The sequence below is a fragment of the Rhizobium aethiopicum genome, from assembly GCF_900094625.1.
GTDB classification, from domain to species: Bacteria; Pseudomonadota; Alphaproteobacteria; order Rhizobiales; family Rhizobiaceae; genus Rhizobium; species Rhizobium aethiopicum.
Window position 1 is genome coordinate 1 of the sequence record NZ_FMAJ01000009.1, and the last position, 114737, is coordinate 114737.

Below are 114737 nucleotides of genomic sequence, written 5' to 3' on the forward strand. Positions count from 1 at the left end.
ACCAGGATCGCGCCGTCCATCTGGGCAGCACCGGTGATCATGTTCTTGACGTAGTCGGCATGGCCGGGGCAGTCGACGTGCGCGTAGTGGCGGTTCGGCGTCTCATACTCAACGTGCGCCGTCGAGATCGTGATGCCGCGCGCCTTCTCTTCCGGAGCCGCGTCGATCTGATCGTACGCCTTGAACTCACCGAAGTACTTCGTGATCGCTGCCGTCAGAGACGTCTTGCCGTGGTCAACGTGGCCGATCGTGCCAATGTTGACGTGCGGCTTGTTGCGCTCAAACTTACTCTTTGCCATTTGAATGCTTCCTGTGAACGAAATGGTGGCCCCGGCGAACCGGTTTAGTGCCGCCGTTTAAGGCTTTCGGCGAAATTGCGCAAGACTTAATTGCAGACGCCGATCTTGGCGTGACAGCGCATATGGGAGACAATTCGCCGCCTGCAAGGCGATTCGCCGCAGCCCCTCTAAAAATCCCTGAAATCTTAGAGAAAAATCGAATGTATCGGCAAGGATGACCCGCTGCCGACGGTTATTGACACCCTCGCCCGGCGGACAGCAACAGCCGCCGGTCCGCCTGGTCTGGAAACACGCTCACGGCGCTCGCGGCTGCGATCTCGTATCGATTGGCTTTAAGAGAGACTGGAGCGGGTAGCGGGAATCGAACCCGCGTATTCAGCTTGGAAGGCTGCTGCTCTACCATTGAGCTATACCCGCGGGATGGTCCGATCCGATGACGAATGGTGGAGAGAGTTGGATTTGAACCAACGTAGGCTGAGCCAACGGATTTACAGTCCGTCCCCTTTAACCACTCGGGCATCTCTCCAGTTTTCGTCCGGATCGTTAGACCAAGTTCGTCAGACTTCGAAGCGTTGCCGCCCGTCGTCTGCGCCGCGTATATGACCGGAGCATTTCCGTCTGTCAACATGATGACAACGGAAAAAACACGAAAAATTTCATTCGCAGCCGAAAGCCGGCACATGAAAGAAAGCCTATGCGGCAGCGAACGCCATGGCTATAAAGCCGCATGAGCAAAGACAAGAAATCGGGCGGCAAGGCCGCGACGGACCCATCCGCCAAGGATACGCACTACGCCAATCTGAGGCGCGCCCACCGCGACGCCAAGCGCGAACGCGGCGAGATCCCGACACCTCAGCCACAGAAGCGCAAGCGCGGGGCTGAGGACTGGAAGCCGCCGGCGCTCGCGCCCGAGCAGGTCTATCTCTACGGCCTGCATACGGTGCGCGCCGCGCTCGACAATCCGGAGCGCAAGAAGATCAAGCTGTCCGCAACCCAGAATGCGCTCACGCGTCTGGAAATCGACGTCGAGACGCTCGGTATTGCCTTAGAAATCGTCTCGCCGCACGAGATAGACAAGGTGCTCGGTCCAGACGCGATCCATCAGGGCGTCATGCTGGAAACACGGCCGCTGCCGGTGCGCCGGCTCGAAGCGCTGAAGGACAGCCCTCTCCTGCTGGTGCTCGACCAGGTCACCGATCCGCACAATGTCGGCGCGATCATGCGTTCGGCCGTCGCCTTCGATGCCGGGGCCGTTATCACCACACAGAGACATAGCCCAACCGAGTCGGGCGTGCTTGCCAAGTCCGCCTCCGGCGCGCTGGAACTGATACCTTATATACAGATCACCAACCTCGCCGATGCGCTCGGCGAGTTGCATAAGCTCGGCTTCTCCACCATCGGCCTCGATTCGGAAGGGCCAGCGCCGCTCGAAGGCACCTTCTCGGGCGACAAGCTAGCACTGGTGCTCGGCTCGGAGGGCAAGGGGCTCAGGCAGAAGACGCGCGAAACCGTCAACGCGCTTGCCCGCCTCGACATGCCCGGCGCGATCAAATCGCTGAACGTGTCGAATGCAGCGGCGATCGCGCTTTATGCGGCGCGGCTGTATCTGAAGCCATAGGCCGCTGAACAGACGGCTCGCTGACCGCGACGCAAGGTTAGCAGAAATGAAATCCAGTTTTGCCTTGGAATGACCTTCTGGAGCACTATGATTGGGCGGCGATCGATCGTAGCGACCGGTCACAAGCAAGAAGGAGCGATTCCCTTATGGCCATTCGACCGCTGATTTTCGGCATCCTCTTCATCGCGGCCTTTGTGGGAATCATCCTCAGCATCATCTGGGTGGACACGTCGCATCCCGTCCACCAGCCCGATCCTCTGTCGCCGACGGCGCCCGGCCCTGCAACGCCGGGACCGGTGCAATAGGCCAAGAGGAACGGCGACGGCAATTGCGCGTTAATCCCAACCGAACGAGGATTGGGCTTATGCGCATTATGATCGCCGTCATTGCCTTAATGGTCGCTTCCGTGCTCAGCATCGCAATGATGTCACCTTCCGGTGCCGGACAGACCGGCAAGGGCGACAGGATCGAGGCGACGGTCGACGACCCCGTCACGCATTAAGCCGAAGACCGACAGGCCTTCAGTGCGGCCTTATGCTCAGCTGCGGTATAGCCGCAGCATGTCGCGGTCGTGACGGCGCCACTCACGGCGCTCTTCCCAACGCTCGGCACGCCATGGCCGCCAATGGCGGCGTTCATAGCGCCATTCGGACCGGCGCCAATCGCGGCCATCGCGCCAGTCACGATCATCGCGCCAGTCGCGGTCGTCACGCAAGCGGTCGTGTCGCCAGCTGTCATGAACCTGGACGATGCCATTTTGCGCGGATACCGCGGGCCGGTCGAAGGGCATAGCGGCGGTGGGCTGAGCGGCAGCAAAGGCCGCGCCGAGGGAAATGGCTGCTGTCAGAAAAATATGCGCGAACTTCATGGCTGTTTCCTCATTGGCGATGAGGAAGACAGTGCGTCGGCACGGCTGAATTGCTGCTGAAGCAGGCCTTCAGCCAGGGTTCATCAAGAAACGCGCCGCTCGCGCAAAGAGGGATGGTGCCCCCGGCAGGGTTCGAACCCGCGACCCCCTGATTACAAATCAGGTGCTCTACCAACTGAGCTACAAGGGCAATAGCTGCCCAACTAACAGATTCTGCGGTCCTGTAAAGGAAAATCCGTGCCCTTGCCGACAAGACGACCTCCCTCCAAAACAGTTAGCCATGCAAATCGCCCTTGTCGCAGCGGCCATTTATCCTTTAGCTAGAGCAGCTTCACAAAGGGCATTGCATGGGCCGTTCATTCCAGACGCTTTCCTTTATCGCCTCACCGACGATGGAGGCGCTCGCAGCGCGCGAAGAGCTGATTCGCATCTATGGCGACGTACCGCAGGACAAAGCCGACGTCATCGTCGCGCTTGGCGGCGACGGCTTCATGCTGCAGACGCTGCATAGCACTATGAACACAGGCAAGCTGGTCTACGGCATGAATCGCGGTTCGGTCGGTTTCCTGATGAATGACTACAGCACCGAGCGGCTTCAGGAGCGCATCTGCGTCGCCGTCGAAAACGCCTTCCGTCCATTGAAGATGACGACCGCCAACGCCGACGGTACCAATTCGACGGCGCTCGCCATCAACGAGGTCTATCTTTTCCGCCAGTCCTACCAAGCCGCCAATCTGAGGGTCGTGGTGGACGGGCACGTCCGTCTGGAGGAACTTATCTGCGACGGCTTGATGGTGGCCACCCCCGCCGGATCGACCGCCTATAATCTCTCCGCCCATGGTCCTATTCTGCCGCTCGAGGCACCGCTGCTCGCCATGACGCCGGTCAGCGCTTTCAGGCCGCGACGCTGGAGGGGCGCCCTGCTTCCGAACAAAGTGACTGTCGATATCGACGTGCTCGAGCCGGAGAAGCGGCCGGTGAATGCGGTGGCAGACAATACCGAAGTCAAATCGGTGCTGCATGTCCGCATCGCCCAGTCCGAGCATATGACGGCGCGTATCCTCTCCGATCCCGACCGCTCCTGGTCCGACCGAATTCTCGCCGAGCAGTTCAAGGATTGAGATGATGGCAACGCGATTGACATTGATGACCACGATTTTCCTCGTCGGCTACTCGGCTGCGATCGCCGAACCTGCACAGGACGCCATCCTGCCGGCTTCTGTGATTTTCGCGACCAGCACCGGCTACTGGGAGGACGACGGGAACGCACCGCCTGTCGAGCGGGCGCCCGCCGCTGCCGAGAGCGTTTCCGATTCCCAGGGAAAGCGCCACGGCTACTATAAGCTCTTCGCGGTGCGCCAGCCGGACAGGACCTCGAAAGTCTATCTTCAGCAGATCGCCCAGACGGAGACAGGTCCGGCGGTTGCCTCGACCATCGAACTGCAGGAGATCAGCGACCTGAAGCCTTATGTGACCGATATCCGCCCGGAGAATTCGAGCGGCATCGTCAAGCAACCCGGCCTCTTCGCCACCGTCTATTTGAAGACTGATCCTGCGGCCGAGCCGAATGGCTGGACCGTGCTGATCGACGAACTCGGTGACATCACCATCGAGAAAGCGACCAATTGAACAGCGAGACGCTGTTCGCACGGGCGGCGATGATGAAACTCGGCTTTCGCGAGGGCGTCCTCTACGACGAGCAACGACCGGACTGGGACGCGGCCGGCCCAAGGCCCGTCCGCTGGTCACTATGGTATCCGGCTGCCGATCACGTGCAGGAACGCCATATTCAGGAAAGAAGCTGGTTTCGGAAGGCGGCGGTCGCTCGCGACGCACCGATTCGGACCTCAAACAGACCTTATCCGCTTGTCCTGCTGTCACACGGCACAGGCGGATCTGCGGCCGGACTGGAATGGCTGGCGCGACGCCTGGTCGATCACGGATTTGCAGCGCTCGGCGTCGACCACCACGGCAATACCGGCAGCGAGCCCTATCGCGCCGAAGGTTTTGCCTGTCTTTGGGAACGGGCACCGGATCTGAGCCTGATGCTCGACCGCTGCCGCGACTGGCTTGGCGATCTCACGGGGCGGATCGATACAGACCGCGTATTCGCCGCCGGATTTTCGGCCGGAGCGTATAGCGTGATGCTGCTTCTCGGCGCTGTCGCCCAGTTCTCGCAGTTCGAACCGTCAAGGCTGAAGCCGGGTGGTCCGCGCGGTCCAAGGGAATTTCCGGAGCTTGCCGATCATATCCCCTCATTGCTTCGCAGCAGCGATGTGTTTCGCGAGTCATGGTCCCGCATGTCGCGATCCTATCGTGACGACAGGATCAAGTCGGCGCTCCTCTGCGCGCCGGGCCGCTCCGTTTTCTGTTTCAGCGAGGAAAGCCTGAAAACTGTCGAGGCACCCGCTCTTATCCTTGTCGGCGATGCCGACAAGGCGGCACCGGCCGAAGAGTGTTCTTCATGGCTGCATGAGCGGCTTACTCGCAGCGCGCTGAACATCTTCGGCGGGGGCCTCGGGCATTATGTCTTTGTGCCAGAGGGCACGGAGCTTGGCTTTGCATTTGCGGCCGAGCTCTTCACCGATCCGCCGGGCATCGAGCGCAGGGCCGTTCATGACGAGATTGCCGATCTATCGGCAGCGCTGTTTCAGGCTGGCGACGTCCGCCCATAGCCTGAACAGGAGAAAGCCCCATTTCCAGGGCTTTCCGATTTCCATAATGCTGCCGGTCAGTCGACATCCTCGACGACCGCGTCGGCGGCGCCGCTGATGCGGTGGGCAAGGGCCGCTTCCATGAACTCGTTCAGATCGCCATCGAGAACGTCGTCCGGCGCGGTGCTGGCGACCCCGGTGCGCAGGTCCTTGACCAGCTGGTAGGGTTGCAGCACGTAGGAGCGGATCTGGTGACCCCAGCCGATATCCGTTTTGGAAGCGGCTTCGGCGTTCGCGGCCTCTTCGCGCTTCTTCAACTCTGCTTCGTACATCCTGGCACGCAGCATTTCCCAGGCCTTGGCGCGGTTCTTGTGCTGTGAACGTTCCTGCTGGCAGGCAACCACGATCCCGGTCGGGATATGGGTGATGCGCACGGCCGAGTCGGTCGTGTTGACGTGCTGGCCGCCGGCGCCGGACGAACGATAGGTGTCGATGCGGCAATCGCTCTCGTTGATCTCGATATTGATCGAGTCGTCGACGACCGGATAGACCCAGATCGACGAGAAGGACGTGTGGCGACGCGCATTGCTGTCGTAGGGCGAAATGCGCACCAGACGATGCACGCCCGATTCCGTCTTCAGCCAGCCATAGGCATTGTGGCCCTTGACGAGCAGGGTCGCAGACTTGATGCCAGCCTCTTCGCCGTCGTGGACTTCGAGCAGCTCGACCTTGAAGCGCTGACGTTCGGCCCAGCGGGTGTACATGCGCAGAAGCATGTTCGCCCAGTCCTGGCTTTCGGTACCTCCGGCGCCGGAATGGACTTCGAGATAGGTATCGTTGCCGTCGGCCTCGCCGGAGAGCATCGCCTCCACCTGGCGGCGCGCGGCCTCGGTCTTCAAGGCCTTCAAGGCATCCTCGGCCTCTTTGACGATGCCGTCGTCGCCTTCTTCCTCGCCGAGTTCGACCAGCTCGACATTGTCTTTCAGCTGCTGTTCGAGCTGCCGGACGCCGTTGACGCCGTCATCGAGCTGCTGGCGCTCGCGCATCAGTTTCTGCGCTTCGGCAGCGTCATTCCAGAGGTTCGGATCCTCTGCCTTGTTGTTCAACCAGTCCAGTCGCCTTATCGCCTGATCCCAGTCAAAGATGCCTCCTCAGCAGGGTGATAGCCTGCTTGGTTTCATCGACCACGTTTTCGATTTCCGCTCGCATTTTCCGCTTCTCTGTCTCGGTCTTCTCAAGTGCTGGTGAGATAGAGCATTTCCGTCTTTCTCCGAGCCACGGAGATGCTCTATCTTTTTTGGTTTAACGCAATTCCGGGCGCAAAACCGCGACGCACTTTTGCTGGAATTGCTCTAGAGACGCCCGCCGCGGATGTAAAGGGCCGCGGCTGGTGTTCAAAAATTCAGCTCTCGGTCAGAACAGACCGGGCGTGCCGGTCTGGACGGCCTGGTTGGCCTGCGGCGAGGTCTTCAGGATCTCCTCCGGCGCCATGGTGCTGTCCATGCCGATGACGGAGAAACTGTCGGCCGGGCCGGTGCCGGGTTTGAAGGCCTCGACGATCGTGTTCGGATCGCCGTCGGCGGCGGCCATGCCGGTCTTGCGGTCGATCGGGATCAGGTTCATGCCTGATGGAATGACGAACTTCGATTCCGGCATGTCCTTGACGGCGGTCTGCATGAATTCGTTGAAAATCGGGGCGGAGAGACCGCCGCCCGTACCGCCGCGGCCGAGGGGCGCCGGCGTATCGAAGCCCATATAGAGGCCGGCGACCAGATCCGGCGTGAAACCGACGAACCAGGCATCTTTCTCGTCATTGGTGGTGCCGGTCTTGCCGGCGACGTCGCGGCCGCCGAGATCAATTTTGCCGGCGGCGGTACCGCGCTGGATGACGCCCTGCATCATCGAGGTGATCTGGTAGGCGGTCATCGGGTCGAGAACGGTTTCGCGGTTATCGACGACATTAGGCTCTTCCTGGTTCTGCCAGTCGCCGGCATTGCAGCCCTCGCACAGGCGCTCCTCATGCTTGAAGATCGTCTTGCCGTAGCGGTCCTGGATGCGGTCGATCAGGGTCGGCTTGATCTGCTTGCCGCCATTGGCGATGACCGAATAGGCCGAGACCATGCGCAGCACTGTCGTATCGCCGGCGCCGAGCGACATGGAAAGAACCGGCAGCATGTGATCGTAGATACCGAAACGTTCGGCATATTCGGCAACGATGTTCATGCCGAGATCGTTGGCGAGGCGCACCGTCATCAAATTGCGCGAGTGCTCGATGCCCGAGCGCAGCGTCGACGGGCCGCCGACATCGCCGCCGTAGTTTTCCGGCCTCCAGACCTGGCCACCCGAAACGATCTCGATCGGCGCATCCATAATGACGGAGGCCGGCGTATAGCCATTGTCCATCGCCGCTGCGTAGACGAAGGGCTTGAAGGACGAGCCCGGCTGGCGCATCGCCTGGGTGGCGCGATTGAATTCGGACTGGGCATAGGAGAAGCCGCCGACCATGGCGAGCACGCGGCCGGTCTTCGGATCCATGGCGACAAGGCCACCCTGCACCTTCGGCGGCTGGCGCAGACGATAGGAGGTCGATGCGTTGTCGCCGAGCTTCTCGACATAGACGACGTCGCCCGCACTCAGGACTCCGGCCGGAGATTTCGCCGTCTTGCGGGAGCCGTCCGCAGAACGGAAAGCCCATTGCATGTTCTTGGCGTCGATCGTGCCACGCTGACGGTCTGCGGCTACCTTGCCGCTGCCGTCCTTGGCCGGCTGCAGGCCAATGTCGACGTTATCGTCGGACGCGGCGAGCACGACGGCGAGCCGCCATTCCGGAACGTCGGACAGCGCCGGAATATCGGCAAGCGCCTTGCCCCAGTCACCGCTTGCATCAATCTGCTTGATAGGCCCATGGAAGCCGCGCCGCTCGTCATAGGTTACGAGGCCATCCTGCAGCGCCTTGCGGGCGGCGATCTGCATTTGCGGATCAAGCGAAGTGCGCACGGAAAGGCCGCCCTCGTAGAGAACTTTTTCGCCATATTGATCGATCAGCTGGCGGCGCACGGCTTCGGCGAAAAAATCAGACGCGAAGAGCGAGGGACCGGTGCTGCGGGCGGTGACGCCGAGCGGCTGCTTCTTGGCTTCCGCGCCATCACTCTGGCTGACGTAGCCGTTCTCGACCATGCGGTCGATCACCCAATTGCGGCGCTCCAGCGCTGCCTCGGGATGGCGGAAAGGATGATAATTGGCCGGGCCTTTAGGCAACGATGCCAGATATGCGGCCTCGGCGACTGTCAGCTCGGTGACGGACTTGTTGAAATAGGTCAGCGCCGCGCCGGCAATGCCATAGGAATTCATCCCGAAAAAAATCTCGTTCAGGTAGAGTTCGAGAATCTTGTCCTTGCTGTAGGCCTGCTCGATGCGGAAGGAGAGGATCGCTTCCTTGATCTTGCGGTCGATCGTCTGGTCCGAGCTCAAAAGGAAGTTCTTAGCCACCTGCTGGGTGATCGTGGAAGCCCCGACCGGGCGGCGGCCGGAACCGAAATTCTGCAGGTTGACGAGGATTGCGCGGCCGAGACCGGTGAGGTCGACGCCCGGATGGTTGTAGAAATTCTTGTCCTCGGCCGAGAGGAAAGCGGCCTTGACGCGGTCTGGAACGGCCTGGATCGGCAGGAAGAGACGCTTTTCCTTGGCATATTCGGCCATGAGAGCGCCGTTGCCCGCATGGACGCGGGTCGTCACCGGCGGCGCGTAGCTGTTCAGAACGGCATAGTCCGGGAGATCCTTGGCGACATTGGCGAGATAGATGGCAATACCCGCCGCCGCGACCAGAAACAGGACGCAGGCCATTCCGAAGAAATATCCAAGAAGTCTAACCATATTTTCAGCTACCGGTCTCTTCGATCTTCAATCGGCGCAGCCGCAACGATTGCACAGATCAAGGCAATTTGCACGTTCCGCGCGGCTTACTCCATGAGCGCTACCGCCACAAGCCGATTCCGCTCTTCAGGCTGCGAAACATAAGCCGGAGTAACGGCGCGAATGTGAGCAAAATAGGGCTCTGCCCGCCGCATTCACCGCTGCGGCAGCGTTTCATCGGGACTGTCACATCCAAGCAACGCCCGATCTGTCCCTCATTGAAACATCTTGCTCAAAATTTGAATCAGGGGACGCAGGTTAAGTCTTTGTTTTTCAGGCTGCCGTCGTTCCGGCATTCGCTAGGGATTTCTTTGGAACGGCATTCATCAGCCGCCATTTGCCACGACGCCAGTGCGGTATCGCTTCACCGCCTCGGTCAGCAGATCGGCGATCCTGCCGCGCCAGGTCTCGTCGAGCAGCAGTTTCTCGTCGTCGGCATTCGACAGGAACCCGAGCTCGAGCAGGATCGACGGCACGTCGGGCGCCTGCAGCACGCGGAAGCCGGCGTGGCGGTGCGGATTGTTGATAGTGCCGACCTGATCCTTGAAGGAGTTCAGCACGCTCTCGGCCAGCGAGATCGAGAAGGCCTGAGTCTCGCGCCGCGTCAGATCAAGCAGGATGTCGGCGACCTCGGGCGGCTCGGCAACCGTCTCCTTGCCGGCGATCTGGTCGGAAAGGTTTTCGCGTTCGGCAAGGTCGGCGGCGAGCTTGTCGGAGGCCTTGTCCGAGATCGTATAGACGGTCGCGCCGCGGATCTCCTTCTGCTTCAGCGCGTCGGCATGCAGCGAAATGAACAGGCCGGCATGGTTCTGGCGGGCGATCAGCACGCGCTGGGAAAGCGACAGGAATTCGTCGTCGCTGCGCGTCAGGATCGCCTTGATGCCCGGCTCCTTGTTCAGCCGGTCGGCAAGAGCCTTGGCGAAAGCAAGCGTCACTTGCTTTTCCTCGGTCTTGGTATCGACGCCGATCGCGCCCGTATCGATGCCGCCATGGCCGGCGTCGACGGCAATGACGAAATCGCCCGGGGCGGCTTTCTCAGGCGTCGGGATGGCGCTCGTCGTCTGGGCTGCCTCGGCCCGATCGTCCCAGGATTGAGTCTTGACCAGTTCGGCGAAGGCCTGTTTGTCGATCATCTCGGCGTCGAGCACCAGGCGATGCCCCCTGCCCGCCTCGTCGGCCTGAACCTTGGCGAGCGAGAGCTTCACCGGCCTTGCTGTCGTCAGCACGATGCGGGCACTCTCCTCGTCCATCTTGCCGTAGCGGATATCTCTGAAGAGGCCGCGAGCGGCGAGATCCTTTGCGGGAAAGCCGAAGGCGGTGGCCGGCAGATCGACGACGATACGCTCCGGATTGGCGATATAATGGACGGAGAAACGCGGTTCTCGGTCGAAATCGATGACGATGCGCGTTCTGGCATCATCGCCGATGATGCGCGCCCCGTAAGCGAGCAGCGGATCCTTGCTCTCGGCCGAACCCGCGAGACCAGGCAGGAGGCAACCGGCGACCAGCGCCGCCATCAGAATCCGCACGAATGTCGATCGCCGCGTTGCGGACTGCGCCGCGATCCAAGCCCTCTTAAACAATAAACCGCCACATCCTATTTATGCCGCGATGGACCTGATATGGCCGGAGCGGACGCCCGAGAGCGAAACCCCTTGCCGCCTGTCGAATCCAATCGCTTGTCCCCAGCTTCTATGCGATTCGAAATCCATCAATATTATGGCACATTTGGCTTTTCCCTTGCTATTGTGACAGAGAAAACATACAACGCATTTTAGGGTAGAAGTGTTGACGGGATAGAGTCGCCGCAGGGCTGCCAGCCAGATCTGGACCTGGCGCCACATCGGTCATCGTCCGCCGTCTCATGCGCTTCAACCCGAGAACTGGATCCTGATTTTCCGGCTTCTTGTCGGAACTTCATTGGTGGATCAGCCACCACGCTCTCAGGGAGCAAATTCATCGGACCCCGAACCGGGTCTTCGTATTGTCGATCACGCTTGGTTGTTGATGGTTTTGCAGCAGGTTTTATCTGAAGTTTACAGGCCCCGGACCGATATGGTTCCGGTTGCGGTCTGGCTGCTGCTCTCCTCTTCGCGCCATGCGCGACTTTCATTATCCGGCGCGGCCACGGTGGACCGCATTCTTTCTGTTTCAACAGCAGTCGGGAATGCGCTCTCGCGGCCACGCCGAGGAGCACAGCTTACATGGCAGACAAAATGCTTATCGATGCGTCTCACGAGGAAGAGACGCGCGTCGTTGTCGTTCGCGGGAACCGCATAGAAGAATTTGACTTCGAGTCACAGCACAAGAAGCAGATCCGCGGCAACATCTACCTTGCAAAGGTAACGAGGGTCGAGCCCTCGCTGCAGGCCGCCTTCGTCGATTACGGCGGCAACCGGCATGGCTTCCTGGCCTTTGCCGAAATTCACCCCGATTATTACCAAATACCGCTCGCCGATCGTCAGGCGCTGCTTCGGGCCGAGGCCGAGGAGCATCGCCGCGACGAAGACGTCGAACACGTCGAAACCGCGCCAATCGTCGATCTTTCGACCCAGGACCAGCCGGATGTCGGGATCGTGCCTGCCGAGGCACCGGTTGCCGTAACGGAAGATGCCGCGTCGGAAGAGGTTGCCGTAACGGCAGAGGTGGCGGCATCGCCTGAAGCCGTCGAGGAAGCACCCGCCAAGAAGGCAAGGCCGCGCCGGAGTCGCAAGAAGGCTGCCGAAACGACCGCGACCGAGGATGCCGTTCCCACCGATGTCGAAGCCGAAGGCGCTTCGACCGTCGACAACGAGGATGACGGCTCGACCGGCGGAGCGATGGCCGCAATGGTGGAAACCGACTCGATCTCCGAAGACGTCGACACCAGCAAGCGTCGCCACGATGATGATGACGACGACGACGATCACGGTGAAGAGGAAGTTATCGAATCCGTCGGCGCCGAAGACGCGATGGAAGAAGTGCCGGATCGCGTACAGCGCAAGCCGCGCAAGCAATACCGCATCCAAGAAGTCATCAAGCGTCGCCAGATCCTGCTGGTGCAGGTCGCCAAGGAAGAGCGTGGCAACAAGGGCGCGGCACTGACCACCTATCTCTCGCTCGCCGGCCGCTATTCCGTGCTGATGCCGAACACGGCACGCGGCGGCGGCATTTCCCGCAAGATCACCAACCCTGCCGATCGTAAGCGCCTGAAGGAAATCGCGCGCATGCTCGAAGTGCCGCAGGGCATGGGCGTCATCCTGCGCACCGCCGGTGCCAACCGCACCAAGGTCGAGGTCAAGCGCGACTTCGAATATCTGATGCGCCTGTGGGAAAACGTCCGCACGCTGACGCTGGCATCGACCGCTCCCTGCCTCGTCTATGAGGAAGGCTCGCTGATCAAGCGCTCAATCCGCGACCTCTACAACAAGGATATCGGCGAGATCATCGTGGCCGGCGAAGAAGGCTATCGTGAAGCCAAAGACTTCATGAAGATGCTGATGCCGAGCCACGCCAAGGTGGTCCAGCCTTATCGCGACATCCACCCGATCTTCTCGCGCTCCGGCATTGAAGCCCAGCTTGACCGCATGCTGCAGCCGCAGGTGACGCTGCGTTCCGGCGGCTACCTGATCATGAACCAGACGGAAGCGCTGGTCTCGATCGACGTCAACTCCGGCCGCTCGACGCGTGAACACTCGATCGAGGACACTGCGCTGCAGACGAACCTCGAAGCCGCGGAAGAAATCGCCCGCCAGCTTCGCCTGCGCGACCTCGCCGGCCTGATCGTCATCGACTTCATCGACATGGAAGAGAAGCGCAACAACCGCGCCGTCGAGAAGAAGCTGAAGGAATGCCTGAAGAACGACCGCGCCCGCATTCAGGTCGGTCGCATCTCGCATTTCGGCCTGCTCGAAATGTCGCGCCAGCGCATCCGAGCCTCCGTTCTCGAATCGACCACCCAGGTCTGCTCGCATTGCGGCGGCACCGGCCACGTCCGTTCGCAGTCCTCCGTCGCCCTGCATGTGCTGCGCGGCATCGAGGAGTATCTGCTCAAGAATACGACGCACAACATCACCGTGCGGACGACGCCCGACATCGCGCTCTATCTTCTCAACCACAAGCGCCAGACGATCGTCGATTACGAAGCCCGCTTCGGCGTTGCGATCATCATAGACGCTGACGGTTCGGTCGGTGCGCAGCACTTCGCGATCGACCGCGGCGAAGCCGTGGAAAACCCGGTCAAGATCGAAAGCCTCTTCAACTTCGCGGCCATTCCCGAGGATGACGACGACGATATCGTCATAGAGGCGGATGAGGACGAAGACGAAGAACTCGAGGAAAAGCCGGCCGCTGCCGAGCGCGCCGCCACGGCACGCTCGGAAGGCGAAGCTGACGGCAGCCGCAAGCGCAAGCGCCGCAGGCGGCGTCGCGGACGCAACGGCAATGCCGAGCAGCCGGCATCGGCTGCAGGCGAAGCCGGCGACGAAGAGGAGGACGGCGACGACGAGGGCGCGGAGGGCGACGAAACCGCCGCCGCTGCACCCGAGAGCCGCGCCGAAAGCGAGGAATCGCAGCGCCGCAAGCGCCGTCGCCGCGGCAAGCGCGGCGGTCGCCGCAACCGCGAGGACGGCTCCGAACTGACGGCAAATGAAGCCGGCGAAGGCAGCGGCAACGAGGACGAAGACGACGGCACTTCGGATGACGTCGGCTCCGGTGAGGCCGCAATTGTCGAGACAGTTGCCGAACAGGCCAGCGACAGCCAAGCTGTAACGGCGGCCGTCGAGGACGTGGCCGTGGTCGCCGAAGAGGTAAAGCCTGCCCGTGGCCGCGGCCGCCGCAAGCCAGCCGCAGCGCCGGTCGAAGAACCGGTAGCGGAAGCGGCACCCGCCCTAGAAGCAGAGCCGGAGGTGGTCGAAGCCTCCGCTGATCTCGAAACGCCTGTTCAGGAAGAGGCGAAACCGGTTCGCGCCAACCGCGAATCCAACATCTCCTCCTCCGAGCCGACGGTGAAATCGACCCGCAGCGAAACCGCCGAAAGCGATGACGGCAAGCCGAAGAAAGCCGGCTGGTGGCAGCGCCGTGGCTTCTTCTGAACCCTGATTTTCGGACGCAAATGATAATCCGGCCGTGGCGACGCGGCCGGATTTTTGTTTATGGCGATGCTTCTTTAGCAAAGTTGAACCCTGAGGGCGGGGCGTGTACCTTCACGATATTGGTACACTCGAGGTGGTTATGCGGACGACGATCGATATCGATGATGGCTTGCTCGACGCAGCAATGATCGTCACGGGATTGGCGACAAAAGAGGCCCCCGCCGAACAGGCTTTACGGATATTCATTGAGAGGCACCGCCGGAAAAATGCGATTGCAGATCTCGCAGGGATAGACTGGGGAAGGCAACCTCGAGGAAATGCGTTGCGACCAGGCGGACGACAGACGGTGATAGTCGTCCACTGCCGGTCTTAACTCGGCATCTGCGCGGGATAAGTCCGGCCAACCAGGTCCGGGAGATCGCCGAAGCCAGCCCCTCATCCGCCTGCCGGCACCTTCTCCCCGTAAAACGGGGCGAAGGGACCATGACGCATCCTCTCCGTTCCCCGCCAAGCTCTCGCGGGGCACGTCCCCTCGCCCCGTTTACGGGGAGAGGGTTAGGGTGAGGGGCAGCTTATAGTGCGAAGCGCTTCGATATCGCTCGGCTCGATGCCGGTGAAAAGCGATCATTCTCCGCCTAAGGTCAGGCCGCCGGCGGGTAGAGCAGATCGACGATGTAGCTGGCGTCGAAACGGGAATCGAGCATGCCGTAAGTGGAGCGCCAGCCACCGGCAAGGCGTGTCTCGATGAAGGCATCGGCGATGCGCCCTGCCCCGAGCCGATAGAGTTCCGCAGCGCCGGCGGCAAGTGCCAGTTGCTCGACGAGCAGGCGCGCCGCGCCCTCGTCCTGTTCGCAGAGCGCGATTGCGGCGCGCAGCACGTCGATCGTCTTTTTCCCGGCCGGCCCGAGATCGCGGGCGAGGCCGGCAAAAACCGTCTCGAACAGATCCTTGCCACGGTTGAGCACGCGCAGCACATCAAGCGCCATCACGTTGCCGGAGCCTTCCCAGATGGCGTTGACCGGAGCCTCGCGGTAATGGCGGGCGATCGGGCGCTCCTCGATGTAACCGTTGCCGCCGATGCATTCCATCGCCTCGTAGATCAGCGCGGGCGCGATCTTGCAGCACCAGTATTTGGCGACCGGTGTCATGACGCGGGCATAGGCCGCTTCCTCGGCGTTGCCGCGCGCCTTGTCGAAAGCATCGGCTAGACGGAAGGACAGCGCGGTGGCGGCGGCGACATCAAGCGCCATGTCGGCCAGCACGCGCGTCATGATCGGCTGGTTGACGAGCATCTTGCCGAAGACGTTGCGGCCCCGGGTGTGGTGCACGGCCTCGGCCAGCGAGGCTCGCATCATGCCTGAGGAGGCCAATGCGCAGTCGAGCCGCGTCAGCGTCACCATGTCGAGAATGGTGCGGATGCCGGCGTCCGGGCCGCCGAGCAGGAAGCCGAACGTGTCTGAGAATTCGACCTCAGACGAGGCGTTGGAGCGGTTGCCGACCTTGTCCTTCAGCCGCTGGAACTGCAGGCCGTTGGCAGACCCGTCCTCCAGAAGGCGCGGCACGAGGAAGCAGCCCATGCCCTCCTTCGTCTGCGCGAGCATGATGAAGGCATCGCTCATCGGCGCAGACATGAACCATTTGTGGCCGGAGAGCCGGTAAATGCCTTCACTGACCTTTTCGGCGGCACTGCGGTTGGCCCTGACATCCGTGCCGCCCTGCTTTTCCGTCATGCCCATGCCGATGGTCACGGCGGATTTCTGCATGGCAGGCCGGTTGGACGAATCATATTTGCGCGACAGGATCTTCGGCGCCCAGTCCTTCTGCACCGCGGGCGAAGCCGAGAGCGCGGCCACCGAAGCACTCGTCATCGTTAGCGGGCAGAGATGGCCGCATTCCAGCTGTGCCGTCAGATAGAAGCGCGCGGCGCGAACCTTGTGGGCCTCATCCTTGGCTTCGGTATCGGCCTGCGGATCCCAGACCGAGGAATGCAGGCCGACCGACATGGAGCGGCGCATCAGCGCATGCCAGGCCGGATGGAATTCGACGACATCGAGGCGCTCACCACGCGGGCCGTGGGTGCGCAGCTGCGGCGCACCCTGGTTTGCCATCCGCGCCAGTTCCTGCGCCTCCGGCGAGGTGACGTAGCGGCCCATGTTTTCCAGGTCCTCGCGGATGCCGCGCGGCAGGGCCGCCGTCAGATCGACGATCAGCGGATCGGATCGATAGGCATTGATGCCGGACCACAGGCTCGGCTGGTTGAGTTCTGCGAGTTTGTCGTCAGTCCGGTTGGCGGAGGTCATTATTCGCTTCTAGTGCAAGAGCCCGGCAAAAGGAAACCGGAAGTTATGATTCGCTGACTCTGCTCTATCGGAATTCTGGCGAAAATGCATGGGGACATAAGCCTTTGCCCACAGCGCATGCTTGCCCCGGCGGGCCGCACTCTTTATAGACCCGCAAGAGACAGCAAGAGGCAGGGTCATGGTATTTTTCCCCCACCGCCACCTCATCGGCATCAAGGGCCTCACCGAGCAGGATATCACCTATCTTCTCGACAAGGCGGATGAGGCCGTCAAGATCAGCCGCCAGAGAGAAAAAAAGACGTCGACCCTGCGCGGGCTGACGCAGATCAACCTCTTCTTCGAGGCATCGACCCGCACGCAGGCCTCCTTCGAGCTAGCCGGCAAGCGGCTCGGCGCCGACGTCATGAACATGTCGGTCGGCAATTCATCGGTGAAGAAGGGTGAAACGCTGATCGATACGGCGATGACGCTGAATGCGATGCGCCCTGACGTGCTGGTGATCCGCCATTCAAGTGCCGGTGCGGCCGCGCTTCTCGCCCAGAAAGTCTCCTGCTCGGTCGTAAATGCGGGCGACGGCCAGCATGAACACCCGACCCAGGCGCTGCTCGACGCGCTGACGATCCGCCGTGCGAAAGGCAAGCTGTCGCGTATCATCGTCGCGATCTGCGGCGACGTGCTGCATTCGCGCGTGGCGCGCTCCAATATCCTGCTGCTTAATGCGATGGGCGCGCGCGTCCGCGTCGTAGCGCCCGCCACCCTCCTGCCCGCCGGCATCGCCGAGATGGGGGTCGAGGTCTTCCACTCTATGAAAGAAGGGTTGAAGGACGCCGATGTGGTGATGATGCTGCGGCTGCAGCGCGAGCGCATGTCCGGTGCCTTTGTGCCGTCGGTGCGCGAATATTATCACTTCTACGGACTCGACGCCGAAACGCTGAAAGCGGCGAAGGAGGATGCGCTGGTCATGCATCCCGGCCCGATGAATCGCGGCGTCGAGATCGCCTCCGAGGTCGCCGACGGTCCGCAGAGCGTGATCGCCGAACAGGTGGAAATGGGGGTCGCAGTGCGCATGGCCGTCATGGAGACGCTGCTCGTCTCGCAGAACCAAGGTCCCCGAACCGACGGAATGATGGCATGAGCAACCCGATCGTCCTCAAGAACGTCCGCATCGTCGATCCCTCGCGCAATCTCGACGAGGTCGGAACGATCATCGCCAAGAATGGCGTGATCCTTGCCGCCGGCAGCGCGGCGCAGAACCAGGGCGCGCCGGAAGGCGCCGTCGTGCGTGACTGCACCGGTCTTGTGGCAACGCCCGGCCTCGTCGATGCGCGTGTTCATGTCGGCGAACCCGGCGGCGAGCACCGCGAGACGATCGCCTCGGCGAGCCGGGCGGCGGCGGCCGGCGGCGTCACCTCGATCATCATGATGCCGGACACCGATCCCGTCATCGACGACATCGCGCTCGTCGAATTCGTCAAGAAGACGGCGCGCGATACGGCCACCGTCAATGTCTATCCCGCAGCCGCCCTCACCAAGGGTCTTGCCGGCGAGGAGATGACGGAAATCGGCCTACTGATGCAGGCGGGTGCCGTCGCCTTCACCGATGCCCACTCCAGCGTCCACAACACGCAGGTGCTGCGCCGGATCATGACCTATGCGCGCGAATTCGGCGCCGTCATCTCCTGCGAGACACGCGACAAATATCTTGGCGCCAACGGCGTCATGCATGAGGGGCTTTTCGCCAGCTGGCTCGGGCTCTCCGGCATTCCAAGGGAAGCCGAACTCGTTCCGCTCGAACGCGATCTCAGGATCGCCGAGCTGACGCGCGGCCGCTATCACGCCGCGATGATCTCGGTGCCGGCATCGGTCGAGGCAATCGAACGCGCCCGCAGCCGCGGCGCCAGGGTAACCTCGGGCATCTCGATCAACAATCTGGCGCTTAACGAGAACGACATCGGCGAATACCGAACCTTCTTCAAGCTCTATCCGCCGCTCCGTCCGGAAGACGACCGGGTAGCGATGGTCGAGGCGCTGGCGAGCGGCGCGATTGATATCATCGTCTCCTCGCATGATCCGCAGGACGTCGACACCAAGCGGCTGCCGTTCGGCGAGGCGGCCGACGGCGCGGTCGGCCTGGAAACGATGCTGGCGGCGGCCCTCAGGCTTCACCATGGCGGCCAGGTCAGCCTGATGCGCCTGATCGACGCCATGTCCACTCGCCCGGCTGAAATTTTCGGGCTGAATGCCGGCACGCTGAAGACGGGTGCTGCGGCCGATATCACGCTGATCGATCTCGATGAGCCTTGGCTTGTCGCCAAAGACATGCTTCTCTCCCGATCGAAGAACACGCCGTTCGAGGATGCGCGCTTCAGCGGGCGGGCAGTCGCGACATACGTCTCGGGAAAGCTTGTCCACGCACTTTAAGGGACGGCTGGACCGAGAAGCCAGGGAGGGCTGAGGGGACATATGCTATCCAATCTCATGTCATGGCAGATCACATTGCCGATTGCGCTTGCCGCCGCCGTTATCGGCTATCTCTTCGGCTCCATTCCTTTCGGCCTGATCCTCACGCGCGCCGCCGGCCTCGGCGATGTGCGCAGCATCGGTTCCGGCAATATCGGCGCGACCAACGTGCTCAGAACCGGAAACCGTAAGCTGGCCGCCGCGACGCTGCTGCTCGATGCGCTCAAAGCGTCGGCCGCGGCCTGGATCGTCGGTTATTTCTTCGGCGAGGAGGCTGCGATCATCGCCGGTTTCTTCGCCTTCATCGGCCATCTCTTGCCGGTCTGGATCGGCTTCAAGGGCGGCAAGGGTGTGGCCACCTATATCGGCACCCTGCTCGGCATCGCGCCGATCATGGTCGTGCTCTTCGCCGTCATATGGCTGGCGATCGCCTTCACCACACGCTACTCCTCTCTGTCGGCGCTGGTCGCCATGCTCGTCATCCCGATCGCATTGTGGATCCTCGGCAACGAAAAGGTTGCGGCTGTCATGGCGGTCATGACGCTGATCTCCTATTGGAAGCACAAAACGAATATCTCGCGCCTGATGAGTGGAACGGAAAGCAAGATAGGGGCGAAGGGATAATGGATGCGCTGAGCGCGGCGCCAAAGGGCGTTGTACTGACCGAGCGGCAGAGAATTGCCTGGCTGCGCCTCATCCGTTCCGACAATATCGGCCCTGCGACCTTTCGCGACCTCATCAATCACTTCGGGTCGGCCGAGACAGCGCTCGCGGCGCTGCCGGAGCTTTCGGCGCGAGGCGGCGCCACGCGCGCGGTCCGCATTGCCAGCGAGGCCGAGGCGCATCGCGAACTCGAAGTCGCGCATCGCTTCGGCGCCCGCTTCGTCGGAATCGGCGAACCTGATTACCCCGAGGCCTTGAAGCAGATCGACGGCGCACCGCCGCTTCTTGCCGTCAAGGGCGCGCTTACCGCCGCCAAACGGCCGGCCGTCGGCATCGTCGGCTCCCGAAACGCCTCAATCGCCGGCGCCAAATTCGCAGCGATGGTGGCGCGCGACTGCGGCCGGGCCGGTTACACCGTCGTCTCCGGGCTTGCGCGCGGCATCGATACGGCGGCGCATCGGGCCAGTCTCGGGACAGGCACGATCGCAGCGCTCGCCGGCGGTCTCGATCAGCCCTACCCGCCAGAAAATATCGGTCTGCTCGATGAGATAACGGGCGGCAACGGCCTCGCGGTGAGCGAGATGCCATTCGGCTGGGAGCCGCGCGCCCGCGACTTCCCGCGCCGCAACCGGCTGATCGCCGGCATCGCGCTCGGCCTCGTGGTCGTCGAAGCGGCAGAGCGTTCGGGATCGCTGATCACCGCGCGGCTTGCCGGCGAATTTGGCCGGCTGGTGTTTGCCGTGCCGGGCTCACCGCTCGATCCGCGCTGCCATGGCACCAACGGGCTGCTGAAAGACGGCGCTTCAATCGTTACCGCACCCGCCGATGTCATCGAGGCCCTGGCGCCGGTTGCGCAATTCGATCTCTTCCCGTCCTCGCTGGCGGAAGAACCGACGCGTGACCACAAGACCATGATCGTACCGCCGGGCGATTCCGAGCGGGCGCGGATCATCGATGCGCTCGGACCGACACCGGTCGAGATTGACGATGTCATCCGCCACACCGGCCTTTCCGCATCCGCCGTCTATCTCATCCTTCTGGAACTCGACATAACGGGCAGGCTGCACCGGCATCAGGGTGGGCTCGTCTCGCTCTCCAACTGAGCCTTGCGCGTTTTGGAAGAGCGGGTTTGAGAACTGCAGGAACTGCGTGTTGAAAGCGACTTGAAAGCAATTACAAGATGCGTTTGACGTGCGATCCCTCTTCGATTGCACCGTACGCAAGAAGTAAAATTGTAGCAAACCCCTTGACCGCAACGATTTCCCTGTCCATGTCGGAGAGCCGGTATCCAGGTTACGCTGCATGTTGCGCTGGCTCCTGCGCCGGCGTGGCTGTTTTTTTAGAGAATCATGATGAATGTTGTAGTGGTGGAATCGCCTGCCAAGGCCAAGACGATCAACAAGTATCTGGGTTCGGGATACAAAGTGCTCGCCTCTTTCGGCCATGTGCGCGATCTGCCTGCCAAGGATGGCTCAGTTCTTCCCGATCAGGATTTCGAAATGCTCTGGGAGGTCGATGGCGCCTCGGCCAAGCGGATGAAGGACATTGCTGACGCGGTGAAATCCTCAGACGGGCTTTTCCTCGCGACCGACCCGGATCGCGAAGGCGAAGCGATTTCCTGGCACGTCCTCGACATGCTCAACAAGAAGCGGGTGTTGAACGGCAAGTCCGTCAAGCGCGTCGTTTTCAACGCCATCACCAAGAAGGCCGTGCTCGACGCGATGGCCGATCCGCGCGATATCGACGTGCCGCTGGTCGACGCCTATCTCGCGCGCCGCGCACTCGATTATCTTGTCGGTTTCAATCTATCACCCGTGCTGTGGCGCAAGCTGCCCGGCGCGCGTTCGGCCGGCCGCGTCCAATCGGTGGCGCTTCGTCTGGTCTGCGATCGCGAATCCGAGATCGAGCGCTTCATTTCGGAAGAATACTGGAATCTCTCCGCGCTTCTGAAGACACCGCGCGGCGACGAGTTCGAGGCAAGACTGGTCTCGGCGCATGGCAAGCGGCTGCCGCCGCGCGCGATTGGCAACGGCGAGGACGCAGGCCGCCTGAAGGCATTGCTCGAAGGCGCGAGCTATATTGTCGACACGGTCGAGGCGAAGCCGGTCAAGCGCAACCCCGGCCCTCCGTTCACGACCTCGACCTTGCAGCAGGCCGCCTCTTCCAATCTCGGCTTCTCCGCTTCGCGCACGATGCAGATCGCCCAGAAGCTCTATGAAGGCGTTGATATCGGCGGCGAGACGGTCGGTCTCATCACCTATATGCGAACCGACGGCGTGCAGATGGCGCCCGAGGCGATCGACGCGGCGCGGCGCGCCATCCTAGACCAGTTCGGCGACCGCTACCTGCCGGAGAAGGCGCGCTTCTACTCCACCAAGGCGAAGAACGCCCAGGAGGCGCACGAGGCGATCCGTCCGACCGATTTCTACCGCTCTCCTGACCGCGTGCGCAAATTCCTCGATGCCGACCAGATCCGGCTCTACGACCTGATCTGGAAGCGCGGCATCGCCAGTCAGATGGCGTCGGCCGAGATCGAGCGCACGACGGCTGAGATCACGGCCGACAACAAGGGCGAGAAGGCAGGCCTGCGCGCCGTCGGTTCGGTCATCCGCTTCGACGGCTTCATCGCCGCCTATACCGACCAGAAGGAAGACGGCGAGCAGAGCGACGACGGCGACGAGGATGGCCGCCTGCCGGAGATCAATGCGCGCGAGACGCTCGCCAAGCAGAAGATCAATTCGACCCAGCATTTCACCGAGCCGCCGCCGCGCTATTCGGAAGCCTCGCTGATCAAGAAGATGGAAGAGCTCGGCATCGGCCGTCCTTCGACCTATGCGGCGACGCTGGCAACGCTGCGCGACCGCGACTACGTCACGATCGACAAGCGCAAGCTGATCCCGCAGGCCAAGGGCCGGCTGGTGACGGCCTTCCTCGAAAGCTTCTTCACCAAATATGTCGAATACGACTTCACCGCCGACCTCGAAGAAAAGCTAGACCGGATTTCGGCCGGCGAGTTGAACTGGAAGCAGGTGCTGCGCGATTTCTGGAAGGATTTCTTCGCGCAGATCGAGGACACCAAGGAACTGCGCGTCACCAACGTGCTCGATTCGCTGAACGAGGCTTTGGCGCCGCTGGTCTTCCCGAAACGCGAAGATGGCAGCGATCCCAGGATCTGCCAGGTCTGCGGCACCGGCAACCTGTCGCTGAAGCTCGGCAAATATGGTGCCTTCGTCGGCTGCTCGAACTATCCGGAATGCAACTACACCCGCCAGCTTTCCTCCGAAAACGGCGGGGAAGCGGAAGGGGTCGCCCTCAACGAACCGAAGAACCTCGGCACCGATCCGACCACTGGTGAGGAACTGACGCTGCGTTCCGGCCGCTTTGGTCCTTATATCCAGCGCGGGGACGGCAAGGAGGCCAAGCGCGCTTCGCTGCCGAAGGGCTGGAAGCCTGAAGACATCGACTACGAGAGGGCGATGGCTCTGATCTCGCTACCGCGCGACATCGGCAAACATCCCGAAACCGGCAAGATGATCTCGTCGGGCATCGGCCGCTACGGGCCCTTCCTCCTGCATGACGGTTCCTATGCCAATCTGGAGACCGTCGAGGACGTCTTCTCCGTCGGCCTCAACCGAGCCGTGACTGTCATCGCGGAAAAGGCAAACAAGGCGCCAGGCCGCGGGGCGCGCGGAACGCCGGCGGCGCTGAAGACCCTCGGCGATCATCCCGATGGCGGCGCCATCACCGTTCGCGACGGCAAATACGGCCCCTATGTCAACTGGGGCAAGGTCAACGCCACCTTGCCAAAGGGCAAGGATCCGCAGGCGATCACCGTCGAGGAGGCGCTCGCGCTGGTCACCGAAAAGGCCGGCAAGGTCCCCGCCGGAAAGACGGCCAAGGCGAAAGCCAAGCCGAAGGCTGCGGCTGCCGAGGCCAAGAGCACCAAGACGGCGGCCAAGCCGAAGGCAACGAAGGCGAAAGCGCCCGCAAAATCGAAAAAGAGCTGACGTGAACAGGATACCGCGCGACAGAACGAACCCTGCGGGCAAGCGCCCGGGCAAGATCGGCCGCGCCGGCAAGGATGCTCCGGCCGTCGAGCCGCTGAACATCGTCCACGGCGCGCTGCCCTCGCGCGAGGTGATTCTGCGCTTCATCGCCGATCATCCGCAGAAGGCCTCCAAGCGCGAGCTCGCCAAAGCTTTCGGGCTGAAAGGCGACAGCCGCGTCGAGCTCAAGCATATGCTGCAGGAGCTCGAACAGGAAGGCATGCTGCAGAAGAGCCGCAAGTCGCTCATTCGTCCCGGTGCCCTTCCGCCCGTCACCGTTCTCGATATTACGACGCGCGACAAGGATGGCGACCTGATCGGCCGGCCGGCGGAGTGGCCGGAGGACCAGGGTGCGGCGCCTGCCGTCGCCATCCGCCAGCAATCGCCCGCAGGCCGCCAGGGCAAGGGCAAGGCGCCCGTCGCCGGCCTCGGCGACCGGATCCTGGCAAAAATCTTCCCGGCCGTCGATCGAGGCGGGCCGGCCTATACGGCGCGTATCATCAAGGTGATCGACAGGCGCCGCGGCGCCGCGATGGGCGTCTTCCGCACAGCACCCGGCGGCGGCGGGCGGCTGTTGCCGATCGAGCGGCGCGGCGAAGAGATGGTGATCGACCCGGATTTTACTGGCGGCGCCAAGGACGGCGACCTGGTCGAGATCGAAGTCGCTCGCCTGGGACGTTTCGGCCTGCCGCGCGCCAAGGTGCTTTCCGTCGTCGGCTCGGTCGGCTCGGAAAAGGCGATCTCGATGATCGCCATCCATGCGCACGGCATCCCGCATATCTTCCCGCCGGCCGTGATCGCCGAGGCGGAAGCCGCAAAACCGGCGACGATGTCGCATCGGGAGGACTGGCGCGACGTGCCGCTGATCACCATCGATCCGGCCGACGCCAAAGACCATGACGATGCTGTTTACGCCGAGCTGGACCCCTCGCCCGACAATCCCGGCGGCGTCCTCGTCACCGTCGCGATTGCCGACGTCTCCTGGTATGTCCGCCCCAAGTCGCCGCTCGACCGCGAGGCGCTGAAGCGCGGTAACTCGGTCTATTTTCCGGATCGCGTCGTGCCGATGCTGCCGGAGCGCATTTCCAACGATCTCTGCTCGCTGAAGGAAGGCGTGGACCGGCCGGCGCTTGCCGTGCGCATGAGGTTCTCGGCAGAAGGCCGCAAGATCGGCCACACGTTCCATCGCATCATGATGAAGAGTGCCGCGAAGCTTTCCTACCAACAGGCGCAGGCGGCGATCGACGGAAACCCGGACGACAAGACCGGACCGATGCTCGAGCCGATCCTGAAACCGCTCTGGCACGCCTATGGAGTGATGAAGCGCGGCCGCGACCGGCGCCAGCCGCTGGAACTCGACATGCCGGAGCGCAAGATCCTGCTGAAACCCGACGGCACGGTCGACCGGGTCTTCGTGCCGCCGCGGCTCGATGCCCACAAGCTGATCGAAGAGATGATGATCCAGGCGAATGTCTGCGCCGCCGAGACGCTCGAAAAGAAGCGCCAGCCGCTGGTCTATCGTATCCATGACGGCCCGACGCTTGCCAAGCAGGAGATCCTGCGCGAATTCCTGGCGACACTCGGCATCTCGCTCGCCAAGGGCGGCAATATGCGCGCCAACAGCTTCAACGGCATCCTAGCCAAGGCGGATGGCACGGCGCACCAGACCATGGTCAACGAGATGGTATTGCGCTCGCAGAGCCAGGCGATCTACAGCCCGGAGAATATCGGCCATTTCGGCCTCAACCTGATGAAATACGCCCACTTCACCTCCCCCATCCGCCGTTACGCCGATCTGATCGTGCATCGCGCGCTGGTCGGCTCACTCGGCTTCGGCGAAGGCGGCATCACGCCCGACGAAGAAGCCAGCCTTGACGATATCGCCGCCGAGATCTCGACCTTCGAGCGCCGGGCGATGGCGGCCGAACGCGAGACCATCGACCGGCTGATCGCCCATCATTTGAGCACCCGCGTCGGCGAGGAATTTGCCGGTCGCGTCTCCGGAGTTACGAAATCCGGGCTCTTTATCACCTTGCCGGACTATGGCGCTGACGGTTTCGTCCCTATGTCTACGCTTGGCACCGATTATTTCATCTATGACGAGGCGCATCAGGCGCTCTCGGGTGAAAAGACGGGCCTCGGCTACCGCCTCGGCGACAGCGTCACGGTGAAGCTTGCCGAAGCAATCCCGCTTGCCGGCGCGCTGCGTTTCGAAATGCTGAGCGAAGGACGCGAGATGCCGGCGGCGGTGCGCTCCTTCCACAAGGCCGGCCGCCGCGACAGGGGCCAGGTCCGGAAGAAACCGGGGACGCGGCCGCCCCGCGGACGCCGCTAGGCGCTGTGCCGAAAGCAGCAATCGTCCGCGGGAACTCCATGCTTTCGGCCTGAAAGGAAAGATGCGATGAGCACACCGACCGACCCGGTCGTCCGCTACGGAGGTACGCCGGAAAACGAGCGTCCGCTCGGGCGTTCCATCATGCGTGGGCTGCTGAACCGGTGCCCGGCTTGCGGCAGCGGCAAGCTCTTTCGCGCCTTCCTGAAGCCTGTCGACCATTGCGCCGCCTGCGGCGAAGCGATGCATCACCATCGCTCCGATGACCTGCCGCCCTATATCGTCATCCTCGTCCTCGGCCACGTCCTCGTCGGCGGCTTTATGCTGACCGACATGACTTTCGTGCTGCCGGTATGGGTCCATCTTGCCATCTGGGCGCCGATCACCGTCATCACAGCACTTGCCTCGATCCAGCCGATCAAGGGCGGCGTCATCGGCCTGCAATGGGCGCTGCGTATGCATGGCTTCGGCGGAGAGAGCGACAGTCCCGATGATTACGAGCTTCCCCACCGGCCGGATTGAGCGCCTTCACCTTCCAGACATATTTGGCGTGTAGTGCCAGCCCTCCACCGACCACCACCGACACGCGGGAGTCGACGATCCTCAACGACTTGACATGGTAAGCTTTTCTTGTCTGAACAGGCTTTACATTCCGCAGATCACATCGGAAATACTGCGAAACGCTGCTCGTCACCTGGATTTGGCACGTCTGTGTCCTTCTATGTGAGGCGAGAGGTCGATTCGCTCGCGCAGCTTCTAAGGATGGATAAATGTCTCAGCCGAGAAACGGCACACCAGGCGATATCGAAGAAATTCATTGGCCTTCCCTGGTGGCAGCCGTCTCGTCCATTTCAGCCGTCGGCATAGCAATCGGCCTCGGCCTCCCCCTCCTCAGCATCATCCTCGAAAAACGCGGCATCTCTTCCACCCTGATCGGCCTCAACACGGCGATGGCTGGAATCGCGGCGATGGCAGCGGCACCCATCACCACCAAGCTCGCCCATAAATACGGCGTTGCCCCGACGATGCTCTGGGCCGTGCTGATATCGGCGCTGAGCGCGCTCGGCTTCTACTACGCCGAGGATTTCTGGATGTGGTTTCCGCTGCGTTTCGCCTTCCATGGCGCGACGACTACGTTGTTCATTCTCTCCGAGTTCTGGATTAACGCCGCCTCGCCGCCTTCCAAACGCGGCTTCGTGCTCGGCATCTATGCGACGGTGCTTTCGCTCGGCTTTGCGGCCGGACCGCTGCTCTTTTCGCTGCTTGGCAGCGACGGCATCTTCCCCTTCCTGATCGGCGCCGGCGCCATCCTGCTTGCCGCCATTCCGATTTTCATCGCTCGCGACGAAAGCCCGATACTCGAGGAAAAGCCGGAGCTGCATTTCATGCGCTACGTCTTCCTGGTGCCGACGGCGACGGCGGCCGTTTTCATTTTCGGCGCGGTCGAAGCGGGCGGGCTGTCGCTTTTCCCGGTCTTTGCCGTACGCGCCCATTTCACCGAATCGCAGGCAGCACTTCTGCTCACCATGATGGGCGTCGGCAACGTCATCTTCCAGATTCCGCTCGGCCTGCTCTCGGACCGCATCCGCGACAAGCGGCCGCTTCTGGCCGGGATGGCGCTGATGGGCTTTATCGGCTCGATGATGCTGCCGGTGCTGATCGACAACTGGCTGCTGATGGCCGGGCTCCTGCTCTTCTGGGGCGGTTGCGTCTCCGGCCTCTATACGGTCGGCCTCAGCCATCTAGGCTCGCGGCTGACGGGCTCCGATCTTGCGGCCGCCAATGCCGCGTTCGTCTTCTGTTATGCGATGGGAACCGTGGCCGGGCCGCAAGCGATCGGCGCCGCGATCGATGTCGCCGGAAATAATGGTTTCGCCTGGGCAATCGCGGCTTTCTTCGGTTTCTACGCGCTACTTTCCGGCATCAGATTGATGTTCATTCGAAAACGGACTTGACTTTTCGGGCGGGATTCGTAGTTTCGCGCCAGAATTTGCCGTGGAGCCCATCCGGCTTCCACGGCTTTCATTTTCTTAAAGGCAGGACGACCATGGCCAAGGCTACAACAATCAAGATCAAGCTGCTGTCGACAGCCGACACCGGTTTCTTCTACGTCACGACGAAGAACAGCCGTACGATGACGGACAAGATGACGAAGACGAAGTATGACCCGATTGCTAAGAAGCATGTCGAGTTCAAGGAAACCAAGATCAAGTGATCGCTTGATATCTGGGGTTTCGAAAAAGCGCGCGCCTACGGGTCGCGCGTTTTTTTTGCCGGGATTGGCCTCTTCGCGATGATAGCGCAAATAGAAAACGCCGCCCTTCCATCTTCGGGAAGTGACGGCGTTTTCTTGAAAGGGGGTCGGCCAGCATGCAAAACGGCACGAGGAACCGCTATAGCTTGCCTACCAGCCGACCAACCCCACGACCCAGGAGATGCGGCGGACCTGAGCATCATGGGGTATGGACAACTCCTCTGCGGGAGCGCTTCTCTTATGAGCCGATAATTTGCGCAGAAATGAAAGAAAATCAACAAATTCTTAATGATGAATTTTCCGAGCTTGATTCTATGGTTAAAAGTGCAGTTTTGTAACATATAAAGATTTGAAGCCTGTGCTTGATGGCTAAGCCTGATGACGGCACCTCGGAAGAAATTCGATACTATAACTTAATAACTTAAGCCGGCCCTCCCCTTACGTGAGGTGATGCCGCCGTCCTCTATTGGATCCTGTTGGCGGCGGGCATTTTTTATAGTCTCCATTTCATCGTGAGCTAGGCGCCTTGCATTTCGGAGACTGTCGCGCTGCACCATATCCACAGCAACGCCAGAGTCCATTTTTGGGCTACCAGGTCGCAAAATTTCAGGCTGCGCCGCACGGGCGAAGATTAAAAATCGGTAACAATTCGCTTACGGCAGTGGAAAACCCCAAATGGCGTGCATGGCGCCCAAAGTGATTCGTCAGGCAGCTGCTGCGACCACGCGATTGCGCCCGGTATTCTTGGCCTCGTACAGAGCAAGATCGGCCTGTTTCATCAGCTGGTCCGGGGTCAGCACCGCGCCTATGCGCGAGGCGATTCCGAAGGAAGCGGTCACATTCAAGGCTTCACCGGAGCGCTTCAGCATGAAAGGAGCGCTTTCGACCGCGGCGCGCAGGCGCTCGGCGACAGCGGCGGCGACTTCAGGCGAGGTGTCCGGCATCACCACGACGAATTCCTCCCCGCCGTAACGACAGGCGAGATCGGCGCCGCGGATGGTCGAGCGGACGCGGTTTGCGAATTCGCGCAGTACTTCGTCGCCGCCATCATGGCCGTAAGTGTCGTTCACCTGCTTGAAACGGTCGATATCGGTGATCAACACCGAAAGCGGCCGGCCGCGCGCCATTGACCGGTTGAAGAGCACGTTCAGGTGATTGTCGAGATAACGCCTATTGTAGAGGCCGGTCAGCGGATCGGTCACGGCAAGCTCGATCGTCTGCTTGACGCTGGCGCGCAGCCGATCGTTGTAGCGCTTGCGACGGATCTGCGTCAGGCTGCGAGCGACGAGCTCGTTGGGATCGACGGGACGGATGATGTAATCGTTGACGCCGAGATCGAGCGCCCGGACGACCATGTCGTCGGCGCCCTGCTCGGTAATGATCAGGATCGGCAAGAAGCGTGTGCGCTCCAGCGAGCGCAGTTGCGAGCAGAGGCGAAGCGGATCGTAATCGTCGAAATTGGCGTTGACGATGACGAGGTCGAACGGGTGCTCGGCTGCCTCGAAGAGGGCCGCCTGCGGGTCGGAGAGGGCATGCACATCGGCGACGGGCTTCAGCGCCCTGACGATACGCTCTTGCGAATTGGCACGGCCATCAACCAGCAGAACCTGGCCGGCCTCGTCGCCACGGCCTTCGCCTGTCCGCATGAGATCGCCCATGCCCATGGTATGAGCAGTGTCGGCGCGGATGCGCAGCTCATCGCTTAACGTCTTCAGCCGCAGCAGGCTCTTCACCCGCGAGATCAGCTGCAGATCGTTGACCGGCTTGGTGAGAAAATCGTCGGCGCCGGCCTTCAGACCACGTACACGATCGGCCGGCTGGTCGAGTGCGGTGACCATGACGACGGGAATATGGGCGCTCTTCTGACTAGCCTTCAGCCGCTCGCAGACCTCGAAGCCATCGATACCGTGCATCATGATGTCGAGCAGGATTAGATCGACCTGGTTGCGTTCGCAGATCGCCAGCGCTTCGTAACCGTCGGCGGCTGTCATCACGTCGAAATACTCCGCAAGCAGCCGCGCTTCAAGCAGCTTCACGTTGGCTGGAATATCGTCAACCACCAGTATTCGCGCAGTCATAAACGTCTTTCCGATGCGTCAGGCATCGCCCAGATAGGTCTTGATCGTCTCGATGAATCTCGGAACCGAAATAGGTTTGGAAACATAGGCCTCGCAGCCGCCCTGACGGATCCGCTCCTCATCGCCCTTCATCGCGAACGCCGTGACGGCGATGACGGGAATGACGTGCAGCTCGTCATCTTCCTTCAGCCATTTCGTGACTTCGAGGCCGGAGACCTCGGGAAGCTGGATATCCATGAGGATGAGGTCGGGACGATGCTTGCGCGCCAGATCGAGCGCTTCCATGCCGTTTCTCGTCTGGATCGTGGTATAGCCGGACGCCTCGATGAGGTCGCGAAAGAGCTTCATGTTGAGCTCGTTATCTTCTACAATCATCACCTGTTTGGGCATGACAAGCTGTCCCTACGTCCGTGCGCGCAGCGGTTCGTCCCATGAGAAAGGCACATGCGGATGAATAGCTCCGTGAAACCGATAGCGCACGCTAGCGGTATTTGGTTGAAGAAAAGGTAACTTACCCCTCGAAATGCAAAGCAACTTCAAGACTTCGAAACCACAGGCGGTCGACCCGCACGAGACGGCCATCGCCGTACTCGGCTGGCTTGCCGCAGATCCCGACATGTTCGGCCGCTTCCTCGCAATCACCGGCGTGGCGCCCGCCCAGGTGCGCAACGCAGTCAACGATCCGGGTTTCCTTTCAGGCATGATGGACTTCCTGATGAACCACGAACCGACGGCGATGGCCTTCTGTACCGCGAGCGGCCTCAGTCCGGAGACGGTGACCGCCGCCTGGCGGCATTTCTCCTCGCCGGGGCTCGATTCGGGAGAATACTGAGGGTGCGCGAGCTCGACATTTCGCACATCCGCCTCGGCGAACGGCCGTTGATCGTCTGCGACGTCGACGACGTCGTGCTGCGATTCATCGACCCTTTTCAGCTTTTTCTTCAAAGCCTGGGTCACGAGTTCCTGCCGCGATCGTTCCGGCTTCACGGCAACATCGTCTCGAAAGCGGACGGCACGGAGATCGAGGGTCAACAGGTCGGCCGGCTGATCGACGATTTTTTCGAAGCGCAGGAACTGTGGCAGACGCCGATCGACCGCGTCGTCGAAACGCTCGGCCGGCTTTCGCAGGCGGCCGATATCCTCTTTCTGACGGCGATGCCGCCACGGTTCCAGGATCAGCGTCGCCGCCTGCTGGACAGCGCCGGCCTGCTCTTTCCGCTGCTTGCCAGCGAGCAACCCAAGGGGCCGATCGTCCACGCACTGCATGCAAGCCGCTCCTTTCCTGTCGCCTTTATAGACGATATGGCGCACAATCTGCATTCCGTCAGGGATCACGTCGCTGATTGCCTGCTCATTCACCTGATGCCGGACTCACCTGTCCATCGTTTCGCGCCCGCAGCCGCCGACGACATCACCCGCGCCACCGACTGGGCGCATGCCGCCGCGCTGATCGAGGCGCATTTCCTTTCCGGCACGTTCAGTCGCGCAGTTCCAGCCGCATGAGCGGCCGGCCGTCCTTGCGGCTGGCAATCGTCTCGAAACCGGCAGCGTCGAAGATCGCCGTCGAGCCGATGCAGAGCGTCACGGATTTCGACTGCTTCACATGATCGATCGGACAGGCTTCGAGCCGCCGCGCGCCCTGACGCCGCGCATGGTCGATCGCGCCCGAAAGCAGGCGATGGCTCAGTCCCTTGCCGCGCAGCCTGGGCAGCAGGAAAAAGCAGCTCACGGCCCAGATAGAGGGATCGTTCGCATCGCCCTCCTCCAGCGGCCGCGATACGGTGCGTGGCGAATTGAACTGCGGCACGTCGTGGCGCGGGCCGACCTGCACCCAGGCGACCGGCTCATCGCCGGCATAACAGAGAATGCCCGGTGGCGGGCCTGCCTTGATCCGATCTCGGATGTGCGCCTTGCGCTCATCGGCCGCCATCTCGGTCCTTACCGCAGGCGGCAGGCGCAGTGCCACACACCAGCAATTATAGAAAGCTCCTGATGGGCCGAACAGGGTTTCGAAGTCGCTCCAGCGCTCCGACGTCACCGGCTCGAAACGAAGATCGTTATCCAAAGGCAAAGCTCCCGCCCTCTCTTGTGACTCGCAAGCTTAAGGCGTAATGTCCCGACGTTCAATCTTTGTTCTCATCATGACACCCACACCCGACAAGACACCCGGCTTCTGTCGCGACTGCCTTGCCGAGCAGAAGGGCGAAGCGCGCCGTTGCCTATCCTGCGGCAGTCCGCGCGTGGTGCGTCATCGCGAGCTCTATGCATTAACGCTTGCGCATATCGATTGTGACGCCTTCTACGCAGCCGTCGAGAAGCGCGACAATCCCGAACTTGCCGACAAGCCCGTCATCATCGGCGGTGGCAAACGCGGTGTGGTCTCCACTGCCTGCTATATCGCCCGCATCCACGGCGTGCGTTCGGCGATGCCGATGTTCAAGGCGCTGGAGGCATGTCCTCAGGCCGTCGTCATCCGCCCTGACATGGAGAAATATGTGCGGGTCGGGCGCCAGGTGCGCGGGCTGATGCAGGATCTGACGCCGCTGGTGCAGCCGCTGTCGATCGACGAAGCCTTCCTGGAACTTGGCGGCACCGAGAGGTTGCATCACGACCCGCCGGCGCGCACGCTCGCCAAGTTCGCCCGCCGCATCGAGCACGAGATCGGCATTACCGTCTCCGTCGGGCTTTCCTACTGCAAATTCCTCGCCAAGGTCGCTTCCGACCTGCAGAAGCCGCGTGGCTTTTCCGTCATCGGCCGTGAGGAAGCGGTCGAATTCCTGGCACCGCGTCCCGTCACCACCATCTGGGGTGTCGGCAAGGCCTTTGCCGCGACGCTGGAGGCAGACGGTATCCGCACCATCGGTCAGCTGCAGCAGATGGAGGAGAACGACCTGATGCGCCGCTACGGCAGCATCGGCCAACGGCTCGCCCGGCTATCGCGCGGCGTCGACGATCGCGAGGTGCATCTCAACGATGCGGCCAAGAGCGTTTCCGCCGAAACGACCTTCTTCGAGGACATCTCGCGCTACGACGATCTGGTGCCGATCTTGCGCAATCTTTCGGAAAAGGTTTCCTGGCGCCTGAAGAAGGGCGACATAGCCGGCCGGACCGTAGTGCTGAAGATGAAGAGCGCCGACTTCAAGACACGCACCCGCAACCGCAAGCTCGAGGACCCGACCCAGCTTGTCGACAGGATCTTCCGCATCGGGCTCGAGCTTCTCGAAAAGGAGACGGACGGCACGAAATTCCGGCTGATCGGCATCGGCGTCACCGATCTCGGCGACCCTGCGCGAGCCGATCCGCCCGATCTCATCGACCGGCAATCGAGCCGGCGAGCCGCCGCCGAAGCGGCGATGGACAAGCTGCGCGACAAGTTCGGCAAGAAGACGGTGGAGACCGGGTATACGTTCGGCAGCACCAAGCGCGATCACTAAGGCGTGAGGCGGATCTGTCGCCAGACCCATAAAATCTTCCTTAAACTTCGTCCCATAATGTGCCGAACCAGTATTGCGTATGGTTGGGTATCATGTTCTCGCGTCTCGTCTTCGGCCTCGGCTTGCTGTCGGCCACCGCACTCGTGCACCCTGCTTTTGCGACGGATGCACGCACCCTGCAGATCTTCGTCTCGAAGAACAAGCAGTCGCTTGTGGTTTATGACGGCACCGAGGTCGTCGCAACCTCGAAGGTCTCGACCGGCAAGGACGGCCACACGACGCCGAGCGGCATCTTCTCCGTCATCGAGAAGCAGAGGTACCACGAATCCAATCTCTATTCGAACGCGCCGATGCCTTTCATGCAGCGACTGACATGGTCCGGCATCGCGCTGCACGAATCAAATTCGGTGCCGCGCTATCCGGCCTCGCATGGCTGCGTGCGCATGCCCGGCGCCTTCGCCAAGATGCTCTATGGCATGACCGAGGCCGGTATCCCCGTCATTATCAGCGATGGCGAACTGGCGCCGCAGCCGATCGACCATCCCAATCTTTTCCAGCCGGATTCGCCGGCGATGCCGCTACTTTCGGATGTCGAGCTGCGGCCCTCGATCCTCAACAGTTCCGAGACCCCTGTACAGGTAGCGATGAACGACACGGCTGCAATGCCGTTGCCGGTTGCAGCCCCGGCAGCTGCGGTGCCGTCCGAGCCGATCGCCATACTCATTACACGCCGGACACTGCGCGAGACGGTGATCGATATCCAGGTCCTTCTCAACCAGCTCGGCTTTTCCGCCGGCGATCCGGACGGCTTGCTCGGCCCAACGACCGTGCAGGCGATCAGGGCTTTCAAGGCGCTGCGGCCAACGGAATTTGCCGATGACAGGAGCCTGATCTCCGACACCCTGCTCAAATCGGTCTATGCGGCGGCCGGCAGGGGTGAGCCGCCGAACGGCGTCATCATGGTGCGACAGTCCTTCAAGCCGATATTCGAGGCGCCGGTCACGATCGCCGATCCGAGCCTGGCGCTCGGCACGCATCTCCTGACGCTGCATGCGATTGATGCGACCGCCGGCACGGCGGGCTGGCTTGGAGTGACGCTCACGAACATTCTCTCCCGCGAGACGATGAAGCGGCTCGGCATCACCAATCAGGAAAGCTCGATCATCAGCGGCCGGCCTATCGCCAAGGCGCTCAGTCGAATCTCGATTCCGGACGAAACCCGTCACCGGATCGACGCGTTGATTTCTCCCGGCTCGACTTTGACAATCTCGGATACGGGCATCGGCTCCGAAACAGGCGAAGGTACCGAATTCATTACCGTCACCCGCGAGAGCTGAGACCTACCAAAGCTTCTCGCCGGCGCGCTCGTCGTAGCTTCGGCGGGCGGCAATAATCTTTGCCTGGTTCGCCTCCGTCCAGACGACGAGCGCCTTGATCGTATCGTGCAGCGTGCAGCCCAGATCCGTCAACGCGTAATCGACCCTTGGCGGCACCACTGGATAAACCGTCCGCTCGATTAGACCGTCACGCTCGAGCTGACGCAACGTCGTCGTCAGCATGCGCTGGCTGATGCCATCAATACTTTTGCGCAGTTCGGTAAAGCGGAGGGTGCGCTTTTCGAGCAGTGCAATGACCAGCAGCGACCATTTGTCGGCAATGCGATCGAGGATCTGACGCACCTCGCATCCCTCCCGCGCGTCCCACTGGTGGATGTCGTAATCGCGCTCGGTGCTGCAGCAGTCACTCGGTGAGTTTGAAGTGCCTTCTTCCATGGGTTCGAACCATGCCCTATGTCAGCCATGGTTACAATAGGGAACCGAGGATCAATATGTAACCATGCTCGTTGTTCCCTCACGGATAAGGAACTTCATGATGTCTACAAGTCCTCCCTTGACAGCAGAGAGCGCAAGAATGGGCGCCGGAACTGCCGGTATGCTAACGGTGCTCTGCGGCGCGATCTTTCTCGAAGGCGTCGATGCGGCCATGCTCAATATCGCCCTGCCCTCGATCCGGGCCGAACTCGGCCTTTCGACGACAACGTTGAGCGCCGTTGTCTCGGCCTATGTGCTTGCCTATGCCGGCCTGATGCTGCTCGGAGGGCGAGTCGCCGATATGTACGGCAAGCGCAAGGTCTTTTTGACGGCTCTCACGATATTCCTGCTGTTTTCTGGTCTCGGCGGTTTTGCGACGGAGGGCTGGATGCTGCTGGCGGCTCGCTTCGTTACAGGTGCGGCAGCTGCCTTCATGACACCGGCTGGCCTTGCTCTTATCAACGGCAACTTTCCAGAGGGACCGCAGCGCAACAAGGCCGTGCTGATCTATGCCGGCACAGCCTCGGCCGGCTTCTCGCTTGGTCTTGTCATTGGAGGGCTTCTCTCAGCCGTCGGCTGGCGCTGGGTGTTCTTCGCACCGGTCATCTTCTCCGCTATCCTGCTGCTGGCCGGCATGAAGCTGATCGTAGAGAAGAAGGAAGACGCCGCCCAGCGACAAAAATTCGACATTGCGGGCGCGCTGACGTTGACCGGCGCCATGTTGCTTGCCGCCTATGCGCTGACACGGATGGAAAACGCGGCCAACGATCTGACTTGGACGATCGCGGCAGCAGGGGCGAGCATGGTGTTCTGGTTCGCCTTCGCTTTCATTGAACGCAAGTCGCGCGCGCCGCTGATAAGGCTCGGGATTTTCCGATCTGCCGTTCTTGTGCGATCCAATCTCGGGGCGATGCTCTTTACCGGCGCCTTCTTCGGTTTCCAGTTCGTCGTCTCGCTTTATCTGCAGGAGCTACTGGGCTGGTCTTCCTTCGAAACCAGCCTCGCACTTATCGTTATCGGCATGGATGCCATTCTGGCTCCGCTGCTCACACCCCTGCTCGTCGAACGCTTTGGCAACGGACGCGTCGTACTTGGCGGCTTTGCTTTCGCCATCGCCGGCTACGCGCTCTTCCTCGGCATGGGCCTCGACTGGACCTATGCGGCCATGTTGCCGTCAATGGTTCTGCTCGGCCTCTCCTTCTCGCTAGGCTATGGGCCGCTGACGATCATCGCGACGGAAGGTATTGCCGAAGACGAACAGGGGCTGGCAAGCGGCCTAGTGAACACCTCATTCCAGTTCGGTGCAGCCTTGGGCCTGTCCGCCGTCAGCGCCGTCGGCACGCTTGCCCTCGGCGATGGTGACAGCCCGTCCGAACGGCTGGAGGCGCTACGGACCGCCCTGATGGTGCCGGTCGGAGCGACGCTGATCGGCATGGTCATCATGGGCTTCGGCAGAGGCCGCTGTGCGGACGCGTCATGCCGGCTACAGGCCGGCTGAAAAGCATGGACAGGCAGCCGGGCTTCTCCCGGTTGCCCTGTTCGTTAGACAAGTTCGACATCGACGACGCCGGGGGCGGCGCGAAGGGCGGCCGCGATCTCGGGCGTGATGCGGTATTTTTCCGGCAGCGCCACTTCCACCTCGCGCTTCCCCTCCTCCTTGATGACAATGAAGGATACGAGGCCGTCGCCCTTGGCGTTCAGATGGCCGGCTACCATTTTCAGCGGCCCGGAGTCGCGGACATAGACGCGTAGCGCCTTCTGCATCTGCAGCGATTTTTCCTCGAGCGACTGGATCGTCTGGATGCGGAGGCCGATGCCCTCCGGCCTCTCTTCGCCGGTCGCGGTCAGCAGGAAGGATTTTCCGGACTCAAGCATGTCGCGATATTGATTCAGCATCTCCGAAAACAAAACAGCCTCGAACTGGCCCGACGAGTCGGAAAAGACGATGATGCCCATCTTGTTGCCGGTGCGGGTCTTGCGCTCCTGCTTCGAGATGACGGTGCCGGCAAGGCGCGCATTGGCAGCCCCCTGCTTGATCGCCGCGGAGAACTCGGCAAAGGTCTGCACGCGCATCTTCTGCAGAATGTTGTTGTAGGAATCGAGCGGGTGGGCCGTGAGATAGAAGCCCAGCACCTGGAATTCCTTGAGCAGCCGCTCCGAAGCCAGCCAGGGTGAATGGGGCGGCAAGGAGATCTTCTCCGGACCTGACGTCAAGGTACTGCCGAAAATATCCGATTGACCGCTCAGCTTGTTTTCCTGGGCGCGCTGGGCATAACCGAGGATACGGTCGAGGCCGGCGGCAAGCTGGGCGCGGTCCGTGCCGAAACAATCGAAGGCGCCGGCATAGATCAGGCTTTCGAGCACGCGGCGGTTCACCTGGCGCGGATCGATCCGCAGGCAGAAATCCTCGATGCTGGCAAAAGGCTTGTCGCCGCGCACTTCGACGATGTGGTCGACGGCGGATTCGCCAACGCCCTTCAAAGCGGCGAGCGCATAATAGATGCGGCTGTCGCCGGTCTCAAAATGGCGGAATGAGGTCTGCACCGACGGCGCGATCACCTCAATGCCCAAGCGCTTGGCATCCTGACGGAAATCATTGACCTTTTCGGTGTTGGACATGTCGAGCGTCATCGAAGCGGCGAGGAATTCGACCGGAAAATGCGCCTTCATATAGGCCGTCTGGTAGGAGACGATGGCGTAGGCGGCGGCGTGCGACTTGTTGAAGCCGTAATTGGCGAACTTCGCCAAGAGTTCGAAGATATTGTCGGCCTGCGGCTTCGAGACGCCGTTCTTGACGGCGCCGACGACGAAGCGTTCGCGCTGCTGGTCCATCTCCGCCTTGATCTTCTTGCCCATGGCGCGGCGCAGAAGGTCCGCTTCGCCAAGCGAATAGCCGGACAGCACCTGGGCGATCTGCATCACCTGTTCCTGGTAGACGATGACGCCCTGCGTTTCCTTGAGCAGGTGGTCGATCATCGGATGGATCGATTCCAGCTCTTCATCGCCGTGCTTGCGGGCATTGTAGGTCGGGATATTCTCCATCGGGCCCGGGCGGTAGAGGGCGACCAGCGCGATGATGTCCTCGATGCAGTCCGGCTTCATGCCGATCAGCGCCTTGCGCATGCCGGCACTTTCCACCTGGAACACACCGACCGTCTCGCCGCGCGACAGCATCTCGTAGGTCAGTTTGTCGTCGAGAGGAATGGCGGCGAGATCGACGTTGATGCCGCGCTTGGCGACGAAATCGACCGCGACCTTCAGCACGGTCAGCGTCTTCAGGCCGAGAAAGTCAAATTTGACGAGACCGGCCTGCTCCACCCACTTCATGTTGAACTGGGTAACCGGCATGTCGGAGCGCGGATCGCGATACATCGGCACCAGCTTGGACAGCGGCCGGTCGCCAATGACGATGCCGGCGGCATGCGTCGAGGCATGGCGGTAAAGCCCCTCGATCTTCTGGGCGATGTCGAGCAGGCGCGCCACCACCGGTTCCTTCGCCGCTTCCTCCTGCAGCTTCGGCTCCTCCTCGATCGCCTTGGAGAGCGGAGTCGGATTGGCCGGATTGTTCGGCACGAGTTTGCAGATCTTGTCGACCTGGCCATAAGGCATTTCCAACACGCGGCCGACGTCGCGAAGGGCGGCGCGCGCCTGCAGCGAACCGAAGGTGATGATTTGCGCCACCTGCTCGCGACCATATTTGGCCTGGACGTAGCGGATCACCTCTTCGCGGCGATCCTGGCAGAAGTCGATGTCGAAGTCCGGCATCGAGACGCGTTCGGGATTGAGGAAGCGTTCGAAGAGCAGCGAGAAGCGCAGCGGGTCGACGTCGGTGATCGTCAATGCATAGGCGACCAGCGAACCGGCGCCCGAACCGCGGCCCGGACCGACTGGAATATCATGCTGCTTGGCCCATTTGATGAAGTCGGCAACAATCAGGAAGTAACCGGGAAAGCGCATGCGCTCGATGACGCTGAGCTCGAATTCCAGCCGCTCGCGGTAATCCTTCTCCTCGTAACCCGGCGACATGCCGAGTGTGGCAAGCCGCATGTCCAACCCCTCGACCGCCTGGCGGCGCAGTTCGCCCGCCTCGGCGCGTTCGGCCTCCTCGGCATCATCGGTAGCGCCCGTGAAGCGCGGCAGGATCGGCTTTCGGGTCTTCAACACGAAGGAGCAGCGCCTGGCGATCTCGATCGTATTCTCAAGCGCTTCCGGCAGGTCGGCGAAGAGCTTGGCCATCTCGGCCCGGCTCTTCAGATAATGATCCGGCGTCAGGCGAAAGCGGCTGTCGTCGGAGACGATGGCGTTGTGGGCGACCGCCATCAGCGCGTCATGGGCGTCGTAATCGTCGCGGGTCGGAAAGAAGGCTTCGTTGGTGGCGACCAGCGGAAGATCGTGGGCATAGGCAAGCCCGACGATCTTTTGCTCATGCCGCTTGTCGTAGGTGCCGTGCCGCTGCAACTCGACATAGAGCCTGTCGCCGAAGAGACGCTTCAACATGAGCAGCCGTGCTTCCGCCTGGGCGGAATGGCCTTCCCTGACAGCCGCGTCGACCGGGCCGGTCAGGGCGCCGGTCAAGGCGATCAGCCCCTCCGTGCCTGCCTCTTCCAGCCAGGAGGCTCTGATATGAATGGCCTGGTTGCTTTCGCCGCCGAGATAGGCGCGGCTGACGAGGTCGACCAGCTTTTCGTAACCGGCCTCCGTCGCGGCGAGAAGGACGATCGACGGCAGCTTGATCAGCGCCTGCTGGCCGCCGCGTTTTTCCGTTTCCAGCCCATCTTCCATATCAATCGAGAGCTGGCAGCCGATGATCGGCTGCAGGCCCTCGTCCATTGCTTTTTGCGAGAATTCAAGGGCGACGAAAAGGTTGTTAGTGTCGGTAATGGCAATCGCCGGCTGACTGTCGCCGGTGGCTTTATAGAGGATCTTCTTGAGAGGCAGCGCGCCCTCGAGAAGCGAATAGGCGGAGTGGACCCTCAGGTGGATGAAGCCCGGTGTGCCGCCGGTCACCGCACCCATTGAACCCTTTTCCGTCTCCGCCATGATATGCCTTCCCAACACCCGAAATGAATCGGACGCATTGTCGGCATTGAGGGCAATGATGTCCAGAAGAAGTCCTGCGTCCCAACCGCATGACTGACATGCGGTCCCCTGAAATCTTTAGATCGCGATGACGATAAGTGAAAAGCTGGCAACGAACATTGCGATGGAGGTGAATGCTGCGATATCACGGATCATGTCAGTCATCTGGCTCTCCTTTACTCGTTATGTTTTTAGTTTGTTCGATCTATGTTCTAGTGTCAACAGGAATCTTTTCCTCCGCGCTTGCGTTTGAAAAATGCTGGCGCGTGCTGCCGAATCAAATGCCCGCCTCAGCACCGGGATGCTCCGCACGGACTCGACATTCCCTCGCCAAACGGTGCGTGCGTCGCATCGACGCCTGAACCACGGCTCCAGGCGATGAGCGCTTCCGCCGCTTTGTTCTTCTTATGTTCTAATTATTCTGCTACATCCGTACCATGGTGACTCAGGGGAGGATGACGAGAATGCTGGATACCACGGTGCTGAATGACTTCATCGTAGAGGCCAAGGCCGCGACCTATGTCGGGGGCGGCGTACCTCGCCTGCCCTGCCGGCCGGGTGCGCATGATATCGGCTACTTCAGCGGGAACTGGGGGTATTCGACAGCTATTTCGGCGGCACCGATTTCGCCGGACAGGAGGTGGTGTGGTTTGCCGAGGAACCGGTCTGGGCGATGAATTATTTCGGCTGTGTGGTCGCGCCTGATCTCATCGATGGCGGTGCGGCTGGAACGGTGATCAAGGCGGCGCTCTCGGCAATGTATCGGGAAGGCCGGTTTCTTGGCGGAATGGAATTCGATCATCCGTTCGGCCGTTATATCGACCGCAGCGAAGGCGGCTGCGAACGGTTCAGCGGCCATGAATGCATCATGGTCGATGGCCGGAAGGCTTATGTGCTCGACTATCGAGGTGGGCTGGTCACCCCCTGACCGAAACTTCAGAAGTCGACAACCTTGCCGTCCGAGATCGTCACGCGCCGATCCATGCGACGGGCGAGCTCGTGGTTGTGGGTGGCGATGAGGGCCGCAAGACCGGACTGACGCACAAGCGCCTCCAGCGCGTCGAAGACGTAGCTTGCCGTTTCCGGGTCGAGATTGCCGGTCGGCTCGTCGGCAAGCAGCAGGGTCGGCGCATTGGCAACGGCGCGGGCGATCGCGACGCGCTGCTGCTCGCCGCCTGAAAGCTCGCCCGGGCGGTGGGCGCCACGATGGCCGATGCGCATGTAATCGAGAAGCTGGCCGGCCCGCTCCCCGGCTTCCTTCCAGGACAGTCCGGCGATGAGCTGCGGCATCATGATGTTCTCGAGCGCGGAAAATTCCGGCAGCAGATGGTGGAACTGGTAGACGAATCCGATTTCGCTGCGGCGGATCGCGGTGCGATTGTCGTCGGAAAGGCCGTCGCAGGCATGGCCGTTGATGTTGACTTCACCGCCGTCCGGATGCTCCAGCAAGCCGGCGACATGCAGCAGCGTCGACTTGCCGGTGCCGGAAGGGGCGACGAGAGCGACGATCTCGCCCTTCGACATGGAAAAATCGGCGCCCCTCAGGATCGGGAGCAGCGTATCGCCCTGCCCGTAATGGCGCTCGACGCCGGTAAGCTTGAGAACGACGTTGCGGTTCATGAAGGCGGCATTCCTTATTCGTAGCGCAGGGCCTGCACCGGATCGAGCCTGGAGGCGCGCCAGGCCGGGAAAATGGTCGCGATGAAGGAGAGCGTCAACGCCATGATGACGATCGAGATCGTTTCGCTGAGGTCCATTTCGGCCGGCAGCTGGCTGAGGAAATAGACCTGCGGATTGAAGATCACTTCGCCCGAAATCCAGGAGAAGAACTGGCGGATGGATTCGATGTTGAGGCAGACGAGAACGCCAAGCAGCACGCCGGCGATGGTGCCAACGATGCCGATCGCCGCTCCGGTCATGAAGAAGATGCGCATGATCGCACCGGCGCTGGCGCCCATCGTGCGCAGGATGGCGATATCGCTGCCCTTGTCCTTCACCAGCATGATAAGGCCGGAGATGATGTTGAGCGCCGCGACAAGCACGATCAGCGTCAGGATCATGAACATGACATTGCGTTCGACCTGGAGTGCGGAGAAGAAGGTCTGGTTGCGCTGGCGCCAGTCGGTGATGGCGATCTGGCGTCCGGCCGCCTCCTCCACCTTGGGCCTCAGAGCGTCGATATCGTCAGGATTGTCGACGAAAAGCTCGATCGACTGCACCAGCCCCTCGGCATTGAAAAAAAGCTGCGCTTCCTCGAGCGGCATGAAGATGATCGAGGAGTCGTATTCCGACATGCCGATCTCGAAGAGGCCGGAAATCTTGTAGGACTTGACGCGCGGGCTGACGCCCATCGGCGTGATGTCGCCATCCGGTGACGTCAATGTAATGAGATCGCCAACACGCAAACCAAGCTGATCGGCCATGCGGGTGCCGATCAGCACGCCTTCACCGGAGGCATAGCCGACCATGTCGCCTGATTTGATGTTCCGGGACACCGTCTGGAGCTTGGTCAGATCCTCGGCGCGCGCGCCACGCACCAGAGCGCCGGTGCTGCCGCCGGCCTGGGCGGAGGCGAGAACCTGGCCTTCGACCAGCGGCAGCGCCATCTTGACGCCGGGCACGGCGGCCAGCCTGCTGGCGAGGTCGGGATAATCGGTGAAGGGGCCGTCGATCGGCTGCACGATCATGTGGCCGTTAATGCCGAGAATGCGCGAAACCAGTTCGGTGCGGAAACCATTCATGACGGCCATGACGATGATCAGCGTCGCAACGCCGAGCATGATGCCGACGAAGGAGAAGCCGGCGATCACCGATATGAAGGCCTCCTTGCGGCGCGCGCGCAGATAGCGCCACGCCACGAGGCGCTCAAAGGTGGAAAATGGCTTGCCAGCCGGACCCAAGCCGGATTTTGAACTCCGGTCCACTGCTGCCTCTGCCATTTCGCCTCCGTTTCCTTAAGCCACGAACCTGTTGATCGCCGCTTCGATGGTCATCGTTTCGCGGGCGCCGGTCTTGCGGTCCTTCACTTCGACCTCGCCGTTGGCGACCGCGCGCGGTCCGGCGATGATCTGGACGGGTACGCCGATCAGGTCGGCGGTCGCGAATTTCGTGCCGGCCCGATCGTCGGTATCGTCGTAGAGCACGTCCTTGCCGGCCTTCGTCAGAGCGGCGTAGATCAGCTCGCAGGTATCGTCGCAGGCCTCATCGCCCACCTTCATGTTGATTACGACGACATCGAAGGGTGCAACCGACGACGGCCAGATGATTCCGTTGTCGTCATGCGATGCTTCGATGATGGCGGGAACAAGGCGTGTCGGGCCGATACCGTAGGAGCCCATGTGAACGAAGTGTTCCTTACCGTCAGGTCCCTGCACTTTAGCGCCCATCGTCTCGGAATATTTCGTGCCGAAATAGAAGATATGGCCGACCTCGATGCCGCGGGCGGAAAGGCGCTCGGCTTCGGGAACAGCGTTGAAGGCGGCCTCGTCGTGCATTTCCGAGGTCGCCGCATAGAGCGAGGTCCACTTGTCGAAAATCGCCTTCAGGCCTTCGACGCTATCGAAATCGGTCCGCTCATCAGGAATATCGAAACCGACGAAGTCCTTGTGGCAGAAGACCTCAGATTCGCCGGTATCGGCGAGAATGATGAATTCATGGCTGAGATTGCCGCCGATCGGGCCGGTGTCCGCACGCATCGGGATGGCGCGCAGGCCGAGCCGATCGAATGTTCTGAGATAGGCGGCGAACATCTTGTTATAGGAATGCTCTGCACCCTCGCGCGTCAGATCGAAGGAATAGGCATCCTTCATCATGAATTCGCGCGAGCGCATGGTGCCGAAGCGCGGACGGATCTCGTCGCGGAACTTCAGCTGGATGTGATAGAGATTGAGCGGCAAGTCCTTGTAGGATTTGACCGAGGAGCGGAAAATATCCGTCACCATCTCCTCGTTGGTCGGACCATAGAGCATCGGCCGATCCTGGCGGTCCTTGATGCGCAGCATCTCCTTGCCATAGGCGTCGTAGCGGCCGCTTTCCTGCCAGAGCTCGGCCGATTGCAGGGTCGGCATCGAAAGCTCGATGGCACCGGCGCGGTTCTGTTCCTCGCGGATAATCGCATTGACCTTGTCGAGCACGCGCTTACCGAGCGGCAGCCATGAATAGATGCCCTGCGACTGCTGGCGGATCATGCCGGCGCGCAGCATCAACCGGTGGGAGACGATTTCCGCCTCCTTGGGGTTTTCCTTAAGGATGGGCATGAAATAGCGAGACAGACGCATGGCGTTTCCGAAGCAGTTGAGATCCCGCGATTGAGCGGAATCGAAGGTACATCGTTAATGTGGGAGCGTTCATAGCCGCTTCGCGGCAGGAAGGAAACCCGCAACTGATGTCGGCTGCCTCCCGGATACGCATGTTCGCACCCGCAAAATGTCAGGGCATGAAAAAGCGCGTGTTTATAAGGACTTGAACGAAAATCTTGTCAACAGAAAAATTATGCTGGAGTGTAGCAAAAATGCAAAAAAAGCTAATGACAAAGCCCAATGTTTGAGCTAGCTTTAGCTCACAAAACAGGCAAGAAGGATAAATTCTTGCCGAATTCGCGGTCAAGTCTTGGGAGGATCAGATCTTAGGCGCGCTCGTCGCAGCCCCGGCAACGGTTACAGATCACGCGATACTTAAAACAAGGCTTTTAGCCTTGTTTTTTTTTGCTTTTTCGCTTCCAATTCCATTTAAGAACCCACCCCTCCTTCCGTTAAGAGATGGGCCTCATTCCGTTACGTGAGCTCTTTGCCGGAACAGCATGACCTTGGTATGACGGCATACCGTCGGCTGAATTTACATATGCCCAAAGTTTGAGCAAAAGCTAGCTCTTAATAGAAGCTCGGCCCGAGTTGTGGAAGGGCGTCGAAGCCCCAGCCGAAATAGGTGTCGCAGACGTACCAGAGGCCGTAGATGAGCGCCGAAATCAGCGTCGTCAGCGAGAAGACGAAGGCGGCACGAAAGCGGGTGGGCGCACTTGGCACCGTGCCGAGGACAATATCGTCGTCTTCCGCCTGGGTGCGCAGGCCGATCGGCAGGACGGCAAAAAGCGTCATCCACCAGATGATGAAGTAGACGGCGAATCCCTGGAGGAAGGTCTGTAGCATTATATTTCCCGGCGGTGTCTTGCCGACAGAGCGCGTAGAAGCGCTGCGTCGCTTGGAGCTTACGCCCTTATACGGCGGAACAGCGTCCAACTCAAAGCGAACGAAACATTTCGCCGCCTTCGGGTCACTCTGCCGCAGCGAAAATGCGTCGATTCAAATGGCGTCAGGCCTGTTCGAGCTCGATCAGCGTCCCGAAGAAATCCTTCGGGTGCAGAAAGAGCACCGGCTTGCCATGCGCGCCCGTCTTCGGCTGGCCGTCGCCAAGCACCCGCGCGCCCGTTGCGACCAGCCGGTCGCGGGCGACAAGAATATCGTCCACCTCATAGCAGATATGGTGCATGCCGCCGGACGGGTTCTTTTCGAGGAAGACTGCGATTGGCGAATCCTGCCCGAGAGGCTCCAGCAATTCCACCTTGGTGTTCGGCAATTCGACGAAGACGACGGTGACCCCGTGCTCCGGCAGAGGCTGTGGCTGCGATACGGCAGCCCCGAGCGTGTCGCGATAGGCAGCCGTCGCCGCGGCAAGGTCGGGAACGGCAATGGCAATATGGTTCACCCGGCCGAGCATGGTCAGACCTTAGTGACGAAGGCGGTGACAACTGGCTTCTTGCCCCAGGCGTGGTTTGCAGCGGCGCGGATGGCGCGGCGCACGGCCTCCTGCAGCATGTCGATGTCCTTGCGGCGGGCGCGCGGAATGCTTTCGATGGCGCTGATGGCCGCATCGTAGAGCGTATCCTCCATCTCCTCGCCTTCATCGTCATAAACCGGCAAGCCGATCGAGACGAGGTCGGGATCGCCGAGAATGTCGTAACGCGCGTCGAGCACGACGCTGACTGCGACATGGCCGACATAGGAGAGCTTCTTGCGCTCGCCGATGCCCATTTCGTCGAAATCGCCGATCAGCAGACCGTCCTTGTAGATGCGACCGTGCGGCGCTTCCCCGATAACCTCGACCGGACCAGGCGCCAGCCGCAGGATGTCGCCGTTGCGCACCCGCGGCACCATCGCAATGCCGGATTGCTCGGCAAGCTCCTTATGCGCCGTCAGATGCGTCGCCTCGCCATGCACCGGCACCACGATTTTCGGCCGCGTCCACTCATACATTCGCTGCAACTCGTTGCGGCGGGGATGGCCGGACACATGGACGAGCGCCTCGGTGTCGGTGATGATATGCACGCCCTGCTCGACGAGGCCGTTCTTGATGTCCTGGATCGCCTTCTCGTTGCCGGGAATGGCACGTGAGGAAAACACGACGATATCGCCTGCCGCAAAGGCCACATTGCGCATCTCGTCGCGAGAAAGCTTGGCAAGCGCAGCCCGCGCCTCGCCCTGGCTGCCGGTCAGGATGACGACGACCTTGTCGCGCGGGATATAGCCGTACTCCTCCTCCGAAATGAAAGGTTTAACCCCTTCCATCAGGCCGAGATCGCTCGCGACATCGACGACACGCTTCAGCGAACTGCCGAGCAGCAGCACCTCTCGGCCCGCAGCCTCGGCAGCCTCGGCAACGGTGCGAATACGCCCGACATTCGACGAGAAGGTGGTGATCGCCACCCGGCCCTCGGCATCCTCGATGATCTTGCGCAGGCTCTCCGACACATCCTTCTCGGAGGGCGAAACGCCGTCACGCAGCGCATTGGTGGAATCGCACATCAGGGCCAGCACGCCCTCGTCGCCGAGCTGGCGGAAACGCGTCTCGTCGGTCAGGGGTCCGAGCGAAGGCTCGTGGTCAATCTTCCAGTCGCCTGTATGGATGACATTACCGGCCGGCGTCCGGATCATCAGCGACATCGGCTCAGGGATCGAATGGTTGACGGCCACACCTTCGATGCTGAAGGGGCCTACATTGATTGTGTCGCCTGCCTTGAACGGCGTCACCGGCACTTCACCGATCGTTCCCTTTTCGAAGCTGCGTTTGGCTTCAAGCAGACCCGATGTAAAGGCGGAGGCGTAAACCGGAACGTTGAGGCCTGGCCAGAGGTCGGCGAGTGCCCCGTAATGGTCTTCATGGGCATGGGTGATGATGATCGCCTTGAGGTTCTTGCGCTCATTGGCGAGGAAGCGGATATCGGGCAGCACGAGGTCGACGCCCGGCAGGTCAGGCCCGGGAAAAGTCACGCCGCAGTCGACCATGATCCACTGGCGATGCTCGGGCGGGCCGTAGCCGTAAAGGGCAAGATTCATCCCGATCTCGCCGACGCCGCCCAGAGGCAGGAATACCAGTTCGTCCTGTTTCGCCATAATTTTCGTTTTTTCCACTATCCAAAAAACACATCACCGGCGGCAATAGACATAATCCTGCCAGCGCCGGTATCGAGCATCAACAAGCCATTATCATCAATTCCGGCGAATTGGCCGGAAATCGATCTGTCCGGCAAATTCACCGTGATCTTTTCGCCGATGCCGCAGGCGATGTCGCGCCAGCGCGCGGTGATCTCGGCAACACCGCGGCCCTGATCCCATATTTCAAGCAGTTCCGCCATCGCCGCAAAGAGATGAGCGAAGAGTTCCTCCGGCGACGCCGCGCTTGCATGCTGGCGCAGGCAGGTGACGGGATAGAGCGGATTGTCAGGCATGACCGAGACATTGATGCCGATGCCGACGATCAGGGCATAACGACCATTCGGCAGCCCCTCACCTTCGACCAGGATGCCGCAGGTCTTCTTTCGGCCGATGAGAATATCGTTCGGCCATTTGACCTCGAGCGGTTCGCCGCCGGGCGGCAGCACGGCGCGGATTGCCTGGTGAACGGCGATGGCAATCGCAAGTGGCAGCGAGCCGAGGCGCTCCATCGGCGCCGGGTCGATCAGCAGAAGAGATGCGTAGAGATTGCCGCGTTCGGAAACCCAGAGCCTGCCGCGGCGGCCGCGGCCGCCGGTCTGCCTTTCGGCCGTTATCCAGAGATTGCCGGGATCACCCGCCCGAGCCCGGGCGAGGCATTCGCTGTTGGTGGATGATGTTTCCGACAGGGCTTCGTGCCTGAAATCGCCGAGCGATATCCGGCGCTGCCCGTCGGACGCCATCAGAAGAGGGTCGCGGCGGCAAGCGCTGCCGCGCCGCCGATCGGGCCGCCGATGAGGACATAGGCGGTGACGAAAAGACCGGAGAGACCGAATACCAGGCGCAGAGAGCCGGAGACACGGGCGAATTCGCCGGTCGCCTCATCGAACCACATCAGTTTGATGACACGCAGATAATAGTAGGCGCCGACGACCGAGGCGAGAACGCCGATGATGGCGAGCGCATAAAGTTTTGCTTCGATCGCGGCAACGAAGACAAAGTACTTGGCGAAGAAGCCGGCGAGCGGCGGAATGCCGGCAAGCGAGAACATCAGCGCCGTCAGCACCACTGCCATGAAAGGGTTGGTGGTGGAAAGGCCGGCGAGATCGTCGACGTTTTCGACAATGGTGCCGTCCTTGCGGCGCATCGACATGATGATCGCAAAGCTGCCGAGCGTCATGACCATGTAGATGACCATGTAAAGCATGACGCCGGAAACGCCGGTCTGGTTGCCGGCGGCAAGGCCGACCAGCGCATAACCCATGTGGCCGATCGAGGAATAGGCCATCAGCCGCTTGATGTTCTTCTGGCCGATCGCGGCAAAGGAGCCGAGCAGCATCGAGGCGATCGAAATGAAGACGACGACCTGCTGCCAGTCCGCCAGAACCGGCTGGAAGGCGGTGATGACGATGCGGGTCATCATCGCCATGGCGGCAACCTTGGGGGCAGCGGCCAGGAAGGCGGTGACCGGCGTCGGCGCGCCTTCATAAACGTCAGGCGTCCACATGTGGAAGGGAACGGCCGAGATCTTGAAGGCGATGCCGGCGAGGATGAAGACCAGACCGAAGATGAGGCCGAGCGAACGCGCGCCCTCGACGGAAAGCGCATGGGCGATCTCGGAGAAGTGGGTATGGCCGGTGAAGCCGTAAACCAGTGACATGCCGTAGAGCAGCATGCCGGAGGACAGTGCGCCGAGTACGAAATATTTGAGGCCGGCTTCGGTCGACTTCAGGCTGTCGCGGTTGATCGCGGCGACGACGTAGAGCGCCAGCGACTGCAGTTCCAGCGCGAGATAGAGCGAGATCAGGTCGTTGGCCGAGATCATCAGCAGGATGCCGAGGGTCGCCAGCACCAGGAGAACCGGGAACTCGAACTTGTCGAGCTGGTTTTCACGGGCGTGGCCGAGCGTCATGAACAGGGCGACCAGCGAACCGATCAGCGCCACCAGCTTCATGAAGCGCGAGAAGCCATCGGCCATGTAAACGCCGCCATAGGCAAGGCCTTCCGCCGGCACGAAGAGCAGCCACAGGCCGGAGGCGAGCAGCAGGACGATAGCGAGGCCGGTGACGACGGGGCCCGACCGCTCGCCCGAGAAGACGCCGACCATCAACAGGACAAGGGCGCCGACCGCGAGGATGAGCTCCGGCGCGGAAAGATGCAGACTGAGGAGAATTGTTTCAGCGGTCATGTCCGATAAGTCCCGTCATCATTTCATAGACAGCGCAACATTCTGCGCTGCGTGCACGGCGGCCGTGTAGTTGTTGACCAGCAGATCCACCGAGGCGGCCGTCGCGTCGAAGACCGGAGCCGGGTATACGCCGAAGAAGATCGTCAGTGCGACCAGCGGATAGAGGATCAACTGCTCGCGTGGCGAAAGATCGAGCAATGCCTTCAGCTTTTCCTTCTCCAGCGCACCGAAGATCACCCGGCGATAGAGCCAAAGCGCGTAAGCGGCCGAGAGGATGACGCCGGTAGCGGCAAAGAGCGCGACCCAGGTGTTGACCCGGAAGACGCCGATCAGCGTCAGGAATTCGCCGACGAAGCCAGAGGTGCCGGGAAGCCCTACATTGGCCATGGTGAAGACCATCATCGCGACCGCATATTTCGGCATATTGTTGACGAGGCCACCATAGGCGTTGATCTCGCGGGTGTGGGTGCGGTCGTAAACGACGCCGACGCAGAGGAAGAGCGCGCCGGAGACGATGCCGTGCGACAGCATCTGGAAGATCGAACCCTGAACACCCTGCATGTTGGCGGCAAAGATGCCCATGGTCACGTAGCCCATGTGCGCCACCGAGGAATAGGCGATCAGCTTCTTGATGTCGTCCTGCATCATCGCCACCAGCGAGGTATAGATGATGGCGATGACGGACAAGGCGAAGACGAGCGGCGCGAAATAATCCGACGCGACCGGGAACATGCCGAGCGAGAAGCGGATGAGGCCGTAGCCGCCGAGCTTCAGCAGCACGCCGGCCAGGATTACCGAGCCTGCTGTCGGCGCCTGAACGTGCGCATCGGGAAGCCAGGTATGAACCGGCCACATTGGCATCTTCACCGCGAAAGAGGCGAAGAAGGCGAGCCACAACCAGGTCTGCATCGCCGGCGGGAACTTGTAGGCGAGCAGCGCGGTGATGTCGGTGGTACCGGCCTGCCAGTACATCGCCATGATGGCGAGCAGCATCAGCACCGAGCCGAGCAGCGTATAGAGGAAGAACTTGTAGCTCGCATAAACGCGGTCCCTGCCGCCCCAGACGCCGATGATCAGGAACATCGGAATGAGGCCCGCCTCGAAGAAGACGTAAAAAAGCACGATATCGAGCGAGACGAAGACGCCGATCATCATCGTTTCCAGGATGAGGAAGGCGATCATGTATTCCTTCAGGCGCTTCTCGATCGAGAGCCAGCTCGCCAGTACGCAAAAGGGCATGAGGAAGGTCGAGAGGATGACGAACAGCATCGAGATGCCGTCGACGCCGACATGGTAGCCGATGCCGGTGCCGAGCCAATCATGCTTTTCGAGCATCTGGAAGCCCGGGTTCGCATTGTCGAAGCCGATCCAGATGAAGAGCGAGACGACAAAGGTGAAGACGGTGGTGATCAGCGAGATCCACAGCACGTTCTTCCGGCCGCTTTCGCTGTCGCCATTCATCAAGAGCAGGAGCACCACGCCGACGAGCGGCAGGAAGGTGACCGTTGAAAGAATAGGCCAATCGGTCATCAGAAGGAACTCCCGAGCATCATCCAGGTAACGAGCGCCGCAATGCCGATCAGCATGGCGAAGGCATAGTGATAGAGGTAACCGGTTTGCAGACGCACGACGCGGTCGGTGACGGCGACGACGCGGGCCGCCACGCCGTTCGGGCCATAAGTATCGATGACGCCGACGTCACCCTTCTTCCACAGGAAGCGGCCAAGTGCTCTTGCCGTGCGGACGAAGAGGAAGTCGTAGAGTTCGTCGAAATACCACTTGTTGAGCAGGAAGTGATAGAGAACCCGGTGCTGCTTGGCGAGGACGCGCGGCGTCTGCGGCGAGCGGATATACATGTACCAGGCGGTGACGAAGCCGAGGAGCATGGCGATGAAGGGGCTCAGGGCCACCAGCGCCGGCACGTGATGGAACTCTTCGACGAGTTCGTTCTCGGCGCCGGTGAAGAGCGAGCCCTTCCAGAACTCGGCATATTCCTCGCCGTAGAAGCGGCCTTCGAAGAAATAGCCGGCGAAGACCGCTCCGACTGCCAGGAGATAGAGCGGCACCAGCATGACCTGGGGCGACTCGTGAACGTGGTGCATGACCTCATGCGAAGCGCGCGGCCTGCCGAAGAAGGTCATGAAGATCAGGCGCCAGGAATAGAAGCTGGTGAACAGAGCCGCGATAACCAGCAGCGAGAAGGCGAAGCCCGCGACCGGCGAATGCGAAGCATAGGTCGCCTCGATGATCACATCCTTGGAGAAGAAACCGGCAAAGCCGATCGGCGTGAAGGGAATGCCGACGCCGGTGATCGCCAGCGTGCCGATGATCATCATCCAGAACGTCCACTTGATGTGCGGCCGCAAGCCGCCCATGTAGCGCATGTCCTGCTCGCCATCGACGGCATGGATGACCGAGCCGGCGCAGAGGAAGAGCAGCGCCTTGAAGAAGGCGTGGGTGAAGAGATGGAAGATCGCCGCGCCATAGGCCCCTACCCCGAGCGCCACGAACATGTAGCCGAGCTGCGAACAGGTGGAATAGGCGATGACGCGCTTGATGTCGTTCTGCACGAGGCCGACGGTGGCCGCGAAGAAGGCGGTGATCGCGCCGATGACCGTGACGACGGTCAGTGCATCGTGCGACAGTTCGAACAGGGGCGACATGCGGGCGACGAGGAAGACGCCGGCGGTGACCATGGTGGCGGCATGGATGAGGGCCGAGACCGGGGTCGGACCTTCCATGGCGTCCGGCAGCCAGGTGTGCAGCAGGAACTGCGCCGACTTGCCCATGGCGCCCATGAACAGCAGCAGGCAGATGCCGGTCAGCGCATGCGCCTTATCGAGCTGCATGCCGAACAGGTTGAGGATTACTTCGCTCGCCTCGCCGCCGCCTTCATGCGGGGCGAAGTTCGAGGCATTGGCGAAGATCGTGTCGAAGTTGATAGAGCCGAACAGCACGAAGACACCGGCAATGCCGAGCACGAAGCCGAAGTCGCCGACGCGGTTGACGATGAAGGCCTTCATCGCCGCAGCCGTCGCCGACGGCTTCTTGAACCAGAAGCCGATCAAGAGATAGGAAGCGAGACCGACGCCTTCCCAGCCGAAGAACATCTGGGCGAGGTTGTCTGCCGTTACCAGCATCAGCATGGCGAAGGTGAAGAGCGAGAGATAGGCAAAGAAGCGCGGCCGATGCGGATCGGTGTGCATGTATCCGATCGAATAGATATGCACCAGCGTCGAGACCGTGTTGACGACGATCAGCATCACCGAGGTGAGCGTATCCACACGCAGCGACCAGGAGACGTCAATGCCGCCGGACTGGATCCAGCGCAGCACCTCGACCTTGATCGGGCCGCCTTCGGCGTGGCCCATGCCCACGCTGAAAAAGACGATCCAGGACAGGACCGCGGCGATGATCATCAGGCCGCTGGTGACATATTCCGAAGCCTTAGCGCCGATGGCGCGGCCGAAAAGGCCGGCGACGATCGCGCCGATCAAGGGAAGAAAGACAATAGCCTTATAGAGGAACATGAGCCACTCAGCCCTTCATCATATTGACGTCTTCGACCGCGATCGAGCCGCGGTTGCGGTAGAAGACAACGAGAATTGCAAGACCGATCGCCGCTTCGGCAGCCGCGACCGTCAGGATGAACAGCGCGAAGACCTGGCCGACGATGTCGTTCAGGAAGGAAGAGAAAGCGACCATGTTGATGTTGACCGCAAGCAGGATCAGTTCGACCGACATCAGGATGACGATGACGTTCTTCCGGTTCAGGAAGATGCCGAAGACGCCGAGCGTGAAGAGGATGGCGCTGACCGTCAGGTAGTGGGAAAGTCCGATGACCATGTTCTTTGTTCCTTGACCTGCCTTTAGACGCCCTGCCCCGGCTTGACCGAAACCACCTCGACGGCGGTGGCGGGCGTGCGGGCAACCTGCCTGGAAATATTCTGCCGCTTGATGTTGGTGCGATGCCTCAGCGTCAGAACGATCGCGCCGATCATGGCGACCAGCAGCACCAGGCCGGCAATCTGGAAGAAATAGACGTAGTTGGTGTAGAGTACGTCGCCGAGAGCGGCCGTATTGGTACGCTCCGTCAGCGCCGGGATCGGCATGGCGACTGATTTGGCAATCTCGGGCGAGATGACGCTGCCGCCGATGACGACGATCAGCTCGGCCGCCAGGATGATCCCGATCAACCCGCCGATCGGCGCATATTCGAGGACGCCTGCCCTCAATTCGGTGAAGTCGATATCGAGCATCATCACCACGAACAGGAAGAGGACGGCGACGGCGCCGACATAGACGACAAGCAGGATCATCGCCAGGAATTCGGCGCCGAGCAGCAGGAAGAGGCCGGCTGCATTGAAGAACACCAGGATCAGGAAAAGAACCGAGTGAACCGGGTTCTTCGCCCAGATGACCATGAACGCCGACGCTATCGCGACAAAGGCGAAAAGGTAGAAAAATAGAGCCTGCAGACCCATGTTGGTGCCTTTTTCATCTTCCCCCGGGCAGCCGGGAGTTTCCCTGCCCGATAGAGCTTTCTGCGGCGCTGGCCGGCAAAGCTCCTGTGCATATTGACCACGACAAAGCGCCTAAGCTCCATCGCGGCATCTCAAGATCTCGATCAGCGGTACGGCGAGTCGATCGCGATGTTGCGGGCGATTTCACGTTCCCACCGGTCTCCGTTATCCAGAAGCCGGGCCTTGTCGAAATAGAGTTCTTCGCGGGTTTCTGTCGCAAACTCGAAATTCGGACCTTCGACGATCGCATCGACCGGGCAGGCCTCCTGGCAGAAGCCGCAATAAATGCACTTCACCATATCGATATCGTAGCGCACGGTGCGGCGCGTACCGTCGTTGCGGCGCGGACCGGCCTCAATGGTGATCGCCTGGGCAGGACAGATCGCCTCGCAGAGCTTGCAGGCGATGCAGCGTTCCTCGCCATTCGGATAGCGGCGCAATGCATGCTCGCCGCGGAAGCGCGGGGAGACCGGACCCTTTTCGAAGGGATAGTTGATCGTCGCCTTCTGGCGGAAGAAATAGCGCATCGACAGAAAGAACGCGCCGACGAATTCCTTGAGGAACAGCGAGTTGATGGAGCTGGACAAGCTTGCCATCTTCAACCTCCAATTTGGCCGGAAACGAGAGCCGGGGCCATTACGCCCATCCCATCAGTTTCAGCACGAATGCAACGATGATGACCATGGCGAGCGACAGCGGCAGGAAGACCTTCCAGCCGAGGCGCATGAGCTGGTCGTAGCGGTAGCGGGGAACGAAAGCCTTGACCATCGCGAACATGAAGAACACGAAGCAGGCCTTCAGCATGAACCAGATGATGCCGGGGACCCAGTTGAGGATCCAGATATCGACCGGAGGCAGCCAGCCGCCGAGGAAGAGGATCGTCGTCAGCGAGCACATCAGGCAGACGGCCGCATACTCGCCGAGCATGAACATCATGTATGGCGAGGAGCCGTATTCGACCATGAAGCCGGCAACCAGTTCCGATTCTGCTTCTGGAAGGTCGAAAGGCGGACGGTTCGTCTCGGCAAGCGCCGAGATGAAGAAGACGATGAACATCGGGAACAGCGACAGCCAGTGCCAATCCAGGAACGACGCCGGCAGGCCGAACATAGTGCCGAGGCCGGTATGCTGCGCATTGACGATATCGGTGAGATTCAGCGAACCGACGCAGAGAAGCACGGTAACGATGACGAAGCCGATCGAGACCTCATAGGACACCATCTGTGCGGCCGAGCGCAGCGCGCCGAGGAACGGATATTTCGAGTTCGAAGCCCAGCCGCCCATGATGATGCCGTACACTTCGAGCGAGGAGATCGCAAAGATATAGAGGATGCCGACATTGATGTTGGCGATCACCCAGCCGTCGGCCAGCGGCACCACCGCCCAGGTGGACAGCGCCAGAAGCACCGTCACCAGCGGGGCCAGCAGGAACACCGCCTTGTTGGCGCCGGCCGGAATGATCGGCTCCTTGAAGACGAACTTCAGAAGGTCGGCGAAAGATTGGAACAGGCCGAAGGGACCAACGACGTTCGGACCGCGGCGCAGCTGCACCGCCGCCCAGATCTTGCGGTCGGCAAGCAGCACGTAAGCGATGAACACGAGCAGGCAGACAAGAAGCAGCAGCGACTGACCGATCATGATGATCCCCGGCCAGACATAGGTTGAGAAGAAAGAATCCATGAGTTCCTGCCCTTACTCTGCCGCGACTTTGAAGTTGTTGCGGGCCAATGCCGAGCACTCGGCCATGACAGCCGAGGCGCGCGCTATCGGGTTCGTCAAATAGAAGTCTTTGACCGGCGACGCAAACCCTGACTTGTTCATCTTGCCGGCTTTTTTCGCGACTGCGGCAATTTGGGCGCTATCGGTTTCGGCAATCTCGTCGATGGCGGCGAAATGCGGGAAAGCGGCATAGAGGCGACCACGCAGTTCACTCAGCGAATCGAAGGGAAGCTTCTTGCCGAGCACGTCGGACAGCGCGCGGATGATCGCCCAGTCCTCGCGGGCGTCGCCCGGCGCAAAACCTGCGCGGTTGCCCATCTGGACGCGACCTTCGGTGTTGACCCAGGTGCCGGATTTTTCGGTATAGGCTGCGGCCGGCAGGATGACGTCGGCGTGATGGGCGCCGTTGTCGCCATGCGAGCCGATATAGACGGTCAGTCCCGCCTTCTTGGCGGTGAAGTCGAGTTCATCGGCACCAAGCAGGAAGAGCACGTCCATCGACTGCAGCATTTCGGCGGCATTGGCGCCCTTGGCGCCCGGCACGAAGCCGAGATCGAGGCCACCGACACGCGATGCAGCGGTGTGGAGGACAGCAAAGCCGTTCCAGCCTTCGACGACTGCGCCGACCGAACCGGCAAGCTTGGCGGCACTGGCGAGAACGCCGGCGCCATCGCTGCGCGACAGCGCGCCTTGGCCGATGATGATCATCGGCTTGGCCGCATTCTTCAGAACATCAACGAAGGCATGGCCGCCATCGACCAGATCCTTCAGCGTGTCAGGACCGCCGCCCAGATAGTCATAGCTGTAACGCAATTCGCCGGGCTCGCCGATCACGCCGATCGGGAACTTGCCGCGGCGCCAGCGCTTGCGGATGCGGGCGTTGAGGATCGCCGCCTCGAAACGAGGGTTGGCGCCGATGATCAGCAGCGCGTCGGCCTGGTCGATGCCAGCAATCGTCGGGTTGAAGAGATAGCTTGCACGGCCGAGTGACGGATCGAGTGCCGCCCCATCCTGGCGACAGTCGAGATTGGCAGATCCCAGCGACTTGACCAGTTCGGAGAGCGCATACATTTCCTCGACGGAGGCGAGATCGCCAGCGATCGCGCCGATCTTCTCGCCTGAAGTGGCGCTTACAGCAGCCTTGATGGCGCCGAAGGCCTCGGCCCAGGTGGCGGGCTGCAGACGGCCGTCACGGCGGACGTAAGGTCGATCGAGGCGCTGGGTCTTCAAACCGTCCCAGATGAAGCGGCTCTTGTCGGAAATCCACTCTTCGTTGATGACCTCATTGACGCGCGGCAGGATGCGCATGACCTCGCGGCCACGGGTATCGACGCGGATCGCCGAACCGATGGCATCCATGACGTCGATCGATTCGGTCTTGTTCAATTCCCAGGGGCGCGCCGTAAAGGCGAAGGGCTTGGAGGTGAGCGCGCCGACCGGGCAGAGGTCGACGACGTTGCCCTGCAGCTCTGAGGTCATCGCCTGTTCGAGATAGGTGGTGATCTCGGCATCCTCGCCACGGCCGATCAGACCGAGTTCGGAAATGCCGGCAACCTCGGTCGTGAACCGGACGCAGCGCGTGCAATGGATGCAGCGGTTCATCACCGTCTTTACGAGCGGACCGATATACTTGTCCTCGACGGCGCGCTTGTCTTCCTGGTAGCGCGAGGTGTCGATACCGAAGGCCATCGCCTGGTCCTGCAGGTCGCATTCGCCGCCCTGGTCGCAGATCGGGCAATCGAGCGGATGGTTGATCAGCAGGAACTCCATCACGCCTTCGCGGGCCTTCTTGACCATCGGCGTGTTGGTGAAGACCTCGGGCAGTTCGCCGTTAGGGCCGCCGCGGATGTCTCGCACGCTCATGGCGCAGGAAGCCTGTGGCTTTGGCGGGCCACCCTTCACTTCGACAAGGCACATGCGGCAATTGCCGGCGACCGACAGGCGCTCATGGAAGCAGAAGCGCGGAACTTCAGCGCCGGCATCCTCACACGCCTGCAACAGCGTGAAATGATCCGGAACTTCGATCTCGTTGCCGTCAATCTTCAGTTTTGCCATTGTCGCTCAGTCCTGTTTCCCGTTTGCCTGAAGACGGCAAACAAACCTGTTTTGCAACATTCTCTTTGCCGAGCCGGACTTTTAGTCCTGCCGGCAGCCGATGTCGCCCAAATTGTCTGTCGCGCGTTCCAGACGCGGAACCCGCACCGGCATCTGCAGCGTGAGGCCCCCGCCCCTTCGCTGATGCGCCTATTTCCGGCCGGTTTGCACGGCCGGACAGTTCATTTCCTTCTGCGGCCTCGCCCGGCCAGAACCTTCGCCTGACCGATCCAGTCGTCGCGTGCGATGCGGCCGTTAAAGCCAAGGTCGGCGTCAAGCCGAGCAATATCCTCGTCGGACCAGGCGGCGATGTCGGCGAAGCTGCGAATGCCCCTGGCGTTCAACACCTGCTCCAGCTTCGGACCGATGCCGGCGATCAGCTTGAGATCGTCGGCCTTTGCAGTCCGCTGAGCCGTTTTTGCCTTCACCGCCGGCTTCGGCTGGTTTGCCGGCACCGGCTCGCTCGCCGGCTTGACAACTGTCAGTCTAGGCCCCGCCTTCCTCTCGACCGCAGGCTTTTCGGACGCCTGCGTGCCCAGAGCCTTGACGACCGGGCGGATATTCTCAGGCCGGATATCGACTGCGGGCGCCGGCTCGTCCGGCGGCGTGTCATCGAGCGCGGCCGCGAGCTTGCCGGTGGTTTCCAGAGCGCTCTGGAAGGCTCCGAAGAAGGCGCCCGCCATCTGCGTCGAGAAGCCGAAGCCGATTGCCGTTGCGGCGGCAAAGGCTGCGGCAGGATGTGCCATCAGCGGATGCACCGGCATTGCCTGTGCGTTTTCCAGCATCTCCGCCGCAAGACGGCCGAAGCCGGCCGCGAAATCGGCAGTCTCTTCCTTCTTCCCGCTCTTGGATGCCTTGTCCGTCATGTTATTCAGCCGCCTCCAGAACCGCGCCGTGGTCGAGCGCGCTCGCCGTATACTGGTCGATACGCTTTTCGATCTCGGGACGGAAGTTACGGATCAGGCCCTGCACCGGCCACGCGGCGGCGTCGCCGAGGGCGCAAATGGTGTGGCCTTCGATCTGCTTGGTCACCTGGAACAGCATGTCGATTTCGCGCTTCTGGGCGTTGCCCTTGGCCATGCGCTCCATCACACGCCACATCCAGCCCGTGCCTTCGCGGCAGGGCGTGCACTGGCCGCAACTCTCATGCTTGAAGAAGGCGGAGATGCGGGCGATCGCCTTGATGACGTCGGTGGACTTGTCCATGACGATCGCCGCGGCCGTCCCGAAAGAGGAGCCGACGCCGCGCAGGCCGTCGAAGTCCATCGGGCAATCGATAATGTCCTTGGCCGGAACGATCGGGCAGGATGCGCCGCCCGGAATGACGGCGAGCAGATTGTCCCAGCCGCCACGGATGCCACCGGCATGGCGGTCGACGAGTTCGCGGAAGGTAATGCCCATTTCCTCTTCGACGGTGCACGGCTTGTTGACGTGGCCGGAGAGCATGAACAGCTTGGTGCCGACATTGTTCGGACGGCCTATGGCCGAGAACCAGCCGGCGCCGCGGCGCAGGATCGTCGGCGCGACCGCGATCGATTCGACGTTGTTGACGGTCGTCGGGCAGCCGTAGAGGCCCATATTGGCAGGGAATGGCGGCTTCAGGCGCGGCTGGCCCTTCTTGCCTTCCAGGCTTTCGAGCAGCGCGGTTTCCTCGCCGCAGATATAGGCGCCGGCGCCGTGATGGACGAAAATGTCCATGTCCCAGCCGAGCTTGTTGTTCTTGCCGAGCAGGCCGTAATCATAACATTCGTCGATCGCCGCCTGCAGCGCTTCCCGCTCGCGGATATATTCGCCGCGTACATAGATATAAGCGGCATTGGCGCCCATGGCGAAACTCGCGACGACGCAGCCTTCGATCAGCGTATGCGGATCGTGGCGCATGATGTCGCGGTCCTTGCAGGTGCCTGGCTCGGATTCGTCGGCATTAACGACGAGGTAATGTGGGCGGCCATCACTTTCCTTCGGCATGAAGGACCATTTGAGGCCTGTCGGGAAACCGGCGCCGCCGCGACCGCGAAGGCCGGAAGCCTTCATCTCGTTGATGATCCAGTCGCGGCCCTTTTCGAGGATCTGCTTGGTGCCGTCCCAGTGGCCGCGGCTCATCGCGCCTTTCAGGGACTTGTCCTTGAGGCCGTAGATGTTGGTAAAGATGCGGTCTTTATCTTGTAACATGCTTCACCTCTTACCGCGGCTTCTTGCCGAAGACCTTGATATATTCCGCTTCGCCGCCCTTGGCGAGCGCCTTGGCCTGCTTGACCCAGTCGTCGCGTTCGATGCGGCCGCGGAAATTCAGGTAGCCGTCGACCCATTCGCGCTCGGCCTTCTTCCAGCCCGCGACCTGCGCGAAGGTGAAGATGCCGATTTCGTTCAATGTCGCCTCGATCTTCGGACCGACGCCGGAGATCATCTTCAGATCATCTGGAGCGGCGGGCTTTTCGATGCCGGCCGGACGGTTCTTGTCGGTCAGGCTTGGCTTCTCTGCCGGAGCGGTTTCGGCCTTGGCTGCAGCAGGCGCCGGCTCAGCAGGTGCCGTGCCGGAAACCGGCTGCTGCTCGGCTGCCTTGGCGTTTTTCGCAGCCGCCTTCGGCGCCGTTGCCGGCGTCTTCAGCGCGGCATTGGTTTCGGCATCGGTGCTTTTCGGGCGGGCGGCTTCGGACGGCGGGACCGGCGCGCCGTCTGCCGGAGCCGAGACGGTTTCGGCCTCGGTCTTCTTGGCGCGCGTCCTTGCCTTCGGCTCTTCCGTGGTCAGCGAAGTCGGACCGCCTTCGGGCGCCGAAAATATCCGATCGATCTGGGGTCCCGGCTTGATGCTCGCGCCGTTGCCGGCGGCAAAGGTGTCGATGATCTCCTCGAGGCGCTCCGGCGTCAGGTCTTCGTAAGTGTCCTTGCCGATCATCACCATCGGGGCGTTGACGCAGGCGCCAAGACATTCCACCTCTTCCCAGGAGAGCGTGCCTTCGGCATTGCGCTCGAAGGGACGGGCGTGGATCTTGCTCTTGCAGACCGACATCAGCGCTTCCGAACCGCGCAGCATGCAGGGCGTCGTGCCGCAAACCTGGACATGGGCGCGTGTGCCGACGGGATGTAACTGGAACTGCGTATAGAAGGTCGCGACCTCGAGCACTCTGATATAGGCCATGTCGAGCATGTCGGCGATCTTTTCAATCGCCGCGCGCGTGACCCAGCCGTCCTGTTCCTGCGCCCGCATCAGCAGCGGAATGACAGCCGACTGCTGGCGGCCGGCGGGGTATTTCTGGATCGTCTTGTCCGCCCAGACCGCATTTTCATCGCTGAATGCGAATGCGGCAGGCTGAAATTGATCTTCGGCTAATCGACGAACGGACATTCTTCCTCACGCCTTGTCAGTTTAGGGTTCCACACCGCGAAGCGGTCAAAGACTGCATTTCGCAGGCATAGGCCGACTGGTCTTTCTGCATAAATACGACGAATTTGCCGCCATTCGGGATGGCGGCCTTGATCTGATAGCCCTTGGACAAAAGCTCGCCCATGGACGATTGCTGCCCCGGCGGCGTCACTTCCTTATGACCCAGCGGCGTGCCGAGGGTGTCGGCCTCCTGAGCCGAAACCCCGGACGCCGAGAGAAGAATTGCGACGGCCAGCGGCAGAAGCTGCATCAGCGGTCCACCTCGCCGAAAACAATGTCGAGCGAGCCAAGGACGGCAGCAACGTCGGCAAGCTGGTGGCCGCGGCACATGAAGTCCATCGCCTGCAGATGGGCGTAGCCCGGAGCGCGGATCTTGCAGCGATAAGGCTTGTTGGAGCCGTCGGAAACGAGATAGACTCCGAACTCGCCCTTCGGCGCCTCGACCGCGGCGTAAACCTCGCCGGCCGGCACATGGTAGCCTTCGGTATAGAGCTTGAAGTGATGAATCAGCGCTTCCATCGAGCGCTTCATCTCGCCGCGCTTCGGCGGCACGACCTTGCCGTCGATCGAGGAGAAAGGACCGGTCTTCGCATCCGACAGCAGGCGGTTGACGCATTGCTTCATGATGCGCACCGATTCGCGCATCTCGATCATGCGGATCAGGTAGCGGTCATAATTGTCGCCGTTCTTGCCGATCGGGATGTCGAATTCGAGATCGGAATAACATTCGTAAGGCTGGGCGCGACGCAGATCCCAGGCCGCACCCGAACCGCGCACCATGACGCCTGAAAAGCCCCAGGCCCAGCAATCCTCCAGCGAGACGACGCCGATATCGACGTTGCGCTGCTTGAAGATGCGATTGCCGGTCAAAAGATCGTCGATGTCGTCAAGCGCCTTCAGGAAGGGATCGCACCAGTCGCCGATATCCTGCACGAGCTTTTCCGGCAGATCCTGGTGGACGCCGCCCGGACGGAAATAGGCCGCATGCATGCGCGAGCCACTGGCGCGCTCATAGAACACCATCAGCTTTTCACGCTCTTCGAAGCCCCAGAGCGGCGGCGTCAACGCGCCGACGTCCATCGCCTGCGTCGTGACGTTCAAGAGATGCGACAGGATGCGGCCGATCTCCGAATAGAGCACGCGGATCAGCTGGCCGCGGATCGGGATCTGGATGCCGACCAGCTTTTCAACGGCCATCGCATAGGCATGCTCCTGGTTCATCGGCGCGACATAGTCGAGCCGATCGAAGTAGGGTACCGCCTGAAGATAGGTCTTGGTCTCGATAAGCTTCTCGGTGCCGCGGTGCAACAAGCCGATATGCGGATCGACCCGCTCCACAATTTCGCCGTCAAGCTCCAGGACAAGACGAAGAACGCCGTGCGCCGCCGGATGCTGCGGTCCGAAATTGATGTTGAAGTTGCGGACGTTATGTTCTGTCATGGCGATCGGGCTCGCGTTCTCAGATAGTTGGCGAAAGGCGGGCACCAACCCACCAGCCGCCTTGAATTATTGCTTCGCTTTTTCATCACCCGGCAGCACGTAGTCGGTGCCTTCCCAGGGCGACATAAAGTCAAAGTTTCGGAATTCCTGCTTCAGTTCGACAGGTTCGTAGACCACACGCTTTGCGGCGTCGTCGTAGCGCACCTCGACGAAACCGGTCGTGGGGAAGTCCTTACGCAGCGGATGGCCTTCGAAACCGTAATCAGTCAGGATGCGGCGCAGATCCGGGTGGCCGGTGAACAGGACGCCGTACATGTCCCAGGTTTCGCGTTCGAACCAGTCGGCGCCGGGATGGACGGCGCAGGCCGACGGCACCGGCGTATCCTCGTCGGTTGCGACCTTGACGCGGATGCGCAGGTTCCTCTTGGGCGACAGCAGATGGTAGACGACATCGAAGCGCAGCTCGCGCTGCGGCCAGTCCACCCCGCAAATATCGATCAGGTTGACGAAACCGCATTTGGGATCGTCGCGCAGGAAGGTCAAAAGCTCGATCAGGTTTTCACCCGTCGCCGTCAGCGTCAGCTCGCCATACTTCATCTGCGAGGCGGCAATCAGATTGCCGCGCGCTTCGCCAAGATAGGACGCAAGCTCAGTCAGGGCTTCACTCATATGCCTTGTCCTTAACCCTTAGCGTTCGATCGTGCCGGTGCGCCGGATCTTCTTCTGCAGCAGAAGCACGCCGTAAAGCAGCGCCTCTGCCGTGGGGGGACAGCCCGGCACGTAGATGTCGATCGGGACGACGCGGTCGCAGCCGCGCACCACCGAATAGGAATAGTGATAATAGCCGCCGCCATTGGCGCAGGAGCCCATCGAGATGACGTAGCGTGGCTCGGGCATCTGGTCGTAAACCTTGCGCAGAGCCGGCGCCATCTTGTTGGTCAGCGTGCCGGCGACGATCATCACGTCGGACTGGCGCGGCGAAGCGCGGGGCGCAAAACCGAAGCGCTCGACGTCATAACGCGGCATCGACAGCTGCATCATTTCGACGGCACAGCAGGCAAGACCGAAAGTCATCCACATCAGCGAGCCGGTGCGGGCCCAGTTGATCAGTTCGTCGGTCGAGGTGACGAGGAAACCCTTGTCGGCGAGTTCGTTATTGATCTCACCGAAGAAGGCGTCGTTGCTGCCGATCGGCTTGCCTGTGGAGGGATCGATGATCCCCTTCGGCTGCGGGGCGACGAGCGGCTGATTGCTCACAGGGGTCACTCCCATTCCAGGGCTCCCTTCTTCCATTCATAGATAAAGCCGATGGTCAGCACGAGGAGGAAGACCATCATGGACCAGAAGCCGAACCAGCCGATAGCGCCGAAGGAAACGGCCCAAGGGAAGAGGAAGGCGACCTCGAGGTCGAAGATGATGAAGAGGATCGACACGAGGTAGAAGCGGATGTCGAACTTCATGCGGGCGTCGTCGAAGGCGTTGAAGCCGCATTCGTAAGCCGAGAGCTTTTCCGAATCGGGCGCTTTGAAAGCCACGGCGAACGGCGCAATGAGCAGCGCCAGGCCGATAACGAGCGCAATAGCGATGAAGATAGCGATCGGAATATAGGAACTGAGCAGTTCAGTCATCATGTTCATCCTTGCTTGCCGGAGGCGCCAGACGGCGCATTTGGGCAATTGCCCGGCAAGCGAACGTGCGTTGCAACAAGCCGTGGTTAGCGCAGCCGAAGCCCCGGCGCAAGACTTTTACAGAGGCAATTCGACGCGTCGCGGGCGGACATTATCAAGCAGATGCAACGATGTCGCGACAAATCCGCAGAAGTCGATTCAAGCTGCATGCCTGACCCCTGGAAACTGCATAGCTTTCGGAAGAGAATGGCGCGAGTGACGGGGCTCGAACCCGCGACCTCCGGCGTGACAGGCCGGCACTCTAACCGACTGAGCTACACCCGCGCATGACGGACGGAAGAGCCGGACGGCGGCGCTTGAACGCCTGCTTTGAAATGGCGCGAGTGACGGGGCTCGAACCCGCGACCTCCGGCGTGACAGGCCGGCACTCTAACCGACTGAGCTACACCCGCACTTCATTTCAAGCAATCCGGATGCCTTCGCACCCTCACCAAAACGGCTGCCCGTTTCGATGAGCGGCTAACTACGGGGTTCGCCTTTTAGTGTCAAGCAGGTTTGGAGACAAAACCATGACAGTCGCTGAATTGTTTTGGCAAAGCGGTCGCGGAGAGAATGAAAGGCCGACAATTTCAATGTCCGCACGCCTACCGGGGCACGATCGAAGCCGGCGGCACCGGCAAAACGCATATGCCCGCCGCCTCCCCCTCGCCTTTATCCACAGCCGGCCGCATCCGAGTGGCGCGGCATGAGACAGGATGACCGCCAAAAAAATCCAAAAATCTTCACAAACACTCTTGCGGTTTTTCCGCGATCCGCATAGATCACGGCCACCAACGCGGCAGGCCGATCCGGCTTCGTTAGCGATGGGCGATTAGCTCAGTTGGTAGAGCGCCTCGTTTACACCGAGGATGTCGGGAGTTCGAGTCTCTCATCGCCCACCATTTTTCCCAAAGTGCCAAACAGCTGGATAATACCGCGGCTTCTCAGACAGACGCCCGCACTGCTTCGTCACCATATCGGCAATTCCAATCTCGCAGCTGATTCAATCGAGGCGCCTGGCAGCTTCAGCTGCGCCGCCGGCTGAAAGCCGATGCTCCGCCAAAACGGACTATGTCCGTCCGCCAACCCACCTCCTATTGGGCGAATGGATGAGGGCAGGCAAAAGTGAGATTATTCGTCGCCCGGAAGTCTCCGCGCTTGAAGGCTTACGACGCCTGGGGGGGTGCCATGAGAACTCTATGCTCCGCATTGACGCTGTGCATCGCGATTGCCGTTGGCGCTCCAAGTGCCACCTACGTCAACCTGCCCGGATATGCGTTCAAGACCAATCCCAAATGTCAGCGCCACGAATCAAAAGTGAAATTTGACAGAAGGTGCGACTGGCCGAGACTGGGCTTCAAGGACTTTACGCCGCCCGCTGTGGGCACGCTTGGGATCTGATGCTGCCTCCGCGCACATCATTTGCCATCCTGACACTTGATCGGCCGAGGGCGTTTATCTCTTCGCCAGTTCCTGATCCACTGCCGAAACCAACCGCGAATCATCCGCGGTCACATCGGGCGCAAAGCGGGCGGCGACCTTGCCGTCGCGGCCTATCAGGAATTTTTCGAAGTTCCAGAGGATGTCGTCCTCGTCACCGCCTGTTATGCCATGCGATTTCAGGCGTTCGCGCATCGGTCCGTCACCCGTCGTCTCCACGCCCGATTTGGTCAGTTGCCGGTAGAGCGGGTGCTGGGCCTCGCCCTTGACCGAAATCTTCGAGAAGATCGGGAAGGTGACGTCGTAGGTGGTGGTGCAGAAATCGAGGATCTCGGCGTCGGTGCCGGGTTCCTGCCCCTTGAAGTCGTTGGCGGGGAAAGCGGCGATGACGAAGCCCCGCTCGCGCTTTTCGCCATAGAGCCTTTCCAGTCCCTCATATTGCGGCGTGAGCCCGCATTTCGAGGCGACGTTGACGATCAGGAGCACCCTGCCCTTGTATTCGTTGAGCGTGGTCTCGCGACCATCCACAGTCTTGACCGGGATATCCAGCACATTGCCCGCCACGGGAACCTCCAATTTCGTAAGGATAAGTTTTGCCCAAGCTTAGCGATATCGCCGCTGCTGTCATCAACGGCGGGATCAACTCGGCGTCAACAGGAGATCGGTGCGGCCTTGCGGCCGGCACCGGGGCCTCAGCACATCAGGCCGGGGATTTTTCCTTCACGTCGTCGAGCAGGAAGTGCACCACGAGATAATCGGTTTGGTAATGGCGGCCACTGTCCGAGACGGAATCGACGCTGCCGCCGTCCTTCGGGTGCCAGGCGTGGTAATGGGGGTTGGTGGTGATCAGCGTTATGGCCTTGCCATCCTGTTCGCCAAGCCGGAAGCGCATCTCGGCGAGCGGCCAGATCCGCTCGTAATCCTGCATGGTGATGCGCGCCTTCAGCGCCTTGCGCTGCAACGGCGCTTCGCCGGCCTCGGCGGGTAATTCCAGCATCACCTCCTCGGCTCCGCTGATGATGGCGTTAAATTCTTCAGGCCACATGCGTCTCATGAAATCGCTCCTCCCGAGGCTCTTTCGGCGGTCCACAGGTGAAACTTAGCGGTTTACACGAAAGAAGCAAATTCCTGTCATGCGGTTGTCATCGGCATCGGCCGCTCCTACGTTCCCCTCGAATCCCATCAGGGCTGTCAGCCGCCCGCAATCCCGAGATCAGAGATGAAAACACGTGAAGAAAGGCAGGCGCTTCGGGCGAACATGCCACGCACTGCGCTCAGCGCTCATCATATGGAACATGCCCGGCTGCTGCCGGACCGTGGCGAGTTGCTCTACCGGATCCCGAATGGCGGCATCGGCGTCGAAGTGGGTGCAGCCTTCGGTGAATATACGGCGGAGATCCTGGAAAAGAATCGCCCGGCGCACCTTTATCTCATCGATCCCTGGTCGATGGATCGCTACAGCTCCGGGCTCGACGCGATTCACACGAAGTTCGCGGCCGAGATCGAGGCGGGCCGGCTGCACCTGATGCAAGGCACATCGCTCGACAAGCTCGCCGAATTCGAGGATGACTTTCTTGACTGGGCCTATATCGACACCGACCATTCCTTCGAGCTCACCTGGCAAGAGCTCCTGCTCTGCGAGAAGAAGGTGAGACGGTCAGGACGTATCGCCGGGCATGATTTCTGCACCGGCAATACGGTCAAGCCGATCGTCTACGGCGTCGTCGAGGCGGTCACCAAGTTCTGCAAGGATTATGGCTGGCAATTCGAATTCCTGACGGTCGAATCGCACGCGCATTTTTCCTATTGTTTGAAGCGGCTTTGATCGGCTCACGCCTTGCCGGAATATTGTTCGTCGCTGACCTTTTCCATCCAGTCGACATGACTGCCGTCCAATGCCTCATGAATGGCGATATGGGTCATCGCCGTGTTCGGGCCGGCGCCATGCCAGTGTTTTTCGCCCGGCGCAAACCATACGGTGTCGCCGGCCCGGATCTCGCGGATGTCCCCGCCCCAACTCTGGGCGAGGCCCTTGCCTGAGGTGACGATCAGCGTCTGGCCAAGCGGATGCGTGTGCCAGGCCGTGCGGGCGCCTGGTTCAAAGGTGACGGAGGTTGCCCTCACTCGAGCCGGGGCCGGCGGCTCCATCAGCGGATCCTGACGCACGGCGCCGGTAAAATAGTCGGCTGGCGGTTTCGTCGAGGGGCTGAAGCCGGCGGGTTTGATCTCCATGATCGTTCCTTTCATCCATTGCGGTTGAAGCCTTATCTCCGGACGATATTTCATCGAGGCGGGCAATCAAGGCCGGATCGGCAATTGCCGCACAGCCGCCCGCCTGATAGGCCAGCATCTTTCATAACCCCGGGGAGATTTTTCATGAAACACCATGCTTTCGGCCGCATGCCTTTCATCGTGACCAATGTCGGCTTCGGCGCCTGGCAGATCGGCGGCTCCTGGGGCGATATCAGCGAGGCGGACGGCCGCGCAGCGCTGAATGCGGCGCTCGATGCCGGTATGACGTTCATCGACACGGCGGATGTCTATGGTGACGGCCGCTCGGAAAAGATCATTGCCGATGTGTTGAAGACGCGCGGCGGCGAGCGCCCGATGGTCGCGACCAAGGCGGGCCGCCGCCTCAACCCACATGTCGCAGAAGGCTATAGCAAGGCCAATCTCGAAGGCTTCATCGACCGCAGCCTCAAGAACCTTGCGGTCGACAGTCTCGACCTCGTGCAGCTGCACTGCCCGCCGCGCGAGGTACTTTACCAGCCTGAGATCTTCGAAGGCCTGAACGATCTGCAGAAAGCCGGCAAGATCAAGGGTTACGGCGTCAGCGTCGAGAAGGTCGAGGATGGGCTGAAGGCGGTCGAATATCCCGGCGTCGTCAGCATCCAGATCATCTACAACATCTTCCGCCAGCGCCCCGACCATCTGTTCTTCCAGGAAGCACGCCGCAGGAACGTAGCGATCATCGCCCGCGTGCCGCTGGCAAGCGGCCTTCTCTCCGGCAAGATCACCCGGGACACACACTTCGCCAGCGACGACCACCGCAATTTCAACCGCCAGGGCGAAGCTTTCGACGTCGGCGAGACCTTTGCCGGCGTGCCTTTCGAGGTCGGCCTGCAGGCGGTCGAGGAAGTTCGCAAGCTGGTGCCGACCGGCGCCACCATGGCCGCCTTCGCGCTACGCTGGATCCTGATGGCTGAAGCCGTCACCGTCGTCATCCCAGGCGCCCGCAATGGCGAGCAGGCCAAGGCAAACGCGGCTGCCGCCGACCTCGCGCCGCTCTCGGCCGATGTGATGGCGGCGACGCGGGAGATCTACGAGCGGCTGATCGCGCCGCATGTGCATCAGCGCTGGTAAGCCCTGACGGGCCGTTCAAGCCCACCTAGCCATTTGGCCGGGCTAAAACATCATCCCAAGAAAGACCGGATCAGACCGTCACGACAATCTTGCCGAACTGCTCGTTCGATTCCAGGAAGCGGTGCGCCTCGACGATATGCTCGAAAGGGAATGTCCTTGATATGACAGGCTCCAGCGCGCCGGACGCGAACCCTTCGAAGATGAAGGTCTTTGCAGCCTGCAGGCGCGTCGGATCGCGGACGATCTCATGGACGAGATAACCGCGTAGCGTCAGGCCCTTGCCGAGCACCGCAGGGAGCGGAAACGGCGTCGGCTCCGGGTTCAATCCGCCATATTCGATGAAAATGCCGCCCGATGACATTGCCGCGCTCAGCGGCTGCACGATGGGGCCGGCGACGGCATCGAAGACGACCCGCACGCCATCGGGGCCGGCGACGGCCTTCAGCTTCATTTGCAGGTCTTCCTCCTGTGAAGCGAGGACATGCGCAGCACCGGCATGGTGCAATGCCTGACGCTTGACGGAGGTCCTGGTAATCGCAATCGGCGTCGCACCGACCTTGTTGGCAATCTGGATCGCAGCAAGCCCCACGCTGCTCGACGCCGCGGTCACGGCGACGAAGTCACCTTTGCTCAACCTCGCAATGTCGATGAGTGCGCCGTAGGCCGTCAAGTATGGCATCCAGACGGCAGCGGCGGCTTCCCAGGACAGCGTCGGCGGATGCCTGACGACGAATTCGGCGGGAAAGGATATGAGTTCCGCATAAGCCGGCCACTGGACCATGGAGATGGGCGGGATGATACTGACACGGTCGCCGGGCACAAAACCATCCACCCCCTCGCCCACCGCCTCGATGATACCGGCCGCTTCGAGGCCGAGGCCGGAGGGCAGCGGCGCAGTTTCGATATAGGCGCCTGACCGCAACAAAGCTTCAGCGCGATTGATGCCCAGCGCCTTGACGCGGATCTGAACCAACCCCGGCTGGGGCGCGGGAATCACTACATCCTCGACGCGGAGAACCTCGGGACCGCCAAGCTCATGAAAGCGGATTACGCGTGCCATTCGATATCAACTCCAAAATGATTGAACCGAATGATCTATGCCAAGCCGCCTCCAGAAGATAAATTGGCCAGAAGGCAAGACAGAAGAAACCAAGAGTTTGCAATATGGATCGTCTCACCAGCATGGCCGTCTTCGTGAAGGCCGTCGATCTGGGCTCATTCGCAGCGACGGCCGCGGCGCTTGGCCTTTCCGGACCGATGGTCGGCAAGCACATCCGCTTTCTCGAGGAGCGCCTGGGTGTGAGCCTCCTCAACCGGACGACGCGTCGCCAGAGCCTGACGGATTTCGGACGCGCCTATTACGAGCGCTGCCGGATGATCCTTGCGGAGACCGAGGCTGCGGATGCGCTTGCAGTCGATCATCTTACCGAACCCTGTGGAAGGCTGCGCGTCACCATGCCCGTTCATTTCGGACGGCGCTGCGTGGTCCCGATCCTAATCGAACTCGCCCAGCGGCATCCGAACCTCGAACTTGATCTATCGCTCAGCGACCCTGTCATCGACCTCGCGGAGGGCGGCTACGATCTCGCGATCCGCACCGGCGAGTTGGAGGACAGGTCGGGCGTCATTGCGCGCCGTGTCGCGCGCCAGCGCATGGTGGTCTGCGCATCGCCGGCATATCTCGATACCCACGGCAGGCCCGAGCAGCTCGAGGATCTCGGCAGGCACGATGCAATCGTATATGCGCGCTCCACCCGGTACCGCCCGTGGCTTTTTCCGCGCGGCGACGAGCCACCGATTGAAATCAGGCCCAAGAGCCGTTTGAGGCTCGACGATCTCGATGCCATTGCTGATGCGGCAACGGCAGGCATGGGGCTCGCCTGGTTGCCCTCCTGGCTTATCCGGGACCGTGTGCAGGCAGGGATGCTGGTGGTGGTGCTGCCGGACCAGCCAGAATTCCCGTATGATTGTCATGCGCTGTGGCTGCAGACACCACACCTACCGCTCAGGACTCGTCTTGCGATCAACGCACTGGCGGCTGCATTGCCTAAACTCATGGCGTAGGCCAGCGGCTGTTCATGGGCGAACCGGCCAAAGGAAAAGGCCGGAGCAAAACCCGGCCTTTAAGTTTCATGGAACGCGAACTCAGTTCGTGGCGGTCAGGTTCACCGAGAAGAACAGGATTTCGCCCGAGGAGTCGCTCACACCGTCATTGTCGGTCACGGCATAGGGCTTGCCCGATGCGTCGAAGGCAAAACCTTCCAGCTTGTCGAGAACGTAGCCGTTGGTAGCCGACTTCAGGTCGCCGATGAAATCGTGCGCTTCTGTCTTCTTGACGACCGGAAGCTCGCCGCCGAGCTTCGCCGGCTTCAGCTCCGAAATCGCCACCTTGTACAGCTTCTTCAGCTTTGCGGCGTCACCGACCAGATTGTCGCGCTCGATGATGTAGACGCTGTCGCCGTGGGCGGAGATCTCGGACAGTCCGACCCAGCCGCTTTCCGTCTTGTCGAGCGGATAGCGCACGGCGCCCCATTCCTTCTTCTTCGGATTGTAGGAGACGAGCTTCACGAAGCCCTTCTCGTCATCACCCCACTCGCGCTGGACGGCCATCCAGAGCGTGGCATCGTCGCCGGTGCCGACAATGGTGACGCCCTCGAAGCCGTAGCGGATTTCGTTGGCGGCAAATTCCCTAGGCAGGGCGATTTCGGCCTTGATGTCGCCCTTGGCATTGACGTTGTAGAGGGCATGCGGGACGAGGCGTTCGCTATACCCTTCCGAGGCCAGCCAGAAGGAACCGTCAGCGGCAGCCGCGATGCCTTCTATGTCGAGCTTCTGGGCCGGAGCGCCGTCACGCTTGACGACGAGAGCGTCGGTAATGACCGCCGGTTTCTTGCTGGCGTCGATCGTGTAGATCGTCGGCTGCGAGCCCAGAACGCTGTCACTGACGGCGTAGAGCATGCCCGGTTTGCCGGGAACGGCGGCGAGACCCGAAAGCGCTGCGAAACCGATCGGATTGCCATCCTTCTCGGCGGAGACGATCTGCGGATAGGCTCTTTCGCCTTCCGAACGCTCGTAGATCATCACATGCGAGCGCGCGCCGCCATCCTTTCCGAGATCGAGTTCATTTGCGGTGGCGAAGAGGTTGCGCTGGGGAATCGCGATCGCGCCTTCCGGCGAAATACCTGACGGCAGCAGCTGAACGAGTTCGGGATCGGCGCCGGTATCCTTATAGACGCCGACGACCGAAGCGCGCTCGGCGAGCAGGAAGAAATAATTATCGTCGCCGAATTTGGCGGCTTCGAGACCTTCCGGCTCGACACCCTTCGATCCCGAACGGCTTTCCGGATAGTGGCCGATACGGGCGACGGCGCGTTCGAAGGATGCGCCCGATTCGTAGAGGACCTTGCCCGTCTTGTCGAAGATGGTGAAGCCGCGCGAGCCGCCCTGGTAATCGCCTTCATTGGCAACGACGAGGCGGTTGTCGTCCAGCCACTTCACGGCATCAGGCTCGCGCAGCACACCGTTCGATTCGCTTGAGAATTTCAGGGCGCCGTCGCGCTTCGTGTCAATGCCGGAGAGATCGGCGCTGCCGGCGGTAAAGTGGGTCTTCACCTGAGCCGTGTTGGCGTCGATGATGACGATCTCGTTATTTTCCTGCAGCGTCAGGCCAATTTCGTTCAGGCCGTTGAAAGCGACGAATTCCGGCTCCGGATCTTCAGGGGCGACACCGGCAAGCCCGGTCAGCGCCACGTGCTTGATGGTGCCGCAATCGACTGTGCCGTTCTTGACCTGGAAGACGACGAGGTCGCCGGCCGGCATCTGCGGGATCTTGCCGTCATTGAGGTCTTCGTCGCGCTCGTTTTCGATCGCGATGGCACCAAGCGTCTTGTCCTTGTTGAGGGCGATCGAATCCGGCTGGCCGCCGAGATCGCAGGTACTCTCGATCTTCTTCGTCGCCACGTCGACGACTGCGAGGCGGCCTGAGGGCTTTGTCTTGCTTTCGGAGGTGTTGACGGCAACCAGCGCCTTGCCGGCGCTCGAGGTGACCGATGTCGGCTCGCCATCCATCATCAGCGCGCCGGCGGCTCTCGGGGCCTTGGCGTCGGTGATGTCGATGAAGCCGATCGCACCGAGCGGGCTGTCGCTATAGATCAGGGTGTTGCCGTCGTCGGTCGCGGTGATGATTTCTGCCGATGTCACCGACAGCTTGTCCTTGTCACCAGGCAGGTTCTGGGCGACCGGGAAGGAGGCGATGCGGTTGAAGACCGGCTCGGCCGCAGCGGGAAAGGCAACAGATGCGAGAAGCACGGCAGCAAGCGCTGCCTTGCGGGATGAAATTGTCATGGAAACCCCCAATGTCGAAAGATCGAACAGAGGGGTTTTGCGGGACTGCCATGACAGAGACATGACAGCCGGCAAGATTTCAGAGGGTCTGTGTCAGGCTGCCTGCCTTTCCCGCCGCATCTCATTCCTCATGATGAAGAGCGATGCGGAAAGAATGAGTGCAGCGCCTAACCACAGATAGCCGGAGGGCGCGTAGCCGAAGAACAGCCAGCCGGCGAAGACGTTGAGCGGCAGCTTCAGATCGTCGAAGGGCTGGACATAGGCGGCGTCGGCGCTGGCATAAGCAAGGGTCAGGAAATATTGCGCCACCACCGTCAGGAGGCCTGCCAGAAGGAAGAGCGCGAGTGTCATGCCCGTCGGCACCGCGAAGTCCGCGGCAAGCGCCAGGCCGCCGTTGATCGGCGTCAGCAGCACCAACAGCCAGACAGTGATGGTCTCCGGCCTCTCGATGCCGGTCAGGCTCTTGGTGATGAGCGACGAGGCGCCCCAGAGCAGCGCCGAAAGGACAGGCAGCAGTGCAGCCCAGGTGAAACCATCAGACCAAGGCTGCAGGATGATCATCGCGCCGGCAAAGCCGACACCGGTTGCCGCCCAGCGAGCCGGGCCGACGCGTTCGCCGAGGAACAGGCGGGCGCCGAGGATGATGAAGAAGGGCGAGGTCATGACGAGCGCGATCGCCTGCCAGATCGGAACCGAGGCAAGACCCAAAACCCAGGCCTCGACGCCGAGCGCGGCAAGGAAGACGCGCACGACATGCCGCCAAGGATAGGCCGTCCGCATAGCTGAAAGACCGGCCTTGCGCAGGAAGGGCAAGGAGAAAAGGAAGGCGAAGGCATATTGCCAGAAGGCTGCGGAGGCTGGCGGAAACGCGAGCTTCATGGTCAGCCATTGGGTGACGACGTTGAGGAGCGAGAAGGCCATGCCTCCGAGCACCATGAAGGCAGCGCCGGCAATGGCGCGCGATTGCGAGACTGTGAGGGAATTCTGATTCATGTCTTCCATCCAAAACAGGGACCAACACAAATCAGGACGCATGAGCGACAGTATGCGGAGGCAGGCAGTCCCCTGCCCGCACGCAGCCATGCTCATTCTCTTTCATCCGGACTTTCACCGTCGGCTCCGGAATCGCACCGGATCTGCTGACCCCTCCCCGGCCAAGGCTTCGGAAGGCGCTCGCGGGCTTGGGCCGCAGCCCTTTACCGCCGGTGGGGACTTTCACCCCGCCCTGAGAACAGCATCGTTCGTAAAACAAAGCGCTGCCTGCGGCAAGCGGCAAAACAAAAGGGGTCCGGCAGTGCCGAACCCCTCGAAATCCTGCTCAGCCGTTCTCGTTTACGACTGGCGGATAATCTCTAATCAGCCGTTGACGGCGTCCTTCAGGCCCTTGCCGGGCGTGAACTTCGGCACGTTGCGAGCCGGGATATCGACTTCGGCACCGGTCGACGGGTTACGACCCTTCGTTGCGGCACGATGAGAAACGGTGAAGCTGCCGAAACCAGCGAGGCGGATGTCGCCCTTGTTCTTGAGTTCGGCCTGGACAACGTCGAAAACCGCGTCAACAGCGGAAGCCGCGTCAGACTTCGTCAGTCCTGCCTTTTCGGCGACCGCGGACACGAGTTCATTCTTGTTCATGTTTCCACCCCTTTCAAAATGGTATGAAACGACTCAAATCTAAGCTAGGCGCAGAATAGGTTTCATCAGGCCCGCCGGGAACCCAAAAGCCCTGCAAATCAAGGAAAAGCAAGCGTCTCCATGACGTTTTCACAAAAAAGGCTGGCGTTTCCGCCAGCCTTTTCGCGTCTTTTGCGCCAATTGGGCATAAATGTGGCAAATGCCACTCAATGCGCTATGGCCGCACCCGAGTCATCAAGACCTTCGACCGATGTGATCACAGGCGTTTCCACCGTGCCATCCCACTCGATCGGCTCCGGCCGGCGGATCAGCGCGTGTTTGATCACCTCGCCCATCCGGGACACCGGAATGATCTCCATGCTGTTCTTCACGTTGTCCGGAATCTCCGCCAGGTCCTTGGCGTTCTCCTCCGGAATCAGCACCTTCTTGATGCCGCCGCGAAGCGCTGCGAGCAGCTTTTCCTTGAGACCGCCGATCGGCAGCACACGGCCGCGAAGGGTGATTTCACCGGTCATGGCCACATGCTTATTCACCGGGATGCCGGTCATGATCGAGACGATGGCGGTCGCCATGGCAACACCGGCCGAGGGGCCATCCTTCGGCGTCGCACCTTCCGGCACGTGCACGTGGATGTCGTTCTTTTCGAACATCGGTGGTTCGATGCCGAAATCGACAGCGCGCGAGCGGACATAGGAGGCCGCTGCCGAGATCGATTCCTTCATGACGTCCTTCAGATTGCCAGTGACCGTCATGCGGCCCTTGCCTGGCATCATCACACCTTCGATGGTCAGCAGCTCGCCGCCGACTTCCGTCCAGGCAAGACCGGTCACGACGCCGACCTGATCCTCGCCCTCGGCTTCGCCATGGCGGAAGCGCGGGACGCCGAGATAGTCGGCGATGTTTGCGGCCGTCACGTGAACGGACTTCGTCTTGCCCTTGATGATCTCGGTGACCGCCTTGCGGGCGAGCTTCATCAATTCGCGTTCGAAGCTGCGGACACCGGCTTCACGGGTGTACTGCTGGCTGATCGCCATCAGGGCGTCGTCGCTGACCGAGAATTCTTCCGGCTGCAACGCATGTTCCTTGATGGCCTTCGGCAGCAGGTGCCGCTTGGCGATCTCGCGCTTCTCGTCCTCGGTGTAGCCGGCGATACGGATGATTTCCATGCGGTCCATCAGCGGTGCAGGAATGTTCAGCGTATTCGCCGTCGTGATGAACATCACGTCCGACAGGTCGTATTCGACTTCCAGGTAATGGTCCATGAAGGTCGAGTTCTGCGCCGGATCGAGCACTTCGAGCAGGGCCGAGGACGGATCGCCGCGGAAATCCATGCCCATCTTGTCGATCTCGTCGAGCAGGAAGAGCGGGTTGGACTTCTTCGCCTTCTTCATCGACTGGATGACCTTGCCGGGCATCGAGCCGATATAGGTGCGGCGGTGACCGCGGATTTCGGCTTCGTCGCGAACGCCGCCGAGCGCCATGCGGACATACTCACGGCCCGTCGCCTTCGCGATCGACTGGGCGAGCGAGGTCTTGCCGACGCCCGGAGGGCCGACGAGGCAGAGGATCGGGCCCTTGATCTTGGTGGCGCGGGCCTGGACGGCGAGATATTCGACGATGCGCTCCTTGACCTTGTCGAGACCGAAGTGATCGGCTTCGAGGATCTTTTCGGCATTGTTGAGATCAGCCTTAATCTTCGACTTCTTGCCCCAGGGAATGCCGAGCAGCCAATCCAGATAGTTGCGCACGACGGTGGCTTCGGCCGACATCGGGCTCATCTGGCGCAGCTTCTTCAGCTCCGCATCGGCCTTTTCACGGGCTTCCTTGGACAGCTTGGTCTTGGCGATGCGCTCTTCCAGTTCGCTCATCTCGTCGCGGCCTTCCTCGCCGTCGCCGAGTTCCTTCTGGATCGCCTTCATCTGCTCATTGAGGTAATATTCGCGCTGGGTCTTCTCCATCTGGCGCTTGACGCGCGAGCGGATGCGCTTTTCGACCTGCAGCACCGAAATCTCGCCTTCCATGAAGCCGAGCGCCTTTTCGAGGCGCTGTTTGACGCTCGTCGTCTCCAGCATCTCCTGCTTCTCGGTGATCTTGATCGACAGATGCGAGGCGACCGTATCGGCGAGCTTGGAATAGTCGTCGATCTGGCTGGCGGCGCCGACCACTTCGGGCGAAATCTTCTTGTTGAGCTTCACATAGCTTTCGAATTCGGAGACGACCGAGCGCGACAAGGCTTCCAGTTCAACCGGATCGTCATGCGGCTCCTCGAGCACATGGCCAAGCGCCTCGTAGAAGTCCTCACGGCTCGTATAGGTATCGATCTCGGCGCGGGCACGGCCTTCGACCAGGACCTTGACGGTGCCGTCGGGCAGCTTGAGCAGCTGCAGCACGTTTGCAACCGTGCCGACATTGTGGATCGCCGAAGGGTCCGGATCATCGTCGCTGGCGTTGATCTGCGTCACCAGCATGATCTGCTTGTCCGAGCCCATGACCTCTTCGAGCGCACGGATCGACTTTTCCCGGCCGACAAACAGCGGCACGATCATATGCGGGAAAACCACGATGTCGCGCAGGGGCAGAACGGGGTAGGCAGTGCTGCTCGCTACAGACGTTTTCTTCGTCATTTTTTGTCCTTTCCATCGTCCCGTTGCCGGGCTCTCTGCACGGCCGCTTGGGACCGGCCGGCACTCTCACTTGGCCTACAAGTGGAGGTTCTGACTACGCTTTTCAAGCCACGCTAACGCCCGCGTTCCCCGGATGTGACAGGATTGTTACAACGGAACGCCAACACTATGAAGCGCGTGGCTGGACCGGCGCTTACCACTCCCGACCCGGCTAAAATACAACGCCAGCAATAGGCTTACGGAATCGCTGCATCTTTACCAAGCACCGCCCCTTGCGCAACATCGGCAAAGGCAATTCCGGTTTCCACCCGCAAAATACTAACAGCGCCTCGTACGGTTTTTCAAATAGAAAGGGGCCCGCTGAAGGCAAGCCCCTTAAAATAATGGTGCGAAAACCCAGAGATTACGCGGATGCGTTGGCTTTTTCTTCCTGACGATCGGCATAGATGTAGAGCGGACGGGCTGAACCGCGCACCACTTCCTCCGAAATCACGACCTCGCGCACGCCTTCCAGCGTCGGCAGTTCGAACATCGTGTCGAGCAGGATCTTCTCCATGATCGAGCGGAGGCCGCGGGCGCCGGTCTTGCGCACGATCGCCTTGCGGGCGATTTCGCGCAGCGCATCCTCGTGGAAGGTCAGTTCCACATCTTCCATCTCGAACAGGCGCTGATACTGCTTGATCAGCGCGTTCTTGGGCTCGGACAGGATCTGGATCAGCGCATCCTCGTCAAGATCCTCGAGCGTCGCCAGAACCGGCAGACGGCCGATGAATTCGGGGATGAGGCCGAATTTGACCAGATCTTCCGGTTCCAGCTCGCGCAGGACTTCGCCGACGCGGCGGTCGTCCTGGGCCTTGACGGTCGCGCCGAAGCCGATCGAGGTCTTCTCGCCGCGGGCGGAGATGATCTTGTCGAGGCCGGCGAAAGCGCCGCCACAGATGAACAGGATGTTCGTCGTGTCGACCTGCAGGAATTCCTGCTGCGGATGCTTGCGGCCGCCCTGCGGCGGAACGGAAGCGACCGTGCCTTCCATGATCTTCAAGAGCGCCTGCTGCACGCCCTCGCCCGAGACGTCGCGGGTGATCGACGGATTGTCGGACTTGCGCGAGATCTTGTCGACTTCGTCGATGTAGACGATGCCGCGCTGCGCGCGCTCGACGTTGTAGTCGGCGGCCTGCAGGAGCTTCAGGATGATGTTTTCAACGTCTTCGCCGACATAGCCGGCTTCCGTCAGCGTCGTCGCATCCGCCATGGTGAAGGGAACGTCGATGATGCGGGCGAGCGTCTGGGCCAGATAGGTCTTGCCGCAGCCGGTCGGGCCAACGAGCATGATGTTCGACTTCGCCAGTTCGACTTCGCCGTTCTTGGAGGCGTGCGCCAGGCGCTTGTAATGGTTGTGAACGGCGACCGACAGAATCTTCTTCGCCTGCCGCTGGCCGATGACGTATTCGTCGAGGACCTTGATGATGTCCTGGGGCGTCGGAACGCCGTCGCGGGACTTGACCATCGAGGACTTGTTCTCCTCGCGGATGATGTCCATGCACAATTCGACGCATTCATCGCAGATGAAGACGGTCGGTCCGGCAATCAGTTTCCGGACTTCGTGCTGGCTCTTTCCGCAGAACGAACAATAGAGGGTGTTCTTGGAGTCGCCGCCGTTGCTGCCGCTGACCTTGCTCATATCACTTTCCTTCCAGCACGCCGCATTTCAAGGCGAAATCGCGGTCCACTCTATCAGCTCCTGGCGGCACTCCGTTTCCGGAGCCTTTGCCGAGAAGGGCTTCAGGGGCTACGAACCGGTCCCAATCAACCATGTGCGGGTTCCGGCGGCAACGAATTCCCCTTCGAATGCCAAATGCTATGTCACAAAAATTCAACATAGCATTAATAGTTACTATTAGCGTCTTCGTCGCCAGTTGAAAGCCTTGTTCGATCACAAATGAGATAGAACTGTGGCGAGGAAAACACTATCCCAATTAATTACTAGGCCTGCTCGCCTTCCATCTCGAGGCGCGATGTCAGGACCTTGTCGATCACGCCCCAGCCCTGGGCCTCGTCCGCATCCATGAAATGGTCACGATCGAGCGTCTTTTCAACTTCCTCGTAGCTGCGGCCGGTGTGCTTGACGTAAACCTCGTTCAGCCGGCGCTTCATTTTCAGGATATCGCGGGCATGGCGCTCGATGTCCGAGGCCTGGCCTTGGAAGCCGCCCGACGGCTGGTGCACCATGATGCGGGAATTCGGCGTGGCGAAGCGCATGTCCTGGTGGCCGGCCGCCAGCAGCAGCGAACCCATGGACGCGGCCTGGCCGATGCAGAGCGTCGAAACCGCGGGTTTGATGAACTGCATCGTGTCGTAGATCGCCATGCCGGCGGTGACGACGCCACCGGGAGAGTTGATGTAGAGGGCGATTTCCTTCTTGGGGTTTTCCGCCTCGAGGAAGAGAAGCTGAGCGCAGACCAGCGTCGCCATGTGATCCTCGACGGCGCCGGTCAGGAAGATGATGCGTTCCTTCAACAGACGGGAATAGATGTCATAGGAGCGTTCACCGCGGTTGGTCTGTTCCACGACCATCGGCACGAGGGCCATTGCGGTATCAACTGGGTTTCTCATGTGCGTCCTTTGTCAACGTCATGCCGGCAGGCCGGGAATCAAAGAAAATGTCTTATCCCTACATAGAGTGTCCCTGCCCTCCTCTTCAAGACACGCATTGGGATAACGTTAAGAAGGCGGGCAAGGCGGCGAGGCTTCGACGCCGCAGCCTCTTTCTCGCAAACGCCAGTCGACCGCGAGCCCTCTATGTCGCCTCCCCCGGCTTTTCTCCACGACAGGATGAAGGAAAGGTTACTCCATTCGGCAGCGCTTACGCACGTTTACCCGACGGAAAGCCTACCGCCAGATACCGGCCGAAAATCATGCCGCAGCGCAACGACATTAAGGAACTGGCGAGCTTCCTCAGCAAGGATGCGGGCCAACAGACAAGGTCGACGGGCAAGGGGTTGCTGCCGTGTTCAATATTGCTACAGGTCTCGCCATCTGGTGTTCGGAGGCCATGACGCTCGCGTTGGTGCTTTTCGTCGCCTGGCGCCACAATGTCAGGAACGAAGCCTACCTCTATTGGGGCCTCGGCTTCCTCCTGACCGGCATCGGCTTTGCGATGATCTCGCTGCGCGGCGAAATCCCCAGCCTGCTTTCCATCGAGGTGGGCAATGCCATCGCGCTGCTCGGCCAGAGCGCCTGGGTAGCGGGTTTTCTCGCGCTCGACCGCAAGAAGATCGAGTGGTGGGCTCTGCTGCCGCCGGCAATCTGGCTGGCCGGGGTCTTTCTGCCCTGGGTCAACTCCGATTATTCCAACCGCGTCGTGCTCTACAATCTCGCTTCGGCGACGGGCGCGACGGCACTGGCCATGGCGGTCGCCGCCGGCGACATGCGCCGCGAGCGCACCCGCATCAAGCTGATGGGCGTGTTCGTCATCCAAGGCTGCCTGTGTTTCGGCTCGGCGCTAACGATGGCGGTGACGCTCCCAAACGATATCGAGGCGACCAACCTCGGCGGCGTCTCGGCCATGGCAAGCGCCTTCCTGCTCACCATCGCCTTCGCGCTCACCTGCAAACTGGTCATGGAGCGCTCCGAACGACATCTGCGCGCAATGACGCTGACCGATTCCCTGACCGGCGTGCTCAACCGCCGTGGCCTGCTCGGCTATTTCGACTCCATCCAGGAGAGAGCCCATAGCGAGCAGCGGCAGGTCGCGGTGATCCTTTTCGACCTCGACCATTTCAAGCGCGTCAACGACCGCTTCGGCCATCAGTCGGGCGACGCCGTGCTAACCGCTTTCGCGCGCATGGCCCGGCAGTATATTCCGAACAACATTTTCGGCCGCATGGGCGGCGAAGAATTCGCCGCCTTCGCGGCCGTTGCGTACCAGACGGAAGCCGAGGCGATCGCCGAGGCCATCCGCACCGAATTCTGCCGCCTTCCCGTCAGCACCGGCGACGCGATCGTTCCTGTCACGGTCAGCATCGGCATTGCGCTCGCCTCCTCGATCGAAGCCAATATCGACAAACTGATCTCGGCCGCCGACCGGGCGCTCTATGCGGCCAAGGCCGCTGGCCGCAATTGCACAGTCACCTTCGGCGAAGCGGAAGCGGCGGCACCAGCGCCGGCCGCCCCGAGCACCACCGCCGGCGAGCTCGTGCCGACGGTCGACGACCAGGTCGAGGCACTGCGGCGCATGGGCGCGCTGTCACGCGCCGGCTAGCCGCAATCCTGGAAAACAGAATCAATCCTTAAGCTTAAACACAGATTTTAAAGTCGTTGGCGTGTCCGATCCGGCCCGCATCGTTTTGCCCGGCACTCCTCACCGCCATCTTTTCGAGGCCCGGCAAATCCGCTAAGCCTTCGGTTCATGACGATACCGCCCTTCCTCTCGATCGACCCTGCCCTGCGCCATGTCTCGCTGGACGCCCGCAATCCGGCCTTCTACGGCAATCCGAATGCCGTCTATGCCGCACTTCACGCCCATTGTCCGACCTTCTACTGGACCGAGCAGAAACAGTGGTTCTTCACCGGCTACGACCATGTGAACGGGCTGCTGCGCGACCGCCGCTTCGGCCGGCAGATCCTGCATATCGCCAGCCGTGAGGAGCTCGGCCTTGCCGAACCGATGGCGCATCTTGAAAATTTCGATCTCTCGGAACGTTATTCCCTGCTCGAGCTCGAACCGCCGGAGCACACGCGGCTGCGCACGCTCGTCAACCGCGCCTTCGTCTCCCGCCATGTCGAGAAGATGAAGCCGGAGCTTACCGAACTCGCCCACCGGCTGATCGACGGCTTCGCGGAAAAGGGCGAGGTCGAGCTGCTGTCGGCCTTCGCTGACATCATCCCGGTGACGATGATCGCCCGGATGATCGGCATTCCCGAGGAAATGGGGCCGCAGCTGCTTGCCTGGTCGCACGCCTATGTCCGCATGTACATGTTCAGCCGCACGCGCGCGCAGGAGGAAGCGGCAGAACGGGCGGCGAAGGAATTTTCCGACTATGTCAGGGGGGTTATCGCGGAGCGCCGGGCCGAGCCGCGCGAAGACCTGCTGACCCACATGATTCACACGGAGCACAAGGGTCAGTATCTCACCGAAGAAGAGCTCATCTCGACGACGATCGTGCTGCTCAATGCCGGCCATGAAGCGACCGTGCACCAGATCGGCAACTCCGTACACGCCATCCTAAACAGCGGCTGCGATCCGGCCGAACTCTTCCGGGACGAAGCGGCGACGGAGCGCACCGTCGAGGAGACCTTGCGCATCTGCGCGCCGGTGCACATCTTCCAGCGCTGGGCGCTCGAGCCTGCTGAAATCGACGGCGTCTCCTTCAAGCGCGGCGACAAGGTCAGCCTCATCCTCGCCGCCGCCAATCTCGACCCGGCGAAATTCACTGATCCCCTCACCTTCCGGCCCGATCGCAACGAGGCGGCCAACCTCTCGTTCGGCGCCGGCATCCATTTCTGCATCGGGGCACCGCTGGCACGGCTGGAGCTCAATGTCGTGCTGCCGATCCTGTTCGAGCGACTTCCCGGCCTCAGGCTGGCGAAGACGCCCGTGGTCAAGGACGTCTATCATTTCCACGGGTTGGACCGGCTGGATCTGCAGTGGTGAGCGGCATATGCCACGATGCCTGTTGCGTCAGGCAGCCGCGTCTTCCCGCAACTTGCCGGAGATGTCTCCAGCTGACATAGGCTTTCCAATCAAATAGCCTTGCAGCTGATCACAGCCGGCGTCGCGCAGGATGGCTGCCTGGCGGGAGTTCTCGATTCCCTCGGCAGTCACCGGAATCTGCAGAGCAGTGGCGAGCGATATGGTTGCCCGAAGGACGTCAGCCCCTTTCGCGCCTTCGTCGAGAGCCGATACCAGCGAGCGATCGATCTTCATACGATCGAAGCCGAACTGCCGCAATGCGCCGATGCTTGCATAGCCGCAACCGAAGTCGTCCAGGGCGAATTTTATGCCGACGCGCTTCAGCTGGTCGATCGACCTCCGGGCTTGATCGGGATTGGTCATAAGAACGCCTTCGGTAATCTCCAGCGTCAGGCGCTTAGGATCGAAATCGAGCGCCTGCAGAATGGAGATCACCTCCGCGGCGAATTCCGGATTGCAAAGTTGAACCGGTGACACATTCACCGACAATGCCAGATCTGGCCAGTTCTTGGCATGACTGACCGAAGTTCTCAGCATATGAACGCCGAGCGCATCGATAAGCCCGCATCTTTCTGCGAGCGGGATGAAGATTTCCGGGCTAACGTTTCCTGCCTCCGTTCGCCAGCGCGCCAGTGCCTCAAGACCGGTCACAGCACCGGTCGAAGCAGAAACGAGCGGCTGGAAAACCGCTTCGATTGCGCCCGTGCCGATTGCGGTCTTCAGCAGGCTTTCGAGATCGGCAATCCGCTGGCGCTCGCGATCCAGTTGGGGGTCGTATTCGATCGCCTGCCCGCGGCCATTTGCCTTGGCACGATAAAGAGCCATGTCGGCTCTGCGTAGAAGCTCCAGGGCCTCGATATCCCCGTCGTGTGCGGCAGCCCCAATGCTGGCTCCGACTTCGATCGTCCGTCCATCAATTTTGAAGGGCTCGGCAAGCAGCGCCAGAATCGTCTTCTCCATCTCTTCGCATGTGGCTGACCCAACATGCACCAAAGCAAATTCGTCGCCTCCCAGCCGGCCCGCGGCCACGACTTCAGGATGGCACGACATCAACACGTTCGAGACCATCCGGATCAGATCGTCCCCCACTGCGTGGCCCCACGCGTCGTTGACGGCCTTGAAGCCGTCGAGGTCGATCAGATAAAGCTTGGTTGGCGAAGTGCGCGAGTTCTCCAGTTCGTTTAGCAGGCTCAAAAGCCCATTTCTGTTCAAAAGGCCGCTCAGGCTGTCGTGATTCGCTTCGTAAATCGCTGCTTGCGCCAGTTGGCGAAGACGCCGCGCCTCGGATGCGCCCACCAGCAGAACGCCCGCGAGGAACAGCACGAGGATGATGGTAGCGGCTGCAACATAAGGATAGACCTGTTGGAACACGGCGCTTCCCGGCGCTTTGCTCGGCCAAACGAGGTGGCCGAGGACGGCTCCCCTCATGTCCGTGATCGGGGTATTCAGCAGGCCCGGCTCGGGCGCGGCTGCAAGGCGCAAACCCTCGAGTTCGTGTTCGTTCGAAAGTGTGCCGAGCACCTCCGCGTTGAGTTCCTTGTAAAAGCTCAGCACGCTGAGCTTCGGGAGCTCGCCTTCCTCGTCATAAGGCTGGATTGCCTGTGACGCGATCAGCGCGATGCCCTTTTCGCTCTTGATGAAGTTGACCACCGGCGCCTGTTCGAAGTCGGCGGCTGTGTTGATCTGCCGGAAGAAAGCCTGGCCAAAAAAAGCACGCGGTTCGAAGGGTTTGCCTTTGCCATAGGCGGAGACAACGGAGGAGCGGTCGGGACCGATCACGATCGCGCCGTCGTAGAGCGGGTAATCCTCGCTGGTTTTGCCCCAGTTCTCATAGGCCCAATCCGCGGCGCCGGCAGATGAAATCGCTTTATAGGCATCATCCCATACGGCGTTGTCCGTCGTCGTGGCGCTCAGGCGGCTGACAAAGGCTGCGATCGACGCGCGGGCGGCGCGATTGGCCCTGGCATCATCGATCTCGTTCGCAGACCGGGTCATCGTGGCGACGACATGGGCCATAAGGCCGGTCAGCACGAGCGCGACCAGGAGGAAGCAAACGGTTGTCACAATAATGGAAAACGTCTGGGTGCGAACGTGCCTACCCGCAAGATTCGACGACATGCCAATCCCGAAAAGATGAATTGCAAGGCCATGTCTATGGTGACGGCAGGAGACATCATGTCCGCAATGCGCTGCAGATGAGGTCTAGCATTTGACGATGTAGGTCCGATTAATGGGAAAGTTAAATTGCCTTCTATCCGCGAAAGAGATGCGGTTATTCGACGAGAAATCGGCCGTAATCGCCGCAAACCGGGACAGGCATCGTTCCGATCTGCAGGCGCTGCTCAGAGCTTGATCACGTAGTCCTTGCGAGTCGTTTCAACGACTTCCCAGGTTCCGGTAAAGCCTGGCCTGAGGATCATCCGGTCACCCGCCTTCAGGTGAACCGGCTCACCGCCGTCCTCCGTAACGATCGAATGACCGGACAGCAGACTGAAATATTCCCACTCCTCGTAGACGATCCGCCACTTGCCCGGTGTCGCCTCCCAGATACCGGAATAGAGGCCGCCTTCGGCTTCCTCCAGATTCCAGGTGCGGAACTGCGGATCGCCGGAGATGATCCGGGCGGCCTCCGGGGCGCCGAACTCGGGTTCAACGCCATCGATGTTGAAAATGATGAAATTCGCCGCAACCATCGTGGACCTTTCCGATATCAGTGTACTCAGCAGCAAACGTTTAAGGGAAGATCAAGCTTTGCGCTGGTCGCCGCGCAGCTCCGGTGTCACCGCCTCGCTATTCGTCGATCCGCACTCGACCGCCTTCGATAACGAAGTGGCGTCCCTCGTTCTGAATGAAACGCCAATCTTCTTCGAGCGAGCCATCAGGGAAAATCTGTAGTCGGTAGCCCCCTGACAGCGCGAGATCAGCTCCGCCGTAGGTGTCCGCGCTAGCCGTCATAACTACGAGTTGTTCCGTGGTGTTTATGAAGGACTTCGTAGCCTCGTCAAACCCCTTTAGCAGGGCTGCAATGCGGATGAACTGCAGGTTTTGCGATTGAGGAACATCGTCGTTCCACCCTGCCCCTCCTTGAAGCGTGACGAAACGATCTGATGTCCCCGTGATTACCACACTCTCAGAGACGATCCGCCATGGGCATTGAATGTGGAGGGCATATTCCCCGACCGTTCCCCTGCCTGAGCGAGGGGGGCGAATGGTTCCGAAATGCAAAACCTTCATATCCGCCGCATTGCGGACAATGCTCAGCGGCAACCCGACAAGTACTTGGAGTCCATCCTGCAGGAGAGCTCTATTGACGTTCATAGACATCAAAATGATTTGTTCCTCCGCCGGCAACGACATTCGTGAAGATGTCGGGCAAGAGGGCGAGACTTGCCTGCAGTTTGGGAGAATTTTTTCCTCGCCCGCGACATGGTCGCATCTGGCGCAACGTCATACCGATAAACGGGTAGCCGCTTAAAATACGGGCTATCCCGGCGCGGTTGAGTGCAGGTCCGGTCGCCGCTCTCCCACGCCTTGCGGGACGACAGTGAGAGCAGCGATACCCGCTTCATCGGCAGCACGCAAAAGCGCATCCCGAAACCGTTCGGGGGCAATTTTGCCGCTAATTGCGTCGACACAGGCTTTTACCGCAGCGACGTATTCCTCGCCGTCATCGGAAGGCCAGTCGTTGATCAGGAGATGCGCCGCGTCGCCGAGCGTCCGGACGATCTTGCGCGTTGCCGGACCGCGCAGAGCGAGCGCGACCGGCGTGAATGCCGATGATGTATTCCAGCACATTGTCCTCGACCCCTCAAGGCGCGGTTACTGCAACCTCACATGCAATATATGCTTGTTTTCTGAAATTTGGAATTGAAATCTGTGCGACCAGCCTGACTGGGAGCGAAGTGCCTGACACGGAGGACGGGCTGACTGCAAGCGGCCGGGCACCCCCTCTCCGAACTCGGTACAGCTTGCAGATGGCGCGCCTCGCGATCGACCCTGATCGGTCACTTATCGCCACCCTTGTAGCTGATTTTGTAAATCACGCCGTTTGCGTCCTCCGAGACCAGCAGCGAGCCCTCCGGCGTTATTGCCAGTCCCGAGATCCGCCCGTATTCGGACTTGTGATCGTCGCTCAACAATCCGGTGAGGAAATCTTCCGTGCCCGTTGGTTCGCCTTTGTCGAACATGACCCGTACGACCTTGTATCCGACGGGATCGGACCGGTTTGCCGAACCGCGCAACGTGACGAAGGCGTCGTGGCGATACTCCTCCGGAAACTGCTCCGCATTGTAGAAGCGGATGTTGATCACGGAAGCATGGGCATCAAACGTCAGCGCCGGGCCGACGGTCTTGGTGCGGCAGAATTCATCTTTTGGCGCGTCCTCTGGCATCGTGAAACTTGCCCAGTCCGGCTGTCTGTCCCCGTAGCAGAACGGCCAGCCGTAGTGCTTGCCTTGCTCGATCCTGTTCAGTTCCTCGCCCGGCAGTTCGTCGCCCAGATGATCAACCCCATGATCAACGCCCCACATCACACGCGTCTCCGGATGCCAATCAAAGCCGAGCATATTGCGCAGCCCCTTCGCGAATACTGTTCGCTTCTTGTCTTTGAGGTCGAGCCGAAGATTGGCCGCCTTTTCGTCGCTGCTTTCAAAGCATGCGTCGCAGGAGCTGCCGACGTTGATGTGCAAGGCGCCGTCGGGTGCGAAGGCGAGCGTCCGGCGTCCGTGCTGACCGCCGTCGGGAAGGTCGTCCACGATCGTCTCCAGCATGCCGATCGTCGCGTCCTCATTTAGATCGGCCGCCATCACGGCATGAACCGTGGCGAGAAAGATGCGGTCATTCCGGATCGCGATGCCGTGTATACCCTCGAGGCCGGAGGCAATCACCCGCGGCTCCGAAGCGCCCTCGTTCAGGGCGATGAGGTCCTTCTCCTCCGGTCGCGTGACGTAAACGGTACCGTCGTCGGCGACCGCCATCATGCGAGCGTTGCCGAGGTTGTGGGCAAAGACGCTCACCTCAAAGCCCTCGGGGACTTTGAGCCGCTTCACGACATCCTCGCTGAAGGGTTCAGGCTTGGGCCTGAAGACGTTCGACTCGACCTTGTGGAGCACGCCTTCCTGCTGCGCCCAGCCGGATGCTGGAAGCAGTGCGATGCTCAACAGCAGAGCTGTCTTTGTCACCATAGTTACTCTCCTAGTCCAAGGCGCGAGTGGCCAGCGATCCGCCGCTCAGGCGGGCCTCGGCTGATGGAAGCGGCACCAGCCATTAGGGCTGATTTCTCCTGCGACGATCTCACATGCGTTCGGCTCCATGAAATGGACGCATCCGCCGCAGCGCCGGCCACGATTCGGCGAGTCCTGATATCGTGCCTCGCGCTTGGGCGTTGTTCCGGCCCCGCGCGCCGCCGGCGATGTTGGACTTGTCATGCAGGACGGCAGCACTCCGGTGCTGGCGGCGACAGCGCCAGCGATCGAGACTTTCAGAAGTTTTCGGCGAGAAAGCTTTTGGTTCGGGCCGGATCCGCAGAGTCCGCCGTTACGACGCTCTTTCATGAACTATCTCCCTATAGGAGCGCACGGAGCCAGGTACTGACTTAGATCGACTTCAAATACTCGATGAGGTCGCCCTTTTCCTGAGCGCTCAGACTTAACTTCAAATGATCGTCGTAGTGCTCGACGACGTCCTCGAGCGTGGCAAACCGACCGTCGTGATAGAAGCCGCCCTTGTGGACCTTCTCCACGTTCCACAGGGCCCGCAGCGGCGCTGTCCGGTAGCGGCCATCCGGTGATCGCATCGCCTGGAAATCGTCTATTCCGATCTCGTCCGCCGTGTGCAGGTTCCAGCCGGGCTCGGTGAAGAGCGGCGGCACATGGCAAGTGGCGCACTTGGCCTTATCGTTGAAGAGGGCTTTTCCTTTCTCCGCCGCAGCGCTGTCGAATGTACCGTCCGGCGGCTGCGGAGTGGGCAAGGATAGTTGATAGAAGTGCAGCGCCGGAAGTTTGGCGGTGATGCGGTCTTCCTTGTCCTGCTTGTGGCCCTGCCTTGTCCTGGCGGCGACCGGATACTTCTCAGCGTCATCCAGCCGCGGATCGTAGAACACGCCTTTCCCGTGCATCTCGAGATTGCCGACATAGGCGTTCCAGTAGCTAACCGTGCCCCAGGCACCGGTCCAGGTATGGTTATTCACGCCCGCCAATCCGAATGCGGGGGGATTGAGCGTCGCCGACGTCTTGCCGTCCGGCCGGAATGCCTTTCCATCCAGGTTGAGTTCGGCGTCAAACTTGCCCGGCCCCCAAGCCGCAACCGCCTTCTTAACCTCGGCTTCCGGGATTTGCAGCATCTCGGTGAATGCTGTGAGGTCAGGCGCTAGCGCGACGATCGCACCGATGTCCAGGTCGCGGTTGGGCCAGCCATCCAGCCTATGGCCGATGCCTGGAGCGTAGGCGTCGTCGACTGTCGAATGGCACACCGCGCACTGGATGCCGACCGACGTCAGCGTCTTTCCGTCGTCGCCGAAAAATCCGCTAACCCCGACAACGGCATTGGCCTTCAGCAGGAGAAGCGTGCTCGCCGGATCCTCGAGATCGACCTCGCCTTTGTCGAGCGCTGCGGCGACGTCCTTCGGAATGGCGTTGACGTCGACCTTCAGACCGAGTTCCAGAGCCTTCTTAGGGCTGAGTCCCGGCCCCTTGCCACCCAGATTCTCACCCGCGACCGCCTCGTGAAGCTTGAGTTTGCCTCCCCAGAAGTCCTCGCTGCCGAACGTGTCGAAGCGGAATGTCTCGCGGCCCTCCTCCAGGTATCGTCTGGCCTGGGCGGCCGCCGCCGCATCAAAATCCTTGCCGCCGACTGTGGCTTTTTTGACCGTCTGGGCGGCCGCTGGGATCATCGTTGAAGAGAGAAGAAGAAGGAAAAGAGCTACTGTACCACGAGAGCGCAGAGACATGGAAATCCCTCCACGCAACCGACGTTTTCGGCTGCGCATCTGGTTTTACGGCAATGAAAACAGCTCACACCCATCATATTCCAGTATGCTAAAATAGCAATGAGAATAGGGCGATCACTTCACCGCAACCGTGCGGCCAGGGATACCAGCACAACCAGATTTTTGAGGAGCTTTTTTTTCAAAATTCGACCGCCGGAAGCCCCTCGTTTCAGGATTTTCTCGGCGGTCAACTCGATGCAACCCGTTCAAAGAAGGTGCCGAGATACTGACGTAGGTGTCAAAGGTATGTGACGGCCACATCAGATTTTCGAGAGAGCCTGTTCGAGATCGGCGATGATGTCCTTAACGTCCTCGATGCCGACGGAAAGGCGCACGACATCGGGGCCGGCGCCGGCGGCGATCTTCTGCTCGTCGCTCAACTGCCGGTGCGTCGTCGAGGCCGGATGGATGACGAGCGAGCGGGTGTCGCCGATATTGGCAAGATGGGAGAAGAGCTCGAGTCCCTCGACCAGCGTCTTGCCAGCCTCATACCCGCCGTGGACGCCGAAAGTGAAGACGGAGCCTGCGCCCTTCGGCGAGTAACGCTGCTGCAGGGCGTGGTTCGGATCGTCGTCGAGGCCGGCATAATTCACCCAGGCAATCTTGCTGTGCGCCTTCAGCCATCTGGCGACGGCGATCGCATTGTCGCTGTGGCGCTGCATCCTGAGAGGCAGTGTTTCGATGCCGGTCAGGATCAGGAAGGCGTTGAAGGGCGAGATCGCCGGCCCGAGGTCGCGCAGGCCAAGAACCCGGGCGGCGATCGCGAAGGCGAAATTGCCGAAGGTCGCGTGCAGCACCATGCCGTTATATTCCGGCCGCGGGCTCGACAGCATCGGGTAATTGCCTGACTTCGACCAGTCGAAGGTGCCGCCGTCGACGATGAGGCCGCCCATGGAATTGCCGTGGCCGCCGAGAAATTTCGTCAGCGAATGCACGACAATATCGGCGCCGTGCTCGATCGGGCGAATGAGATAGGGTGTTGCCATCGTGTTGTCGACGATCAGCGGCAGGCCATGGCGATGCGCGACATCGGCAATGGCGCCGATGTCGACGAAGGTGCCGCCCGGATTGGCAAGGCTTTCGATGAAGATTCCGCGGGTCTTGTCGTCGATCTGACTTTCGAAGCTCGCCGGATCAACCGAATCGGCCCAGCGCACCTGCCAGCCGAAATTCTCGAAAGCATGGCCGAACTGATTGATCGAGCCGCCATAGAGCTTGCGGGCGGCGACGAAGTTTTCGCCTGGGCGCATGATGGTGTGGAAGACGATCATCTGCGCCGCGTGGCCGGAAGCGACGGCAAGCGCCGCCGTGCCGCCTTCGAGCGCGGCGACGCGCTCCTCGAGCACGGCCTGGGTCGGGTTCATGATGCGGGTGTAGATGTTGCCAAAAGCCTGCAGGCCGAAAAGGGCTGCGGCATGATCGGAGTCATTGAAGACGAAAGCGGTCGTCTGGTAGATCGGCGTTACCCGCGCGCCGGTCGCAGGATCGGGCTGCGCACCGGCATGGATCGCTAAGGTGTTGAATCCCGGATCATTCTTGGCCATGTCGTCCTCCAGTTATTGCTGACGGGCCGGATCATAGCCTGTCGCCGACGAAAGTTAATCGCGATCCGTTTCAACACGTGGGCGTTCGGTGGAAAATCCGTCTCAGCGCAGCCCTGCTCAGGCAATGAGCCGAGGATATTCGATCGCGGGGCAGCGGTTCATTACCACCTTGATGCCGGCGGCCTCTGCCTTGGCCGCCGCGGCATCGTCGCGGACACCAAGCTGCGCCCAGATGAACTTCGGCAGCGGCCTCAGCGCCAATGCCTCCGCGACCACTCCATCGAGATACTCGGAAGCGCGAAAGACATCGACCATATCGATCGGAACCTGAATGTCGGCAAGCCGGGCGTAGACGGTGCGGCCCTGGATCTGTTTACCCGCCTGCCCCGGATTGACGGGGATGACCTCGTAGCCGCGCGACAGCAGATAGCCCATGACGCCGTTGCTCGGCCGAGCCGGATTGGGCGAGGCGCCGGTCAGCGCGATGGTCTTTACCGATTGCAGGATTCCGGCGAGGTAATCATCCGTGTAGACGTCGTGATTCATATCCGTTTCTCCATTCCGGGACGGCAATTGAGCATGCCGACATTTTTTTGCATCTCGGTGAAACCGGCTGCCCATGTCTCGCGTATATATGAGTTGAAGAGTCCTGAGGATGATTCAATGAGAAAAATTGCTCTTGCTCTCATGCTTGCGCTCGCCGCCTCGCCGGCATGGGCGATCGCGCGCTATAACCCGCTCACCATGAACTGCGCCAGCGTGCGCGCAGCAATTCACAATCAGGGCGCCGTCATCTTCCGTTACCAGTCTCCTCGCGGGCTGCCGCTTTATGATCGCTACGTCCGCAACAGCAATTACTGTGACGCGACCGATTATGCGGAATGGACGCATATCCCGGCAAAGGACGATCCCCGTTGCCCGGTCCTGAACTGCCAAAGCATCGACAACCTTGACGGGATGCTGTTCGTTCCGCATCATCAGCTGTGACGTCTTTGCCATCGTGAGCCCGGTAGGCACCGTACGCCTTTCGCGTTTGCGCAAGGCTTTTGGCTCAATCTCGCGCTGCGATTTCTTTTGGAGACAACAACCACAAGATTTGTTTTTCCCGTATGTCAAAGTTATAGAATAATATCTGTATTTCAGCAACATAGAGAGATCCGCTCGGCAGTCGCTCTGGCAAGTTCCCCTTTTTGTTCCCATTAAAGTCACCTTACGTTCTCGCGTCCATTAGAAACATCTCATAGTTGAGAAGATCGTCTGGATTGAACGCATGTCGCGCGCACGTAAAACTTGTCCACGGAACCCGTCATTGTTTGGATGTTGAAAGGGTGGTATGAGAGATCGGAGCGCACCGCGACCGCGGCGATGCGTTTTCGTGCAAATCCCAGTTGTCTTTCCAGAAGTTTGCCCCGCCGGGGCGAAGCGCCTGGCCTTCTCCCGTAGCACTGGATTCATCCCTTGCCTCTCGACGTCATCCTGCTCGTCCTGTTCGGTGCGTTGCTGCATGCGACTTGGAACGCGATTGTCAAAGCTGGAAGCGATAAATCCCTTGATGCGGCGCTGATTTCGGCCGGCGGCGCTGTCTCGGCATTGCCGTTTCTGGCATTTCTGCCGTTGCCGCAAAGCGCGGCCTGGCCCTTTATCGGCGCTTCCGCCATCCTCCAGTTCGCCTATTTCCAGCTGGTCGCCGCAGCCTATCGGGTCGGTGACATCGGCCTCGTTTATCCGCTGATGCGTGGTTGCGCGCCGTTGCTGATCGCCGCGACAAGCGGTGTCGTCCTGCAGGAAAATCTTTCCGGCGCCGCTCTCGCCGGCATCATGACGATCTCAGCCGGCGTGCTGACGCTTGCTCTGGAGGCGCGGCGCAACAGCAGCCGCGCGGTCGTGCTCTCCATGGCGAATGCCGTCGTCATCGCCAGCTACACCTATGTCGACGGCATCGGCGCGCGCCTTTCCGGCAATGCAGTATCCTATACTTTGTGGATGTCTCTGCTGCCGCCCATCCTGCTGTTTTCCTGGGCGGCCTCCAAGCGCGGCAGCTTGACGGTGCTGCGTCACGTGCGCCGCAACTGGTGGCGCGGCCTTATCGGCGGCGCGGGCTCGATCGCATCCTATGGGCTGGCGCTCTGGGCGATGACGAAGGCGCCGGTGGCGACCGTAGCGGCTCTGCGCGAGACCGCGATCCTCTTTGCACTGGTGATCTCGGTTACGGTCTTCAAGGAAAAGGCCAGCATCTGGCGCTACGTCGCCGGCACGGTCATCGCGATCGGAGGTCTGCTTCTGAAACTCGCCTGATCATTCGCCCTTCCATTCCGGGTTGCGCTTGCCGAGGAAGGCGCCAATCCCTTCCTGCGCATCCGACGTCAGCATGTTCTCTACCATCACCCTGGCGGCATAATCATAAGCCGCCTCCACCGGCAGTTCGAGCTGCCGATGAAATGCTTCCTTGCCGATTTTCAGAATCAACGGCGATTTTCCGGCGATCACGGCGGCATATTTGGAAACCACCTGCGCCAGATATTGCTTCGGCACGATGCGGTTGACGAGGCCGAAATCCTTGGCGGTCGAGGCGTCGATCGTCTCGCCGGTCAAGAGCATCTCCATCGCCTGCTTGCGGTGCGCGGCACGGGAAACGGCCACCATCGGCGTCGAGCAGAACAGGCCGATATTGACGCCCGGCGTGCAGAACGTCGACGTGTCGGTGCAGATCGCCAGATCGCAGGATGCGACGAGCTGACAGCCTGCAGCCGTTGCAAGCCCATCGACCTCGGCGATGACAGGCTTTGGCAGACGCGTGATCTTCAGCATCAAGTCGGCGCAGAGCCGGAAGCTTTTCTCGAAGAAAGCGGCGCCTTGATCGTCGTCGACGCGGTGAGCCGTAAGTTCCTTGAGGTCATGGCCGGCGGAAAAGACGGTGCCGGTGGAGGCGATGACGACCACCCGCACATCCAAATCCGCCTCCGCCTTTTCGAGTTCGGCCATCAGCGCTTCGAGAAGCGCGATCGAAAGCGCATTGGCCGGCGGGTCGTTAAGCACGAGCCGCAGCACACCGTCGCGCATCGAGCGAAGCAACAATCCGTCCGTTCTCTCCACTTCCTTTGGGAAGGATACGATTTCGGCCATGATGGTGCTCCCTGCGCTCGATTTCCACCGATCCGTTTTGCCACAAGGCGCTGCCGATTTCGAGCAGGATCCTGCCCTGCCCGCTGCTGCCCTCGTGGTCAAACCCAGAACCATGATTTCGACGTCTCTGCCTTCGCCTGCGCGGAGGTCAGGCCGATATCGCGAAGCTCGTCATCGGTGAGTTCCGAAAGCCTGCGGCGGCTGCGACGCTTTTCGAGCCGACGCTCGATGGCCGCCAGAAGGCGGCGGCCCCGGCGCGCCGTCGCGCGAAATTTCAGCCAAAGGGTGCCAGGCCGTGTCTCTAGGATTTCGCCGAATTCCCCGATCATCTCTTCATCCTCTCGCAACGGAGGAAAGATGCGCTGGAAGGTGCAACAAAAGAAGCTTATGGGTATTATGATATGTATAAGGACTTCTTTGGTATGGCTCTTAATCTCGATCAGCTCGCGACCTTCATCAATGTCGCCGATCTCGGAAGCTTTACGGCTGCCGCCGACAAGGAAGGCGTAACGCAACCGGCCGTAAGCCTGCAGATCAAGGGGCTCGAACAGCGGCTCGGCGTCAGGCTGATCGAGCGCGTCGGACGGCGGGCGCAACCGACGGCAGCGGGCCTCGACCTGCTTTCGCACGCAAGACGCCTGCTTCAGGAAGCGGGCGCGGCGGAAGAAGCGATGATGCCGCACAGGGATGGCGCCAGCGGCAGGGTGCGCATCGGTAGCGGCGGCACCGCCTCGATCCACTTGCTCCCGCGCGCCATCGCCGCCGCCCGGAAATCCATGCCCGGCCTCGAAATCACCGTCTCCATCGGCAATGCCGACGACATTTTGCGTGATCTGGAAGCCAACAGTCTCGACATCGCCGTCGTCGCCCTGCCGGCATCGGGACGGAACTTCGAGATCGAACCCTTCTACGAGGAAGAATTGCTGGCTGTCGCGCCCGCGGGCAGTTCCGTGCCCGAGGGCGGACCGGACGCCGCCTTCATGCGCGACAGGACGCTGCTGCTTTACGAGGGTGGCAATACGAGGCGGGCAATCGACGCGTGGCTGAGCGCTCCGGATACAAAGGTCCGACCGGCGATGGAATTCGGCAGTATCGAGGCGATCAAGGAGCTGGTGGCGGTCGGACTCGGCTGGTCGATCCTGCCGGGGCTGGCGGTGAAGCGCGACCGCGCCGGCCTCCTGACGACATCGTCGCTGCAGCCGAACCTGACACGCCGCCTCGGCATGGTCCTTCGCCGGGACAAACATCTGACACGCGGTCTTCGGGAAATGATAAAGTGCCTGCGTGCATTCGACGATTAGTTTTCGATCGCCAGATGCTCTCTGAAACCGGCAGGGGGAAGCTAAAAATGCCAAACACGGCAGATCTTCCGACGACAAATGTGAGGTAGCACAACACCACATCTGTAAGAGATTGTTTTTACTTACGATTTTTTCTAGGGTCCGCGAAAGCCGATATTGACCCTATGTCACATTCGCTTTATACACCGCGCCAGAACGCAGCCTGTCCGGGCTGCTTTCTTTTTGGCAGGTTCGCGCTTGCCAATCCAAGCAACAAGAAACGCCCTTCATGCCTTCGGGCCAGGGTCCCAAAAGAGAGTATTCACTATGGCAACCTTCTCTCAGAAGCCTGCAGAGGTGGAGAAGAAGTGGGTGATCATCGACGCCGAAGGGCTGGTCGTTGGCCGTCTCGCTTCCATCATCGCTATGCGCCTGCGCGGCAAGCACAAGGCAACCTTCACACCCCACGTTGACGACGGCGACAACGTCATCGTCATCAATGCCGACAAGGTCGTTTTCACCGGCAAGAAGTATTCCGACAAGGTCTACTACTGGCACACCGGTTATGCCGGCGGCATCAAGGAACGCACCGCACGCCAGATCATCGAAGGCCGCTTCCCGGAGCGTGTCCTCGAAAAGGCGGTCGAACGCATGGTTCCGCGCGGCCCGCTCGGCCGTCGCCAGATGAAGAACCTGCGCGTCTACGCCGGCTCCAACCATCCCCATGAAGCCCAGCAGCCGGTCGCCCTCGACGTTGCCGCGCTCAACAAAAAGAACGTAAGGAGCGCCTGATCATGGCTGACCTCTCCTCCCTGAAGGACCTCGGCACGGCTTCCGAAGCTGCTGCTCCGGCCCATGTCCGCAAGGTCGATTCGCTCGGCCGCTCCTACGCCACCGGCAAGCGCAAGAACGCTGTCGCCCGCGTCTGGGTCAAGCCGGGCTCCGGCAAGATCATCATCAACGGCAAGGAATTCGCGGAATATTTCGCCCGTCCGGTGCTGCAGATGATCCTGCGCCAGCCGATCGTCGCGGCTGCCCGTGATGGCCAGTTCGACATCGTCGCAACCGTTGCCGGCGGCGGCCTGTCCGGCCAGGCCGGTGCGGTTCGCCACGGCCTCTCCAAGGCGCTGACCTACTTCGAACCGGGCCTGCGCTCGGTGCTGAAGAAGGGCGGCTTCCTGACCCGCGACAGCCGCGTCGTCGAACGCAAGAAGTACGGCAAGGCGAAGGCCCGCCGTTCGTTCCAGTTCTCCAAGCGTTGATCGCTTCGGACAGACGGAATTACGAAGGCCGGGGAAACCCGGCCTTTTTGTTTGCTGGTTTGAAGGAACTCCTGGGATCGCCTGCGCCGGCCACCATTGCCGCATCCCGGTTCTGCTGGTAGAAATCCGGCAAAGCGCTTCGCGAACGGGCGAACCCGCAGCCAAGGTCGCATCATGGGAACAACCAAGTCCGCAGACAACTAAGCCGCAACAACTGCGCTGTTGTTGCGGCATCTGTCCCAGCAAATCCTGATGAAAAGACAGATTGCCGCCGAATGAATCATTTGAGCGGATCTTACCCATGTCTTATCCGAAAATTCCGTCCTGGAATTATTCCATGCCGGCAGCCTTGTTGCTGATGGCTCCTTTCGACATCCTGGCGTCGCTTGCCATGGACATCTATCTCCCGGTCGTGCCGATGATGCCCGAGGCACTCGGCACCTCGCCTGCCGTCATTCAATTGACCCTCAGCCTCTATATGCTCGTGCTCGGCGTCGGCCAGATCGTCTTTGGTCCGATCTCCGATATCGTCGGGCGACGGCCCGTGCTGCTCGGCGGGGCGGCGCTCTTTGCCCTTGCATCCTTCCTGCTTGCCGGGACCTCCTCCGCGTCGCTGTTCGTCGCCCTGCGATTGCTGCAAGGCATCGGCGCCTCAGCGGCGCTGGTCGCCACCTTCGCGACGGTGCGCGACGTTTACGCCGAACGGCCAGAAAGCAGCGTGATCTACAGCCTGCTCGGATCCATGCTATCGCTTGTGCCTGCGCTCGGGCCGATCCTCGGAGCGCTGATTGCCGAGCGCTATGGCTGGCAAGCGATCTTTCTCGTTATCGGCCTCCTCTCGATCGTCGCAATTCTCAATGCCGGTATGCGGTGGCATGAAACCCGCCCGACTACTGCGGCGGCAACCATCGCATTGCGCCCGATCTTCGCGAGCTTCCCCTTCTGGATCTACACGGCCGGCTTCAGCGCGGCGATGGGAGCCTTCTTCGTCTTCTTCTCGACCGCGCCGCGCATCCTGATCGATCGAGCCGGCTTTTCCGGCTTCACCTTCAGCGTCATCTTCGCCTCGGTGGCATTGGTGATGATCGCGACGGCGCGCTTTGCCAAACGCTTCGTCAGACGCTGGGGCATCGCCGGCAGCCTCGCAAGAGGCATGGCGATGCTGCTACTCGGCGCGGTGATGCTCGCCACGGGAGAGATGTTTCTGCAGGCGCCGCTTGTCGGCCTCATCCTGCCGATGTGGATCATCGCGGTCGGCATTGTCTTTGCGACAGCCGTCACGGCCAACGGTGCGCTCGCGGCTTTCGGCAATACCGCGGGAACGGCCGTGGCGCTCTACTTCTGCGTGGAAAGCCTGCTGGTCGGTATTGCAGGCACATTGTTCGTATTTCTGCTCGATGGCGACACGGTCTGGCCGCTCGCTGGTTACACCGGCGCGACAGCGCTGATAACGCTGGCCGGATTGCGCCAGCTTCCGAAGAAGGCAATCTGACGAAGCTGCTGCGGAATGGCGGCAGAGCGGTCGTCAAGCGAGGGATCGCTTGAAATCTCGGCGCACCTCGCCTACCCCTTACCTGCCCCGAAAGGAAACATCAGTTCCTTTCGGGGCAGGATCAGGCAGACGCCGACCGGCCTCTTGGTCGCGACCGGTGGCCGGACGATATAAGGGCGACATCGAAAGCGACTAATTTGGCGCCCACAGAGAAGGAGCCCCCTTGGCGAACAGGACCATCGATCATGCCTTCACGGCGACCAGCCTCACTTCGGCTGCCAGCGATCCCACCTTTGCCGGCGCTTTGTCCTTCATGCGCCGTCGCTTCACCAAAGAACTTGCCAGCGTCGATGTCGCCGTCTGGGGCATCCCCTTCGACGCCGCCACATCGAACAGGCCGGGCACGCGCTTCGGTCCCCAGGCGATCCGGCGCGCCTCGGCGGTCTTCGACAACGACGCGCAATATCCCTTCAACCGCGAACTGTTTGCCGACATGGCCGTGATCGACTACGGCGATTGCCTGCTCGATTACGGCAATCACCAGGACACGCCCGCTGCCATCGAACGCCAGGCCAACGCGATCCTCGACAGCGGCGCCTTTTTGCTGACGCTCGGCGGCGATCACTACGTCACATGGCCGCTGCTGAAAGCCCATGCGGCAAAACATGGCCCTCTGGCGCTCGTGCAGTTCGACGCTCACCAGGACACCTGGTTCGACGAAGAGCGGCGCATCGACCACGGCTCCTTCGTGGCGCGGGCCGTGCGCGAAGGCATCATCGATCCGGACCGCTCGATCCAGATCGGCATTCGCACCCATGCGCCGGAGGATTGCGGCATCAATATCCTCTCTGGTCATCAGGTCGAGGACATGAATGCCGGCGACATCGCCTCAGCGATCATCTCTCACACACGAGGCGCCCCCGCCTATCTCACCTTCGATATCGATTGTCTCGACCCGGCCTTTGCCCCGGGCACCGGCACCCCCGTTGCCGGCGGACCGTCGAGCGCCAAGATCCTTTCGGTGCTTCAGCGCCTGCATCAGCTCGATATTCGCGGCGCCGATATCGTCGAGGTATCGCCGCCTTACGACCATGCCGATATCACCGCCATTGCAGGGGCGACGGTGGCAATGTATATGCTGGGGCTTCACGCGGAGCGACGCGCCATCGCAGCGTCACACGACTGACTCATCCATCTCTCAAACTGAATCCGGAAACCTTCAGAACCTCTTGAAAGCGCAGGTCTAACATGGCACCGAAAATCTTCATCGACGGCGAACACGGCACAACGGGTCTGCAGATCCGCACGCGCATGGCCGGCCGCCGCGATGTCGAGCTTCTGTCCATTCCCGAGGCCGAGCGGCGCAACGCCGCCCTGCGCGAAGACATGCTGAACAGCGCCGACATCGCCATTCTGTGCCTGCCCGACGACGCGTCGAAGGAAGCGGTTCAGATGGTTTCGGGCAACAACAACGTCCGCGTCATCGACACATCGACCGCCTTCCGCGTCAACCCCGGCTGGGCCTATGGCTTCGCCGAAATGGACGGAGCACAGGCCGACAGGATCAAGGCCGCCCGTTTTGTCTCCAATCCCGGCTGCTATCCCACGGGCGCCGTCGGTCTGATCAGACCGCTGCGCGCCGCCGGCATTTTGCCGGATGGCTACCCCGTCACGGTCAACGCGGTTTCCGGTTATACCGGCGGCGGTAAGCAGATGATTGCCCAGATGGAAAATCCGGATCATCCGGATGCGATCACCGCGCCGCACTTCCTCTACGGCCTGCCGCTCGTCCACAAACACGTGCCTGAAATGACCGTGCACGGTCTGCTGGACCGCGCGCCTATCTTCTCGCCGTCGGTCGGCAAGTTCGCGCAGGGCATGATCGTACAGGTGCCCCTGCATCTCGGCGATCTCTCCGAGGGCACGACGATGGAGAGTATCCATGCCGCACTCGTCGCTCATTATGCCGGACAGGATATCGTTACGGTCGTGCCGCTCGCCGAAAGCAAGGCGCTTCCCCGCGTCAACGCCGTCGAGCTCGAGGGCAAGGACACGATGAAGCTCTTCGTCTTTGGTACGCCGGGCGGTTCCCAGGTCAATCTGGTGGCGCTGCTCGACAACCTCGGCAAGGGCGCCTCGGGTGCTGCCGTGCAGAACATGGACCTGATGCTCGCCAGCTGAGGTCATGATGCTGGATGGGCTTGTCGCGGACATGCAGGGGTGGTTTGCCGCCGCCCTGCCCGGTCGCGGCATCTATGCGCTGATGGCGTTTGCCTTCATCGCCGGGCTTGCCCGCGGCTTTTCCGGTTTCGGCGCAGCTTTGATCTTCATTCCGCTCGGCGGGGCCATCGTCGGGCCGAAGCTGGTCTCACCGATCCTTCTCGTCATCGACGGCATCGCGACGCTGGGGATGATCCCGCCTGCCTGGCGCAACGCCAACCGGTCCGAGGTCTTCGTCATGGCGGCGGGTGCGGCACTCGGCGTCCCGGCCGGCACGGCGCTGCTGGCGCTGCTCGACCCGACGCTGCTGCGCTGGAGCATCACAATCATTGCCATCAGTCTGCTTACGCTTCTTGTATCGGGATGGCGCTACCACGGCGCACCTTCCACGCCGCTCAGCAGCGGCGTCGGGCTCATCGCCGGACTTTTCAGCGGCGCCGCGCAGCTCGGCGGACCGCCGGTCGTCGCCTATTGGCTCGGCGGCAAGAGCGACTTCACGCGCGTCAGAGCCAATGTCGTGCTCTATTTCTCGATCTCGTCCGTGTTCAGCGCCATCAGCTATTATATCGGCGGGTTGTTCGTGCCCGCCGTCTTCGCACTGACGGCCGTCATTCTGCCGAGCTATGCGGCCGGGCTTTACGGCGGTTCGAAACTGTTCGGGCTTGCCGAGGAGCGGACCTTCCGCATCGCCTGCTACGTGCTGATCGCCGCCGCCGCCATCATCGGCATGCCGCTGCTCGACGGCGTGCTGCGTTAGGCCGATTTCGGTTTGGGCGGCCCGCCCGCAGACCGACGCGTTGAGGCCAGCTTCAGTCGCGCTCTGCGATCATCGTCTCGTGCGGATATTCGCCGTAAAAGCCGCGCCAGTTGGCGATGGCGAAACCGAATACAACAAGCGCGCCGGCCTGGTGCAGCAGCCCCCAGTGCAGCGGCACCTGCATCAGCAGCGTGACGATGCCGATCGCCGCCTGAACGGTCACCAGTACGAAAAGCAGGACGGCGCGGCGGGCATGGGTGGTCCAAGGTGCGGCGCGAAGGGCGATCACCATATTGATCAGCACCAGTGCGAAGAGCGTATAGGCGCCGATGCGGTGGATGAACTGCACGGTTTTCGGATTCTCGAAGGCATTGATCCAGAAGGGTTGCTGAATCAGCAGATCGGAGGGAATGACGGTGCCATCCATCAGCGGCCAGGTATTGTAGGAAAAACCAGCATCGAGCCCCGCCACCAGCGCGCCTAGATAGATCTGGAACAGTGCGAAAATGGCGATTGCGGCAGCGAAGCCGCGCGAACTGCGCGTCGGCGCCGGATCGGCGGAATGCGGCGCGAGACCGCGCATAATCCATATGCAGCCGGCAAAGATCAGGCAGGCCATAACGAGATGTGTCGCCAGCCGGTACTGACTGACGTCGGTGCGGACGGACAGGCCAGAAGACACCATCCACCAACCGATGAAACCCTGCAGGCCGCCAAGGGCCAGGATGCCGACGAGCGGCCAGCGCAGGCGTTTCTCGATCCGTCGCGTCAGCCAGAAATAGAGGAGCGGCAGCGCGAAGATCACGCCGATGCCGCGGGCGATCAGCCGGTGCGCCCATTCCCACCAGAAGATACCCTTGAACTCCTCGACGGTCATGGAACTGTTCAATTGCTGAAATTCGGGAATACGCTGGTAGAGGCGGAACTCCTCTTCCCATTCGGCGGCCGACAACGGCGGGATGACGCCGTGGATCGGCTTCCATTCGGTGATCGACAGGCCGGAATTGGTCAGCCGCGTTGCCCCGCCGACAAGCACGAGACAAAAGAGCGCCAGGAGCACGACGCCGAGCCACAGTCGCAAGGCGCGGCGATTGCGGTTCTGCCGGCGTACTTCGCTCAGGATCGCCTGTTCCATGGTGGGGTTCGCGACGGCCATGATGTCTCCTTCTATCCGGCAGTTGATTTGCCCTACCGGCTCATGCAAAACAAGCCCCGAAGCTTTGCGGCATGCCGTCGCGCCGCTCCGCGCTACCCATATAAGAGATAAAAAATGCCCGTCCGCCTTCGCAAATTTATCGGCACGATCCTTATCATCGTGCTTGTACTCCTCTACGCGCTGGTGGCGAACACGATCGCGGTGGCGACGCTCGGCAACGCCCCCTGGTGGGGGCACCTGCTCTATTTCCTGCTGACCGGCCTGCTTTGGGTATTGCCGGCAATGTTGATCATTAAGTGGATGGCCGGGCCGCGGCAGCAGTAAGCCATTAACGGCGGAATAACCGTGATCGGCAGAAAACCTCGCCGATGGGCAACCGTTAAACCAAATATACGTCCTGCATACCTACCTTCCCGTTCAGCATTTTGACCGGAGAAGTTCCCGTGCAGACGCAAGAGCTCGATGTTGATGGACAGCCGTCTAACGATGGCGGGCTGGCCGATATGGCGATTTCACGCCTACGCCAGGTGAGCATGAAACTAGCCATGGCAAAAATCGACATTGCGGTATTCGACGCGATGCAGCCGCTGGAGGATGATTGGCGGGCCCTGGAGGCCGACGATCTCCACTCGCTTCATCAGAGCTATGATTGGTGCGCGGCCTGGGTAAATGCCTTTCAGCGGCCGCTCGCGATCCTCAAGGGCACCTATGCCGGAGAGACCGCCTTCATTCTGCCGGTCGAGATCGTCAAATCCCGCGGATTGGCCGTCGCGAAGTTCATCGCTGCCGATCACAGCAATATCAATACCGGTCTGTTCTCCGGCAATTTTGCCGAGAGCGGCGGGAGCATCGATGCGGAGAAGTTCGCGGGACAGCTCCGGCAGGCCTTAAAGGGCCGCGCCGATCTGCTGCTGCTGCAAAATATTCCTTTGAAATGGCGCGGGCGGCAGACCCCGCTCACTGGACTGCCGATGGTGCAGAACCAGAACCATGCCTATCAATTGCCGTTCCTCTCCAATTTCGAGGAGACGCTGAAGCGGCTCAACGCCAAGAGCCGGCGGAAGAAATTCCGCGTGCAGTCGAGGCGTCTGGAAGCGGTCGGCGGATTCGAATACGTCATCCCCGAAACGTCGGAAGAACAGCACCGCCTGCTCGATGTCTTCTTCCGCTTGAAGAGTATCCGCTTCGCCAGCCTTGGCCTGCCCGACGTCTTCGCCGATCGGGAAACGCAGGCCTTTCTGCACGGCCTCATCGATAAGCGGGATGATACGCGACAGTATTTCGGCCTGCAGATGCATGCGCTGCGGCTGAAGGGCGAGAATGAGGGCCGGGTCGCCGCGATTTCGGGCGTTTCGCGCAAGGGCGACCACGTCATCTGCCAATTCGGAGCGATCGACGAAGATCTTGCGCCGGATACCAGTCCCGGCGAATTCCTCTATTGGCAGACTATCGCGGGGCTGCATGGCAGAGGTGTCGCGCTGTTCGATTTCGGCCTCGGCGACCAGAGCTACAAGCGTTCTTGGGCGCCGGTGGAGACCGCGCATTATGACGTGGTCCTGCCGGTCTCGCCGTTCGGCGTCGCCGCCGGCGCCGCGCACCGGATCGTCACCCGCGGCAAGGCGCATATTAAGGCGCGTCCGAAACTCTATAAATTCGCCCAGGGCATCCGCGCACGGATCGGCTGAAATCGCGGGCCACTTTTCCGCGAGTGCTCTAGGCGGCCTGTCCGAGCTCCTGTTCGTCCGCTTGGCCGCCCGACATCAGCACGACGCGCTCGTAACCCGCCGTCTGGAATTCCGTCATCAGAGCAATGAAGATCGTCTCCTCGAGCTGCGGCAGGGAGAGGATGATCTCGACATCCCGGCTGCGCGTCAGCCGCGAGACGCCGGCAACATCGGCCGCACCGCATTCGACCACCACGAGGTCGTAGGCGGCGGCGAGCGCATCGAGCAGCAGCGACAGGCGGTCGACACCGCGCATGGCGCGGCGCACGTCGCTCTGGCCCTGCGGGATCAGATGGGCATCGGAAAGGCGATCGCCATGGATCGTGTCGCCGAAAGCGGCCTCGCCGCACAGCAGATCGGTGACACCGAGGGCGGCCTGGTCCTCAGCCATCAGCTCTGTGGGATAGCCGGAGCCGGTCATGTCGATCAGGATGACGCGGCGGCCGGCATCGGCGAGCATGCGCGTCAACGAAACCGTCGCCGCCGAGCCGTTGTCACCGGTCGGAGATATCGAGATGGCAAGCGGCGCGCGGCTGCCGGTGAGATAATCCGCAACCGAGGTGACAGAGAATTCATTCTCGTCCTCCGGTGCCTCTTCGGCAACCTTCACGTCTTCGCTCATGTCCCTTCCGTCATCATCCGTGACAACGGCGAGCATGCTCGGCTGGACGGGCCTTATGACGGCAGCGACGACCGGGGCGGCCTGCGGCACATCCTTCTCCTCGACGACCGTTCCCGCCTCGATGCTGTCACGGGAGCCATCGACGGGGCGAAGCGCCCGGCCGCTGAAGAGTTCGGCGAGCATGGTGACGATGGCGCTCAGGATCAGCGTTGCGACGGCTGCGACGACGACGATCGGCACCACTTTCGGGAAATAGGGATCGACCGGCTCGATGGCCCTGGAAACGATACGGGCATCGGCCGGGCTCGAATTGCTGTCGGCGCGCGAGGCGGCTTCGCGGTAGCGTACCAGATAGGTTTCGAGCAGCTGGCGCTGGGCGTTCGCCTCACGCTCCAGCGCATTAAGGCCGACCTCGTCCTCGCCGGCACGGGCGCTGTTGGCCTGCACCGTGTCCTTTTGCCGCTCGAGTTCACTCGCCCGGAGATCGGCAACCTCCGCCTCGTTTTCGATGCTGGCCAGGATCTTCTGCGTCTCCTGGCGGATCTGGCCGCGGATATCGGAGAGCTGGGCACGCAGGCTCCTCAGACGGGGATGACTATTGAGCAGGCTGGTCTGCAAATCTGAGATCTGCGACTGGAGCCCGGATTCCGTCGCCTTCAGCCGCTGGATTGCCTGGGAAGACATGATATCAGGCAGCGTGTCGGAGGCTTCGCCCGATGACAGCGCATTGCGCACCGCCTGCGCCCTCGCCTCGGCATTGGCCTTGTCGCCTCGCACGCGGGTGAGCTCTGCGGAGATGTCATTCAGCTGCTGGGCGGGAAAAGTGGTCGTGCCGTTGGTCTGCAGCAGACCGTGGGTGGTGCGATATTCGGCGACCTTCCTCTCGGCCTCGCTGACCTTCTGCCGCAGGTTTTCGATCTCCGGCTCCAGCCAGCGCGTCGCCTCGGAGTTGGAATCGAGCTTGGCGCCGCTCTGGCTCGAAAGATAGACATTCGCCATGGCATTCGGGATGGCGGCGGCGAGCTTCGGGTCCTGCGAGGTAAAGGTGATGCCGATGACGCGTGATCCCGGCACCTGGTAAACTTGCAGACGCTCGACGAAAGCGTCGATCACCCGCTCTTCCGGCGGATTCTCCATCGGGTTCTTCTTCAGATGCAGCTTCACCAGGATACTGCTCATCGCCGAATTGTCGGCGGCATCGTCGAATTCCGGCAGATCGTAGAGCTTCAGGTCGTTGATCACCTTTTTGAGGAGATCGGCAGATTGCAAGAGCTGCACCTGGCTCGCGATATTCAGTTCGTCCATCAGCGGCCCAGCGCCGGCGTCGTTCGCCTGCTGGGTGCTGGCGAAGGCCGGGGCGCGGGGTTCGATGAGGATGCGTGTTTCGCTGCGATATTGCGGTGAGATGATCTTGGCGCCGGCAAAGGCGACGCCAGCCGCCACGAGCGTGATCGTCAAAATCGTGAGCCGGCGCGCCCAGACGGCATGAAGCAGCTGGCCGAGGTCGATGTCCACATCCTGATCACGCACTACGCCGGACATGCTCTTACTCCACAACAAAGGTGCCGCAAGCGTAAACGACCATGGTAACGCAACGGTTAATGGTGGCACTGCGAAGAAATAGCGAAGAATGGCAAAGAACTCGGGAAATTGTCACGCGCCTTTTACCGGGCATTAACCCTAACGGATCGATAACGGCTGCACCGAGTTCATCTTCAGTGAGCACAAGCGGATGTCTGTCGCCCCGCCCAAGATCCTTTTGGCCCTGAGCCTTGCAGCCATGACGGCAGCATTGGGCGGCTGCACGACGTACAAGCCGGCGCCGAAAGCCTTCAACGAGGCGACCATCCAGCCCTACACGCTCGACAGCGGCGATCGGCTGCGCATCACCGTCTTCGACCAGCAGAGCCTGACCAATACCTACACGGTGGACCAGGCCGGCTATATCGCCTTCCCCCTCATCGGCCAGGTCCCTGCCCGCGGCCGAACCCTCCAGCAACTCTCGGGGCAGATCGCCCAGAAACTGCAGCAGGGCTATCTTCGCGATCCAGACGTCACAATCGACGTCGATCGCTACCGTTCGATCTTCATTATGGGCGAAGTCGGCCAGCCCGGCCAATATGCCTATGTTCCGGGAATGACGGTGCAGAACGCGATCGCGGTTGCCGGTGGTTTCACCAGCCGCGCCAACCAGAGCATGGTCGACGTCACCCGCAAGATCAACGGACAGGTGCTGACCGGCCGCATCAACATATCCGGGCCGATCATCGCCGGCGACACGGTCTACGTCCGCGAACGGCTCTTTTGAGCAATGACAAGAGAAAAGCCGCTCCGCATCCTCCACTGCTTCAGGTCGCCGGTCGGCGGAATTTTCCGGCATGTCCGCGATCTGGTCGAGGAGCATAGCAAGGCCGGCCATGACATCGGCATCCTCTGCGACAGCTCGACCGGCGGCGAACACGAGGACAGCCTGTTCGACGATATCCGTCCCTATCTCTCGCTCGGTCTGACACGCGTGCCGATCCGGCGCTCCGTCAGCCCCTCCGATATTGCGACGATGTGGGATACATACAAGAAGATCAAAAGTTTGCGGCCGGATGTGCTGCACGGGCACGGCGCCAAGGGCGGCGTGCTCGCGCGACTTGCCGGCTCAGCGCTGCGGGTGAACAGGTATCGCGTAGCCCGCCTCTATACCGCGCATGGCGGAAGCCTGCATTATTCGCGCTCCTCGCTCAGCGGACAATTCATCCTCAGAATGGAGCGCCTGCAGGAATATTTCACCGATGCGCTGGTCTTCATCTGCGAGTATGAGCGCGACACCTACATGCGCAAGGTGGGCAAGCCGCGGACGAAGACGAAACTGATCTACAACGGCATCGGAGAGCGAGAATTCGAGCCGATTTACACCCGGTCGGATGCCGTGCATTTCATCTATGTGGGAATGCTTCGGGACCTCAAGGGTCCCGATCTGTTTGTCGATGCCTTCGCCAAGACCGAGCGGCTGCTCGGCAGGCCGCTTTCGGCGCTGATGATCGGCGACGGACCCGACCGGGACCGCTACCGCGAGATGATGGTCGAGCGCGGCCTTGGCAAACGTATCGGCATGCTGCCGGCAATGCGCATCCACGAAGCCTTTGCCATGGCGCAAAATCTCGTCGTCCCCTCTCGCGCCGAAGCCATGCCCTATATCGTGCTCGAAGGGCTCGGTGCCGGCAAGACGATCATCGCAAGCCGCGTCGGCGGCATTCCCGAGGTGCTCGGCAAGGATAGCCCGGCCCTTGTAGAGCCCGGCAATTCCGAGGATCTTGCCCGCGTCATGGCGGAAGCGCTGAGCACGCCTGGCTGGCACGCCAGAACAATGCCGTCGCATGAGGCAGTAAAGGCGGTGTTTTCCTCGACGGTGATGGCGCAGGATGTCCTGAAGTTGTACCATGAGCTCGTCGATCCCGTCGCCGGACAAGCAATGTCCGTCGCCCCGTAAATATTTCTTAGGGGCTTTCTGGTATTCCGGTTGCTGACAACGAGCGACAAAACCCCATGAACAAACTGGAAAAAAGCGATCAATTCGACGTGGAAGCGCTGCGCAAGCAAATTTCCGATGTCGAGGCGCGCGGCAAAGCAGGTCAGGAGCACTCCTCCGGGCCGATCGAAATCAACCCTTATGCCCGGCAGATCGCCGAACAGTTCCGCGACGGAACACGTTCGCCTGTCATCATTATCGGCCAGTTGCGGCTCCTGGAACTCCTGGCGCTCTTTTCGATCGCCCTGATCGCCCACTACTTCTGGCCCGGCGACGGCAGCGATACCCTGCTGGTGCGGGCGGGAATGGCGGCGATCGCTTCGGCCTTGACTGGCGTCGCCCTGCAGATCGCCGACACCTATACCATTCCCGCACTTCGGGCGAAGCTGCGCCTTATGCCCCGCATTGTCGCAGCGTGGACGATCGCGCTCGTCCTCACCATCGGCCTGTTCGCGCTCATCCGCGGCACCACATGGGCGATGGTCGATGCCTACATTCCCTGGTTCATCGCCGGGGCGCTCTTTCTCGCGACCGAACGTTTCCTCGTGGCCTATGGCATCCGTAACTGGGCACGCAACGGCATCATGGAGCGCCGTGCCGTCATCGTCGGCGGCGGCGAGCCCGCCAAAGAGCTGATCCGGATGCTCGAACAGCAGGCGGATAACGACATACGCATCTGCGGCATCTTCGACGACCGCGGCGAAAAACGCTCGCCGATCATGGTCGCCGGTTACCCGAAGCTCGGCACCGTGGCCGAGCTCGTCGAATTCGTGCGGCTGACGCGCATCGACATGCTGATCATCGCCCTGCCGCTTTCGGCCGAAGCCCGCATCTTCGATCTCCTGAAGAAGCTCTGGGTCCTGCCGGTCGATATCCGCCTTGCCGCGCATGCCAACCGATTGCGCTTCCGGCCACGCGCCTATTCGCATGTCGGTTCGGTGCCGATGCTCGATATCTTCAAGAAGCCGATCCGCGACTGGGATTCCGTCGCCAAACGCGGCTTCGACATCTTCTTTGCCTTTTTCGCGCTTGCGCTGCTCTGGCCGCTGATGGCCGCAACCGCGATCGCCATCAAGGCGACCTCGGAAGGCCCTGTCTTCTTCATGCAGAAGCGTCACGGTTTCAACAACGAAGTCATCAACGTCTTCAAGTTCCGCTCGATGTACACCAACATGGCCGATCCCACTGGCAAGGCCGCGGTGACCAAGGGCGATCCACGCGTCACCCGCGTCGGCAGGTTCATCCGCAAGACCTCGATCGATGAGCTGCCGCAGCTTTTCAACGTGCTGCGGGGAGAGCTCTCACTGGTTGGTCCGCGTCCGCATGCGGTTCTTGCCCAGGCGCGCGACCGCGCCTTCGCGGATGTCGTCGAGGGTTATTTCGCCCGCCACCGGGTCAAGCCCGGCGTCACCGGCTGGGCGCAGATCAATGGCTGGCGCGGCGAGGTCGACAATGACGAGAAGATCAAGTTCCGCACCGCCTACGACCTCTATTATATCGAGAACTGGTCGCTTTGGTTCGACCTCAAGATCCTGTTCCTGACGCCGATCCGGCTGCTCAACACGGAAAATGCCTATTGAGCGCGATCGAGGCGACATATTCGCGTGTCGCCCAGCCGCAGAGGGCAGCGCTGCGCCTGGTGGGCTCCGGGTTCGTCGCCTTCGGCGTTTTCCTCTCTGGCTTCGTCATCGATGAGCCGGCGCCTTATGAACTCTGGATGGCCGGGCTGATCGGCCTCTGGTTCATCCTCGGTCTCAGGATTTCGCGCGGCGTCGCGCCGTTGCTTGCCCTGCTGCTCACTTTCAACATCGGCGGCATGCTGTCGCTGACGCAGATGAAAGACCTGGCGACGGCGCCAATGTATATCGCGGTGTCGACCTTCCTGGCGCTGACCGCAGTCTTCTACGCGGCAATCATCGAGGACAGCCACAAGCGGCTGCCACTGATCTTCAACGCCTGGACCTTCGCAGCCGTCGCCACGTCGGCGCTTGGCGTGCTCGGCTATTTCCACGCCTTTCCAGGCTCGGAAGTGTTTACACTCTACGACCGCGCCAAAGGCGCATTTCAGGATCCGAACGTCTTCGGCCCCTTCCTGGTGCCGCCGTCGCTCCACCTCATCCATGGCATTCTGACCGGGGACTTGAAGAAATCGCCCTTGAAGGCAGCCGCCCTTCTGGTGATTGCGCTCGGTATCTTCCTCTCCTTTTCCCGCGCCGCCTGGGGGCTCTTTGCGCTGGGCGTAATGCTCCTGGTTTTCATCATGCTGCTGAAGGAGCGCAGCGGCGCCTTCCGTTTGCGAGTGCTGATCCTGTCCCTGGCGGCGATCATTATGCTGGTCGCATCACTGCTGGTGGCGCTGCAGATTCCGAAGGTCGCAGAGTTGTTCTCGGCACGCGCTCAGCTCGTGCAGCAATATGACGGCGAACATCTCGGCCGGTTTGAGCGTCACCGGATCGGCTTCACCATGATGATGGAGCGCCCGCTCGGCATCGGTCCGCTCGTGTTCGGCACGATGTTTCCTGAAGACGAGCATAATATCTGGCTGAAATCGCTCACCTCCTACGGCTGGCTCGGCTTCGTCAGCTATGTCGGAATGCTCCTCTGGACGCTCATTCTAGGTTTCCGGAACCTGCTGCTCGATCGGCCCTGGCAACCCTTCCTGATGATTGCCTGGATCTCCGTTCTCGGCCACGCAGCGATCGGCAATGTCATTGACATCGACCATTGGCGCCATGTCTATCTGCTCTTCGGCACGGTCTGGGGCTGCGCGGCGCTGGAATCGCGTCACCGGCGTGGCCGAATTCCCAGGGGAACGGCCTAGGTCCTGCCGCCTCTCGGCAGACCTCTATTTCGTCGCCCCGGCCGTCAAGCCGGCGATGAACCGCCGCTGGAAAATCAGGTAGGTCAGGATGAGCGGGGCAATGACGATCACCGCACCAGCGGTCAGAACCGGCGTGTTGACGGTGTAACGCCCCTGGAAAAACAGCATGCCGAGGGGCAGCGTCCGATAGGCATCGTCGTTGACGAGAATGAACGGGATGAGAAACTCGTTCCAGGTCCATATGAACAAGAACAGCGCCAGTGTCGACATTGCCGGCACCATGAGCGGTACGACGATCTTGCGCAGGATATAGAAGCGTCCGGCGCCATCGAGGACAGCCGCCTCGAGAATTTCTTCCGGCAATTGCTGCATCGCGCTGGCAAGGAAAATCGTCGAGAATGGGATCGACATCGCGATCTGCGGCACGATCACGGCGGCATAGGTATTGATCCATCCGAGATACCGCATTTCATAATAGAGCGGGATGATGAATGCCTCCGCCGGCACCATCATGCCGAGCGTCAGAATAGCGAACAGCGTCCGTCTGAGCGGGAAAGACAGAAAAGCGAAGGCGAAGCCCGTCAGCAGGCCCAGAAAGACGCTCGCGGCGACGACGGGTATGACAACGATGATCGAATTCCAGAAGTAGATGTTGAAATGTCCGGCATTCCAGGCATCGAGGTAGTTTTCAAAATGCGGATATGCCGGCAAGGCAAACGCACCCTTCAGGACGTCGGCTTTGCTCTTTATCGACGTCAGAAGCAGAAGCAGAAATGGCGTGATCGTTACGAATGCGAGAAGCCAGAGGAGAATGCGAAGTGGGAGCGTAGCGGCGGGGATGTTGGACGAACGGCTCATCAAGCCACCCCTCTGCTCTGCGAGCCCACAAACCGGTGAATTGCATAGTTGATCGCGAATGTCAGCAAGGCCCCGACAATAGCGATGGCCGCAGCCGCGCCGAACCGATTGAGCTCGAAGCCGAGCTGATACATGTAGATATTCGGCACCAGCGTGGCGTTCGCGGGTCCGCCGCGGGTCATCGTGAAAATCAGATCGAAGCTTTTGATCGAGGCTATCACCGTCAACAGCAGCACGACCCTTATCTCCGGCATCAGAAGCGGCAGCGTCACCCAGAAAAAGGTCTTTCGCGCCGAAGCGCCGTCGACCTTTGCGGCATCGAAGAGAGACGGGTCGATGCGCTGAATTCCGGTGAGGAAAATGACCATGCAAAAGCCGAAGAAATACCAGGTCGCGACGATCCCGACCGCGGGAAGCGCAAAATTGAAGTTTCCAAGCCACGGCAGTGCAAACATGCCTAATCCCACCGCCCTGAGGAACTGATTGAACGGGCCAAAGGCCGGATTGTAGAGCCATGCCCAGATGATGCCCAACACGGCAGTCGGCATGATGTAAGGCAGGAACAAGAAGGTTCTGAGAGCGAGTTGCTCGCGCTGCTTCAGATTCCAGACACAGGCAGCAAGAGTGATGCCGAGAACGAGCGGCAAGACGCAATAAAAAATCATCAGCTCGGCATTGTTGCGAAGGGCGATATAAAAGCGATTATCTGAAAAGAGGTCGATGTAATTGCTCAACCCAACCCAGCGGGGCATGCTGACGCCGTCCCAGCTGGTCAGGCTCAGCCCCAGAGCCGCAATGATCGGGCCGAAGACAAAAGCCGCGTAGAGCAGCAGTCCAGGCAACAGATAAAGCAAATTGGTAGGTTGGGAGCCGTCGAGTTTAGAGCGCATCATCCCAATTCTCCGTGAAGCCAAAGCTCTGGTCATCACGCAGTAAGCCGCAGCTTGCTGCGCTGGTC

101 protein-coding genes, 6 tRNA genes, 1 pseudogene and 1 riboswitch are annotated in these 114737 nt (G+C 61.1%); of the genes and pseudogenes, 45 read left to right on the forward strand and 63 right to left on the reverse strand.

The window, feature by feature from the left end:
• The 3 genes from GA0061105_RS19330 to GA0061105_RS19340 form a co-directional block, all read right to left on the reverse strand.
• Nucleotides 1–299: GTP-binding protein (locus GA0061105_RS19330; protein WP_026619419.1), on the reverse strand; the 299-nt coding region annotated here is incomplete at its 3' end.
• Between the two features lie 343 nt (nt 300–642).
• A tRNA-Gly gene (locus GA0061105_RS19335) sits at nt 643–716 on the reverse strand.
• A 24-nt stretch (nt 717–740) separates the two neighbouring features.
• Nucleotides 741–825: transfer RNA gene (locus tag GA0061105_RS19340), tRNA-Tyr, on the reverse strand.
• Nucleotides 826–1026: 201 nt separating this feature from the next.
• On the opposite strand from GA0061105_RS19340, the gene rlmB reads away from it, so the two are divergent.
• The 3 genes from rlmB to GA0061105_RS32900 all read left to right on the forward strand — a co-directional run bounded on the left by rlmB (nt 1027) and on the right by GA0061105_RS32900 (nt 2419).
• Nucleotides 1027–1917 (forward strand): 23S rRNA (guanosine(2251)-2'-O)-methyltransferase RlmB, encoded by an 891-nt coding sequence (rlmB, locus tag GA0061105_RS19345; protein ID WP_092752285.1) that lies wholly within the window; start codon nt 1027–1029, stop codon nt 1915–1917.
• A gap of 146 nt (nt 1918–2063) precedes the next feature.
• A complete protein-coding gene (locus tag GA0061105_RS32895) occupies nt 2064–2222 on the forward strand; it encodes a hypothetical protein (RefSeq protein ID WP_164517777.1) in 159 nt (52 codons plus the stop codon).
• A gap of 59 nt (nt 2223–2281) precedes the next feature.
• The gene (locus GA0061105_RS32900; protein WP_167358566.1) at nt 2282–2419 is read left to right on the forward strand and encodes a hypothetical protein; all 138 of its coding nucleotides are present in this window, start codon (nt 2282–2284) and stop codon (nt 2417–2419) included.
• Nucleotides 2420–2455: 36 nt separating this feature from the next.
• On the opposite strand, the gene GA0061105_RS19350 is transcribed toward GA0061105_RS32900, so the two are convergent.
• Both GA0061105_RS19350 and GA0061105_RS19355 read right to left on the reverse strand, forming a co-directional pair.
• Nucleotides 2456–2785 carry a hypothetical protein gene (locus GA0061105_RS19350; protein WP_064692623.1) on the reverse strand — a complete coding sequence of 110 codons (330 nt, stop codon included), beginning with the start codon at nt 2783–2785 and terminating at the stop codon, nt 2456–2458.
• A 114-nt stretch (nt 2786–2899) separates the two neighbouring features.
• Nucleotides 2900–2975 (reverse strand) — tRNA-Thr (locus GA0061105_RS19355).
• 157 nt (nt 2976–3132) lie between these two features.
• Here GA0061105_RS19355 and GA0061105_RS19360 point away from each other — a divergent pair.
• The 3 genes from GA0061105_RS19360 to GA0061105_RS19370 are packed head-to-tail and all read left to right on the forward strand — an operon-like array spanning nt 3133 to nt 5460.
• On the forward strand, nt 3133–3906 hold the full coding sequence (locus tag GA0061105_RS19360) for an NAD kinase (RefSeq protein WP_064692622.1): 774 nt from the start codon (nt 3133–3135) through the stop codon (nt 3904–3906).
• Nucleotides 3907–3910: 4 nt separating this feature from the next.
• Nucleotides 3911–4414: a hypothetical protein gene (locus tag GA0061105_RS19365; protein ID WP_092752511.1), complete on the forward strand. Its 504-nt coding sequence runs from the start codon at nt 3911–3913 to the stop codon at nt 4412–4414.
• Nucleotides 4415–4446: 32 nt separating this feature from the next.
• Nucleotides 4447–5460: an alpha/beta hydrolase family protein gene (locus GA0061105_RS19370; protein ID WP_092752513.1), complete on the forward strand. Its 1014-nt coding sequence runs from the start codon at nt 4447–4449 to the stop codon at nt 5458–5460.
• 56 nt (nt 5461–5516) lie between these two features.
• On the opposite strand, the gene prfB is transcribed toward GA0061105_RS19370, so the two are convergent.
• The 3 genes from prfB to GA0061105_RS19385 all read right to left on the reverse strand — a co-directional run bounded on the left by prfB (nt 5517) and on the right by GA0061105_RS19385 (nt 10934).
• A protein-coding gene (gene prfB / locus GA0061105_RS19375) for a peptide chain release factor 2 (protein WP_141130221.1) occupies nt 5517–6648 on the reverse strand; the annotation gives its coding sequence in 2 pieces (ribosomal slippage) (nt 5517–6578 and nt 6580–6648; 1131 coding nt in all).
• Between the two features lie 204 nt (nt 6649–6852).
• Nucleotides 6853–9312 (reverse strand): penicillin-binding protein 1A, encoded by a 2460-nt coding sequence (locus GA0061105_RS19380; RefSeq protein WP_064692620.1) that lies wholly within the window; start codon nt 9310–9312, stop codon nt 6853–6855.
• A gap of 365 nt (nt 9313–9677) precedes the next feature.
• Nucleotides 9678–10934: an N-acetylmuramoyl-L-alanine amidase gene (locus GA0061105_RS19385; RefSeq protein ID WP_092752287.1), complete on the reverse strand. Its 1257-nt coding sequence runs from the start codon at nt 10932–10934 to the stop codon at nt 9678–9680.
• Nucleotides 10935–11555: 621 nt separating this feature from the next.
• Between GA0061105_RS19385 and GA0061105_RS19390 the strand changes: the two genes are divergently transcribed.
• On the forward strand, nt 11556–14423 hold the full coding sequence (locus tag GA0061105_RS19390) for an Rne/Rng family ribonuclease (protein ID WP_092752289.1): 2868 nt from the start codon (nt 11556–11558) through the stop codon (nt 14421–14423).
• Between the two features lie 184 nt (nt 14424–14607).
• The gene (locus tag GA0061105_RS19395) at nt 14608–14796 is read left to right on the forward strand and encodes a type II toxin-antitoxin system VapB family antitoxin (RefSeq protein ID WP_425348775.1); all 189 of its coding nucleotides are present in this window, start codon (nt 14608–14610) and stop codon (nt 14794–14796) included.
• A 268-nt stretch (nt 14797–15064) separates the two neighbouring features.
• Here the strand turns inward: GA0061105_RS19395 and GA0061105_RS19400 are convergent, their stop codons facing one another.
• Entirely contained in the window at nt 15065–16723 is a 1659-nt protein-coding gene (locus GA0061105_RS19400) for an acyl-CoA dehydrogenase family protein (RefSeq protein ID WP_064692616.1), read from the reverse strand.
• Between the two features lie 178 nt (nt 16724–16901).
• Between GA0061105_RS19400 and GA0061105_RS19405 the strand changes: the two genes are divergently transcribed.
• The 9 genes from GA0061105_RS19405 (at nt 16902) to rpmG (ending at nt 28439) form a co-directional block, all read left to right on the forward strand.
• Complete coding sequence (locus GA0061105_RS19405; RefSeq protein WP_092752291.1) at nt 16902–17858, forward strand: aspartate carbamoyltransferase catalytic subunit; 957 nt, start codon at nt 16902–16904, stop codon at nt 17856–17858.
• Nucleotides 17855–19144 (forward strand): dihydroorotase, encoded by a 1290-nt coding sequence (locus GA0061105_RS19410; RefSeq protein ID WP_092752292.1) that lies wholly within the window; start codon nt 17855–17857, stop codon nt 19142–19144. The genes GA0061105_RS19405 and GA0061105_RS19410 overlap by 4 nt, the downstream gene beginning before the upstream one ends.
• 42 nt (nt 19145–19186) lie before the next feature.
• On the forward strand, nt 19187–19807 hold the full coding sequence (gene plsY, locus GA0061105_RS19415; protein WP_092752294.1) for a glycerol-3-phosphate 1-O-acyltransferase PlsY: 621 nt from the start codon (nt 19187–19189) through the stop codon (nt 19805–19807).
• Nucleotides 19807–20949 (forward strand): DNA-processing protein DprA, encoded by a 1143-nt coding sequence (dprA, locus tag GA0061105_RS19420; RefSeq protein WP_092752296.1) that lies wholly within the window; start codon nt 19807–19809, stop codon nt 20947–20949. The genes plsY and dprA overlap by 1 nt, the downstream gene beginning before the upstream one ends.
• 249 nt (nt 20950–21198) lie before the next feature.
• Complete coding sequence (gene topA / locus GA0061105_RS19425) at nt 21199–23853, forward strand: type I DNA topoisomerase (RefSeq protein WP_092752297.1); 2655 nt, start codon at nt 21199–21201, stop codon at nt 23851–23853.
• A gap of 1 nt (nt 23854) precedes the next feature.
• Complete coding sequence (gene rnr / locus GA0061105_RS19430; protein WP_092752299.1) at nt 23855–26227, forward strand: ribonuclease R; 2373 nt, start codon at nt 23855–23857, stop codon at nt 26225–26227.
• 66 nt (nt 26228–26293) lie between these two features.
• Nucleotides 26294–26746, forward strand: a complete 453-nt coding sequence (locus GA0061105_RS19435) for a DUF983 domain-containing protein (protein ID WP_092752300.1) — start codon at nt 26294–26296, stop codon at nt 26744–26746.
• A gap of 248 nt (nt 26747–26994) precedes the next feature.
• Entirely contained in the window at nt 26995–28179 is a 1185-nt protein-coding gene (locus tag GA0061105_RS19440; RefSeq protein ID WP_064692608.1) for an MFS transporter, read from the forward strand.
• A gap of 92 nt (nt 28180–28271) precedes the next feature.
• Complete coding sequence (gene rpmG, locus GA0061105_RS19445; protein ID WP_003587245.1) at nt 28272–28439, forward strand: 50S ribosomal protein L33; 168 nt, start codon at nt 28272–28274, stop codon at nt 28437–28439.
• A 743-nt stretch (nt 28440–29182) separates the two neighbouring features.
• On the opposite strand, the gene GA0061105_RS19450 is transcribed toward rpmG, so the two are convergent.
• Together GA0061105_RS19450 and GA0061105_RS19455 are read right to left on the reverse strand one after the other, a co-directional pair.
• Complete coding sequence (locus GA0061105_RS19450; RefSeq protein ID WP_092752302.1) at nt 29183–30556, reverse strand: PleD family two-component system response regulator; 1374 nt, start codon at nt 30554–30556, stop codon at nt 29183–29185.
• An 18-nt stretch (nt 30557–30574) separates the two neighbouring features.
• Entirely contained in the window at nt 30575–30946 is a 372-nt protein-coding gene (locus tag GA0061105_RS19455) for a response regulator (RefSeq protein WP_092752303.1), read from the reverse strand.
• A 133-nt stretch (nt 30947–31079) separates the two neighbouring features.
• On the opposite strand from GA0061105_RS19455, the gene GA0061105_RS19460 reads away from it, so the two are divergent.
• Together GA0061105_RS19460 and GA0061105_RS19465 are read left to right on the forward strand one after the other, a co-directional pair.
• Entirely contained in the window at nt 31080–31388 is a 309-nt protein-coding gene (locus GA0061105_RS19460; RefSeq protein ID WP_064692606.1) for a DUF3572 domain-containing protein, read from the forward strand.
• Between the two features lie 2 nt (nt 31389–31390).
• Nucleotides 31391–32059, forward strand: a complete 669-nt coding sequence (locus tag GA0061105_RS19465) for a hypothetical protein (RefSeq protein ID WP_092752305.1) — start codon at nt 31391–31393, stop codon at nt 32057–32059.
• Here GA0061105_RS19465 and GA0061105_RS19470 read toward each other — a convergent pair.
• On the reverse strand, nt 32034–32621 hold the full coding sequence (locus tag GA0061105_RS19470) for a GNAT family N-acetyltransferase (protein ID WP_092752307.1): 588 nt from the start codon (nt 32619–32621) through the stop codon (nt 32034–32036). The genes GA0061105_RS19465 and GA0061105_RS19470 overlap by 26 nt on opposite strands.
• Before the next feature lie 76 nt (nt 32622–32697).
• Here GA0061105_RS19470 and GA0061105_RS19475 point away from each other — a divergent pair, with 76 nt between their 5' ends.
• On the forward strand, nt 32698–33990 hold the full coding sequence (locus GA0061105_RS19475) for a DNA polymerase IV (protein ID WP_092752515.1): 1293 nt from the start codon (nt 32698–32700) through the stop codon (nt 33988–33990).
• A 92-nt stretch (nt 33991–34082) separates the two neighbouring features.
• Nucleotides 34083–35327, forward strand: coding sequence for a L,D-transpeptidase family protein (locus tag GA0061105_RS19480; RefSeq protein ID WP_092752309.1), 1245 nt, complete (start codon nt 34083–34085; stop codon nt 35325–35327).
• A gap of 3 nt (nt 35328–35330) precedes the next feature.
• Here the strand turns inward: GA0061105_RS19480 and GA0061105_RS19485 are convergent, their stop codons facing one another.
• Nucleotides 35331–35762 carry a winged helix-turn-helix transcriptional regulator gene (locus tag GA0061105_RS19485; protein ID WP_092752311.1) on the reverse strand — a complete coding sequence of 144 codons (432 nt, stop codon included), beginning with the start codon at nt 35760–35762 and terminating at the stop codon, nt 35331–35333.
• A gap of 139 nt (nt 35763–35901) precedes the next feature.
• Between GA0061105_RS19485 and GA0061105_RS19490 the strand changes: the two genes are divergently transcribed.
• Nucleotides 35902–37299, forward strand: a complete 1398-nt coding sequence (locus GA0061105_RS19490) for an MFS transporter (protein WP_245304379.1) — start codon at nt 35902–35904, stop codon at nt 37297–37299.
• Nucleotides 37300–37343: 44 nt separating this feature from the next.
• Here GA0061105_RS19490 and dnaE read toward each other — a convergent pair whose 3' ends face one another.
• The gene (gene dnaE, locus GA0061105_RS19495; RefSeq protein WP_092752313.1) at nt 37344–40841 is read right to left on the reverse strand and encodes a DNA polymerase III subunit alpha; all 3498 of its coding nucleotides are present in this window, start codon (nt 40839–40841) and stop codon (nt 37344–37346) included.
• A 503-nt stretch (nt 40842–41344) separates the two neighbouring features.
• Here dnaE and GA0061105_RS19500 point away from each other — a divergent pair.
• Nucleotides 41345–41808: pseudogene (locus GA0061105_RS19500) on the forward strand (DUF5680 domain-containing protein).
• 8 nt (nt 41809–41816) lie between these two features.
• Here GA0061105_RS19500 and GA0061105_RS19505 read toward each other — a convergent pair.
• The 25 genes from GA0061105_RS19505 to GA0061105_RS19630 form a co-directional block, all read right to left on the reverse strand.
• Nucleotides 41817–42500 (reverse strand): ABC transporter ATP-binding protein, encoded by a 684-nt coding sequence (locus tag GA0061105_RS19505; RefSeq protein WP_064692599.1) that lies wholly within the window; start codon nt 42498–42500, stop codon nt 41817–41819.
• A gap of 14 nt (nt 42501–42514) precedes the next feature.
• Complete coding sequence (locus GA0061105_RS19510) at nt 42515–43819, reverse strand: lipoprotein-releasing ABC transporter permease subunit (protein WP_064692598.1); 1305 nt, start codon at nt 43817–43819, stop codon at nt 42515–42517.
• Between the two features lie 15 nt (nt 43820–43834).
• Nucleotides 43835–45157, reverse strand: coding sequence for a proline--tRNA ligase (gene proS / locus GA0061105_RS19515; RefSeq protein WP_064692597.1), 1323 nt, complete (start codon nt 45155–45157; stop codon nt 43835–43837).
• Nucleotides 45158–45748: 591 nt separating this feature from the next.
• Complete coding sequence (locus tag GA0061105_RS19525) at nt 45749–46024, reverse strand: DUF1467 family protein (RefSeq protein ID WP_029531512.1); 276 nt, start codon at nt 46022–46024, stop codon at nt 45749–45751.
• Between the two features lie 163 nt (nt 46025–46187).
• Nucleotides 46188–46592, reverse strand: a complete 405-nt coding sequence (gene mce / locus GA0061105_RS19530) for a methylmalonyl-CoA epimerase (protein ID WP_092752315.1) — start codon at nt 46590–46592, stop codon at nt 46188–46190.
• 2 nt (nt 46593–46594) lie between these two features.
• Nucleotides 46595–48265 carry a ribonuclease J gene (locus GA0061105_RS19535; protein ID WP_092752317.1) on the reverse strand — a complete coding sequence of 557 codons (1671 nt, stop codon included), beginning with the start codon at nt 48263–48265 and terminating at the stop codon, nt 46595–46597.
• 17 nt (nt 48266–48282) lie between these two features.
• Nucleotides 48283–49047: a biotin--[acetyl-CoA-carboxylase] ligase gene (locus GA0061105_RS19540; RefSeq protein ID WP_064692594.1), complete on the reverse strand. Its 765-nt coding sequence runs from the start codon at nt 49045–49047 to the stop codon at nt 48283–48285.
• Nucleotides 49047–50492, reverse strand: a complete 1446-nt coding sequence (gene nuoN, locus GA0061105_RS19545) for an NADH-quinone oxidoreductase subunit NuoN (protein ID WP_092752319.1) — start codon at nt 50490–50492, stop codon at nt 49047–49049. Before nuoN ends, GA0061105_RS19540 begins: the two co-directional genes overlap by 1 nt.
• 18 nt (nt 50493–50510) lie before the next feature.
• Nucleotides 50511–52022: an NADH-quinone oxidoreductase subunit M gene (locus GA0061105_RS19550; protein ID WP_064692592.1), complete on the reverse strand. Its 1512-nt coding sequence runs from the start codon at nt 52020–52022 to the stop codon at nt 50511–50513.
• Nucleotides 52022–54022 carry an NADH-quinone oxidoreductase subunit L gene (gene nuoL, locus GA0061105_RS19555; protein ID WP_064692591.1) on the reverse strand — a complete coding sequence of 667 codons (2001 nt, stop codon included), beginning with the start codon at nt 54020–54022 and terminating at the stop codon, nt 52022–52024. The genes GA0061105_RS19550 and nuoL overlap by 1 nt, the downstream gene beginning before the upstream one ends.
• A 7-nt stretch (nt 54023–54029) precedes the next feature.
• Nucleotides 54030–54338 carry an NADH-quinone oxidoreductase subunit NuoK gene (gene nuoK / locus GA0061105_RS19560; RefSeq protein ID WP_003587269.1) on the reverse strand — a complete coding sequence of 103 codons (309 nt, stop codon included), beginning with the start codon at nt 54336–54338 and terminating at the stop codon, nt 54030–54032.
• Nucleotides 54339–54361: 23 nt separating this feature from the next.
• Complete coding sequence (locus tag GA0061105_RS19565) at nt 54362–54976, reverse strand: NADH-quinone oxidoreductase subunit J (protein ID WP_064692590.1); 615 nt, start codon at nt 54974–54976, stop codon at nt 54362–54364.
• A 143-nt stretch (nt 54977–55119) separates the two neighbouring features.
• Nucleotides 55120–55611, reverse strand: coding sequence for an NADH-quinone oxidoreductase subunit NuoI (gene nuoI, locus GA0061105_RS19570; RefSeq protein WP_008521873.1), 492 nt, complete (start codon nt 55609–55611; stop codon nt 55120–55122).
• 40 nt (nt 55612–55651) lie between these two features.
• Entirely contained in the window at nt 55652–56695 is a 1044-nt protein-coding gene (gene nuoH / locus GA0061105_RS19575; RefSeq protein ID WP_064692589.1) for an NADH-quinone oxidoreductase subunit NuoH, read from the reverse strand.
• Nucleotides 56696–56707: 12 nt separating this feature from the next.
• Nucleotides 56708–58789 carry an NADH-quinone oxidoreductase subunit NuoG gene (gene nuoG / locus GA0061105_RS19580; protein ID WP_064692588.1) on the reverse strand — a complete coding sequence of 694 codons (2082 nt, stop codon included), beginning with the start codon at nt 58787–58789 and terminating at the stop codon, nt 56708–56710.
• Nucleotides 58790–59010: 221 nt separating this feature from the next.
• On the reverse strand, nt 59011–59694 hold the full coding sequence (locus GA0061105_RS19585; protein ID WP_092752320.1) for a 5' DNA nuclease: 684 nt from the start codon (nt 59692–59694) through the stop codon (nt 59011–59013).
• A 1-nt stretch (nt 59695) separates the two neighbouring features.
• The gene (gene nuoF / locus GA0061105_RS19590; RefSeq protein WP_003558451.1) at nt 59696–61000 is read right to left on the reverse strand and encodes an NADH-quinone oxidoreductase subunit NuoF; all 1305 of its coding nucleotides are present in this window, start codon (nt 60998–61000) and stop codon (nt 59696–59698) included.
• A 10-nt stretch (nt 61001–61010) separates the two neighbouring features.
• A complete protein-coding gene (locus GA0061105_RS19595) occupies nt 61011–62174 on the reverse strand; it encodes an NADH-quinone oxidoreductase subunit E (RefSeq protein WP_092752322.1) in 1164 nt (387 codons plus the stop codon).
• Nucleotides 62175–62190: 16 nt separating this feature from the next.
• Complete coding sequence (locus GA0061105_RS19600; protein WP_092752324.1) at nt 62191–62463, reverse strand: hypothetical protein; 273 nt, start codon at nt 62461–62463, stop codon at nt 62191–62193.
• Nucleotides 62463–63653, reverse strand: a complete 1191-nt coding sequence (locus tag GA0061105_RS19605) for an NADH-quinone oxidoreductase subunit D (protein ID WP_092752325.1) — start codon at nt 63651–63653, stop codon at nt 62463–62465. Before GA0061105_RS19605 ends, GA0061105_RS19600 begins: the two co-directional genes overlap by 1 nt.
• A gap of 66 nt (nt 63654–63719) precedes the next feature.
• Nucleotides 63720–64322, reverse strand: coding sequence for an NADH-quinone oxidoreductase subunit C (locus GA0061105_RS19610; protein WP_064692584.1), 603 nt, complete (start codon nt 64320–64322; stop codon nt 63720–63722).
• Between the two features lie 18 nt (nt 64323–64340).
• Nucleotides 64341–64925 carry a NuoB/complex I 20 kDa subunit family protein gene (locus tag GA0061105_RS19615; RefSeq protein ID WP_064801815.1) on the reverse strand — a complete coding sequence of 195 codons (585 nt, stop codon included), beginning with the start codon at nt 64923–64925 and terminating at the stop codon, nt 64341–64343.
• Nucleotides 64916–65281 carry an NADH-quinone oxidoreductase subunit A gene (locus GA0061105_RS19620; RefSeq protein ID WP_010055493.1) on the reverse strand — a complete coding sequence of 122 codons (366 nt, stop codon included), beginning with the start codon at nt 65279–65281 and terminating at the stop codon, nt 64916–64918. Before GA0061105_RS19620 ends, GA0061105_RS19615 begins: the two co-directional genes overlap by 10 nt.
• Before the next feature lie 247 nt (nt 65282–65528).
• Nucleotides 65529–65605 (reverse strand) — tRNA-Asp (locus tag GA0061105_RS19625).
• A gap of 51 nt (nt 65606–65656) precedes the next feature.
• A tRNA-Asp gene (locus tag GA0061105_RS19630) sits at nt 65657–65733 on the reverse strand.
• A 413-nt stretch (nt 65734–66146) separates the two neighbouring features.
• Here GA0061105_RS19630 and GA0061105_RS19635 point away from each other — a divergent pair.
• Both GA0061105_RS19635 and GA0061105_RS33925 read left to right on the forward strand, forming a co-directional pair.
• Nucleotides 66147–66222: transfer RNA gene (locus GA0061105_RS19635), tRNA-Val, on the forward strand.
• Between the two features lie 286 nt (nt 66223–66508).
• The gene (locus tag GA0061105_RS33925) at nt 66509–66721 is read left to right on the forward strand and encodes a hypothetical protein (protein ID WP_082928937.1); all 213 of its coding nucleotides are present in this window, start codon (nt 66509–66511) and stop codon (nt 66719–66721) included.
• A 54-nt stretch (nt 66722–66775) separates the two neighbouring features.
• Here GA0061105_RS33925 and GA0061105_RS19645 read toward each other — a convergent pair whose 3' ends face one another.
• Both GA0061105_RS19645 and GA0061105_RS19650 read right to left on the reverse strand, forming a co-directional pair.
• On the reverse strand, nt 66776–67324 hold the full coding sequence (locus GA0061105_RS19645) for a glutathione peroxidase (protein WP_064692582.1): 549 nt from the start codon (nt 67322–67324) through the stop codon (nt 66776–66778).
• A gap of 136 nt (nt 67325–67460) precedes the next feature.
• Nucleotides 67461–67814 carry a hypothetical protein gene (locus GA0061105_RS19650; RefSeq protein WP_064692581.1) on the reverse strand — a complete coding sequence of 118 codons (354 nt, stop codon included), beginning with the start codon at nt 67812–67814 and terminating at the stop codon, nt 67461–67463.
• A 165-nt stretch (nt 67815–67979) separates the two neighbouring features.
• On the opposite strand from GA0061105_RS19650, the gene GA0061105_RS19655 reads away from it, so the two are divergent.
• Nucleotides 67980–68585, forward strand: coding sequence for a class I SAM-dependent methyltransferase (locus tag GA0061105_RS19655; RefSeq protein WP_092752327.1), 606 nt, complete (start codon nt 67980–67982; stop codon nt 68583–68585).
• A 5-nt stretch (nt 68586–68590) separates the two neighbouring features.
• Here the strand turns inward: GA0061105_RS19655 and GA0061105_RS19660 are convergent, their stop codons facing one another.
• Nucleotides 68591–68992 carry a (R)-mandelonitrile lyase gene (locus GA0061105_RS19660; protein ID WP_064692701.1) on the reverse strand — a complete coding sequence of 134 codons (402 nt, stop codon included), beginning with the start codon at nt 68990–68992 and terminating at the stop codon, nt 68591–68593.
• 144 nt (nt 68993–69136) lie between these two features.
• Here GA0061105_RS19660 and GA0061105_RS19665 point away from each other — a divergent pair, with 144 nt between their 5' ends.
• Nucleotides 69137–70123 carry an aldo/keto reductase gene (locus tag GA0061105_RS19665; RefSeq protein WP_092752329.1) on the forward strand — a complete coding sequence of 329 codons (987 nt, stop codon included), beginning with the start codon at nt 69137–69139 and terminating at the stop codon, nt 70121–70123.
• A 70-nt stretch (nt 70124–70193) separates the two neighbouring features.
• On the opposite strand, the gene GA0061105_RS19670 is transcribed toward GA0061105_RS19665, so the two are convergent.
• Nucleotides 70194–71183, reverse strand: coding sequence for a zinc-dependent alcohol dehydrogenase family protein (locus tag GA0061105_RS19670; protein WP_092752331.1), 990 nt, complete (start codon nt 71181–71183; stop codon nt 70194–70196).
• A 104-nt stretch (nt 71184–71287) separates the two neighbouring features.
• Between GA0061105_RS19670 and GA0061105_RS19675 the strand changes: the two genes are divergently transcribed.
• Nucleotides 71288–72187: a LysR family transcriptional regulator gene (locus tag GA0061105_RS19675; RefSeq protein WP_092752333.1), complete on the forward strand. Its 900-nt coding sequence runs from the start codon at nt 71288–71290 to the stop codon at nt 72185–72187.
• 81 nt (nt 72188–72268) lie between these two features.
• On the opposite strand, the gene GA0061105_RS19680 is transcribed toward GA0061105_RS19675, so the two are convergent.
• The 6 genes from GA0061105_RS19680 to clpP all read right to left on the reverse strand — a co-directional run bounded on the left by GA0061105_RS19680 (nt 72269) and on the right by clpP (nt 81336).
• On the reverse strand, nt 72269–74467 hold the full coding sequence (locus GA0061105_RS19680; protein ID WP_092752519.1) for an esterase-like activity of phytase family protein: 2199 nt from the start codon (nt 74465–74467) through the stop codon (nt 72269–72271).
• Nucleotides 74468–74560: 93 nt separating this feature from the next.
• Entirely contained in the window at nt 74561–75469 is a 909-nt protein-coding gene (locus GA0061105_RS19685) for a DMT family transporter (protein ID WP_425348773.1), read from the reverse strand.
• 81 nt (nt 75470–75550) lie between these two features.
• Nucleotides 75551–75704: riboswitch (FMN riboswitch) on the reverse strand.
• Between the two features lie 119 nt (nt 75705–75823).
• Nucleotides 75824–76099 carry a DNA-binding protein HupB gene (hupB, locus tag GA0061105_RS19690; RefSeq protein ID WP_003558438.1) on the reverse strand — a complete coding sequence of 92 codons (276 nt, stop codon included), beginning with the start codon at nt 76097–76099 and terminating at the stop codon, nt 75824–75826.
• A 206-nt stretch (nt 76100–76305) separates the two neighbouring features.
• Nucleotides 76306–78723, reverse strand: coding sequence for an endopeptidase La (lon, locus tag GA0061105_RS19695; RefSeq protein WP_064692575.1), 2418 nt, complete (start codon nt 78721–78723; stop codon nt 76306–76308).
• A 403-nt stretch (nt 78724–79126) separates the two neighbouring features.
• Entirely contained in the window at nt 79127–80404 is a 1278-nt protein-coding gene (gene clpX, locus GA0061105_RS19700) for an ATP-dependent Clp protease ATP-binding subunit ClpX (protein ID WP_004680013.1), read from the reverse strand.
• A 302-nt stretch (nt 80405–80706) separates the two neighbouring features.
• Nucleotides 80707–81336, reverse strand: a complete 630-nt coding sequence (gene clpP, locus GA0061105_RS19705; RefSeq protein WP_064692574.1) for an ATP-dependent Clp endopeptidase proteolytic subunit ClpP — start codon at nt 81334–81336, stop codon at nt 80707–80709.
• Between the two features lie 394 nt (nt 81337–81730).
• On the opposite strand from clpP, the gene GA0061105_RS19710 reads away from it, so the two are divergent.
• The gene (locus GA0061105_RS19710) at nt 81731–82984 is read left to right on the forward strand and encodes a GGDEF domain-containing protein (protein ID WP_092752337.1); all 1254 of its coding nucleotides are present in this window, start codon (nt 81731–81733) and stop codon (nt 82982–82984) included.
• A 147-nt stretch (nt 82985–83131) separates the two neighbouring features.
• Entirely contained in the window at nt 83132–84376 is a 1245-nt protein-coding gene (locus tag GA0061105_RS19715; RefSeq protein WP_092752338.1) for a cytochrome P450, read from the forward strand.
• 27 nt (nt 84377–84403) lie between these two features.
• Here the strand turns inward: GA0061105_RS19715 and GA0061105_RS19720 are convergent, their stop codons facing one another.
• The 8 genes from GA0061105_RS19720 to GA0061105_RS19755 form a co-directional block, all read right to left on the reverse strand.
• Nucleotides 84404–86533, reverse strand: a complete 2130-nt coding sequence (locus GA0061105_RS19720) for a bifunctional diguanylate cyclase/phosphodiesterase (RefSeq protein ID WP_092752340.1) — start codon at nt 86531–86533, stop codon at nt 84404–84406.
• A 224-nt stretch (nt 86534–86757) separates the two neighbouring features.
• Nucleotides 86758–87108, reverse strand: a complete 351-nt coding sequence (locus tag GA0061105_RS19725; protein WP_092752342.1) for a cupin domain-containing protein — start codon at nt 87106–87108, stop codon at nt 86758–86760.
• 97 nt (nt 87109–87205) lie between these two features.
• The gene (locus GA0061105_RS19730; protein ID WP_092752521.1) at nt 87206–87739 is read right to left on the reverse strand and encodes a hypothetical protein; all 534 of its coding nucleotides are present in this window, start codon (nt 87737–87739) and stop codon (nt 87206–87208) included.
• A gap of 159 nt (nt 87740–87898) precedes the next feature.
• Entirely contained in the window at nt 87899–88210 is a 312-nt protein-coding gene (locus GA0061105_RS19735; RefSeq protein ID WP_064692569.1) for a DUF982 domain-containing protein, read from the reverse strand.
• A gap of 209 nt (nt 88211–88419) precedes the next feature.
• Complete coding sequence (locus GA0061105_RS19740) at nt 88420–89391, reverse strand: PQQ-dependent sugar dehydrogenase (RefSeq protein WP_208601670.1); 972 nt, start codon at nt 89389–89391, stop codon at nt 88420–88422.
• Nucleotides 89392–90008: 617 nt separating this feature from the next.
• Entirely contained in the window at nt 90009–91361 is a 1353-nt protein-coding gene (locus GA0061105_RS19745; RefSeq protein WP_092752346.1) for a hypothetical protein, read from the reverse strand.
• Nucleotides 91362–91660: 299 nt separating this feature from the next.
• Nucleotides 91661–92944, reverse strand: a complete 1284-nt coding sequence (locus GA0061105_RS19750; RefSeq protein ID WP_064692566.1) for an O-acetylhomoserine aminocarboxypropyltransferase — start codon at nt 92942–92944, stop codon at nt 91661–91663.
• A 117-nt stretch (nt 92945–93061) separates the two neighbouring features.
• A complete protein-coding gene (locus tag GA0061105_RS19755) occupies nt 93062–93490 on the reverse strand; it encodes a CoA-binding protein (RefSeq protein ID WP_092752348.1) in 429 nt (142 codons plus the stop codon).
• A 117-nt stretch (nt 93491–93607) separates the two neighbouring features.
• On the opposite strand from GA0061105_RS19755, the gene GA0061105_RS19760 reads away from it, so the two are divergent.
• Both GA0061105_RS19760 and GA0061105_RS19765 read left to right on the forward strand, forming a co-directional pair.
• Entirely contained in the window at nt 93608–93931 is a 324-nt protein-coding gene (locus tag GA0061105_RS19760) for a hypothetical protein (RefSeq protein WP_064692564.1), read from the forward strand.
• Between the two features lie 471 nt (nt 93932–94402).
• A complete protein-coding gene (locus GA0061105_RS19765) occupies nt 94403–95239 on the forward strand; it encodes an EamA family transporter (protein WP_092752350.1) in 837 nt (278 codons plus the stop codon).
• Here the strand turns inward: GA0061105_RS19765 and GA0061105_RS19770 are convergent, their stop codons facing one another.
• Both GA0061105_RS19770 and GA0061105_RS19775 read right to left on the reverse strand, forming a co-directional pair.
• The gene (locus tag GA0061105_RS19770; protein ID WP_092752352.1) at nt 95240–96067 is read right to left on the reverse strand and encodes an enoyl-CoA hydratase; all 828 of its coding nucleotides are present in this window, start codon (nt 96065–96067) and stop codon (nt 95240–95242) included.
• A 98-nt stretch (nt 96068–96165) separates the two neighbouring features.
• Entirely contained in the window at nt 96166–96396 is a 231-nt protein-coding gene (locus tag GA0061105_RS19775; protein ID WP_092752355.1) for a YjiS-like domain-containing protein, read from the reverse strand.
• Between the two features lie 72 nt (nt 96397–96468).
• On the opposite strand from GA0061105_RS19775, the gene GA0061105_RS19780 reads away from it, so the two are divergent.
• From GA0061105_RS19780 to GA0061105_RS19810, 7 genes are all read left to right on the forward strand, one after another.
• Entirely contained in the window at nt 96469–97368 is a 900-nt protein-coding gene (locus GA0061105_RS19780; protein WP_208601671.1) for a LysR family transcriptional regulator, read from the forward strand.
• A gap of 306 nt (nt 97369–97674) precedes the next feature.
• Nucleotides 97675–98139: a 50S ribosomal protein L13 gene (gene rplM, locus GA0061105_RS19785; protein ID WP_012483399.1), complete on the forward strand. Its 465-nt coding sequence runs from the start codon at nt 97675–97677 to the stop codon at nt 98137–98139.
• A gap of 2 nt (nt 98140–98141) precedes the next feature.
• Entirely contained in the window at nt 98142–98609 is a 468-nt protein-coding gene (gene rpsI / locus GA0061105_RS19790) for a 30S ribosomal protein S9 (RefSeq protein WP_047616469.1), read from the forward strand.
• A gap of 301 nt (nt 98610–98910) precedes the next feature.
• On the forward strand, nt 98911–100101 hold the full coding sequence (cml, locus tag GA0061105_RS19795) for a CmlA/FloR family chloramphenicol efflux MFS transporter (protein WP_092752357.1): 1191 nt from the start codon (nt 98911–98913) through the stop codon (nt 100099–100101).
• A 223-nt stretch (nt 100102–100324) separates the two neighbouring features.
• Nucleotides 100325–101287, forward strand: coding sequence for an agmatinase (speB, locus tag GA0061105_RS19800; RefSeq protein ID WP_092752359.1), 963 nt, complete (start codon nt 100325–100327; stop codon nt 101285–101287).
• Between the two features lie 62 nt (nt 101288–101349).
• A complete protein-coding gene (argC, locus tag GA0061105_RS19805) occupies nt 101350–102282 on the forward strand; it encodes an N-acetyl-gamma-glutamyl-phosphate reductase (RefSeq protein ID WP_092752361.1) in 933 nt (310 codons plus the stop codon).
• A 4-nt stretch (nt 102283–102286) separates the two neighbouring features.
• Nucleotides 102287–103078 carry a sulfite exporter TauE/SafE family protein gene (locus tag GA0061105_RS19810; RefSeq protein WP_092752363.1) on the forward strand — a complete coding sequence of 264 codons (792 nt, stop codon included), beginning with the start codon at nt 102287–102289 and terminating at the stop codon, nt 103076–103078.
• Between the two features lie 52 nt (nt 103079–103130).
• On the opposite strand, the gene GA0061105_RS19815 is transcribed toward GA0061105_RS19810, so the two are convergent.
• On the reverse strand, nt 103131–104234 hold the full coding sequence (locus GA0061105_RS19815; protein ID WP_092752365.1) for a COX15/CtaA family protein: 1104 nt from the start codon (nt 104232–104234) through the stop codon (nt 103131–103133).
• A 114-nt stretch (nt 104235–104348) separates the two neighbouring features.
• Between GA0061105_RS19815 and GA0061105_RS19820 the strand changes: the two genes are divergently transcribed.
• The gene (locus GA0061105_RS19820; protein WP_064692555.1) at nt 104349–104558 is read left to right on the forward strand and encodes a DUF2842 domain-containing protein; all 210 of its coding nucleotides are present in this window, start codon (nt 104349–104351) and stop codon (nt 104556–104558) included.
• Nucleotides 104559–104677: 119 nt separating this feature from the next.
• Entirely contained in the window at nt 104678–105919 is a 1242-nt protein-coding gene (locus GA0061105_RS19825; protein WP_092752367.1) for a GNAT family N-acetyltransferase, read from the forward strand.
• A 28-nt stretch (nt 105920–105947) separates the two neighbouring features.
• On the opposite strand, the gene GA0061105_RS19830 is transcribed toward GA0061105_RS19825, so the two are convergent.
• Nucleotides 105948–108122 (reverse strand): GumC family protein, encoded by a 2175-nt coding sequence (locus GA0061105_RS19830; RefSeq protein ID WP_092752369.1) that lies wholly within the window; start codon nt 108120–108122, stop codon nt 105948–105950.
• A gap of 190 nt (nt 108123–108312) precedes the next feature.
• Here GA0061105_RS19830 and GA0061105_RS19835 point away from each other — a divergent pair, with 190 nt between their 5' ends.
• From GA0061105_RS19835 to GA0061105_RS19850, 4 genes are read left to right on the forward strand one after another with little or no spacing between them, the layout of a single operon-like run.
• Nucleotides 108313–108888 (forward strand): polysaccharide biosynthesis/export family protein, encoded by a 576-nt coding sequence (locus GA0061105_RS19835; protein WP_064692552.1) that lies wholly within the window; start codon nt 108313–108315, stop codon nt 108886–108888.
• A gap of 3 nt (nt 108889–108891) precedes the next feature.
• Nucleotides 108892–110061 carry a glycosyltransferase family 4 protein gene (locus GA0061105_RS19840; protein ID WP_092752371.1) on the forward strand — a complete coding sequence of 390 codons (1170 nt, stop codon included), beginning with the start codon at nt 108892–108894 and terminating at the stop codon, nt 110059–110061.
• Nucleotides 110062–110117: 56 nt separating this feature from the next.
• Nucleotides 110118–111680 carry an undecaprenyl-phosphate glucose phosphotransferase gene (locus GA0061105_RS19845; RefSeq protein ID WP_092752373.1) on the forward strand — a complete coding sequence of 521 codons (1563 nt, stop codon included), beginning with the start codon at nt 110118–110120 and terminating at the stop codon, nt 111678–111680.
• Nucleotides 111677–112921, forward strand: coding sequence for an O-antigen ligase family protein (locus GA0061105_RS19850; protein WP_092752375.1), 1245 nt, complete (start codon nt 111677–111679; stop codon nt 112919–112921). The genes GA0061105_RS19845 and GA0061105_RS19850 overlap by 4 nt, the downstream gene beginning before the upstream one ends.
• Nucleotides 112922–112945: 24 nt before the next feature.
• Here the strand turns inward: GA0061105_RS19850 and GA0061105_RS19855 are convergent, their stop codons facing one another.
• Together GA0061105_RS19855 and GA0061105_RS19860 are read right to left on the reverse strand one after the other, a co-directional pair.
• Nucleotides 112946–113779, reverse strand: a complete 834-nt coding sequence (locus GA0061105_RS19855; RefSeq protein WP_064706889.1) for a carbohydrate ABC transporter permease — start codon at nt 113777–113779, stop codon at nt 112946–112948.
• On the reverse strand, nt 113779–114672 hold the full coding sequence (locus GA0061105_RS19860; RefSeq protein ID WP_064692547.1) for a carbohydrate ABC transporter permease: 894 nt from the start codon (nt 114670–114672) through the stop codon (nt 113779–113781). Before GA0061105_RS19860 ends, GA0061105_RS19855 begins: the two co-directional genes overlap by 1 nt.
• Nucleotides 114673–114737: the final 65 nt, after the last annotated feature.

Excerpts from the sequence above, each read along its gene's own strand:
- rlmB (WP_092752285.1), top strand. The coding sequence starts at position 1,027 with ATGAGCAAAGACAAGAAATCGGGCGGCAAGGCCGCGACGGACCCATCC.
- GA0061105_RS32895 (WP_164517777.1), top strand. The coding sequence starts at position 2,064 with ATGGCCATTCGACCGCTGATTTTCGGCATCCTCTTCATCGCGGCCTTT.
- GA0061105_RS32900 (WP_167358566.1), top strand. The coding sequence starts at position 2,282 with ATGCGCATTATGATCGCCGTCATTGCCTTAATGGTCGCTTCCGTGCTC.
- GA0061105_RS19350 (WP_064692623.1), bottom strand. The coding sequence starts at position 2,785 with ATGAAGTTCGCGCATATTTTTCTGACAGCAGCCATTTCCCTCGGCGCG.
- GA0061105_RS19360 (WP_064692622.1), top strand. The coding sequence starts at position 3,133 with ATGGGCCGTTCATTCCAGACGCTTTCCTTTATCGCCTCACCGACGATG.
- GA0061105_RS19365 (WP_092752511.1), top strand. The coding sequence starts at position 3,911 with ATGGCAACGCGATTGACATTGATGACCACGATTTTCCTCGTCGGCTAC.
- GA0061105_RS19370 (WP_092752513.1), top strand. The coding sequence starts at position 4,447 with ATGAAACTCGGCTTTCGCGAGGGCGTCCTCTACGACGAGCAACGACCG.
- GA0061105_RS19380 (WP_064692620.1), bottom strand. The coding sequence starts at position 9,312 with ATGGTTAGACTTCTTGGATATTTCTTCGGAATGGCCTGCGTCCTGTTT.
- GA0061105_RS19390 (WP_092752289.1), top strand. The coding sequence starts at position 11,556 with ATGGCAGACAAAATGCTTATCGATGCGTCTCACGAGGAAGAGACGCGC.
- GA0061105_RS19395 (WP_425348775.1), top strand. The coding sequence starts at position 14,608 with ATGATCGTCACGGGATTGGCGACAAAAGAGGCCCCCGCCGAACAGGCT.
- GA0061105_RS19400 (WP_064692616.1), bottom strand. The coding sequence starts at position 16,723 with ATGACCTCCGCCAACCGGACTGACGACAAACTCGCAGAACTCAACCAG.
- GA0061105_RS19405 (WP_092752291.1), top strand. The coding sequence starts at position 16,902 with ATGGTATTTTTCCCCCACCGCCACCTCATCGGCATCAAGGGCCTCACC.
- GA0061105_RS19410 (WP_092752292.1), top strand. The coding sequence starts at position 17,855 with ATGAGCAACCCGATCGTCCTCAAGAACGTCCGCATCGTCGATCCCTCG.
- plsY (WP_092752294.1), top strand. The coding sequence starts at position 19,187 with ATGCTATCCAATCTCATGTCATGGCAGATCACATTGCCGATTGCGCTT.
- dprA (WP_092752296.1), top strand. The coding sequence starts at position 19,807 with ATGGATGCGCTGAGCGCGGCGCCAAAGGGCGTTGTACTGACCGAGCGG.
- topA (WP_092752297.1), top strand. The coding sequence starts at position 21,199 with ATGAATGTTGTAGTGGTGGAATCGCCTGCCAAGGCCAAGACGATCAAC.
- GA0061105_RS19435 (WP_092752300.1), top strand. The coding sequence starts at position 26,294 with ATGAGCACACCGACCGACCCGGTCGTCCGCTACGGAGGTACGCCGGAA.
- GA0061105_RS19440 (WP_064692608.1), top strand. The coding sequence starts at position 26,995 with ATGTCTCAGCCGAGAAACGGCACACCAGGCGATATCGAAGAAATTCAT.
- rpmG (WP_003587245.1), top strand. The coding sequence starts at position 28,272 with ATGGCCAAGGCTACAACAATCAAGATCAAGCTGCTGTCGACAGCCGAC.
- GA0061105_RS19450 (WP_092752302.1), bottom strand. The coding sequence starts at position 30,556 with ATGACTGCGCGAATACTGGTGGTTGACGATATTCCAGCCAACGTGAAG.
- GA0061105_RS19455 (WP_092752303.1), bottom strand. The coding sequence starts at position 30,946 with ATGCCCAAACAGGTGATGATTGTAGAAGATAACGAGCTCAACATGAAG.
- GA0061105_RS19460 (WP_064692606.1), top strand. The coding sequence starts at position 31,080 with ATGCAAAGCAACTTCAAGACTTCGAAACCACAGGCGGTCGACCCGCAC.
- GA0061105_RS19475 (WP_092752515.1), top strand. The coding sequence starts at position 32,698 with ATGACACCCACACCCGACAAGACACCCGGCTTCTGTCGCGACTGCCTT.
- GA0061105_RS19480 (WP_092752309.1), top strand. The coding sequence starts at position 34,083 with ATGTTCTCGCGTCTCGTCTTCGGCCTCGGCTTGCTGTCGGCCACCGCA.
- GA0061105_RS19485 (WP_092752311.1), bottom strand. The coding sequence starts at position 35,762 with ATGGAAGAAGGCACTTCAAACTCACCGAGTGACTGCTGCAGCACCGAG.
- GA0061105_RS19490 (WP_245304379.1), top strand. The coding sequence starts at position 35,902 with ATGGGCGCCGGAACTGCCGGTATGCTAACGGTGCTCTGCGGCGCGATC.
- dnaE (WP_092752313.1), bottom strand. The coding sequence starts at position 40,841 with ATGGCGGAGACGGAAAAGGGTTCAATGGGTGCGGTGACCGGCGGCACA.
- GA0061105_RS19505 (WP_064692599.1), bottom strand. The coding sequence starts at position 42,500 with ATGAACCGCAACGTCGTTCTCAAGCTTACCGGCGTCGAGCGCCATTAC.
- GA0061105_RS19510 (WP_064692598.1), bottom strand. The coding sequence starts at position 43,819 with ATGGCAGAGGCAGCAGTGGACCGGAGTTCAAAATCCGGCTTGGGTCCG.
- proS (WP_064692597.1), bottom strand. The coding sequence starts at position 45,157 with ATGCGTCTGTCTCGCTATTTCATGCCCATCCTTAAGGAAAACCCCAAG.
- GA0061105_RS19525 (WP_029531512.1), bottom strand. The coding sequence starts at position 46,024 with ATGCTACAGACCTTCCTCCAGGGATTCGCCGTCTACTTCATCATCTGG.
- mce (WP_092752315.1), bottom strand. The coding sequence starts at position 46,592 with ATGCTCGGCCGGGTGAACCATATTGCCATTGCCGTTCCCGACCTTGCC.
- GA0061105_RS19535 (WP_092752317.1), bottom strand. The coding sequence starts at position 48,265 with ATGGCGAAACAGGACGAACTGGTATTCCTGCCTCTGGGCGGCGTCGGC.
- GA0061105_RS19540 (WP_064692594.1), bottom strand. The coding sequence starts at position 49,047 with ATGGCGTCCGACGGGCAGCGCCGGATATCGCTCGGCGATTTCAGGCAC.
- nuoN (WP_092752319.1), bottom strand. The coding sequence starts at position 50,492 with ATGACCGCTGAAACAATTCTCCTCAGTCTGCATCTTTCCGCGCCGGAG.
- GA0061105_RS19550 (WP_064692592.1), bottom strand. The coding sequence starts at position 52,022 with ATGACCGATTGGCCTATTCTTTCAACGGTCACCTTCCTGCCGCTCGTC.
- nuoL (WP_064692591.1), bottom strand. The coding sequence starts at position 54,022 with ATGTTCCTCTATAAGGCTATTGTCTTTCTTCCCTTGATCGGCGCGATC.
- nuoK (WP_003587269.1), bottom strand. The coding sequence starts at position 54,338 with ATGGTCATCGGACTTTCCCACTACCTGACGGTCAGCGCCATCCTCTTC.
- GA0061105_RS19565 (WP_064692590.1), bottom strand. The coding sequence starts at position 54,976 with ATGGGTCTGCAGGCTCTATTTTTCTACCTTTTCGCCTTTGTCGCGATA.
- nuoI (WP_008521873.1), bottom strand. The coding sequence starts at position 55,611 with ATGGCAAGCTTGTCCAGCTCCATCAACTCGCTGTTCCTCAAGGAATTC.
- nuoH (WP_064692589.1), bottom strand. The coding sequence starts at position 56,695 with ATGGATTCTTTCTTCTCAACCTATGTCTGGCCGGGGATCATCATGATC.
- nuoG (WP_064692588.1), bottom strand. The coding sequence starts at position 58,789 with ATGGCAAAACTGAAGATTGACGGCAACGAGATCGAAGTTCCGGATCAT.
- GA0061105_RS19585 (WP_092752320.1), bottom strand. The coding sequence starts at position 59,694 with ATGACGGACAAGGCATCCAAGAGCGGGAAGAAGGAAGAGACTGCCGAT.
- nuoF (WP_003558451.1), bottom strand. The coding sequence starts at position 61,000 with ATGTTACAAGATAAAGACCGCATCTTTACCAACATCTACGGCCTCAAG.
- GA0061105_RS19595 (WP_092752322.1), bottom strand. The coding sequence starts at position 62,174 with ATGTCCGTTCGTCGATTAGCCGAAGATCAATTTCAGCCTGCCGCATTC.
- GA0061105_RS19600 (WP_092752324.1), bottom strand. The coding sequence starts at position 62,463 with ATGCAGCTTCTGCCGCTGGCCGTCGCAATTCTTCTCTCGGCGTCCGGG.
- GA0061105_RS19605 (WP_092752325.1), bottom strand. The coding sequence starts at position 63,653 with ATGACAGAACATAACGTCCGCAACTTCAACATCAATTTCGGACCGCAG.
- GA0061105_RS19610 (WP_064692584.1), bottom strand. The coding sequence starts at position 64,322 with ATGAGTGAAGCCCTGACTGAGCTTGCGTCCTATCTTGGCGAAGCGCGC.
- GA0061105_RS19615 (WP_064801815.1), bottom strand. The coding sequence starts at position 64,925 with ATGGGAGTGACCCCTGTGAGCAATCAGCCGCTCGTCGCCCCGCAGCCG.
- GA0061105_RS19620 (WP_010055493.1), bottom strand. The coding sequence starts at position 65,281 with ATGACTGAACTGCTCAGTTCCTATATTCCGATCGCTATCTTCATCGCT.
- GA0061105_RS33925 (WP_082928937.1), top strand. The coding sequence starts at position 66,509 with ATGAGAACTCTATGCTCCGCATTGACGCTGTGCATCGCGATTGCCGTT.
- GA0061105_RS19650 (WP_064692581.1), bottom strand. The coding sequence starts at position 67,814 with ATGAGACGCATGTGGCCTGAAGAATTTAACGCCATCATCAGCGGAGCC.
- GA0061105_RS19655 (WP_092752327.1), top strand. The coding sequence starts at position 67,980 with ATGAAAACACGTGAAGAAAGGCAGGCGCTTCGGGCGAACATGCCACGC.
- GA0061105_RS19660 (WP_064692701.1), bottom strand. The coding sequence starts at position 68,992 with ATGGAGATCAAACCCGCCGGCTTCAGCCCCTCGACGAAACCGCCAGCC.
- GA0061105_RS19665 (WP_092752329.1), top strand. The coding sequence starts at position 69,137 with ATGAAACACCATGCTTTCGGCCGCATGCCTTTCATCGTGACCAATGTC.
- GA0061105_RS19670 (WP_092752331.1), bottom strand. The coding sequence starts at position 71,183 with ATGGCACGCGTAATCCGCTTTCATGAGCTTGGCGGTCCCGAGGTTCTC.
- GA0061105_RS19675 (WP_092752333.1), top strand. The coding sequence starts at position 71,288 with ATGGATCGTCTCACCAGCATGGCCGTCTTCGTGAAGGCCGTCGATCTG.
- GA0061105_RS19680 (WP_092752519.1), bottom strand. The coding sequence starts at position 74,467 with ATGACAATTTCATCCCGCAAGGCAGCGCTTGCTGCCGTGCTTCTCGCA.
- GA0061105_RS19685 (WP_425348773.1), bottom strand. The coding sequence starts at position 75,469 with ATGGAAGACATGAATCAGAATTCCCTCACAGTCTCGCAATCGCGCGCC.
- hupB (WP_003558438.1), bottom strand. The coding sequence starts at position 76,099 with ATGAACAAGAATGAACTCGTGTCCGCGGTCGCCGAAAAGGCAGGACTG.
- lon (WP_064692575.1), bottom strand. The coding sequence starts at position 78,723 with ATGACGAAGAAAACGTCTGTAGCGAGCAGCACTGCCTACCCCGTTCTG.
- clpX (WP_004680013.1), bottom strand. The coding sequence starts at position 80,404 with ATGAGCAAGGTCAGCGGCAGCAACGGCGGCGACTCCAAGAACACCCTC.
- clpP (WP_064692574.1), bottom strand. The coding sequence starts at position 81,336 with ATGAGAAACCCAGTTGATACCGCAATGGCCCTCGTGCCGATGGTCGTG.
- GA0061105_RS19715 (WP_092752338.1), top strand. The coding sequence starts at position 83,132 with ATGACGATACCGCCCTTCCTCTCGATCGACCCTGCCCTGCGCCATGTC.
- GA0061105_RS19720 (WP_092752340.1), bottom strand. The coding sequence starts at position 86,533 with ATGTCGTCGAATCTTGCGGGTAGGCACGTTCGCACCCAGACGTTTTCC.
- GA0061105_RS19725 (WP_092752342.1), bottom strand. The coding sequence starts at position 87,108 with ATGGTTGCGGCGAATTTCATCATTTTCAACATCGATGGCGTTGAACCC.
- GA0061105_RS19730 (WP_092752521.1), bottom strand. The coding sequence starts at position 87,739 with ATGTCTATGAACGTCAATAGAGCTCTCCTGCAGGATGGACTCCAAGTA.
- GA0061105_RS19735 (WP_064692569.1), bottom strand. The coding sequence starts at position 88,210 with ATGTGCTGGAATACATCATCGGCATTCACGCCGGTCGCGCTCGCTCTG.
- GA0061105_RS19740 (WP_208601670.1), bottom strand. The coding sequence starts at position 89,391 with ATGGCGGTCGCCGACGACGGTACCGTTTACGTCACGCGACCGGAGGAG.
- GA0061105_RS19745 (WP_092752346.1), bottom strand. The coding sequence starts at position 91,361 with ATGTCTCTGCGCTCTCGTGGTACAGTAGCTCTTTTCCTTCTTCTTCTC.
- GA0061105_RS19750 (WP_064692566.1), bottom strand. The coding sequence starts at position 92,944 with ATGGCCAAGAATGATCCGGGATTCAACACCTTAGCGATCCATGCCGGT.
- GA0061105_RS19755 (WP_092752348.1), bottom strand. The coding sequence starts at position 93,490 with ATGAATCACGACGTCTACACGGATGATTACCTCGCCGGAATCCTGCAA.
- GA0061105_RS19760 (WP_064692564.1), top strand. The coding sequence starts at position 93,608 with ATGAGAAAAATTGCTCTTGCTCTCATGCTTGCGCTCGCCGCCTCGCCG.
- GA0061105_RS19770 (WP_092752352.1), bottom strand. The coding sequence starts at position 96,067 with ATGGCCGAAATCGTATCCTTCCCAAAGGAAGTGGAGAGAACGGACGGA.
- GA0061105_RS19775 (WP_092752355.1), bottom strand. The coding sequence starts at position 96,396 with ATGATCGGGGAATTCGGCGAAATCCTAGAGACACGGCCTGGCACCCTT.
- GA0061105_RS19780 (WP_208601671.1), top strand. The coding sequence starts at position 96,469 with ATGTATAAGGACTTCTTTGGTATGGCTCTTAATCTCGATCAGCTCGCG.
- rplM (WP_012483399.1), top strand. The coding sequence starts at position 97,675 with ATGGCAACCTTCTCTCAGAAGCCTGCAGAGGTGGAGAAGAAGTGGGTG.
- rpsI (WP_047616469.1), top strand. The coding sequence starts at position 98,142 with ATGGCTGACCTCTCCTCCCTGAAGGACCTCGGCACGGCTTCCGAAGCT.
- cml (WP_092752357.1), top strand. The coding sequence starts at position 98,911 with ATGTCTTATCCGAAAATTCCGTCCTGGAATTATTCCATGCCGGCAGCC.
- argC (WP_092752361.1), top strand. The coding sequence starts at position 101,350 with ATGGCACCGAAAATCTTCATCGACGGCGAACACGGCACAACGGGTCTG.
- GA0061105_RS19810 (WP_092752363.1), top strand. The coding sequence starts at position 102,287 with ATGATGCTGGATGGGCTTGTCGCGGACATGCAGGGGTGGTTTGCCGCC.
- GA0061105_RS19815 (WP_092752365.1), bottom strand. The coding sequence starts at position 104,234 with ATGGCCGTCGCGAACCCCACCATGGAACAGGCGATCCTGAGCGAAGTA.
- GA0061105_RS19820 (WP_064692555.1), top strand. The coding sequence starts at position 104,349 with ATGCCCGTCCGCCTTCGCAAATTTATCGGCACGATCCTTATCATCGTG.
- GA0061105_RS19830 (WP_092752369.1), bottom strand. The coding sequence starts at position 108,122 with ATGTCCGGCGTAGTGCGTGATCAGGATGTGGACATCGACCTCGGCCAG.
- GA0061105_RS19835 (WP_064692552.1), top strand. The coding sequence starts at position 108,313 with ATGTCTGTCGCCCCGCCCAAGATCCTTTTGGCCCTGAGCCTTGCAGCC.
- GA0061105_RS19840 (WP_092752371.1), top strand. The coding sequence starts at position 108,892 with ATGACAAGAGAAAAGCCGCTCCGCATCCTCCACTGCTTCAGGTCGCCG.
- GA0061105_RS19845 (WP_092752373.1), top strand. The coding sequence starts at position 110,118 with ATGAACAAACTGGAAAAAAGCGATCAATTCGACGTGGAAGCGCTGCGC.
- GA0061105_RS19855 (WP_064706889.1), bottom strand. The coding sequence starts at position 113,779 with ATGAGCCGTTCGTCCAACATCCCCGCCGCTACGCTCCCACTTCGCATT.
- GA0061105_RS19860 (WP_064692547.1), bottom strand. The coding sequence starts at position 114,672 with ATGATGCGCTCTAAACTCGACGGCTCCCAACCTACCAATTTGCTTTAT.